The following is a 115,343-nucleotide window of genomic DNA, read 5'->3' as shown; positions in this document are numbered from 1 at the left end:
CTGACATAGTTTAAACCTGCACCGCCGTATTGCTCTGGAATCGTTGGACCTAATAAGCCTAACTCGCCCATTTCGCGGAAAATCGAAGCATCGGTTTTTTCATGACGGAATTGTTCTAAAACACGTGGCATGAGTTTGTCTTGTGAATAAGCAGCAGCTGCATCACGGATCATACGTTCTTCTGAAGTCAGTTGTTGTTCCAATAAAAATGGATCTTGCCAGTTAAATTGAACACGGGTTTTCTTAGTATTGACCATTTGATTCATCGCTTCCTCTGCGCATCTCGTTTTGTTGTTACATTCAATTTAAACGTGAACAATCAAGCTTTCAAACGATAAATTCGCACTCAGATATTCCATTTATGCATATCTTGTGTTTTGATTGGCTCAATAGTGAAGATGAGTTTATTTTCCTATTTTAAGATCAGACTAAAGTTCAACCCTGAGCGTAGATATTGTTTAAATATATTTTGAAGCAGTATTATTGATATAAATCATTCAACTAGAACTTCAATTTTCATTAAGATATTCAAGGAACGAATATGCGTAGAATGATTCCCTCACTACAATCACTGATCTGTTTTGAAGCAGCTGCAAAGCATTTAAGCTATACCTTTGCAGCACAAGAACTGCATCTGACCCAAAGCGCAGTATCTCGGCAAGTACAACAACTTGAAGAATTTTTAGGATTGAATTTATTTAATCGTACCCGTCACGGCGTCGAACTCACGCAAGCGGGTGAACATTATTTTAAAAATATCAAATCGCATTTATCAGGCATTGAACAAAGCACATTAGATGTGATGAGTCATAAAGGCTTAGGTGGGACGCTGAAAATTGGTGTCGTACCCACTTTTGCGACGCGTTGGCTATTACCGCGACTGTATAAATTTAATGAAATTCATCCTGAAATTACGATTCATTTGGAAACTAGCACCAAACCATTTTTATTCAGTGATCATATTTTTGATGCAGCGATCTATACAGGTACACCTGCTCAAGTTGAAAATTGGCCAAATGCAAAAACACATTATTTAATGAATGAAGATGTCGTACCTGTATGCTCAGCAGATTTAATATTTAAGCATTTTCCTGAACTCAAAGGACATTCAGGTGAATTAACGCGTAGCTTATCTGCACAGGAAATCGCGCGCCTGCCTTTATTACAACAAACCACACGCCCTTATATTTGGAAAGAATGGTTTGAAGTATCTGATCTAGATCATCCTTTTGCACTCGATGGACAACGGCACGAACTATTTTCCATGCTCGCTGTTGCAGCCATACACCACATGGGCGTTGCTTTAATTCCGCAAAAACTGCTTGAAAAAGAACTCCGTTCTGGCGAATTAATCATCGCTTCAGATATTAAGCTGAAAGGCTCTCGCGCATATTATTTTGTCTATGCTGAACAGCAACAGTCGCCACTCATTGCAAAATTTATTGAATGGCTACTGACGGAGGTTGAATTATCCCAAAACACTTTTATGAAATAAGGTTCGGAGAATTTCTTATCTAAAACTTTATTTAAAATAAAGAGGTTTAATGCAATCCGTTCAAATACAACTATCCCGTAAAGCCGATGTAACGTGAAATTTCTTGTCCACCCACAGCACCTAAACTGGCTTTATACATTGTAAATTCAGGATATGAACTGTTGCTTAATTCTTGGAAAATATTTAAGCCTTGATCATCATGTGCATGAATTTCATCCACACTACGTGACATGGTCGATTCAAACTCATCTGCAATAAACTCAAAACCTAAGTCCATCGCAATGAATAAGGTATGTTCACAAGGTTGTAAATACTGTTCCTCATTCCAATCAATCACTGCATGTTGGCAATGTGGGCATGTAACATTTTCTTGAGAATTTTCTAAGGTGATTAGTTGAAAAGCCATAAAGATTAGAACAAAATAAAATTATATTTTAAACGAGTTGGGGCAAATTAAACACTCGTTTTGGATTGCAATAAAGCAAGATTTTGAATAAATACAGAAATGAAGACAAGGATATTATGTCAACGATTGAAAAAGCGATTGCTTTAGCAGCTCGTAAACACGCAGGTCAAAAAGATAAAGGAAATCAACCTTATATTTTCCACCCTCTCAGACTGATGTTCAAAGTGAAAACACCTGATCAGCAAATCGTCGCCGTACTGCACGATATTTTAGAAGATACCGACACGACTGTGGTCGATTTGATTTCTTTAGGATTTAGCCAAGAAATTGTCGATGCGATTGTTGCATTGACAAAGAAAGAAGGTGAATCACGTATTGAAGCCGCATATCGTGCTGTTAAAAATCCAATTGCGCGTATTGTTAAATTGGCTGATGTTGCTGACAATATGGATTTAACCCGTATTCCTCACCCTATAACCAAAGACCTTTTACGTTTAGAAGAATACAGACAGGTTCAATACATTCTCATGACTGCATAAATTCACAATTAACAAATTGACTTAACGCAACAATTGAGTGTAAAAATGCCCAATTGTTGCAATTTTGGAATGTATTTTATGCTCACTGATTTGGATGATTTTTACTGTTTTGGTCTTGTTGTCGAACACGGCGGTTTTAGTGCTGCTGAACGTGCAACCGATATTCCAAAATCCAAACTCAGTCGCCGTGTATATAACTTAGAAGAAAAACTCGGTGTTCGCCTGATTCAACGCAGCTCACGACATTTTGCTGTCACTGATATTGGAATGAATATTTATCGTCATGCTCAAGTCATGATGAATGCAGCCCAATCTGCCCATGATCTTGTGGATCATTTAAGTGAACAACCACGTGGTGTCATCAAAGTCAGCGTTCCTGTTTCTGTTGCACAAAATGAGCTTTCAAAAATTTTACCTGATTTTTTAAAAGCCTATCCTGAAATTAAAGTTCAATTGATGGTCAGTAACCGTAGAATTGATATTATTAATGAAGGCTTTGATGTGGCTTTAAGGGTTCGAGCAAGTTTAGATGACGATCCAAGTTTAGTGATTCGTAAATTTGAAAATATCGAACAACATTTATTTGCAAGCCAAGCCTATTTAAATGAATTTGGAATGCTGAAAAAGCCAGATGATTTAACTGAGCATCGTATTTTAAGTATGGTCGATGAGCATTTAGATCAACAAATGATTTTACATGATGCCCAAAATCAACAAAAAAAGGTCAAAATCAATCCTATTTTAATGGGTTCTGATCTGATTATGCTGGCAAAATTAGCTGTGCAAAACTGTGGTATTGCCCTTTTACCAGACTCGGTTGCTAGTGATTATGTCTTAACCGGTGAATTGGTTCGTGTTTTACCTGACTGGAAAGCACCGCATGGGATCTTCCATGCTGTCTATCCATCTCGTCGTGGACAATTACCTGCTGTACGGGTTTTTATCGACTATTTAGTCGAACATTTAAATAAACGTTAAAATTAACGTAGAAAATAATAAGCTTACATTTGATTGATTTGTTTGTACTGACTTTATCGCCTAGCATCCAAATCAATCACTATTCTTTGATCAACACTGTAAAATATCAATATAATTCCTATTGATACATTTTTAACATTTCTGAGTGCTCAAATGACACCTTTAAATGCCAAGTCATTCATTCTCGATTTATTTTTGGCTTCTAGTGGTCAAACACTCTCGATTAAACAAATTCTCAATGCTGCAAAAATATTAGAAATTAGTGAAAATAATATTCGTGTCGCTGTGACACGTTTAAGCCATGAAAATATGATTGAATCGATATCTCGTGGTCACTATAAACTCAGTGCCAATGCTGAAAATTGGGGTTCAATTATTCTCCATCGTGATCATGCATTAAAAAATAAGCCCGATTGGAATCAACAATATATCGGTATTCTAACCACACATTTAGGTCGTACTGATCGCACGGCACTCAGCCATCGAGAAAAGATTTTAAAACATGCGGGCTTTAGAGAACTCAAAACAGGCTTTTTTATTCGACCTGATAATTTAACACTAAATTTAAATGAGCTGACTCAAAAGTTAGTGCATCAAGGATTAGAACCCGAAGCCAAATTTATGCTCATTGCTCAGTTTCCAGATAATACACAAAATAAAATCATAGACTTATGGGACACTCAGAAACTGAATCAACGCTATGAAAAATACACTCTACAGCTTCAACAGTGGCTAAATCATTACCAAGCAATGAATCAAATCGAACGAGCAAGAACATCATTTTTACTCGGTAGAGAAACCATTGCACTCATGCTCACTGATCCATTACTCCCTTCAGCTTGGGTGGATACCGTTTTAAGAACTGATTTTTTCAAGGCTGTGATTCAACTCGATCAAATCGGACAAGACACTTGGCAACAACTAAATCAAAAAGAAAACATTTAAAATCAAATGATTTAGTTTGTTAAGTTTAGAGTTTAGCGATGTTGTTTGAATCATAAATCCATTAAATATTACATTTAAAAAATAAAAATAATTGACTGTAATATTTTATACTCTACAATCATTTTAGATCCAATAAAAAGATGAAAGGACTACAAATGAATGCCCGCATCAGCGTGACAGAATTATTTTCCAGAGAAGAAATTGATGAATTAACAACACCCTCAGACCTTGGTGGTTTATGGGCTGTGGGTTCAACATGGGCGGTTATTGCAGGTACATTTGCCAGTGTTGCACTTTCTTGGGAATATCTGCCCACTTGGGGCAAGGTTTTAATGATCGCCGCTGCTTTGGCTATTTTAGCAGGTCGCCAACTGTGTTTAGCCATTTTAATGCATGATGCTTCACACCATAGTTTATTTAAAAGCAAATGGTTAAATGATGCGACAGACTGGTTATGCGCCAAACCAATTTGGAATGATCTGCATAAATATCGTGCGCATCATATGCGCCATCATGCCAAAACCTCATTACCTGAAGATCCTGATTTAAGCCTTGTAGATAACTTTCCTATTTCAAAAAAATCACTTATGCGAAAATTTAGTCGTGATCTTACAGGACTGACGGGAGTTAAATTTTTATTTGGTCGTCTACTCATGGATTTGGAGTTACTTGAATGGACGGTTGCCAATGATCAACGCAAAATTCCTGTTGGAAATCGTAATGCTTTGGACTTTGCCAAAACCTTAATCAAAAACAGCTCAGGTGCTGTCCTGACCAATGCAGCAATATATTATGCTTTGAAAAAAGCAGGACACGCCAAACTGTATTGGTTGTGGCCGATTGCCTATATCACACCATTTCCGCTTTTTATTCGTATTCGTTCAATGGCAGAACATGCAGGCATGCAGACCAGTCACAATGCATTGACCAATACCCGAACCACCAAAGCCAATCTTATTGCACGTGCCTTGGTTGCACCCATTCATGTCAATTATCACCAAGAACATCATTTGATGGCTTCTGTGCCTTATTTCAAGCTACCACGAATGCATCAATTATTGCGTAAGCGTGGTTTTGTTGAACAGCCACCCACTTATTTAGAGGTAATTAAATTGCTTTCAAATCAAAAAGCAGAACCAGTAACAACATGATCTTTTTGAAATAGGTGATATAACAGAAAATACCCCCCACCCATTGTATTTTATTTATCCAACATTCATGCTATATTTTGAATTTGTAACTTTTTCAAGATAAATATGGCTGAGCAAATTTTCGCACTGATTGATATCAATAACTGCTATGTCAGTTGCGAACGTGTGTTTAATCCTCGTCTCAACAATAAGCCTGTCGTTGTACTCAGTAACAACGATGGCTGTGTTGTCTCTCGAAGCAATGAAGCCAAAGCACTCAATATTAATATGGCTGTGCCATGGTATGAAGTCCAAGAACAAGCTGAACAAGCAGGCGTCATCGCCTATTCAAGTAACTATGCGCTTTATGCTGATTTTTCAGATCGTTTTTTTAGAACACTTGAAACATTTTTTAGAGCTGAAGATTTAGAAGCCTATTCAATTGATGAGTGTTTTATTAACTTAAGTTCTTATCGAGATTTATTCGACTTAGAAGATTATTGTCGTAAGCTCGTTCAAACCATCCAAAAATGGCTCGGTCTACCCTGTTGTATCGGCATTGGTTATAGCAAAACCCAAGCCAAACTTGCCAATCATTTTGCCAAGAAAAAACAGGGTTTTCAAAATGTATGCGACTTGACACAACTCGATCTGTGTAGTTTTGAAACCTTATTACTCAATACGAATGTTTCCGAGATTTGGGGGATTGGACGTAAAATCAGCAAACAGTTAGAAGCCTACAAGATTGAAAACTGTTATGACTTAACTTTTGCCAATGAACACCACCTTACAAGAGCATTTTCAGTACTTATTGGACGCACCATTCGTGAGCTAAAAGGTCAATCCTGTATCTCCTTGGATGACCCTGAAATTCCCTCTAAACGTATCTTATCTTCTCGTAGTTTTGCATCTGCACTCAATCAGATTGACATCATCAAACAAGCAATTATTTTCCATGTCAATCGAGCACATCAACGCCTAAGCAAACAACAGCAACTCTGTGCCGTCATTCATGTTTCTTTGTATGAAAAAATCCCCCAAGCACCCTATAAAAAATCACTTTCAACAGTCATAGGTTTAGAGTATGCAACTGATGATTTGCTCCTGCTTACACAAACTGCATTACAGCAAATCGATGTTTTATTTAAAGAAAATAAGAAATATGTAAAAGTTGCGGTGATGTTTTCTGCCTTGCACAGTAAAAGCCAACACATCAATGACTTATGGCATCCTGTTCAATTGATTCAGCAACGTGATGAACTGATGAAAACTTTAGCGCAAGTGAAAAAGCGTTATGGCTCAGACAGCGTCCAAGTCGGTTATCATTCCAAAGAAAATTCATGGAAAATGCGTCAACAAAACCTCTCTCCACGTTATACGACTCGATGGAGTGACATCTTATGTATTGATGACTCTCACATGGCTGTTACACAAAATAAATGAATAGTTTGGTCACTCCGTTTAGAATATGTCGATAACGAAACACCTTCAAAAAATGTCATATTTTAACATTGCCATTTCGCTTCAAAATTAACATGATATAGCCCATACAAGGCACAGCATTTCTGCGACAATTCAAAGAAAATATAAAGTATTTGTGGAAAAACATGCCATAATATGCAAACTTTGCAGACATCTTGCAAAGATTTTTTGCAACTTTTGAATTGGAGCAGTCTCAATGAGTTCGACCATTTTGGTCATTCACGGACCAAACTTAAACTTGCTAGGAAAGCGCGAACCTGAGGTCTATGGTCACCTCACATTGGATGACATTAACCAACAACTCAGCAACCAAGCTCAACAAGCCAATATGACTTTAGATACTTTCCAAAGCAATTGGGAAGGTGCAATCGTTGATCGTATTCACCAAGCACAGCTCGACAGCGTAAAATTTATTATTATTAATCCTGCTGCATTTACCCATACTTCTGTTGCTGTACGTGATGCGTTACTGGGCGTTGCTATTCCATTTATCGAAGTACATCTTTCAAATGTTCATGCTCGCGAAGCATTTAGACATCATTCTTATTTATCTGACAAAGCCGTAGGCGTAATTTGTGGTTTAGGTGCTCAAGGTTACTCTTTTGCATTGAATTACGCGATCGACAAAATTAAATCTTCAACCCAATCATAATTTAGGAATACAAACACATGGATATTCGCAAAATTAAAAAGCTCATCGATTTGATGATCGAATCTGACCTTCAAGCGATTGAAGTTAAAGAAGGAGATCAATCGATTGCTTTAACACGTCGTAATCCTGTGGTTGCTGGTGTCGCACCTGTTGCATTGCCTGCTGCTGAAGCGCCTGTTGTAAAAGCTGCCTCTCGTGGTGCTGTAGAAACTTCACCAATGGTTGGTGTGTTCTACTCTGCTCCAAGTCCTGGCGAAGCACCGTTTGTCAATGTTGGTCAAACTGTTTCTGCGGGTGAAACTTTAGGTATCATCGAAGCAATGAAAATCATGAACCCGATTGAAGCGACTCAAAGCGGTGTTGTTGAAGAAATTTTAGTTAAAAATGGCGATGTAATCCAATTCGGTCAACCTTTATTCCGCTATCGCGCGTAATATTTAGGGGGTTGATATGTTGCAAAAAGTTTTAATTGCAAACCGAGGTGAGATCGCGCTGCGTATCACTCGTGCTTGTAAGACTTTAGGAATCAAAACTGTCGGTATCTATTCAGATGCTGATAAAGATTTAATGCACTTACGCTTTTGTGATGAAGCTGTATGTATTGGTCCAGGTGCAAGTAGCGAAAGTTATTTGAATATCCCTGCTATCATTACTGCTGCGGAAATTACAGGCGCAGATGCAATCCATCCTGGTTATGGTTTCTTGTCTGAAAATGCTGAATTTGCCGAAATCGTAGAAAGCTCAGGTTTTATTTTCATTGGCCCACGTCCTGAACATATTCGCCTCATGGGGAATAAAGTTTCTGCGATTATGGCAATGCGTAAAGCGGGTGTACCTACCGTTCCAGGTTCTGCTCACGCAGTAACGCCAAATAATGCCTTAGCCGAAGCGAAAGAAATTGGTTTCCCTCTGATCGTCAAAGCCGCTTCTGGCGGTGGTGGTCGCGGTATGCGTATTGTTGAACGTGTCGACACTTTACTTGAATCTGTTCAAGCAGCACAACGTGATGCTGAAATGTGGTTCGGTGATGACACTGTTTATATGGAACGTTTCTTACAAAAGCCTCGCCATGTAGAAGTTCAAGTATTGGCTGATGGAAATGGCGAAGCGATTCATTTGTATGATCGTGACTGTTCATTGCAACGTCGTCATCAAAAAGTACTCGAAGAAGCTCCTGCTCCAGGCTTACCTGAAGAAGCACGTGCGCATATTTTAGAAGCATGTGTAAATGCTTGTAAATTGATGCAATATCGTGGCGCGGGTACGTTTGAATTCTTATTTGAAGATGGTGAATTCTTCTTTATTGAAATGAATACACGTGTTCAAGTTGAGCATCCTGTAACTGAACAAGTGACAGGTGTCGATATTATTGAGCAACAGTTACGTATTGCTGCGGGTCTAGGCTTAAACATCACACAAGATGAAGTTCAACTCAAAGGCCATGCGATTGAGTGCCGTATCAACGCTGAAGATCCTTCAACATTCTTACCTTCACCAGGTAAAATTGAAGCATTCTATGCGCCAGGTGGTGCAGGGATTCGTTTAGACTCTCATATCTATGAAGGCTACAACATTCCGCCATATTACGACTCAATGATTGCCAAATTGATTTCACATGGTAAAGATCGTGATACTGCGATTGCACGTATGAAGCAAGCTTTAGATGAAATGATTTTGACTGGAATTAAAACTAATATTCCATTGCATAAAGATTTGATTCTTGAAGATAAAAACTTCTGCAAACAAGCGATGGATATTCACTACCTTGAAAAACACTTGCTTAAACAAGTGCAAGGTCATGAAAATGATGCTTAATTAAAAGCATCTGTGAAATAAAAAAACCTCTGTAAATCAGAGGTTTTTTTATTTCACAGATAAAGGAAAATAAAACAACTATTCCGCTTTCGCCTGATAACTACGGAAGTACACGGTTTAAAGTTGCAAAACACTGATCACCTTTATCAGATGCACAGAAATTAATTTGGTTTTTATTGATCCATTTCACAAAGTACTGAGAGACCTCCCCACTTTGATCTTGTTTCTGACCAGAACAATCTATCTCATTATTTTCATACTTAATCTGCATAATCAGTACAGGTGGCTTTTCTAATGTATTGTCTGGTGATGGTTGATAATCAAATAACCCTATTGACCATTCTTTACCACTATTAACAACGACTTCATTTTGACCACGAAAATTATAAAACTCAGTACATTTCTTATTGTTCGGAATTTCCATGCCCCATAAACCCAAAATTTCAGGGCGCGTATTTATACGAATATAACTGGTTTTATTGGTTGCAGTCACCGTACTCGCAGGCGCTGTCTGCACTTGAGTAGCCTGTTCTGCTGCCATCGTAAAGCTTGAAAAACTAAGGAATAAAGCTGTTATTAATGCTGTTTTTTTCATACCAAGTCTGTATGTCATATTTCATTTGTCATAAATTAGCATATATTCAAAATAAAACATGTAAAATTAACCATATAAGAACAATATTCGTAGTTATTTATAATATATATTTTTTTTGTAATAAATTTACAAACTGCGACGAAAGCTATTGATTTACAGATATAAAGAGATAAGATTATCATTATTCACTTATTAAAATATAACCATTTTTAAATATTGGTTTAGAATTTAAACATTCATAGCATTAGGTTAGCGAATTGGTACAGGCTATAACAACTCCACATCAGCGGCTTAAAGACAATATTTCTGCTTTTTTTATTATAGCAGCGATTATTTTCGTCACAGCTTTAGCGGGGATATTAGGTAGACCATTGCTCTTTCTTGCTATTTTTTGGCCAGCCAATGCAATTTTACTTGGGCTATTATTAAGATTTAATTCACTCAAAAATATTGGTGGTTGGCTTGGTGCTTTTGCAGGCTTCATGATTGCAGATTTACTCACAGGAAATTCATTCTTAGTCACGCTGTTTTTAACCATAGCAAACATGTTAAATGCGCTCGTAACACTCATTTTAATACGCTTACTGAAACTTCATTATAAACAATACAATAAGGGTTTAACTTTTCTTTACTTATTTACCATTAGCGCCTTTGGTGGTTGTTTAGCTGCTGCAACATTTGCCTGTTTAACCGTTCCTCATATGCCAAACACTTTTATGTCCATGGATCGTATTTGGGTCGATTTTGGTATGTGGTGGACAGGTGAAATTTTAAATGTGATTGCATTTTTACCCATTATCTTAGCCATTCCAGACAAGACTACCATCCAAAACTATTATCAAGATTTTCAACAAAAAACTTTTCAATTCAAAACACTTCTCCCTTTTCTCGGTGTTATTTTATCGGTTATTTTAACCCATTTTTTTATTGGTCCAGGCGCAATCATGTTTCCGATTGCCGCATTGGTATGGGCTGCATTAAGCTATAACCTCTTTTTTGTCGCCATTATCAACTGCGTAGTTTGCATGCTTTTGTATAATTCGTTGACTGCATATTATATAGAACAATCCCCGAATGCTTATTTGGCCACTACACTCTCCGTTCGCATCGGATTATGTATGCTTGCCTTGGCACCACTGACATTGGCGATTATTAGTTTAAATAGGCAAAAACTGTATCATCAAATTTTATATCTCGCCAATCATGATGGTTTAACAACAGCACTAAACCGTCGATATTTCTACGAAGAAAACGAGAAAACGATTATTGAAGAAACCGAAAAAAAACAACATGTTCAAAGCGTAACTGTTTTACTTCTCGATTTAGATCACTTTAAAAAAATTAATGATCAATATGGACATACCATTGGTGATTACGTTTTGCAAGAATTTACTAAACAAGTGAAAGCACAAATCCGTAGTGATGACTTATTTGGACGCTTAGGTGGCGAAGAATTTGCAATTCTATTCAAGAACTTAAACTTAGAACAAAGTATTCAAATTGCACAACGGATTTGTAATACTGTATTCACCACACCTATTCTTTTAGATGATGGTCGAATATTAAATATTAGTGTCAGTATTGGGTTAAGCTACCAAACTCTGCCCTATTGTGTTCCATTTCAACAATTGATTAAACGAGCAGATGATGCACTATATTTAGCGAAAGAAAAGGGACGTAACCAACTCTGTATTGATACGGAAATCCAACAGGATCATCGACTTTTACCTCAATAAATAAATGACAAAGGACTGTAATGAAATTCAACGAGTATATTCAATATGATGGTATAGGATTAGCCAATTTAGTAAAAAACAAAGAAATACAAGCACATGATCTATTAGAAATCGCCATTCAACGCGCTGACCAAGTTAATCCTAAAATTAATGCAATTGTTATTCCGATTTATGAACATGCTTTAAATAAAGCAAAAAATAATCAGAACGCTTCTTCTAATACCTTTTCAGGTGTTCCCTTTTTGCTCAAAGATTTACATCAGGAATATGCAGGAGCACCGATTTCATCAGGTTCAAAATCATTTAAAAATGCAAAATATATTGCGACTGAAAATGCGGAAATCGTCAATCGCTGGGAAAATGCTGGTGTTATCACTTTTGGGCTTACTAATTCACCTGAGTTTGGGATCAAAGGAATCACTGAACCTGAAGCTTGGGGTAGCTGTAAAAACCCTTGGAATTTAAAACATAACAGTGGTGGCTCTTCTGGCGGTTCAGCTTCTGCGATTGCAGCAGGTATCGTACCGATCGCAGGTGCAAGCGATGGTGGCGGTTCGATTCGTATTCCTGCATCGTATTGTGGTCTATTTGGCTTAAAACCTAGTCGTGGTCGTACACCGTGGGGACCTCAATTCAGTGAAGCCATGCATGGCGCTGCAATGCAACATGTACTGTCAAAATCTGTGCGTGATAGCGCTGCCATGTTAGATGCAATTCAAGGTCCAGACCAAGCCTCGTTATTTAACATTCAAAGCCCAAGTGAAAGTTATTTACAAGCGATGTACAAATCACCGAAAAAACTAAGAATTGGTTTTTCGACTGAATCTCCAATTGGTACGCCTGTTTCAAAAGATGCGATTCAAGCCATTCAACAGACTGCAAAACTTTTAGAATCATTAGGTCATCACCTCGAAGAAGCTAAACCGCAAATTGACGGTATGCAACTTGCCAAAGACTTTATCACCACGTGGTTTAGTCAATGTGCTTACACCGTGAGTCAAGTTAAACAGCAACTCGGTGCAACTGATCGTGATTTTGAGTTAGATACTTTAGCCATTGCCGCTTTTGGTGCAAAAGCTTCTGCAACAGACTATATTCACAATCTGAATAACTGGGGCACTTATGTCGCTAAAATGAATCAGTATTTTCAACAATATGATTTATTTTTACTACCTTCTACAGCCTCTGTTGCCCCTAAAAATGGTGAAGTGAAAACGCCTGCTTGGCAAATTCCAATTTTGAAAGGCTTGCTTAAATTAGACAAAGCGCATTTATTGGCAAAAGGGAAATTAGTCGAGCAACTCATTAAAAATAATTTGCAATGGGTTCCCTTTACCCAGCTTGCGAATATCACAGGTTTACCTGCAATGTCTGTACCGTTGTATTGGAATAAAAATAATCTGCCTTTGGGTTCTCAGTTTATTGCACCTTTTGGGCGTGAAGATCTTTTATTACAGTTAGCTGCTCAATTAGAACAAGCTCAACCGTGGAATCCAAAATATAGCTCCATTCAATTGTAATTTTCACAGAGGAATAGAGACAAGAATGAGCAACTCGTGTGCTCATTCTACGATTTTCTCAGTATGAAAAATCTATATTTTGAGCGCAACAGTTGTAAAAATCCAAACGATTGCAATATTCGCAAGTAACACATGCAACATCATCTTTCTATACTTGGTAAATTCAACATTTAAATCACGCTTTTGCAGGCGCATGTATGGTGTAACTTTTTCAGAATCAAAACTATAAACAAAAAATACTAAAAATAGAAAACCTAATAAAAGTGAAAAATACGCTGAGTATTTGAGCAAAGTTGTTTTAAGATAATTCGTATAATTTGCCTTTTCATAAGCACTCATATTAAAAATAACAGTTTGAGGTTCACCATTTTCATCGAAATAAGTCGCATCCATGAAAATATAATCCCGTATTTTTTCAGGTGAATCAGGATAAAAACGTGTTAATAATTTTATCGTTTTAAACTGATTGCTTGTATCTTCAAATAAAGAACAAACTCCGCTTGTATAGTCCCAACAGGATAATTCTGTCAGCAAGGCTTGATCATTTCCCTGATTGCTGAGTATTGCAACATAAGCTGATTTTCGACCATTTTTAGGCACATACTGGTACTGCACTTCACTTGGTACTTGATATTCGATAATTTTCTCAGCACCCACTTTGAGCAATCTATAATCAAGTGTTGTATGAATTAGGACAAAAAATCCGACAATATTAAAGAATAATAACCCTTTAAATGATTCTTTAATCCGTTCAATCTTTTGTTCTTCGCCTTGTGTCGCAGTCATTTTGACAATATCAATAGGTCATTCTAAATTATAAATATTCTACTAAAATAATAGCTTAATATAAAATTATAAAGCGTTCGCATCGTATTCAATTCATATTTTATACATTATTGACAAAAGTGAATTGCATGATAATTCAATCGAATTCATAATTTAATTTCTTCAATACATCAACAATCCAATGCTTTATATTCTTCTTGCGTTCATCGGCATCATTTCTGGCATGATCAGTGGTGTCGTCGGCACGGGTTCATCCATCATTCTTTTACCGATATTGGCTTATATTTTTGGTGCGAAATTAGCCGTACCGATCATGGCTATAGCATCCATTATGGGAAATATTTCCCGAGTCGTGATATGGCGTAAAGAATTAAACTATAAAGCATTTTTTCTATTTGCCAGTTTAGGTATTCCTTGCACGATATTGGGTGCGAAAACCTTATGGATGATTTCTCCAAAACTATCTAGCTTGTTGATTGGTTTATTCTTTTTACTCCTTATACCTTTGCGTCATTGGGCAAAGAAAAATCACTATCAACTTAAAGATTGGCACATGGTGATTGCAGGTGGCATTCTAGGCTATTTAACAGGTGTCGTATTTTCGACAGGCCCACTTTTACTGCCTGTATTTAGTAGTTACGGTTTAAGTAAAGGTGCATTGCTCGCGACTGAGGCTGCTACATCATTTGCCATGTATTTAAGTAAAAGTTTTACCTTCGGTGCCTTAGGTGTTTTAGATTTCAAAATACTCATATCTGGTATTTTGGTCGGTTTAACACTCATAATTGGCAATTACATCGGCAAAGTTTTTGTGTTGAAAATGTCTGAGCGAACTTTCAATCTTATGCTCGATGCGATGTTATTGATTGCCGCATGTTCAATGCTGATTGAGGTATTTATGCATTAATCTTTGCACATGAGTCATTGAATGCTAAATCACACAAATCAGAATATTTCCTTTGCATAATCTTAACGTTCATTTTTCACATAAAAAGAGATGAATTAATACACATCTCTTAAATAACGCTTTTGTTCAATAAGTTGTTCAAATTGGCGCAGACCTAAAATTTCGATCAAAGCTGTTTCAACACCTTGTGCCATGCCATGCAAACTGCCACAAATATAGATTGAAGCGCCTTGTTCAATCCAAGTTTTGAGCTGAGTAGATTTAGCGATTAGGCAATCTTGTACATATTTTTGCGTATTTTGATCTCTTGAAAATGCTAGATCAATTTCAGACAAAACTCTATGTTGTTGCCATAGGCTCAGTTGATTTTCAAAAATACGATCTACGGATTGCTGACGCTCACCATAAATCAGCCAATTCTTATGTAAACCTAACAATTCACGTTGTCGAATATGCGACATTAAACCTGCAATGCCTGAACCATTCCCAATCAAAATAATCGGCGCATCATCTTCAACAAGGTGAAACGCAGAATTTGAACGGATACGGCAATCCAATTGATCACCAATAGCTAAAGATTCAGTAAGATAACCCGAACCTAAACCCAGACCATCTTCATTGATTTCCTGACGCACCACCAGTTCAAGTTGGTTTTGAGTTGGGATACTGGCAATTGAATATTCACGAATCGCTAAGTTTTGCGCCTGCTCTAGCCATTGCTCAATATTTTGCGAATTGTCAAAAGTTCGTAAATTTTTAAATCTTAACCGCTCAAAAATGTCTACACGATCCAAACCTATTTGTTCAGTAATTTGAATATGCTGAATAAATGCATCAATTTGAGAAGTGGTATTGGCACATTGAATTTCGAGAATATCGCCAGATTTCCAATTTAACCCATCAAACTTATTTAATTCATTAAGTTTCGTCAAAACCAAATGGAACATTGGATGTCCCAAACTGCCATGATTCAGTAAATGGCGTTCAGACAATATAACTTTTTGAAATGGTTGTTGTTCCAATGCAATCATATCTGTTTCAGACTGATCTAAGACTTGATTTAATTGCGACTGCCAAGATTGCAAATCGATTTGGCTCAATTGATCTACACAGACCATCGGGAACCAAGCTTGGGCATTGTTGTCTGCTAGCCATGCATCTAGTCTTTTTCCAAATTCACAAAAATTTGAATAGTGTCGATCACCAAAAGCTAAGACTGCATATTGAATGTCATTCAATTCAAATGACTTTGTCATTACATTTCGAATAAATTGACGCGCTGTGTCAGGTGCATCACCCTCACCATACGTACTGACTAGCCATAAGATTCTTTGATCATTTTTGAATAAATCTGCTTTAAAGTCTGCAATATTCAGTGTTTGAACAACATGACCAGCAGCTGAAAGTTGTTGTGCTGTTTGCACAGCATAATTTTCAGCTTGACCAGACTGACTTGCATAGACAATTAATATCGGATGATCAGCCTGTTTTAACTTTTCTTTTGACTTTGACTTAAGCAAAACCAACAAGAAAATGACGTGTAAAATCAAAACAATGAGCAAGGAAATTAATACGATCAGTACAGCATGTGTCATTGTTCTAACCTTATACCACTGACCAAACTAAAAGCATCAGAATTGCCAAACTCAATATTGTCAAAACAATATGGGTTTTTAAGCGAGTTTTGATACTTAGAAAGAGAATATAACCTGCTAAAGACAATAAGGTGATAATGATCGCACTTAGATCAATCAACCAAGACCATGCTTTTCCAGAGTTTTTACCCCGATGCAAATCATTAATAAATGAAACCGTTGAAGCAGGTTTAACTGTTATTTCAGCTTCCCCAGTATCTAAAGTCACATAAATATCAGATATTCCCGCAGGACTTTCCATATGGATCATGACTTCATTGTCCATCACTTCACCACTTTTATAACGTCCGACAAGCTCATGGTTCTGACGTATATAATCCACGATTTGCTGACTCGGATTTTCTTGTCCTTTAATTTGGGTAAGCAATTGAGGAGGAAGTGTAATGGTTTCGGTATTTTCATCTTTTGACGGCGTAAACCATTCAGGATGATTTAACAACAAACCTGTGACCGAAAAGAAAATAAGGACTATAAAAGCAAAAGCTGACAACCAGCCATGCACATAACGTGCATGGCGGTAAAAATCTCGACGTTGATACACTATTAAATTCTCTTTGTGAATGCTTGAATTAATTCACTTTTTGGAAATTCAATTTTACAGCTCCAATTTCCTTTTGCGCAGGTAAATTTTGACTAGACGCTTTGGCTTTCACATCTAAGTTAAAAGTTTGATATGAATGATCACCATGTTCACGCGAAGTTTCAACATGGATTTGATATTGTCCTGCTGCAACAGCTTTGCCACTGTCATCTTTACCATCCCAAGCCAATTTATAATTCCCAGGCTGTCGTGATGGTTTAGCAACAGCGTCTAAGTTTGGCATTTGACGACCATAACGACGCCACCATACATAGTTTGAATTAATCCATTTTTCATCTTTCCCCCAAGCAGCAAGAGTACGGACTAATTTTTTATCACTATCGGTCACCCATACAGACACATACGGCGCACGATAGTTTTCAACTGCAATTTTAGGAATCGTAAAATCGACTACGGCCTGATAACCTGCTGGCCATTTTGCAGATGCATTGACTGCAACATTTTTAAAATCAGCTGGTTGTGGAAGTTGTACCAATGCATTCCACCCAGTAGATTGGTGTGTTTGACCATTGGCAAGTGTTAACTGAGCTTCATAGCCAACTAAAGATTCAATCAGTTGCATACCTTCACTTGGTGTCATTGCCACTAAAGCAGTTGCTAATGCATCTGCATCAGCGGCACATTGTCCAACCACAACACATTGTTCAACATGTTGAACAGGTAAACCTGTTTGTGGATCAAGTAAATGCGATTGCCCAACTAAGTCACGATAGCCTTGACCACTAAAAGCCACGGCTTGATCATTTAACTTTAATACTTGGCTCGGAGCCGCATTGTCATAATGATTAAAGGCATCTTGCACGCCAACTTGCCAACCTGCTTGACTTGGAGATGACCCCCAAACACGCATATCGCCACCGATGTCAACCAGAATCCCTTGTAAATGAGGAACAGCTTCACGTGCAGCAATTAATGCACGGTCAATGATATAACCTTTGGCATAAGCATCTGGCGCGAAAGCAATGGATGAATCCATTTGAATATTTTTTGAATCAGCATCGATTTGTACATGGCTTTCTTTCAATTGTGCAATCAATTGTTGACGAGTATTTGCATCAACTTCAAGCACACCATTTGCCTGTTGCCACATGCTGATCAAATTGCCTAAACGTGCATCAAAAGCACCACAGGTTTGACCACGCCAAGCTTCACATGCTGCTATAACATTGTATAAATCAGAAGATGCATTGATCTGTTTTTGTTGATTTAATTGTGAAATTTCACTGTCTGTTTGCCATGTAGACAAGATTTGGTTCAATCGTGCAATTTCATTTTCAATGGCTGTCGTTGCACGTTGCGCATCTTGTTGAGAAGTTCCAGTAATCACTACATCCAAAGATGTTCCTAAAACATGATCACGATGAAAATGATGACTTTGTAATTGAACATTTTCAGACGGTGTTGCTTGTGCATTCGTCGTCGTAGCAAAAGCATTTAATGGAGAAATCAGTGCGAGTGCCATTACCAGAGGTGATAAACGAAATACAGCGCGAGTTGAGGTTGAATGTCGACTTGAGAATGACATACCGATAAGCTCCAATTTTTTTTAAAATAATATTGATAATGAGAGTTGTTATCAAGTACATTATTGAAAATTTTACACTCTTAATGACTCTTGGAAGAATTTAAAATGAATCAATGGTTAAAAATCGCACTCCTCTCAGCATTGCCTGTTGTCGGTTCGGCACATACAGTCAGCCCTTTTATTCTGCCTGAAGTTTTTGACACCAATGCTTCACCGAATGTCAGTTTCCAAAGCGCGATGACACTCGAAAAATTCTTTGTTCCAAGTTTTAATTTTAAAACGACATATATAATCACAGATCCTAAAGGTCAAGACAGTAAAATCAATCCTGCAGCTGAATTAAAACGTTTTAATGTTGCTGAATTTGACTTACCGAATGATGGTACATACCGTATTCGTACAGAAAATGCTTTAGGCAACGCGAGTAAATATGCATTGGTTGATGGTCGTTGGTTACGTGTACGCCCTGCACGCCCACAAAATGCCAATGCTCAAGCACCTAAAGCAGAGCCTGCTAAAGCTGAAGCAGAAAAAAAAGCGGCTGCACCTGCTCAACCACCACGTGTAATTTCTACTGATCAAGTCCCGGCTAATGCACAAACTTTTGAAACTAAAAATAATATTATCGCTGAAAGTTTTGTGACTAAAGCAAAACCAAGCCCTGTTCCTGCAGTAACGAATAAAGGTTTTGAAGTTAAATTTACAACGCATCCAAATGAATTATTTTCAGGTGAATCATTAAAGGCTCAAATTTTAGTGAATGGTAAACCTGTACCAAATCTTGAAATTGATGTGTTTAAAGGTGCGAGTAGCTATGAAGCAAGTGCTTCACGTGAACAACCACATGTAAAAACCAATGCTAAAGGTGAATTTGAAGTTAAATTTGATAAAGCAGGTATTTATTTAATTACAACATCTTATCCAGAAGCAAATCCAGACAATACTAAAAAACCTGCAAGCGAAATTTACACGTACGGTTTAACTGTAGAAGTTGCAGAATAAGTTAGTCATCTTGCATTATTAATGAACAAACTTTGACTGATTAATATTGGTCTAAGCAAGTTAAATGCGATATTTCAGAATATGGAGTATCGCATTTTTTCTTTTACATTCGATGAGTTGCAATTGACTCAAAGCGAATAAAGTTTTTTATTTGAATCAAATATACGTACTTTAATTATTTAACAAAGTCAAATTAAGAAAATTTGGATGGGTGTGTTAATCAAAACATGGTTAAACGTTATCATCCATTTCCAAAACTTAACCAATAAAAATACAGTGCATCAAATTTTACTTTAGCATTTTTTGTCATAAGCAAATCAACAATCAAGACAACCACTTATACAAAAAAGTCATAAGATATGCCTGTTTTTCGATATTCGGCAATAAGTCATGTTTGGTCCCGTTGAGTTTATTATGGCTGGCGTTCTCGTCGGTTTCTGTGTTGGCATTACAGGTGTAGGTGGTGGTTCACTCATGACCCCAATCCTGATTAGTCTTTTTAGGATTGAACCTCATATTGCCATCGGGACTGACCTTTTATATGCAGCCATTTCCAAGTTCTGCGGTTCAATGGTACATGCCAAAAAACTCAATATTGTTTGGCCCATCGTTTTATGGTTAGCACTTGGCAGTATTCCAGCATCATTTATTACCCATTGGGTGTTAGACACTTACTTGAGTGGTTCATCTAGCTACAAAGTCGTGCTCACTACCGTACTTGGCTTTATGCTAACAATTACGGGATTATCTATTATGTTCCGTGCGCGCATTGAAAAGTTCTTTGCCAAGTTTCGTGCCGAAAAACACGACCTCAATGAAGCAAGTAACTTTTCAATTGAAGGTAAAAAATTATATGTGGTGATCATGGGCGTTGTCTTGGGCGTATTTGTGACCCTTTCCTCCGTCGGTGCAGGTGCCTTTGGAATCATGGCTTTGATTCTTATGTTCCCCAATTTACCCATGATCCGCATCATCGGTTCAGATGTTGTCCATGCCGTATTACTCACTTCAGTTGCAGGATTTGCCCACATGACTTCGGGTAATGTTGATTTCCACCTTCTGGGTTGGTTATTGGCAGGTTCAATTCCAGCGATTATTGTCGGTACATTGATTAGCTCAAGACTGCCTGAAAAAATGATCCGTAAAATTTTAGGTATTACTCTCTTTGCGCTAGGTGTGAACTTTATTTTGCACCCCGTGAAAGAGAAACCTGCTGCCAAACCACAAACTGCGATGGTGGTGCAAAACCATGCACAACATCAAGTTTAATGTTAAGCTGCAATTAATAAATAATAATTATGAATTGATCGCGAAGTTTTAATACGTTATTTATGACAAAACCTTGATCAATTCATGTTATATTCTGACCACTAAAAATACTTTCCGTATGTTCTAATACCCAGTGACGGCAATGAATACATTAAATTCAAATCCAATTACTCAATCAGATATTGATGACGTGAATGTCCAAAGCATTCAAACTCTTGTAACTCCAGCTGAACTTAAAGCTGAATTACCTTTAAACGATAATGCCTACCAAACTGTATTGCATGGTCGTGAAACAGTACGCAATATTTTAGATGGTAAAGATAAACGTCTATTCGTTGTGATTGGTCCTTGTTCTATTCATGATCCAGTTGCTGCACATGATTATGCAGATCGCTTAAAAGTATTGAGCGAAAAAGTTAAAGATACGTTGTATATCATCATGCGTGTTTATTTTGAAAAGCCTCGTACAACAGTAGGTTGGAAAGGTTTGATCAATGACCCTGATATGAATGATTCTTTCAATATCGAAAAAGGTTTACGTTTAGGACGTAAATTATTGCTTGAGTTGAATGAAAAAGGCTTACCTTGTGCCACTGAAGCACTTGATCCAAACTCGCCACAGTATTATCAAGATTTAATTTCTTGGTCTGCGATCGGCGCGCGTACCACTGAAAGCCAAACACACCGTGAAATGTCTTCAGGACTATCTTCACCTGTTGGTTTTAAAAATGGTACAGATGGTGGTTTAACTGTTGCAACCAATGCGATGCAATCTGTAAAACACGGTCATAGCTTCCTTGGTTTAAATAACGAAGGACAAGTTTCTGTCATTCGTACCAATGGTAACCCTTATGCACACGTGGTTTTACGTGGTGGTAATGGTAAACCGAACTATGACGCAGGTTCTGTTGCTGAAGCTGAAAATGCACTTGCAAAAGCCAAAGTTAGCAACAAAATCATGATCGATACCAGTCATGCCAACTCAAACAAAGACCCGTACTTACAACCTTTAGTATTGAAAAATATTACTGAACAAATTATTGATGGTAACAAATCAATCGTAGGTTTAATGGTGGAAAGTCATATCAAAGGTGGTCGTCAGGATATTCCTGCCAATCTTTGTGATCTTGAATATGGTAAATCTGTGACTGATGGATGTATCGACTGGGAAACCACTGAAAAAGCATTGCTCGAAATGGATGCAGCTTTAAAAGAAATTTTGCCAAATCGTTAATTGAATGCAAAACGCCATCTACTTAGATGGCGTTTTTGTTTTATGATGTTATTGTTAATCAAACCTATCTGTAAGAATGCTATGAACGAACTTGAACAACAACTCAGTCAAATCGCAAACTTCCAATTTGTCCACGAACATCTTATGACGTCTGGTCAGCCGACTGCGGAACAGCTAAAGCAAATTAAAGAATATGGTGTTGATACAGTCATCAATCTGGCTTTTACCGATGCAAATCCACATCTTGAGCATGAAGATAAAATCTGTGCTGAACTTGGACTCAACTATATTCAGATCCCAATTCTGTGGGATACGCCTGCCGATGACCAATGTTTGTTTGTTTTAGACTTAGTTACACATTTAGTTCAAGAAAAAATGGTTTGGGTTCATTGTGCCAAAAATATGCGTGTAAGCAGTTTGATCTATTTATATCGTCAATACTTTATGGATATGGATATGCCGACTGCACAAGAATTGATGCATCAAATTTGGGAACCGAATGAAACGTGGACAGGTTTAATTCATGCCGTAGCGCTACAACTACAAGGTCGTAAAGCCACTGAGGATTTGCAACATTCATTGATGCATGTGGATCAGTTTTCTTAAAAATATAACACCTTTGATATCTTTGACCGATTTCAATATAAAAGCATCCAGTATGATAAAAAAATAAGCGCCCTTAGGCGCTTATTTTATAGCGATCTGAACAATCTGATTCTGCTTAATGAATCAATAATTGTTTGATCAATGGTAAGTTTGCTGAACTTGTCGCAGCCAAGATCAAACTATTATTGGAGAGTAAACTTGTCCATTTTTGATTCCCACCCATCCCGCAGTTATAACTAATCAAACGGGCACGATTGTTATTTAAATAGCCATATTCTAAATCAAAACATTTTGAACCTTGTTCAATGCGTTGTAATGTAGAATTAATCATCCAAGCCTGCGCTGAACTCTCATTATTACATGATGCAAGATTGATCACACCAGTCTGACTTGCTAAACATTGATCCATATATTTCTTACTATGGATTTTACCCATCGCATCATAAATCCATTGTTCAGAGTCATCCCCAGTACAAGCACTTTTACCACTGATGTAGGCATTTAGCTTGCCATCAGACAATGTTTCTACCTTCAAACAGTTGGTTCCATTTTTTAGACTAGAAACTTCATTTAAATTAAAATCACCTTCTAATTCCAATTGTTTTACAAAGGCTTGGAAGGCTTCAATTGCTTCAGTGTTACCACTTACAAGATCTGAACGATAGACATTCACCCAACGATTTAAACGATAGAGCTTAATCTGTTGTTGTGTATAACGGATGACTTCAGATTGCGCATTTGCACTAAGTTCATCTTTAAATAAACGATAAGAGTCGAACAATAATCGTGCTTGAGCATCTAGTTTCACTACAGCCTTACCCATATTTGCGACAAGTGCATTGTCCAGTTGTGGCATTTCTATCGCTCTTAAAGCTGAATAACCCTTTTCACGACCAATTTCAACAAAAGGGTTCATTGGTACATCATTGATAGGAATATCAATGTTGGACAATTGAATTGCCTGCTCACCTTCTTTTTGACAGTATAAGTTGACATGTCTAGGTTGGTCTTCTTGTGCCAAATTAATGTGAAACTTATTGGCATTACCCGCGTCTTTACCCGTCATACGATTTGGAGAAAGAGCAATATTTTCAGCAGGACGTCCTGAATATTGAACATTCAGCCAGCAATTTGCAGCTGTGCTATTGGTATTGGCTTGTGGTAAATTAAATACATTACCCCAGTTTCCACGTGCTGCTGGATAAACAATTCCAACTTGTTGTACAGGATCATAACCACCCAAAATCGTATAAACTGGCACACTGAACAAACGTGGTTTTAAAAAGTTTCCATCTTGGCTGTTGTACCAAACATAGCCTGACTGTGGCACTTTTGGTTGGGCATTTTCCATTGTACGAGTGGTAGAATTCCATTTTTTATAGCCTGTATTTGAATCCTTATCCCAAACATATTTATCAAATGCAGGTTGAATTTTCAGCCATGCGCTATATCCAGTATAATGTGTGTACTTAGAAATGCTACTTGCAGAAGCCCCCCCTGACATCGCATCCCAACCATAAGCATAAAGGTTTTGGAAATTTGGTACACCATTGCTACCATCACCTAGGTTGGTATTGCCCCAGTTAAGATTGCCACGCATTTTGTTACGATATGCGATATACCCCCAACCACTGTCCGCATGATGTGCAGCCCAGAAGTAATTACTCCCCGATTGACCTGGATAATGCCCAAGCCCGTAATGGTGTCCAATTTCATGACTAAATTCATTTCCAATAGAATCAATCAATGTCAAAATACCATTACCACCACTTAGCCCGTGGTTTGATTCACCATTGGCATATTTACCACGTGCATGATGAATCACTACACTTTGAGTCACTTGTGGTTGATCTTGACTCTGCATAGATGAGCTTGTTACCCCCCAATTTGCAAGGTTAATACCTGTACTAAATGTTGATTTAGCAGTGTTTTCACGCATATCACCGCTATAGACACCACCATCCGTCACACTGACAGAATCATAAATCGTACCATTGGCCACCATGACCCGATCTAATTTCATTTCATCGTATTTGCTCACAATCATTCGTGCAGCAGGGATGGTTTGAAAATAATCTGTGCCCGCTTTTTCAGGCTCAAGCAACATATAGTGTCCACTTGACTGTGGTGCTTTGGTCAACAAGCCTAAACGAATACTTTGCACGACCAACTCACCTGGTGCTGCAAAGTCAATGTCTGCCTCACCTAATGTTCCACTGCGTTGATGCTCAGGATCAACGACTTTGATCGACAAACCTGCTTTCACTTCTTCCCAAGTTAAAGCTAGGCTCCATGCTTGTTTTGAATAAGATACTCGTGGTCGACTGTCATTATTCGATTGATCCGAAACAGCTATACGGGAGGGTTCCTTCAACTTAGCAGTCCGGACAAGCCGATTCCCTTGATAAATCTCTACTTGTAATTGATCCAAATCCCCCATTGCTGGATGAGGTGTCACCAAAAGTAAAGCCTCCTTTTCCGAGGTTAAACGTGGCATTTTATCCTGTTCATTATTTTTGGGATTAACTACGTGACTTTGTGCAAATTGCACCATTGCATTAAAACTACCAATTAAGTCATTACGCAATAAACGATTTCCACCCTGTGCATTAAAATCGTAAAAGCCAAGCAAAGTTTTTTCAGCAACATCCTTCTTAGGCTCAGGATATTTTGAAATTGGTGTACTCGGGCCAATTGGCGTACTTGGAATACTGGTATCTGGCTGAATTGGTGTACTTGGTCCAATTGGCGTACTTGGAATACTGGTATCTGGCTGAATTGGTGTACTTGGTCCAATTGGCGTACTTGGAATACTGGTATCTGGTTGAACTGGTGTACTCGGGCCAATTGGTGTACTTGGAATGCTGGTATCTGGCTGAACTGGCGTACTTGGTCCAATTGGTGTACTTGGAATGCTCGTATCTGGCTGAACTGGTGTACTCGGACCAATTGGCGTGCTTGGAATACTGGTATCTGGCTTTTCATTTGAACTACCTGAACCATTCCCCGACGAATCACCACCAGTGGAGTCACCTGAGCCATTATCTGATGAACCTCCACCAGTAGAGCCTCCTGAACCACTACTTGACGAACCGTCACCAGTAGAACTATCTGAACCATCTCCAGGAAGCTCATTGGTTCCATTTCCTGGATTTTCTGGTACTTTCGAAGGTTTATCTGCTTCATAATAACCTTCACTTCCCCCGCCTCCACATGCGATTAACATCGCTGAAAGCGTACAAACGGTTAAGTACTTAAACCTTAATTGCATCACATATCCTACCTATATTTATAACGCTTTATCTCTATTTTTAATTTTTGAGATTCAGTTAAAAATTAATTTATTTTCAACATTTTAAGATAACACAATACCTAAAATTAAGTATTTTCATTTTTATTTAGGTCAGAGAATTATTTTCTGAAATTATGATTAAAAGCAGAATAAGAACTTATATTTTCATATTTATTATTTTTAAAATGCGCATAAAAAAGAAGACCCATTTACATAGATCTTCCTTTTAGAAATAAGTATTTTTATAGTTGAATTTCGCGATTTATTGTCGAAACTCACGAATTGATAAATGTCCTAACTGACCACGCCAAATCCATTTTAACTGGCTATCTTCAAAACTGTCGCCCTCAAACCATACAAACAAGCCTTCCATCATTTCAGGCCAATCTGTTTGATCAATATGAGTACGCTTTGAAATCACCGCAATAATTGCTGCGAGAATGGTGTCATGACTGACAGCCAAGCTGATTCCATTAACATTGGTTGGATGTGTGTCATAAATCAATTCCAATACATCAACCACACCATTAATTGGGTGCTTCATTCCAGGCAAAGCATTATTCACAAAACTATTGATAAAACCTAATGCACCTTGCTCTCGAAAAAATGGTGCAGCTTGTTTAATGTCTAGAACAAAACTACCAGGCTCTACAAGCAGCCCTTTTTCCACAATTTCAATATGATGGGTATTATTTTCAGGTGAGATGTAATCCGCACCTTGAATCATCAAAGCAGCCGTATCGACACAACGTTGAATCGGGCTAGAAATACAGTGCTGAATCACACGGTCTGTATTATCAATTAGATAAGAGCCCCAAGCTTGAGCCAAATCACGACCTTGCATCGTCAATTGTAAGTCATAGCCAGCCAAGCCCTGCCCACTCACCATTTCACGAATCGAATGACGAGTAAATAACGTGACAGGTGTTTTTGCATCAGGCAATAAATCGATTGCTTTCAGCATGCTTTTCGGCAATAAATCTAAAGCCATAACAACTCATAACTCTTTTTGTGACTTGCTCCACTATAACATAAGGAGCGAAAGCCTCAATCTAATCTAAATTGATTCCAATTGCTATAAAATTGATATGCTTATCGCACTAAAGGCTAACATTAGATAAGGCTTCTAAAGCAATTTGTTTATTCTCTTGATTTCTATAGGCAATAAAGCCTTCATTTAACAAAGTATCTCGCTGATTGTATGTGAATGGCACAGCACCTAAACTCAGTAAACCACCACCGATACTTTCTAACAACCCTTGCCCTGCACTGGTATCCCATTCTGAGGTTGGGTGAAAACGCGGGTAAATGTCAATTTCGCCCTCAAGCATCATACAAAACTTATATGCACTGCCTGCTTCACGACGAATCACAGGTGATTCTTGTTCTATAAAATCAATATATTGCTGATATTTTGGATTCTTACTGCTGTGGCTTAAGCCAACTTGAATTGCATCTCGCTCTACATCTTTAAACTTACAATAGCGTTCCCAAGTATTCTGGGTAAATGAATATTTATAAGGTAATTCAGTCAGATAACCGATATACATGACTTGTTCTGTCGGTACAGCGATAATCGAAAGTATAGTTTGATGTTCTTGAATCAAACTCAGGTTAATGGTGAATTCATCACGCTCATGAATAAATTCTTTCGTACCATCCAATGGATCTAGCATCCAACAAGTTTGCCATTCATGACGATTCGAATTATCACTTTCTTCAGACAGTACAGGAATGTTCGGGGTAATTTCAGCCAGTTGTTTGAGCAAGTAACTATTAACACGTAGATCAGCTTGCGTCACTGGAGAATGGTCATCTTTCTCATCAATTTTGAAGGCATTTCCATCGCAATAATTTTGGTATTCTTCAAGTAGGATTTGACTTGCATGTGCCAAAATCGGCACCAATTTTAAAATTTGTTCATCTTGTGGCGCTTGGGTAGTAATAAACATCAGGTCTGACCTAAATGAAGTCTGATTTATGCTCAAGCCTAGCATTTTTTTATGTTAAATGCATGAATTTGAATATTTACAAAAGACCTCTACGCAAATCGATTTTTTAGTTCAAAGCATATTCAAAAGAATACAGAAAGTTCCTTCTCCCTTTGGAAGAAGGCTAGGATGAGGGCTTTAAAAAAACCTCTCCCACTTGCGAAACGATGTTTCTCATCCTTAAAGGAGAGGGAACATTCAATATTGATTCAAAACTTGCCGAAACTAACATTCGCATGAAGTCTAATATGTTATGCAAAAGTATGAGTATGATCTTAAGGTCAGCATAAAACTACCCAATACCTGAGCAATTCACTATACTAAGCCTTGATTTAAATGCACTTGAAAGTTGAATAATATGAAACCTATTGTGATGTTTGACATGGACGGCACACTGCTCGATTTAGCTTTTGATGATCTGATTTGGAACACCAAACTGCCAGAACGCCATGCAGCAACACATCAATGCTCACTCGAACAAAGTCAAGCAACCTTAAAAGCATTCTATCAACAACACAATCACACCCTGTGCTGGTATTCTTCAAAATACTGGACAGAAAAAGTCGGTGTGGATGTTTTAAAACTGCAATACGATTATCAAGATAAAATTGCACCGAGAGTCGGATGCTTTGAACTACTCAAAGAATTAAAAACACAAGGTTATCGTTGTTGGTTGCTCACAAATGCAGATCAAGCAGGTTTAAAACTTAAACTTGAAAATATTGATCTCAGCCCTTATTTTGAAGTGATGATCAGTAGTGAAGAAATTGGATATTCCAAAGAATTTGTTGAGTTTTGGCAAATTCTACAAGAGAAACACCCTTTTGACCCACAATATGCATGCTTAGTCGACGATACCGCGCCAGTGCTCAAAGGCGCTGAAAATTTTGGGATTCAACATTTAGTGACAATTGCCCAACCATCAAGTGGACGCGCTGCACGTCATGCTTTAGAGTTAGAATATCCTGCAATCAATCACTTAACTGAACTTTTACCATTATTAGAGAAAATTCAAAATAAGGATGTCGATGTCAAAACAGCTTGAAAAACCTATCGTTGAATCAATGCGTGTAGACAAATGGCTTTGGGCTGCACGCTTTTTTAAAACCCGTTCGATTGCCAAAGCTGCAATTGAAGGCGGTAAGGTTCATCACAATAATGAACGTGTTAAAGTCTCTAGAGAAATTAGAGTGGGAATGGAACTGACCATTCAGCAAGGTTTTGATCGTAAAACCGTGGTGATTAAAGCGCTTTCAGCGGTTCGTGGTGGTGCGCCGATTGCGCAACAACTTTATGAAGAAACTGAAGTCAGTGTTGCACGTCGAGAGTTGATTTCCACCCAAAGAAAATTGCATAATCTTGCCCGACCTGATCATCGACCAAGTAAAAAAGATCGACGAGATATCAGTAAATTTAAACAAGAAAATGATCAACAATTTGACCAAACTTGGTCTTATGATGATGACTAAATTGGTTTAGGTTAAGCGCGACACATTATGTCGTACAAATGTTTTTTTAACTTCTTTTAATATAGAACCGTTTTTTGTTTTCTGTCACTATAACTGCCGTGGACGAAAGATCTAATTTAATCACATCCACTTAAGATATTAGTCACTGAAAAGATAAGTGAAGCACATCGTTTTTGAGGTTTACGAGATGGATGATAACAAAAGCAAGGCACTCAATGCTGCCCTAAGCCAAATTGAAAAACAATTTGGTAAAAATACAGTCATGCGTTTGGGTGACAACACTGTTCAAGCCGTTGAAGCTGTATCTACAGGTTCTTTAACACTGGATATCGCACTTGGTATTGGCGGTTTACCGAAAGGTCGTATCGTTGAAATTTACGGCCCTGAATCTTCTGGTAAAACCACAATGACTTTACAAGCCATTGCGCAATGCCAAAAAGCAGGTGGAACTTGTGCCTTTATCGATGCTGAACATGCTTTAGATCCACAATATGCACGTAAACTAGGCGTAGATATTGACAATCTTTTGGTATCACAGCCTGACCATGGTGAGCAAGCGCTTGAAATCGCTGACATGCTGGTTCGTTCAGGTGCGATTGATATGATCGTTGTCGATTCTGTTGCAGCTTTGACCCCTAAAGCTGAAATTGAAGGCGAAATGGGCGACTCGCACATGGGCTTACAAGCGCGTTTGATGAGCCAAGCATTGCGTAAAATTACAGGTAATGCCAAGCGTTCAAACTGTATGGTGATCTTCATTAACCAAATCCGTATGAAGATTGGTGTGATGTTTGGTAGCCCAGAAACCACAACTGGTGGTAACGCATTGAAATTCTACGCTTCTGTGCGTCTTGATATTCGTCGTATCGGTCAAGTTAAAGAAGGCGATGAAATCGTCGGTTCTGAAACACGTGTCAAAGTTGTGAAGAACAAAATGGCACCTCCGTTTAAAGAAGCTCTATTCCAAATCATGTATGGTAAAGGTGTTAACCATCTTGGTGAATTGGTTGATCTTGCGGTTGCACAAGAATTGGTTCACAAAGCAGGCGCTTGGTATTCTTATAATGGCGATAAAATTGGTCAAGGTAAAAACAATGTGATTCGTCACTTAGAGGAAAATCCTCAATTGGCAAATGATCTTGACCGCATGATTCGTGAAAAACTATTAACAACTGCTGTTGTGACTGAAGAAAAAGATGAAGAAGAACCTGAGTTTTTAGATGTTTAATTTTATAAATTGAGCGTCTAAAAAATTAGAGTTCCATAAAACGCCTTTCGGGGTGTTTTTTATTTCTGAATGTTTCTTTTATTGTATAGTTAAGCTTGAATAACATCTTTAGAACCTATCATAAAAGCCAAAAATCAATTACTAATGGGTATGAAATTAATATTGAAAGTCCCTTCTCCCTTTGGGAGAAGGTTAGGATGAGGGATCTTAAATAGAAAACCTCTCCCTAACCCTCTCCTTTAGCCATGTATGGCGCAAGAGAGGAAACATTTAATATTGATTCAGACCTTGCCGAAACTAACTTTAGCAAGAAGTCTAATAACTGAATTTCAAATACCTGCAATAACAACAACCGAATCACCTTAAATTGAATCATTATGCAAAAAATATTAAAACGACTTTGTGAATCACTATTCTTTCAAGCACCGTCGCTTTCAACAGCAACTTTAAAACAGCATTTTGAAAATAAAACCATTCTGATTACGGGTGCAAGCTATGGTATCGGTGAAGCATGTGCGACTCATTTAGCACCAATTCAATGTCAACTGGTTCTAGTCGCACGAAGTACCGATAAACTGACAACTTTACAAAAACAACTTACACAACAAGGACAATGTCAGATTGAAATCATCAGTGCTGACCTTTATCAACCCACTGCTGCTGAAGACATTTTTCAACACTTAAAAGCCAAAAATATTCAGGTGAATATTCTGATTCATAATGCTGGAAAATCAATTCAACGCTCAGTTTGGGAAAGCTTAGATCGCCCACAAGACATTGATCGAACGATTCATATCAACTACATCAACCCTGCTCAGTTAACACGCCTATTACTGCCGGATCTTAAAAAGGCGCAAGGTAAAGTCGTGATTGTATCCACCATCAATGCCAAGTTATTTGCCCCACCACTATGGTCAAATTACCAAGCGTCTAAAACCGCGATGCAACAATGGATTCTATCCATTCAGCCAGAGCTTGCAGTTTATGGTGTAAGCGCCAGTTTGATTTACCTACCGTTGGTACGAACACGTATGATCGAACCAACCAAGCAATATAATCAAATGCCAGCAATGCAAGTTCAAGTTGCAGCTCAAGCGGTGCTTTCAGGTGCTATTTCCCATAAAAGACAATGGCAACCTTGGTGGCTTCCCTTTGCAAGTGTATTAAGTAAAATCTTTGCTACGCCAATTTATTATTTTTACCTACACTGGCTTAAACGGAAGCAAAACTAATGCAAAGCTTGATGTCTATGAAATGGATATTCTGGATTAAATGGCTGCTCAGTCTATGTCTGAGTTGTATCAAGCATGGTATTCATTTATATAGCCTTTTAGATGCATTGACACGGATTCAGAAAGATAAGATTGCTTTTATTATTGATGATCAAAGCATTCCTTGTAGCGCACTCAAACAAAGAACCGATCAACTGATTCATCTCTGGAATTCACCAGAAAATAGTCAATTGCTCCCACAACAAATTGGACTATTGCTACAGCAAGACTTAGATGGACTTGCGTCTTTATTTGCACTCAGTCGCTTAGGTAAAGACATTATTATTCTCAATCCAAATTTAGTTGCAGATAAACTGCAAACACTGATTGAACAGAAACAACTGTATTTGATCGGAAATAAGGAAGATATAGACCGACTCAATGTGCAACTCTATACTACCATCCCCTCAAAACTTGAAAATATTGACACATCCATCAGCAAGATTAAAAACCATTATTTTGCAAAAATTAGTGTCTGCTCATCAGGTTCAACAGGTGTGCCTAAAGTTGCAACACGTAAATCCGATCCATTACAAAGTTTGCCTTTGTTAGATTTGTTATTAAGAAAATTAAAGTTTTTACAGATTCAGAAAATATTTGTAATGACACCGATTTGCCATGCAGCGGGTTTGACCGCAAGCTTAATGGCTTTCAGCTTTAATAAAACGGTCATTTTACAGCAACGTTTCAATGCTGAAACAGCCAGTCAACTGATCGAACAACACCAAATTGACAGTTTGAATTTAGTTCCCACGATTTTATATCGCCTACTGGCGTCCAATGCACCTTTAAAACCTGTCAAATATATCATTTCAGGCAGTGCACCATTGAGTCGCCATCTCATCCTACAACTCGTGAAAGAATATTCTAATATTCAGCTATTTAATCTCTACGGCAGTTCAGAAACTGGGATTAATCTTTTCGCCACACCTGATGACCTAAAAAGTCATCCCGAAAGTATCGGCAAAGCCATCAAAGGTGTCGAAGTCAAAATTACGGATCATGATGGAAATATTTTAGCACCTGAGCAAATTGGAACGCTTTGGACAAAATGCGCATGGTCAATTCAACCTAATCGATGGATGCATTGTGGTGATTTAGCCATGTACGATCAGCACGGTTATTTCTATTTAAAAGGTCGTCAAGATGACATGCTGATTTGTGGTGGAATTAATGTCTACCCAATTGATTTAGAAAATATTCTCTATCAACATTCAGCCATTCAATATGCCCAAGCTTATGCTATTTCTAATCACGAACTTGGGCAATGTTTGGCTGTCAATATTATCTGTAAATCACCAATAGAAATCGCCGAATTACATGATTGGATCAGTGATCATGCACCACGATATTTAAGACCTAAAACCATCCAAATCATTGAAAATATTGCGACCGATAGTATTGGCAAACCAATCCAATAAATAATGCTCATCCGTACAGCATTTACACTGTTAAATAAATAGATTCAGGCTAAACTAAAAAACTACTTTACCAATCCATGCACCATGTTAAGTGATTATGAGCCAAGCTAAATTTCCCAAAATGTTAGATTATGAAAAATTAAAACAGCAATTTGGCGAATCCTCTACTGAATCAGATCGTCATTCTAAATACGTGAATCAAAAACTTGATCACAACATAGAAAACGGTGCAGAACAAAGCGCTCAACTCTATGCTGAACAGCGGTTTGAAAATGATTTTAATGCACAAGATGACAATGCATTTAACGCCGAACAAGATCTTGCGCCTAAACCCAAAGGGCTGACAGGTACGCGCTTACGTTCCTATGCATTTGCAGTACTGGCGCGTAAAGAATACTCAAAGGCAGATTTAATCGAGAAATTAGCCACTTGGGCGCAAGATCGCGATGAAGTCCTGACTTTAGTTGAAGAACTTTCTGCTAATCATTACCAAAGTGATCAACGTGTGGCTGAAATGACCGTACGAAGCCAAGTGCGTAAAGGCAAAGGGCCAAATCGGATCAAACTCGCCCTTCGTGCCAAATATTTAGATAAAGAGCTGGTCAAGGAAGATATTGCTGAAATTGATTGGTATGAGCAGGCCTACCAACTCAAAGTTAAAAAATATGGTACTGACGTCAGCAAAGATCCGAAAATCAAAGCCAAACAAATTCGCTTTTTACAATATCGTGGTTTTGAAATGGATGCGATCATGAAAGCAATTTCGAAAAAGACAGATGAATGATCAAAAGTTTGATGAATAATTTAAAATTAAATTTTTAGAGATTGTTTAAGCAGAAATGAATTAGAGAATGTTGAAATAAAACACTATATTATAATTTTTAAAACTGGTGGCAACCCTACTAGCAAAACCTCGGCACATCGTAATTCTGATACCGTTGCTACCTTCCGGTCCTGGCGGGGTTTTCAGAGTACAATTGCGAAGCCACCAGCAGGGCTACCATTGCAAGAACAGAGTATAGAGATTTTTTATTTTCTTTCAAGCCAAACATTGTCTTTTTCACAAGTTATTCATTCGTTTGCTTATTTCACAATCAAAATACTTATAAATGGCTTTTAAACATACAATTTCAAACCATTATAACGATATAAATGAGTTGGCTATCAGCAAATAATTTACAGAAATCTTCATAATTGAATGAAAATTATCTCAAGATTGTAAATGCGTCTTGCAATTCATTCCCTAGCCGTTTTTAATGAGAGCAATTATTGATTTTCAATACGTAATTCTACGATTTGAAAAATTTTGACTTTAATGGATTTAAAATGATGCTAAAAAAGCATGCCCTATTTTCTATTGCACTACTCAGCTCTGCAACCTTATATGCAATTCCAATAGAATCTCGTGGTCTAAGTGATAGCTCGACATCAGCCAATAATATTACAAATTCAGCCTCACCAATTGCGGGTAATATGAACTGGGATCTGATGCAAAAAAACCAACAACTAGAAAATCAAATCCGTGAATTGCGTGGCAAGATTGAAGAGCAAGATCATGCAATAGACCAACTCACAAAAGAACTTACTAATCGCTACACCGACTTAGATCAACGCCTTGAATTATTAAACCAAAAACTAGAACCTGAAAATACAGAGCAAACTGAAGCCCCAGCTGAAAACACCTCATCAGCAAATGCTACCTCGGCAGATAACAATACAGCTGCTGTCGTACCCGCAAAGCCTATCAACAATACAACCACACAGAAGCAAAACACGACAGCTACAGCCGAAAACAACACCAATACCAGTGATCCAATCGCCCTTGAAAAAGCAGCTTATACCATTGCCTTAGATGCGTATAAAAAAGGTGGTGCGAAACAAGCCATTGCACCAATGCAAAATTTTATTAAAAACTACCCAAACAGCATCTATACAGGCAATGCGCACTTTTGGTTAGCAGAATTCAATCTCGCGATTGAACCTGCGAACTATAATGAAGCAAAGAAAAATTATGAAACAGTTGCGTCAAAGTTCCCAAACTCTTCCAAAGCTTCACGCGCTTTATATCAGCTTTATAGCATTGCCAAAGATGTAAATAAAAACACACAAGCAGCGAATGTCTATAAAACCAAACTTTTAAATACCTATCCGAAATCTGAAGAAGCAGGTTATTTTAAAAAGAGTTAATTGACGTACAACCCATTATGAATTGCCATAAAAAATGCCTCAATCAATGAGGCATTTTTTATAAAAAAATATAGAAATCAATAAGCTTAACGAACTATACCACGTTTAGATTCTAATACAGAATCAATCAGCAATTGTGCTTCTTCAACCTCAGGTAAAATATCTTGGCGAATACGCTCAATGGCTTGCTCAGTCGTTAAACCTTCTTTATAGATTAGTTTAAATGACTCTCTTAAGCCTTGAATCACATTCTTAGACCAACCTTTACGACGCATTCCTTCAACATTCATACCAAAGGCATGTGCAGGATTACCTGATACCATCACATACGCAGGAACGTCTTTAAGAATCAATGAAGCTCCACCAATCATGCTATAAGAGTCAATCTTACAGAATTGATGAATACCAGAATTTCCACCAACAATAACAAAATCACCAATGTGGACATGACCCGCAATACCGACATTATTTGCAAATATATTATTGTTTCCAATAATACAATCATGCGCAACATGAGTATTGACCATCAATAGGTTATTACTACCTAGCTTGGTAATTCCTTTATCCTGCACCGTACCACGATGTAAACTGCAATGTTCACGAATTTTATTGTTATCGCCGATTTCCAACCAAGTTTCTTCGCCTTGATATTTTAAATCTTGGCAAACTTCACCCACACTGGCAAACTGGAAAATTTCATTATTTTTTCCAATTCGAGTAAAACCACCAATCACAACATGCGAATGGAGTTTAGTGCCAGCATCAATCGTCACTTGAGGACCAATAATGCAATAAGGTCCTATTTGGACATCGGGTGCGATTACCGCAGAAGAGTCAATAATCGCTGTTGGGTGTATTAATTCGTTACTGCTCATGCCTGCTCTAATTTCTGATGAGAAATGATAATTTCAGCGGTTGCTGCTACCACGCCGTCAACACTGGCAGTACATAAATATTTGTAAATGCCACGTTTTTGCATAAGTAATTCAGATTTTAACACGAGTTGATCACCTGGTACGACTTGTTTTTTAAATCGAATTTTTTCTGCGCCAGCAAATAAGAATAAAGAACCAGGTCTTGGTTTTTCATTATTCATGATAAAACCAAGTACACCTGAAATTTGCGCCATTGCTTCCACAATCAAAACACCTGGCATAATTGGATAACCAGGAAAATGACCTTGCATAAACTCTTCATTAATTGAAACGTTCTTGTAACCTACAATCCCGTTTTCTGAAACTTCTGTTACACGGTCAACGAGCAAAAACGGATAACGATGCGGAAGATACTCACGAATCGTTTGAGTTTGCATGGGTAATTCAGGAACCGTAAAAGGTAAAGATTTAGATTCAGTCATAATTATTTACGCGACTTTAAAGTTGATTCAATGGACTCTAATTGAGCCTGCATATGATCTATTTGTTTCACCAATTTGGTCAATGGCACATCTGCTAATTGTCTCAGACGAACAACTGTTCTTTTCCAATGGTTTGTTTCAAATTGCCCTGTTCCAGATGAATAAGAACCAGCTTCAGAAATATTTTTTGTCACCATTGACATTCCAGTAATTGTTACATTATCTGTGATATTAATGTGACCAACCACACCTACAGCACCCGCAAGAATGCAGTTTTTGCCAATCGTCGTACTTCCTGCAATACCACACTTCGCAGCAATGGCTGTATTCTCACCAATCTGTACGTTATGTGCGATTTGCACAAGGTTATCAATAATTACACCATCATGCAGAATTGTGTCATCTAAAGCACCACGATCAATACTACAATTTGAGCCGATTCGGACATCATTTCCAATTCGGACAGAACCTAATTGCGCAATACGATTCCACTTCCCTTGGTAAGGTGCAAAACCAAAACCTTCGCCACCAATCGCAGTATTTGAGTGAATGCGTACACGATCAGCAATTTTCGTTTGACCCGTAATCGTGACTTGCGAATCAATAAAGCAATCTTTACCAATTTCAACACCATCATCTATACGTGTATTAGATTGAATAATGGTATTTACCCCAATTACGCAATCATCACCAATCACGACATAATGACCGATATAAGCATCATCAGCAATAATCGCAGATGGGGAGATTTGCGCAGTACTTTCAATACCACGTTTTAAAACTTTAGTTTCAAATACATGAGTTAAAATTGCGAAAGCAAGATATGGATTAGCAACGACGATAAAATTATGATGTGTTGTCAACTGATTTTTCAACTCCGCGGTGACAATTAATGCCCCTGCTTTCGAGTTTAAAGCTTCATTTAAATATTTATCGCCATTCACAAAAGCAATATGATTTGGCTGAGCTTGTTCTAAACTGGCAAGACCATTTAGAACAAGATCAGATTGACCAATTAACTCACCTTGAACAAGTTGAGCTAATTCATCGAGTTTATAACGATGTGATCTCATTGATTATTTAATTGCATTAACCTTTTGGATCATTTTAGCAGTTAAATCATTCTTTGCGTCATAAGCAAGTGCTGAATTTTTATTCAAAACAAAGTCTAAACCTGCTTCTTGGCGTAATTGTTCAGCAGCTTGCTTCACACGCGTCTCAAAAGTTGCATTGGTGTTTTGAATTGTAGTTTGCACTTTAGTTTGCACGCCTTGTTGAATGGTTTGAAACTCATTCACTTTTGCTTGGTATTGTGCATTGATTTGCTGCACATTCGCACCTTGAGCTTGAGCCTTCTGTTTTAAAGCTTCAATATCTTTGGTAATTTGTTCAAGCTTAGTCGTTTGAGGTTTAACAGACTGTTCTAAGCTCGCATTTTGCTGTTTTAAGTAAGTACTACTTTCAACCACTTTCTCTAAGTCAACCACACCAAAACCTGCAGCTTGAACTAAACCTGCAAAACCTAGACCTAAGCCTAAAACTGCCATTTTCATTGTTTTCATACATATTCCTTGTTCATATTCACTATAAATAAGAGATCGCACTTAGAAAGTACGACCAATCTCGAATTGGATGTTTTTGGTTTCATCACCTTGCTTATCATTCAATGGATATGCATAACTGAGTGAAAGTGGACCAATCATCGTAATCCATGTAAAACCTACACCGACACTATAGCGCATATTGTTGAAATCAAAGTCGTAATTGTCTTTACAGTACTGTTTAGCATCCGTTGGGGTTTTAGAACCATCTAAATAAAGATCACCAGTCGCTGTACTACAGTTCGTATCAAAAACTTGAGCACCTTCTGCAAAAATCACAGGACGAATTTGACGTGCCCAATCCCCTTTGAATGGAACAGGTAAGGCTAATTCAGTACCAAATTGAATCAGCGCATTACCACCCACTTCTTCTGGATCATAATCTTTAGTTTTACGCTCATTATAGGTCACACCTGGGTAACGCGGACCCAAGGTACTGTTGTCATAACCACGTACAGATCCAAAACCACCCGCATAAAAGTTTTTATAGAATGGCAAATCATTACCATAACCTAACTTTCCATAACCACGCCAAACAAAATCATGCCCCAATGGGAAGTATGTTTGCGCATCATAAGTGACTTTTTGATATTCAACATCACTGCCAGGTAACGCAATCTCGGCATTAACACGATGTGAAGTCCCCTTAGTTGGGAACATCGGACGGTTCAAGGTATTATATGACCAGCCTAGATTTAAATTATAAGTAAGATATTTACCTTCAAAGGCATCCTTATAAGTCTCTTCAGGAACTTTACACTTTGTTCCCGTAACGACATCTTTACCAGTTGTTGGATCTTTCTCAGTAATCTCCTCTAATTGACTTTGACCTTTATCATCTGTCGGACAATATGAACTAGTATGAGTTGATTTACCACCATTCGCTAATAAATAATCGCGAACATAAGTTGATACATAAGCACCCGTCGTTACTTTAGTTTGATCAATATTTAAACCCGCACTAATGTTTTGATTTTCATCGATTGGATAACCAAAAGTAATCCCACCACCAATACTATCTGTTACATAGTTATTGACGTTATAGTCATCATTTAGCTTAGTTTTACGGTAGTACATATTATAACCACGACTTACACCATCAATAGTGAAGTACGGGTCTGTAACACTTAAGTTATAATAATCTTGGGTTTCAGAACGTGATAAATCGATCGCAACACGATTACCCGTTCCCATAAAGTTAGTTTGACTCAAACCAGCTTGGAATGTAATACCACCACTTTGCGAATAACCCACAGCCAAAGTACTGGTACCTGAATGTTGCTCTTCTACAGTGATATCCAAATCCATTTGATCTGGCGTATTTGGAACACGCGTAGGTTTAATATCGACTTTACTAAAGAAACCTGTACGCTCTAAACGTACTTTTGACAAATCAATCTTTTCATTACTTGCCAATGCGCCTTCCATTTGACGCATTTCACGACGTAAAACCTCATCAGCAGTCTTTGTATTACCTTTAAAGTTAATACGACGTACAGTTACTTGCTGACCCGGATTGATATAATAATTAAGATCCACAATATGTGTTTCATTATTAATTTCAGGAACAACATTCACTTCAGCGTAGTAATAGCCCGCATTACCGTATTTACGTAAAAGTAATTGCTTAACGGCATTCACTTTTTCTTGAGAATAGGTTGAACCATCTTTATAAATTTGCAGTGCTTTTAATTCATCTGGTTTATACAGTGCATCACCAAGGAATTTCGACTCGCCAAATTTAAATTGCTCACCTTCATTTACGGAAACTTCAATAAAGATATGCTTTTTATCTTCACTCAAATTTAGATTTGAGCTATTCACATCAAAGTTGATATAACCTTTATTCAGATACAATGCGCGTAATGATTCTAAACTTGCAGACATCTTTTCACGTGCATAACGGTCATTACGTGAAAGTACTGACAACCAGCCACTTTCTTTAACAGCAAAAGCCTGTTTAATGTCATCATCAGAAAAAACAGTATTACCAATTACGTTAATATCAAATACTTTCGCAGACTTACCTTCATTAAAGTTAACATTTAACTCTACACGGTTATTCGGCTGTGCAACTTGGTCTACTTTAATATTTGCATCGTAACGACCTTGTTGAGCATATTGTTGCTCAAGCTCGGTCTCTAGCGTTTGTAATGAAGATTTTTTGAGAACTTCACCCTCAGCCAATCCCATTTTCTTTAAACCATCTTCCAAAGCTTCTTTTGGAATCAGCTTATTGCCTTTGAAATTAATTTTTGAAATGACTGGACGCTCAATCACCTTAAAAACCAAAACTCCATCTTGGTTAGATGCTTGAATATCATCAAATAGATTTGAGGCATACAATGCGCGAATCGAATCCGCAATCGCAGCATCATTGACACGGTCACCACTATTTATTGGTAAAAGTGCAAGAACATTTTGTTGCGTTAAACGAACCAAGCCATCGACACGTATATCACGAGCAATGAACTCATCTGCCGCTTGTACTTGCTGTACAGCTGCCATAGCACTAACGAGCGCCAATGGCATAAATAAATGTGAGTGCTGCATGCCTATTATTTTCCAGTAAGTTAATCCGCTATTACGTTATAAACGCATAAAATCATTAAATATCGCAAGAAGCATCATGCTTCCGAGCAATACCATACCAATTTTTAGTCCAACCAATTGTATTTGTTCAGAAACAGGCTTACCACGAATTGCTTCAATTATGTAATAAACCAAATGACCGCCATCTAACATCGGGATTGGCAATAAATTTAAAATACCCAAACTTACACTCATCAAAGCCATAAAGGAAATAAAGGTTTGCCACCCCATTTCAGCACTTTGACCTGCAACTTTAGCAATGGTAATTGGACCAGATAAGTTATCCAAACCAATCAAACCGCGAACCATTTTCACAATAGAATTTAGAATCATGGCTGAAAGCTGTCCAGTTTTTTCAACTGCAACAACAAATGCTTCAGCAGGATTATATTGAATCGTTTGCTTATATTCCGCAGGAATCGAAAGTTTACTTGTCTGAGCTTGTACCCCCAACATTCCCGTCACGTTGCCCATATTGTCACGTTTGCCTTGTGGCATGACTTGTAAATGTACAAGCTGTCCTTGGCGCAACACATCAACATTAAGTAACTTTTCAGGTGATTTTTGTACCACATCTACCACATCAAACCAATCTTTCATTTTGACTTGATTGATTGAAATAATTTGATCACCTTCTTTCATACCTTGACGAATCGCAGCCCCATCTTCACTCAACTTATACACAGTCGCAGGAATATGTGGGCGATAAGGGGTAAAACCTAAAACATCAAAAGGTGATTGGCTTTGATCCTTTAAAAATGCTTGAATTGGCAATGCAAAGCTTTTTGCCTGACCGTCACGTTCCACTTGAACATCGATATGTCCAGTTTCTCCTACACGATCAACAATGGCATAATTGAGTTTTTCCCAAGTCGTTGCCTGAGTGCCATCAATAGCAACAATTTTATCACCCACTTGCATTTGAGCAGTTGCTGCAGGTGTATTGGGTAAAATCGCACCAACACGTGTATTCAACTGTTCTTGCGCAGGTAAAAATAAAATCCAAAACAATAAAATCGCAAAAATGAGATTAATGAAGGGTCCTGCTGCAACAATGGCAATACGTTTCCAAGGTGATTGACGATTAAATGCAAACTGTAAATCTTCTGCACTGACATTGCCTTCACGCTCATCCAACATTTTAACATAACCACCAAGTGGTAATGCTGAAAGTTGGTATTGGATACCTGATTTCTTTGATGTCCATTTTAGTAATGTTGGTCCAAAGCCTATAGAATAAACCAAGACCTTGACACCCAGTTTACGAGCAACCCAATAATGACCAAACTCATGAATTGCAATCAATGGGCCCAGTAAAAAGATGGCAGCAACAATGATAAATAGAACACTCATGATCAGCTTTCCAATTGGGTAATACGTTGCGAAGCAACTTGTCGAGCAAGTTGATCAGTCTGCAAAATCGTGTCAATCGAGTCTGCTGAACCATTTTGAACGTGATTTAAGCTATGTTCAACCACTTCAGGAATATCTAAAAATCCAATTCTTTCTGCTAAAAATGCGGCAACAGCCATTTCATTGGCAGCATTCAGAATTGCAGGTGCTAAACCACCTTCTTTCATTGCATTACGTGCTAAACGAAGCGATGGGAAACGCACAACATCGGGTTCTTGAAAATCAAGCTGAGAATGTACAAATAAGTCTAATGGTGGCACATGTGTAGTGATACGCTCAGGCCATGCAAGTGCATGCGCAATCGGCGTACACATATCAGGATTACCCATTTGAGCCAAAGTTGAACCATCCACATATTGAACCATTGAATGAATAATACTTTGTGGATGAACGACGACTGTAACAAATTGTTCTTTAATTGAAAATAAATGACACGCTTCGATCAATTCTAGACCTTTATTCATTAAAGTCGCAGAATCAACTGAAATTTTACGCCCCATTGACCAATTGGGGTGCTTACACGCCTGTACAGGCGTTACATTTTTTAATTCATCTAAACGATGATTCAAAAAAGGACCACCAGAAGCAGTCAATAACACCTGTTTCACCCCTAGTTGAGGTTCACCATGGCGTTCGATTTGTAAATAATTTTGAGGAAGACATTGGAAAATTGCATTATGTTCAGAGTCGACAGGTAGTAATAACGCTTGGTGCTCTTTTGCTGCTTGAAGCATCAAATCCCCAGACATTACCAGCGCTTCTTTATTGGCAAGTAATACACGCTTACCTGCTTTAACCGCAGCCAAAGTTGGCAATAAGCCTGCCGCCCCAACGATCGCAGCCATCACCACATCCACTTCAGGATGTTCTGAAACAGCAATTAAACCTGCTTCATCGGTTAAAATTTCGATATTTTGAATATTTTCAGCTTTAAAATATTGTTGCAGTTCATCCACTTTTTGTGATGGAACAACAACGCATTTCGGTCGATACTGTTTGCATATTTCAGTGAGTTCATTTATTCGACTATATCCAGTGACTGCAAATACTGAATATTGATCGGGATGCTGTTCTAAAATTTTTAAAGTACTGCGCCCGATAGACCCTGTTACACCTAATATACAAACAGATTGTGACATCTATAAATCTACACCAATAAGTTTTAAAACATACATGCCTGCTGCAAAAATTGGAGCTGCAGCAAGTAATGAATCGATACGATCAAGTACACCACCATGACCTGGTAGAATACGACCTGAATCTTTAATTCCAGCACGGCGTTTGATCATCGATTCAAACAAATCACCGAGTACTGAACTAAACACTGTCACAATAGATAAAACAAGAAAAAGGATATGTTGTGAAAGCGTTAAATGGAGATAACTTGCTTGAACTGCAATAATAATAATTGCAACTGTCACAATTCCCCCAAACAAACCTTCAATTGATTTGTTTGGACTTACATCAGGTGCAAGTTTTCTTTTGCCAAATTTACGTCCAACAAAATATGCACCACTATCTGCACCCCAGACCAACAGGAACAAATACATCAACCACCAAGGCGATTGATTCCATACATATAAAACTGCAGTAATCGCAGCACTGATTAATACCAAGCCCACAATATACAAAGTGGCATTGTACCAACCATCATATTCAGGATATTGTTTTACCCAATAAAGACTACACAACCATGTCAAAATAGAAGCACTCCAGAGAATGAGTGCTAAATCATTATAATACAATGCTAAACCTGAAACTAAAGCCGTGATCAAACCAAAGCCGGCAGCTTTGATTTTGTTTACGCCCTCAGACTCATGTGGCATGAGTTTAAACCACTCATAACCAGCTGCCCCAGCTGCGACAATCATTAACCCGATCATTGGATATGGTGACTTTGTTGCAAACATACAACTCAAGACGACTGCCACCAAAACCAATGCGGTTATAATCCGCTCTAACATTATAAATTCTCTATATGTTCTTGTTGAAGTTGTTCAGAGGTTTTTCCAAAACGTCGCTCACGACCTGAAAAAACATTGAACGCATGATCTAACTCTTGAACAGTAAACTCAGGCCATAAGGTATCTGTGAAATACAATTCAGCATAAGCTGCCTGCCAGAGCAAAAAGTTAGATAATCGATAATCACCACCAGTACGAATCAACAGATCCACTGCTGGCAAATCCCCTAAACTAATTTGTTGTGCAAATAATTCAGTATTAATTTGATTCACATCAATATGTTGATCTTTAACTTGTTGCGCAAGTCGACGAGCAGTATCGGCAATATCCCACATACCACCATAACTAATCGCAATTGTTAACGTCATGTTACTGAACTTAGCAGTCATTTGTTCTGCATGCAACATTAATTCACGTAGCGCTAGAGAAAGCCGACTACGGTCACCAATAAATCTCAATGAAATCTCAAACTTCACCATACGCGGAATTTGTTCATGAATCGTGTCTTCCAACAATTTCATTAACAAATCAACTTCGTATTGTGGTCGATTCCAATTTTCACTGGAAAATGCAAATACAGTTAATGCACGTACGCCTACTTTGCGGCAATGCTCTACAATCGGATCAAGGACATTTTTTCCTTCACGGTGCCCATCACCTTTTTGTAGTTGTTTCTTTTTTGCAAAACGATTGTTGCCATCCATAATGATGGCAACATGTTTTGGAAGATGATTGTCTTCAGTTGTGGTCATCAGAAATCTTAGACCTTCATCAATTCAGCTTCTTTAGCAGCTAAACGTTTTTCAACTTCAGCAACAAATTTGTCAGTAATTTTTTGAATATCATCACCTGCACGACGCTCATCATCTTCAGAAATTTCTTTTTCTTTCAATAACGCCTTAATATCGCCCAAAACATCACGGCGAATATTACGGATCGCAACTTTGGCATTTTCAGCTTCAGTACGTGCAACTTTCTGCATGTCTTTACGTGTTTCTTCAGTCAAAGCTGCCATCGGCACACGAATCGCATCAGCTGTAATCGGGTTCAAACCTAAGTCAGACTCACGAATGGCTTTATCAATTGCACTCACCATATTACGTTCAAAAGGTTGAACCAATAAAGTACGTGAATCTTCAACACCTACGTTTGCAACTTGGTTTAATGGTACGTCAGAACCATAGTAAGGAACCATAACACCGTTAAGGATTGATGGATGCGCACGACCTGTACGAACCTTTGCAAAACCATGATCCAAAGACTCGAGTGATTTATTCATACGGTCTTCAGCGTCTTTTTTAAGATCGTTAATCATATGATCTTCCTTACTTATTTATCTAAATGTGTATAACGTAAAATTGCAGTAGTATAAAGAGCTTTATAGCTCACGTCATTAATTCAAATGAACTTGGTTAAAATAACTTTCATTCAAATGATTAATTGGTAACGTGAGTGCCCTCTTTTTCACCCATAACCACAGAAAGCAAAGCACCAGACTTATTCATATCAAAAACTTGCAATGGCACATTGTGGTCACGACATAAGCAAATTGCAGTTAAATCCATAACACCTAGTTTCTCATCTAAAACTTGATCGAAACTTAAGGTATCGTATTTTACAGCATCATCATATTTGCTTGGGTCTTTATTGTAGACACCATCAACTTTAGTTGCTTTTAAAATAAGGTCTGCTTCGATTTCAATACCACGTAAACATGCAGCTGTATCTGTCGTGAAGAATGGATTACCTGTACCCGCTACAAATACACATACTTCGCCTTGCGTTAAATGACGAATTGCATCACGGCTTGAATATGATTCAACCACAGCACCGATCGGAAGCGCTGACATTAAACGTGTTTTGATATTACGACGCACCAATGCATCACGTAATGCCAAACCATTCATTACAGTTGCCAACATACCCATTTGGTCACCTGTTACACGACCAACCAGACCATCTTTTTGCAACTGGCTACCACGATATAAGTTACCACCACCCACGACGATACCGACTTGCACACCTAAACCGACCAAATGCGCAATTGATAATGACATTTGATCTAAGACTGGAGCATCAATCCCCATGTCTTTATTTCCTGCAAGCGCCTCACCTGAAAGTTTCAGCAAAATGCGCTCATAACGTGGCTTTTTAGAATCTAACATCACAAAACTCCAATACTCATATCTACAATTTATTTAAAATTTTATTTATCTTTAGATCATTCAATTTTGAATCTAAACGTAATGCATTTAAGCTGATTTGATCTTGATTAACTTTGCAAATAAATCATATTCATCTGCATCGGTAATTTCGACTTCTAATAAATCACCTGCTTTGATCACTGACTTATCAATATCTTCAACAAAGACATTACCATCAATTTCTGGTGCATCTGCATAAGAACGTGCTACAGCAACTGGGAATTCTTCTTCCAAGTCATCAACCAATACTGTCATGGTTTGACCAATACGGCTTTGAAGTTTCTCAGCTGAAATCGCTTGTTGAACTTCCATAAAACGTTCATAGCGCTGTTGTTTAATCTCTTCAGGCACATGATCTGGAAGATCGTTTGCTGTTGCACCCTCTACAGGTGAATAGGTAAAGCAACCCACGCGATCAAGTTTGGCTTCTTGCAGCCAGTCCAACAACATTTGGAAATCTTCTTCGGTTTCACCTGGGAAACCAACTACAAATGTTGAACGAATGACCAATTCTGGGCATTTTTCACGCCATAATTTTAGACGTTCCAATGTATTTTCACTGTGAGCTGGTCGCTTCATCAACTTTAAGATGCGCGGACTGGCGTGTTGAAAAGGAATATCTAAATAAGGAAGAATTTTGCCTTGTGCCATTAAATCAATCACAGCATCCACATGTGGATACGGATAGACATAATGCAGACGCACCCAAATTCCAAGCTGACCGAGTGCTTCACACATGTCATAGAATTTAGTTTTTACAGGCTGACCATTCCAAAAATCCAACTTATATTTGGTGTCTACACCATAAGCTGAAGTATCTTGGGAAATGACTAAAACTTCTTTTACGCCCGCTTTCTTTAGCGCCTGAGCTTCATTGAGTACAGAACCTACTGGACGAGAAACAAGATCACCACGCATGCTTGGAATAATACAGAATGTGCAACGGTGGTTACAACCTTCTGATATTTTTAAATATGCATAATGTTTTGGGGTCAAACGAATACCTTGTTCAGGAACAAGGTCAATAAAAGGATTGTGTTTCGGTGGTTCTGGAACGTACTCATGTACCGCTTCCATCACTTCTTGGTATGCCGCTGCACCTGTTACTTTTAAAACATTTGGATGCATTTGGCGAATTTTATCTTCATCTTTACCTAAACAGCCAGTCACAATAACACGGCCATTTGCACTCATTGCTTCGCCAATGGCGTCGAGTGACTCCTGTACTGCAGATTCAATGAATCCACATGTATTTACAACGACAAGATCAGCACCATCATAATCCGATGCTACATCATAACCCTCAGTCTTTAACTGAGTTAAAATTCGTTCAGAATCTACCAATGCCTTAGGACAACCTAAAGATACAAAACCGACTTTGGGGGACTTCATGAATTACGCTCCACTATATTCCGCGTATTGTATGACTTTTCTAGAGATAAAAATAGGTAGAAAAGGTACTCTTTATCCATTGCACCAAAATAAAACCAAGTCGAATATTAATTTCTTACAATGCACCATTTTGGAACACTATAATCATAGCGTAGTATATCTCTCGATGTTAAATCTTTAACTAAGAGCGATTTATGCGCATTTTTTATAAGTCGTGTAAGAAAACTGCGCAATTTATAAAAGTTGGCGTGTATTTTGCTTTATAAGCGCACGATATTGAATAAATGTGCATTCCCAAATACAGGAATGAAAATTGAGGTGCAGATGCCATTGCGCTATTTTAAGACAGGAACGTTCTGCTAATGGATCAATACCCAACAATTGACTACCGACTACTTGTGGATAATTTAACCACAGCAATCCTTTTGGTCGATTGTAACTTAAATATTTTTTATCTAAATTCATCATGTGAAGCATTGTTTGATATCAGCCTCTTACGTGCTGCTGGTCAACCCGTAATCAATTTACTGCATGCACCCAATGATAGCTTTAATACTTTGGAAGCACTCACCAATAGCATGAAAACAGGGCAAGCCTACACCCGCCGTGAAGCAATCATCAATGTAAACTTTAGAGATATGCATGTCGATTACTCAGTTTCTCAACTCAATACTGGACGACCTTATCACCCACTGCTATTGATCGAACTCAACCCAATCGATCGCATGTTAAAAATTTCCAAAGAAGAAAACTTAATTCAACAACACCAAGTTGCACGCCAGTTGATTCGCGGTGTTGCACATGAAATTAAAAATCCTTTAGGCGGTATCCGTGGTGCAACTCAACTTCTTGCTCGCAGCCTAAATGATCCACAATATGCTGAATTTACCGACATTATCATCAGTGAAGTGGATCGTTTACGAAATCTTGCTGACACCATGCTCGGTTCACGTCAACTGCCAAGTTATGAACCTGTCAATGTCCATGAACCTTTAGAACGTGTGCGCTCACTGATTGTCAATCAAACCAAAAAGAAAATTAAAATTACCCGTGATTATGATCTGTCATTGCCTGATGTTAAGGCTGATCGTGATCAACTGATTCAAGTCATGTTAAATATCAGCGTGAATGCCGTTCAAGCCATGACAGAAAATCGAGAGTTTTTCGTTGACCATCAACCTGAACTCACCTTACGCACACGTATTCAACGCCTCGTCACAATTAATGGTGTCTTAAATAAGTCTGCGATTCGTATCGACATTCAAGACAATGGGCCAGGTGTCCCTGAAGAAATTTTAGAATCTGTGTTCTACCCTTTGGTTACAGGTCGTGCCAAAGGGACTGGTCTTGGATTAAGCATCGCACAAAATATCATGCATCAACATAACGGAATGATTGAATGCCAATCAATTCCTGGAAAAACAGTATTTAGCTTATATTTACCTTGGGAGACTCACCATGTCGCATAATAAAATCTGGGTAATTGATGATGACCGCGCCATGCGTTGGGTCTTAGAAAAAACATTTAAAGAAGAAGGTTTTGATGTTACCAGTTTTGAAGAAGCTCAGTCTGCTTTAGACCAACTTCCACATGATGCACCAGATGTGATCCTGACTGATATTCGTATGCCAGGTATTGATGGTTTGACTTTCTTAGGCAAAGTCAAAAGCAACTATCCAGACTTACCTGTGATCATCATGACTGCACATTCAGATTTAGAATCTGCGGTTTCGAGCTATCAAACTGGTGCTTTTGAATACCTACCAAAACCATTTGATATTGATGAAGCTTTGGCTTTGGTGAATCGCGCCATTTTACATATTAACAAGTTACAACAACAAGAATCTGCCAAAGCTGCACCAATTCAATCGACTGAAATTATCGGTGAATCTCCTGCAATGCAGGAAGTGTTCCGAGCTATTGGTCGTCTTTCACAGTCTCATATCACTGTTTTAATTAATGGTGAATCTGGTACTGGTAAGGAACTGGTTGCACATGCCCTGCATCGCCATTCACCACGTAGCAGCAAGCCTTTTATTGCACTCAATATGGCGGCAATTCCAAAAGATTTGATCGAAACTGAATTATTCGGTCATGAAAAAGGGGCTTTTACGGGTGCAAACACACAACGTCAAGGTCGTTTTGAACAAGCCAATGGCGGAACACTTTTTCTTGATGAAATTGGCGATATGCCGTTTGAAACACAAACTCGCCTACTTCGTGTTTTAGCAGATGGTGAGTTTTACCGTGTAGGTGGTCATATTCCTGTACGTGTAGATGTCCGTATTGTGGCTGCAACGCATCAAGATTTAGAAAAACTGGTGCATGATGGACGTTTCCGTGAAGATTTATATCATCGCCTGAACGTAATTCGCATTCATATTCCAAAACTTGCACATCGCGCTGAAGATATACCAATGTTAGCACAACACTTTCTTGCTCGTGCAGGCAAAGAACTTGGTGTTAGTCCTAAAATTTTACGTCCAGAAACCCAAGAATATATTCAAAAACTGCCTTGGCCTGGTAATGTGCGTCAGCTAGAAAATACTTGCCGTTGGCTAACCGTCATGATCACGGGTCGTGAAGTTTATCCTGAAGACTTGCCTTCTGAGTTAAAACAAATTCCAATTAAATCAGATGCTACTGTTCATGCGCAGTCTGGAGTGGATCGTATTGCCTTACACCATTGGGATGAGTTATTGGGACAATGGGCGATTCAAAAGCTTAAAAATGGTGAGATGAAAATCCTAGACATTGCCACACCAATGTTTGAGCGCACACTCATTAATGCTGCCTTACAACAAACACGTGGTCGTAAACGTCATGCTGCCGAACTACTTGGTTGGGGACGTAATACTTTAACACGCAAACTCAAAGAGTTAGGTATGGACTCTGTTGAAGACGATGAGGAAGAAGATAAGTCTATTCTTACAGAATAATATTCAAAGCACTTAAATCTATAAAAAATAATAGTTTACTCCAACCATATTCTCAAAGAATATGGTTGTTTTTTCTTTAAGCATAGTAAAGAATAGCCACGTTAAATTTAACCTTGATCACCTAGGATTAAAATGAAAAAGACTGTTGCTGTATTGAGCATATTATCCATATTCAGTGTGGCTTGTTCTAAAAATGAACCACATGACAGCATACAGCTTGAACAACAACAAAAAGTAAACAGCATTAAAAAAAATCAAAAGCTGAATTCGGATGACTGCTTTCAATTAGAGCCTAGCTTTGAATTTACACTCAATAATGATGATTTCAATATAAAAATTGAATCGACTGAATTTAACAATCAGAAAGCCATTGCGGTGATTAAAACTGGAAATGGTATTCGCACAGACTATATTTATGATCTCACTGGTCGCACTATGCTGGCAAATTTAGATTACGGCATTGCTGCATTAGGTTCAAACCCGAATGAAGTTCTGGTAAAAACTACTTTCCAAGCTCCATTACCTACTTTTCCATCTAACATGAAACCTCAACAAAAGTTTCCCATGACTTATAATGCTGTCATCCAATCACAAACTGATGAAAATGATAAAACTGAGAATAATAAAACGATTGAAGTTCAATTTGTTGGTTTCGAAGATCTAAAATTCATTGATAATAATAACAATACTTTAGAGTTTAATCAGGCTTGTCATTTTAAATCTCAGCTCGAAGACGAAACACTTGATGAATGGTATGCGCAAGGTTTTGGTCAAATCAAATTTGTCCGCACAAAAGCTAATGGCGACGTCAAATCTAGTGAAGCGATCGGAGATGAACCTTAAATCAAGATCAAAATGATATAAGCATATTTACTGTGATTAATGATATTTTTTAAGACTTTGGCATTTGCTTTAGTCTTAAATAACGCTTTAGACGAAATGTCGTTAAAAATGCTAAAAACGAATAAAAAGAAACCCTAAAAGCAGGTTTTTGATAAATTAATAATTGCCAATCTCGCTTGTAAATAAAGCTAAATCGAAGTGAATATTCATCTAGGATCTCACAACCTGAATAGCTATCAGTTTCATAAGGTACACCCACCCATAGCTTATCCAGAACACCACGCCCGATTTCAATTAGATAAATATTTAAACTTTCTTCAAAAATCACATTATCCGTTGTAAATAATAAGTAACGATTATCAGCTACATAAAGGGCCTGTTCTAACACTTCACCCCGCACATAAATCTGCGTTGCAACACCATCTAAATAAACCTCACAAAGGGTTTCTCTATAATCATTTGCAGGTTTTATCACTATTAACTTAATGTTTTTTATTATTTTCATATCAATGTCTTAAACGAACAAATAAGTAATAAAAAAGCCAATATAAATTGGCTTTTTACGCATTCATTAGAACAATGAATTTACTTTAAAAATCCTGAAACCAAATTCATCACATTTTGAATATCATCATTTGCTTCATTGTGATCTGTTGAATCACCCTGCGGAGTCAAAGAATCAATGATTTGTGGCAATACAGTCGAAATTGCACCATAAACTTCATTGGTCGGTACATTTGCTTGTTGTGCAACTTGCTCTACTTGCTGACCACCGAATAAACCTTGGATTTGTTGAACATCAACACCACCATTACCTTGTGATGGATCCACCCAACTTTGTACCTGACCACCTAGACCCGCACCTTGCAATTTAGCCAAGGCACCTTGCAAACCACCATTCTGCTGAATCCAACCTAGAATCAACGGTACAACTGCGATCAGCAATGAAGAACCATTAAATCCACTTGATTGTTGTGGCGCTTGTTGTTGCTGACCACCCGTTAATCCACCAAGAACCGATCCAAGTACACCACCCAATCCGCCTTGTGATTGTTGTTGCCCACCGCCCAAACCACCAAGTACTGAACCTAGAACACCACCCAAGCCACCACCTAGCCCTCCTTGTGATTGTTGTTGTCCGCCAAGCGCTTGTTTCGCTAAAATTTCTACAATATTCGATAAATCGGTCATGGTTATTCCCTTTTCTAAGTTTTATGACTCGTGTACAGCATACTTGGCTTTAGAATATTCACCAAATTGAAATTGTTAAATTTTGCAATAAGTTAAAAGTTATTTTTATCTCAAGGAAAATCAAATTACCAACGGAATTTATTCCAGTTTTCAGGGTTTGCCCAAAACTTAGAATTAAACCAATCTGGCACATGCTTATAAGTCAAAATATTAAATTGCCAGAGTGCAAAATCATTTTCATGCGAAGTTTTATCAATCAATTGCGTAAAACCCAATGCACGTAATAATTGTTCATCATCAAGCTTACAAGTCACCACTATTCGTTTTGCAAATAAATCACGCAATTTCACCAAGAGTTGTGATTTCTGTGATTCTGATACATTTGACATTTCATCTGTATCCAATAACACAAATCCCAAATCATATCGCTGAGTAAAAGGCAGATTTAAAAGCTCAGATGCGTTAAAATGAAACCATTGAATTGAATGATTTGTATTGTATTGCGCTAAATTTTGCCCAATACACAATGCAGTTTGAATTGGCTGTTCTTGCGATAAATCGTCTAGCATAGAAGTGATGACATTTTGCTCAGCCATAACTGCACCTATTTTTGAGTGAGTAATTAAACATGGAACTACAAGGCATTTGCCATAAAATGCATGCAGGTCTTAGAGACCTTAGTTTAACTGATCAGCAAACACATAAGGCAAATGTTGAATATAAATTTATTTTAGATCGTTCAGAAATCGATCTTCCATTTAGTTTAGGGCAAGAAATTGAACTTGAAGCAACTGGGAATATTTATTGTGTATCGTGTGGTGCTAAAACCCCGAAATCTTATTCACAAGGTCACTGCTTTAAATGCATGAAAACCAAGGCTTCTTGCGATATGTGCATCATGAAACCTGAAACATGTCATTATCATTTAGGTACATGTCGTGAAGAAAGTTTTGCGCAAGAAGTTTGTTTTCAACCACATATTGTCTATTTGGCAAATTCAAGTGCTTTAAAAGTCGGCATCACACGTTTGGGGCAAATGCCAACGCGTTGGCTAGACCAAGGCGCAACCCAAGCTCTACCGATCATGAAAGTAGGTTCACGCCGTCTTTCAGGTCAACTTGAGGTCATGTTTGGTACACAAGTGGCTGATAAAACGGATTGGCGTAAATTACTGAAAGGTGAAGCTGATCCGATTGATTTAATTACGATTCGAGATGAATTACTGACTGAGTTTGAACCACAGATTGAATTGATCCGTGATGAGTTCAGTATGAGTTTGGATTTTAATGAAAATGTTGAAATTCTAGAAAATGAATTACCGCGTGAATTCGTCTACCCTGTTGATCTTTATCCTGAAAAAATTAAATCACATAATTTGGATAAAACCCCAGTGATTCGTGGAAAATTACAAGGGATAAAAGGTCAATATCTGATTATGGATACAGGTGTGATTAATATTCGCAAATATACAGGTTATGAGCTAAAGCTTCGTGCAGAATAACCTTTGTATTATGCCAGTTTGATATTATTCAAATTATAGCTCCACCTATGATAGCCCCTAAATTAGGGGCTATTTATTTTGCGATTACCGTCCATCATTTAACCACCTCTCATTGACAATATTTATTGTCAATTCAAACCAATCTGCTTTAATTGATTCTAAATTTCAAAATTGAAATAACAAATCAAGGAAACTAGATGCAAAATTATAATATTCGAGGCATTTTGCTACTCAGCTTAGTCGCAGCTATTACAGCGACAATATGTGATGGTTATCATGTTTATACTCACACATTAAGCTATCCCAACCCTTTACTTTTCAACCAAGCGTGGTGGGTCTTTCCTAGTTTTTTTCTTGCTTTTTCTTCTATGTCAATCAACTATTTACAACTTATTCATGCTTTACCAAATACAATTGCCACTACAGAAAGTCAAACCTCAGGATCTCTTGAACACTTAATTGAAAGCTTAATCCTTTTTGTAATGGTCTACTTACTCAGTGCCTTTGGTAACAATGATCCAAGCATGCTCAGCATCATTTTTTACAGTACTTTTATTATCCGTTTATTTTTCAGTTATGAACGAATTTTTTTAACCATTATTGCGATAATACTAGCTATTGCTGGAATGTTCTTTGAAGGTTTATTATCACATTTTGAACTGGTTGCGTATCATCATGTCGATATTTTCTATGTCCCATGGTGGTTGGGCGGTTTATATATGCACGGTGCTTTTGCTCTGAGAAGTGGTATGAGATATTTTGTGTATAACAAATAAATCTATACATGGATTGAGGACAAGTTTCCTCAATCCCGATTCAATTCAATTTATAAGCCCTAAAATCGCCTGAACAGGATCTTCACTATTCCCTGCCAATAGTTTTTTATGCATGGTGATTAACTGCATTACCTGAATTTGTGCTGTTTCCTGATTCATTAATTTTTCAATTTCATTGGCGAGGTTTTCAGGTGTCGCATCAGACTGAATCAACTCTTGAATCGCCTTTTTACCTGCAATGATATTGGGTAAAGAATAATACGGAATTTTGACCAATAACCTTGCAATCACATACGTCAACCAATTGAGCTTATAAAACGTCACCATTGGGCGATGCAACAACAAAGCCTCAAGCGTAGCAGTACCAGAAGCCAATGCCACAATATTGGCAGCATTCATTACTTGGCGACCTATTTTTGACTCTTTATCTGTATTTTCTAACAAGTGAATATTAGACACTAGGTCACTTGGATATTGCTTCAATAATTCTTCAATTTGCTGCTTACGCAAATCATTAATTGCAGGAATCAGAAATTGATAATCTGGATACTTTTTGTGAATAATTTGAGCCGCATCTAAAACCAACGGCCCTAATCGCTCAATCTCACCACGACGACTACCCGGTAAAAGCGCGATATGTTTTTGACTAATATCTAAGCCTAATTCTTGTTTTGCATCTAAAATTGGATTTTGTAATGGCAATGCACTTGCAAGTGGATGACCCACAAATGCAGCAGCAACATCAAACTTTTTATAAAAGGCTTTTTCAAATGGGAATAAACACAATACCAAATCAATACTGGCTTTAATGCCATGAACACGTCCCTGACGCCATGCCCATACGGATGGACTCACATATTGCACTGTTTTAATCGGAAGATTTTTTTGTTTTAAACTTTTAGAAAGACGTAAATTAAAATCAGGTGCGTCGATTCCAATAAAAATATCGACAGGATTTTCAGTCCATTTTTCCACCAGACCATCACGCACAGCGAATAGTTTTTTGAGATCTTTAAGAACCTCAACAATTCCCATGACTGATAAAATATCCATCGGATAAAAACTATTAAAACCTTCCGCGATCATCTGAGGGCCACCGATGCCTTCAAACTCAACATCAATACCTTGTTCACGAAAACTACGGATCAGTTTAGCGCCTAAAGTATCTCCAGATACTTCACCCACCACAATTCCAATTTTAAGTTTTCGATTTTGCAAGATATTCATCCCATTTAGCAGTCTAGGTGCATCATATCATACTCATTTATATTTCTTAAAAATGCTTAAAAACAAATAAGCTTCTCATTTCATACAAAAAGTATGCTTAAACATGCATGAAGATCATTGAAATATCTAACCGATGCTTTCACCACGATGTCATCTTGATCCAATTTGGTTGTGGTTTCCTTTGCGATGCACATCTCAATGAAATGTACAAATAATCTTCATTTAATATACTTTTCAATTATTTTTTATTCAACACCACCCTATTCGTCCTAAAATGACTTAGCAACTCAAGCGATTGAGCAACTTCAACGCTGAATTGGCTTAACAATATTCAACCCAAACACACTTACAGCAATAAGGAATCGTTATGGATAAATTACAAAAAATCACCTGCGTTGCAGACATGCAGGAAATTTATCACCGACGCGTACCTAAAATGTTTGTTGATTATTGTGATTCAGGTTCTTGGACTGAGCAAACTTGGCGACAAAATTCGGAAGACTTTAAAAAATATTTATTTCGCCAGAAAGTTTTGGTCGATATGGATAACCGCTCTGTCGCAACAAAGATGCTAGACCAACAGGTGGCAATGCCTGTTGCACTTGCACCGACTGGCTTGATCGGTATGCAACATGCGGATGGTGAAATCCTAGCTGCAAAAGCTGCTGAAAAGTTCGGTATTCCATACATTATGTCAACCATGAGCATTTGCTCAATCGAGGATGTCGCAGCAGCGACAACCAAACCTTTTTGGTTTCAACTCTACATGATGAAAGATCGTGAGTTCATGAAACAACTGATTCAACGTGCAAAACAAGCAAAATGTTCTGCGCTTGTATTGACCGCAGATTTACAGATTATGGGGCAACGCCATAAAGACATTAAAAATGGATTATCTGCACCGCCCAAATTAACCTTTGGCAATCTCATCAACATGTGTACTAAACCCACTTGGTGTTTAGGCATGCTTAGTACAAAACGTCACAGTTTTGGCAATATCGTGGGGCATGTTGAAGGCATCAGCAATACAGGTTCATTGTCCGCATGGACAACCGAACAGTTTGACATGCAACTCAGTTGGAAAGATGTAGAATGGGTTAAACAACAATGGGGCGGCAAACTGATCATCAAAGGTATCATGGAAGTTGACGATGCAATTTCTGCTGTACAAGCTGGTGCAGACGCTATTGTGGTATCCAATCATGGTGGTCGTCAATTAGACAGCGCTCCTTCAACCATTTCCGTTTTAGAAGAAATCGTCCTCGCTGTCGGTGAGCAGACTGAAGTTTATATCGACAGTGGTATTCGTACTGGACAAGATGTTTTAAAAGCCATTGCTTTAGGTGCGAAAGGTTGTCTAATCGGACGAGCTTTTATATATGGTTTGGGTGCACATGGCGAGCAAGGTGTTTATCGCGTTCTGGAAATTTTAAAGAAAGAGCTTGACCTCAGTATGGCTTTTTGTGGCAAGGTCAATATTCAAGATGTGGACAAAAGCATTTTAAGATAATGACTAATAATAAAGCATGTATTAAAAATTGAAAGGCAAAAATGGGTTGCTTAAACTAAATTCAATTAAGCAGCCTATAAAATAAAATTTTAAAAATCAAAATACTATATACACAAAAACATTAAATCGTTTTTTTTCGATATAAATAACTGGTGTAATTTTAGCTAAATCTATACAATGTATCATGCTCACCGACACATCTATTTAGACTGATTCAGTACACTTAATACTTTCAGTGCTAGTGAATTTTATTTATCTCTTTTAAATCCAAATCAATCTAAAAAAGTTACGAGGATTCCATGTTGCTACAGTGGTTTGAAAAACGCGTCGATCCCTATCCATCGAAAGGTTTAAATGAACCATTACCAACTAAATTCTTCCCTTTTGTCTGGCAAGCTGCGACTGGGGTCAAACGTTATTTACTGATTTTAATCTTATTTACAGCAGCTACCGCAAGTTTTGAGGCTTTATTTTTCTCACAAATTGGTCATTTAGTGGATTGGCTAACCCAATCAAAACCAGAGAATTTTCTCCAAAACCATCGTGAAAATTTAATCATACTCACCAGTATATTATTCGCCAATATTTTCTTTGCGAGTATGCAATCAATCGTTCGTCATCAGATTTTGTACAGCAGTTTCCCAATGCGTCTGCGTTGGAGATTCCACAACTTATTGCTTAGACAAGGCTTAGACTTCTTCCATAATGATTTTGCAGGACGTTTGTCTGCCAAAGTGATGCAAACAGCACTTGCTGTACGTGAGTTTTGGGTAATACTCGGTGATATTGTTACCTATGTAATCATTTACTTTATTACAATCAGCGTCGTACTTGGTGCGGTATCCCCTATTCTTCTCATCCCACTATTACTCTGGTTTGCACTTTTTATTCTCGCTGCGTGGTATTTTATTCCTAAACTAGGGAAAATCTCGAAGGAGCAAGCAGATGCACGCGCAGTTATGACTGGACGTGTAACCGACGCCTATACCAACATTCAAACTGTAAAGTTGTTCGCGCATGCAGGTCGTGAAAGCCAGTATGCCAAAGAATCCATGCAAGATTTTATGCGCACGGTGTTCAAGCAGATGCGCTTAGGCACATCTTATGAGATTTGCATTAACTTACTAACTATCGTGCTTTTTGTAGGTGTTTTAGGTACAGCAGTTTATCTATGGCTCCAAGGTCAAGCAGCGATTGGTGTGATTGCTGCAACCACGGCAATGATTTTAAAACTCAACAGTATGGCTGAGTTTATGATGTGGCAAACATCTCAATTATTTGAAAATGTCGGCACAATTCAAGATGGTATGCAAACACTTGGTCGTCCGATTAATATTCAAGACAAAGAAGATGCTAAACCACTGGTAGTTTCTCAAGGAAACATTCAATTTGATAATGTGACTTTTGCCTATAACAGCAAAAATGTGATTGATCACTTTAATTTAAACATTAAAGCGGGTGAAAAAATCGGGATTGTCGGGCGCTCAGGTGCAGGTAAATCCACGCTTATTCAATTGCTATTGCATTTCTACACCATCAATTCTGGAAAAATCAGCATTGATCAGCAGAATATTGAAAATGTCACGCAAGACAGTTTAAGAAAAAGCATTGCCCTCGTCACTCAAGATACGTCTTTGTTGCATCGTACTGTGGCTGAAAACATCAAATACGGTCGTCCAGATGCTACTGATGAAGAAATGTTAGAAGCTGTACGCAAGGCCAAAGCAGATGAGTTTATTCCTCAACTGTCTGACTTACGTGGTCGCACTGGCTTTGATGCTTATGTGGGCGAACGTGGTGTTAAACTCTCAGGTGGTCAACGTCAACGTATCGCCCTTGCCCGTGTATTTTTAAAAGACGCACCGATTTTAATTTTAGATGAAGCAACCAGTGCACTCGATTCTGAAGTTGAAGCAGCTATTCAGTCTAGCTTAGATGAGTTGATGGAAAACAAAACCGTCATTGCGATTGCACATCGTCTTTCAACCATTGCACAAATGGATCGCTTAATTGTGCTTGATCAAGGTCATATTGCTGAACAAGGTACACATGAGGAATTGATCGCGCAGAATGGTATTTATGCACAATTATGGCAACGACAAACGGGTGGTTTTTTGGTTGAACCTGAACTTAAAAAAGCTGAATCCGATGAGGAGGATGAAGCACCCATAAAATAACTATCTGAATAACCAACAAAAGCCATGCTCTATTTCGCATGGCTTTTTTATTGAGTGAAAATATATTGGATAAGAGCTTATAAAATCTATTTTTTATTCGCTTCTAATTTCACGGCTTGCATACCTTTATTTAACTTATTTAAGAAATGCACAAAAGTTACTTTATCATCAAAAGCAAAACCATCCATTGCTTGACGGTAATATTCATATATTTTTAGTTCAAGTTGATCCCAAAAAATCCGTCCCTCTTCTGTCATCATCACTTTCTTGGCACGGCGATCTACTTGATCTGCAAATCTGACGACATGCTGGTCACGCTCTAAACGCTTTAACACACCATCTAAGTTTTGACGACTCACACCTAAATATTCAGTGAGATCAGAAAACGACATTCCCTCACGAACTTGCTCTCTAGACAAAGCACCCAATACCGCCCAATGCACAGGAGAAACACCAAGTTCTTTACTACTCATACGGTCAAGCGTATTACCCAATTGAAATAATCTAAAGGTTAAACGGTTATTGATGGCATATAAATTAGCATCATGCGTGCTAATCTGTTCATTTGACATTACACAAGATCCAAACTGTCTTTATCATTTATTGTTATTAGAGAAAAATATCCTTATAAGCAATTTCTCTAAAACATATCCAAAAGCTTAATGTTTTTAACATATTTATAGACTGAAAAACACCTTTACCCTGCTTTAAACACAAATTTCTATCAATTCAGATGTTTATGACATCCACAATCCAGTATGAAAATCAGCCACATAAATATTCAGATATATTTAAAAAGCACAATAAAGAATCTCTTCATTCGATATTTAAGCAAAAAACATGAAACCAAAACAATCATATTAATGACAATATATTTACATTAAATTTAAAAACTTTTACTCACCCAAGCTAAATTTAGCTTTTAAGTGTTTTTTAAAATCGACAATAACAACCAAATGAAAAATTCATACCTTAGTCGAATTGTTTAATTTTTAATTCTTTTTTAAAAACACAAATTAATGATATTTATAGTTTTTATACTTATATATTTAAAATATATATCAATATATTGACATTATTTTATTTTTTTATATATTCGTAGAGTACATTTTACACGCAATCCACGATGACAAAAATATCGAATGACATGAAGTTATTCTCTAAAAAGTGTCAATAGCGTTATAAATTTATACCAATGGTTTGACATAATTAATAAGTATGGAGTACTTATGCAGTACATTGATGTACAGAAAACGGTTGATGAAGCCAAGCTCAATAAATTTCATCTCAAAGTTTTATTTTGGTGTTTTTTAATTATCGTCATTGATGGTTATGACATTGCTGTGGCTGGGGCTGCAATTCCTTCCATCATGGAACAAATGAACGTTACTGCATCTACTGCAGGCTTTATGGCAAGCTCTGCGCTGTTTGGTATGATGTTTGGTGCGATTTTCTTTGGTGGATTATCGGAAAAAATTGGTCGTCGTTGGACGATTTCAATCTGTGTATTCTTATTCAGTGTTTTCACTGCTGCAGCAGGTTTGTGCAAAGATCCAGTCAGCTTTAGCGTATTGCGCTTTATTGCAGGTCTAGGAATCGGTGGGGTGATGCCAAATATTGTCGCGCACATGACAGAATATGCGCCTAAGAAAATCCGTAGCTTAATGACTACGATGATGTTCTCTGGCTATGCGGTTGGTGGTATTTTAGCGGCAGCATTGGGTAAGCAATTTATTGTCGAATATGGTTGGCAAATTGTATTTTTTGCCGCGGGTGTTCCAGTATTTATTATCCCCTTCATTTTAAAATTTCTTCCTGAGTCCATGACGTATTTAGAGAAGAAAAAAGATATGGCTCAACTCAATGAGATTATTCAAAAAATTGAGCCGAGTTTAGTCATCAACAATTCTACGACGCTTAAATTCCCAGAGGCAGTGAAAGTTGAATCTGTTCCAGTTGCGCAACTGTTTAGTGATGGTCGTTTACTGAGTTCAGTAATGTTTTGGGTTGCCTTCTTCACTGGTTTATTTATGATTTATTCGCTCAGTACTTGGCTGACCAAACTCATGGCTTTATCTGGTTATAGTTTAGGTTCCGCACTGAGCTTCGTCATAGCACTGAATGTTGGCGCTGTGATAGGTTGTGCGGTTGGTGGTTGGTTGGCGGATCGCTTCCATATCAAATGGGTATTGGTCACAATGTACTTCTTAGGTGGCGTGTTCTTATACATGATGACCTTTGATAATTCTCAAACTGCTCTGTACTTTATTATTGCGGCTGTAGGTGCATGTTCTACGGGTGCTCAAATTGTCGCTTATGCCTATTGTGGACAATTCTATCCAAGCAATATCCGTTCAACAGGCATTGGCATGGCGGGTGGTATTGGTCGCTTAGGTGCAATCATGGCACCACTGATCATCGGCTATATCGTTGCACTTAATTTACCTTTAGAACAAAACTTTATGGTTATTGCGGCAGCAGGTATCATTGGTGCTATTGGTTTAGCATTTATTAATCACGATAAAGCAGCTGCTTAGTTAAAAATTATTTAGAATCAATAAAAAAGCTCCTTTCTAGGAGCTTTTTTATTGTCGGTAAAATCAATTAATACCAATTCATTAACGATACACCGAGCCCCACATAGGTCGCACGGTGATTATAATCAATCAAGCTTTCACCATAACCATCAAACAATTGGAAATGACCACGTAAGTTGCCTTTAATTGGAAATGCCCAATCAAACTGAGCCGCACCATGCGAATCGTCACCACCTTTTAAAGAATGACGTAGCATTAAAGAAAATTCATTTTCTTTCCAACGATAAAATGCAGTTAAATCACCACGTCCGATATAGTTTTTAATATCGGGGTTATTATCGTCTTTAAAATCTTCTTCAATGCGATACCAAGGGCGTAGCATCAAAGCAAAATTATCTGTTTCAAAACCTAGATTAAAAATCACACGGTTCCAACTACGTGATAATGGATCTGAACGACCATTGGATTGGTGATTCAAAGTTAAACCCAATAAACGCCCGTTTAAACCCAATACATTATAATTGGTATGGAACATTAAACTGGCTTCAGGCTCATAGTTGGTTTCACGAAATGGTCTTGATTCCTCACTATTGTATACCTGCCAACGAGAAGACTGTGTATAGCCTAACCATACATCACCATTACTTCCAAACAGATTCTCAGCAGCCTTAGTTTTCAAAGATATTTGGAATTTTGCTTCCATCGACTTTAAATTTTGCTGTTCTGTCTCTGTATTGTCTGGATTTGGACTATGTGGTAATTCATTCTTTTCACTCGTCCAAAATGCAGGAAGCAAATAAACAGGTTGATGTGCACGAATATTCCATGTACCCAATTTACTGTCTTGCGCCAATTCCCAACGTCGATCCAATAAGGAACTATTTGGATTAATTTTATCACCGTGTACTGCGAAAAGAATTTCTGCTTTTTGGCTAATTTTTTCTTTTAATGTCGTCGGTTCAACTTTAGCGACTTCTATATCTTGTGCTGCACGTTGTTCTGATACAAGTACAGGTGTAGGTGCCGTCGTTGTTTTAAATAGCTTGTCATAACATGCTAAACGATCCGAACTCGACTCTAGAGCAACACATGCTTGCGTACTTGCAGGTGCAACTTGATTGCTATCTTCAGCTTGAGCTGTACCCACTAAACCAAAACTGAGCATCATCGAGATGCTCAGATTTAATGGTGTACGTTCAAAATTTTTGAACGTCATAAATTTCTCCGAAACGAAATTATTGAGAATTGACTTAATTCACTTTTTTTATTTCAAACCCTAATTGTTCCAAAGTTTCTTTTTTCGCTACTGGAGCAACCACAGCTCTTACAGGTTTCTGTTCAAGCAAATAGGTTTGTGTCACACGTTTAAGGTCATCGAGTGTAACGCTAAGTAAGCGCTCACGTAATTGCTTTCTAAACGCAGGTGTCCGTCCATGAAGCAATGAATAACAAGCCGTAATCGCCTCACCCGCTGGCGAACCAGGTTTATCCATACTTGAAACCAAACCTAAAATTGCTTCTTCAAGTTGATAAGCTTGTTGTTCTTTATTCAACAACCAATCCAGACTGGCTTCAAAGTCAGCAAAAGTTTCAGCTAAACGTGGATCACGGTAACTATAGAAACGGAATGAACAAGCATTACCATCGTAGCTTGCGCCACCACCGTATGCACCACCTTTTTCACGAATCGCGCTATGTAAGAAACCATTACGTAAATAGCCTGCCAACACCATCAACGGTGCAGCATCAGGATGAGCAACATCCACAGCTTGGTATGCTGAGGCACAGAATTGTACATTGGCTTGGATCAACCATGCTTGATCTAGGTTACCGCTCTCAGGTTCAACTTCTGTTAAATAAACGGGAGATTGATCAACTGCTAATTTATCCCAAACGTTTTGTATTTCTTCAACTAAACGTTCAGAATGATGCTCTTCACAGACCAATAAAAATTGTTTCGGTGCAAGCATCAAGCCACGATGAATCGCTTTTAATTCATCAATCAAGGCATCATAAGCAGCTTCATCTTTCTCGATTTTATTGACTAAATCACCTAACCAATTCAGCGCACCTAAACCTGTATTGTCATAATCGCGTTTCGCCAATGCACTCATATTACGAGAAGCAATTTGCATTGCATAGCTATGACCAGAACCTGATAAACGTGAAGCCCAACGCGTTTTACGTTGTTGCAATAACTCAATGATACGGTCTTTTTCATCGAAACGTAATTTCTCAAAAGCCAATTTAAGCAATTGAATCGCATCGAATTTATTAGTCAGTGATTTAGTGGTTAATGTTAACCACGCACTGATTTGACCTTTATCATCAGTTTTAGAGCGCAGTGATGCACCCATGCCCAAGCCACCACTCACCGCAGTTTGCAGTTGTTGGAATGCTAAATAGTCGTATTCATCTGCACCCACTTCCCCCATCAAGATTGATAATAAATTGAAGTATGGAGATTGAACAATTTGCTGTGGAATTTGAATCAAAACTTGTTGATAGTAAATTCCATTGGTTCCTGCATGATATAAGTTCAATGGCATATCAATACCATTAGAAATCACTTCACGCAGTTGCCCTTGCACAATTGCAAGTTCAGCAGGAATATCTTCCAAGCCAACTTTTGGCAATAAGTTCAAATCATCTGGGGTTTCTTGACGAATTTTTAAGGCTTCAGTTTGTGCATTAATTTCAGCTTTATCTGCGTCAGTTAATGATGCACCGATTTTGGCTAAACGTGCTTTTTCATCTTCCGCTTCTTTTACAGATTTAGTTGCATCTGGAACTAAAGTCATTTGTACACGGTGTGGATTATCCAATAAATGGGTTTGGATTAAATTCGACAACCACATCGGATCTTTGAGTTCTTCTTTAACATTGGCAATCACAGTATCGACATCCCAAGTTTCAATTGGGTCATTGTGATGAATTGCGCTACCTAAACCATTCAAAATCAAAGTCAAACCATAAGGTGTACCATCACCGCCAATCTCACGTTGATGTAATTCGATTTGATGTAAAATCGCATCAACCATGTCTTGGTCTACAGGTTTAGACGCCACATCTTGCAAAATATTCAACACACCATTTTTAAACGTTTCTGCATGTTCAGGGTTTGAACCTTGCACACCACAATAGAACGTCATTTCATAGTTCGAATCATCTACGCCCATGATTGGACCTGTAGACTGCGCATAACCACATGTTTCTAAATAATGACGTAATGGAGAAGCTGAGTTTTCTAACAGAATACCTTCAACCAAACGCATCCCTAAACGTAACTTCACATCACTGGTTTTTGGCAATAACCAAGAAATAATATGGTAAGTTTTATCCTTTAAATCTTCAGCATCGACAGCATAAGTTTCTTCAACTTCGATTGGTGCTGTTAAACGTTGCTCTTCTTTGGAATAAATGGTTTCACCTTTGCCAAACTTAGACAGTGCTAATTTTTCAAACTGTTCTTGCAATTTATATGCAGGCTCATCACCAAAAGTCATGAAAATTGCATTACTTGGATGGTAATGTGATTTATAGAAAGCCACTAACTCATCGTAAGTTAAATCTGGAATATCTTTAGGATCACCACCTGAATTGTAGTGGTAGGTGGTTTTCGGGAATAAATGATGCGCCAATTGATGATAAAGCTGATCTGAAGGAGAACTCATCGCCCCTTTCATTTCATTGAAAACCACACCTTTATAGACAGGCTCACCATTTTCAAGCTCAATACGAATACCTTCTTGGGCAAAATCCAAAGGATTCAAATTGGCTGCAAAAGCTGCATCCATATACACTTCAAGTAAGTTCTGGAAGTCTTTTTTGTTTTGTGTCGCAAATGGATAAGCCGTCCAATCTGCCGCAGTAAACGCATTCATAAATGTATTTAATGAACGACGAATCATCAGAAAGAATGGGTCACGGACTGGGAATTTTTCTGAACCACATAGTGCTGTATGTTCAAGAATATGTGCCTCACCTTTGGAATCCATCGGCTGAGTACGGAATGCAACTAAAAAGACATTTTCGTCATGATCAGTTGCTAAATGGTAGTGCATTGCACCAGTCACTTTATGTTTATATTCAGACACTAAAATGTCTAAAGCTTCTACATGGTGTTGACGTACCAGCTGAAACGCAGGATGTACAGTTTGGGCTAAGGTTTCAGTGACATCTACAGTCATGCGATCTCCAAATATTCAATATTTATAACTATCCTCAAGTATAACGCAAACTCAGATAAATGCGATTTATTCCTATCATTAATTCAGATCTAAACAGTTGGATTTAACGATTGATAATGTAGAAAAATTATTCAAATTTATGTGTTTGAGTCGAATCAAGCTTATTCATAATCAAGACGATTACTTTTCTTGATCAAATTTTGCTGTATGTTCACGAATACATGCTTTTAACTGTTCGACATCCATGTCTTCGATGGCATCCAAGGCATCATACAAAAACTGTGGATCATCATTCACTTTGCCTCCTAGTCGCAGCTCAATCCGAGCTTGAATACCATATTCAGCAACTTCAAATAATTCGTCTTCACTCAAACGCGCTAAAATTTCATCCTGATTTGTCATGTGTAGATTCTTTTATTTATGAAAAGTTCATCTTTAGCATGCTCATGGCAATGATAAAACTCAATTTTGTAACTTGAATAACTGCTCAACAAAAATTTGGCAATAAAAAAAGTGATGGTCAAAATTAGTGACCATCACTATCAAACGAGGTTCTTACAGCATGTTAAAATTTAACTCATCTTACTTTCTAAACGTTTTTGCTCATTCATTCGATTGGCAATAAAAATACAGAGCAAAATTGCGACCATCAAAACGGCTGAAGCAGCAAATAGACTCAATGCTAAACCACCATGATCAATCGGTTTGTCCAAGAAATCGCCCACCACCGCACCCAAAGGACGCGTCAATACAAATGCAGCCCAGAATAATAATGTTTTCGACACTTTACTGTAGAAATACAATACCACTACGATTGCCAGCAAGACGATATACAGCATAATACCGCCTGTATAGCCCAACCCTGCTGTATCCGATGACCAATCTCCCAATGCTGTACCAAGTGTTTGTGAGAATGTAATGGTGATCCAATAAAAAAGCTCTGCACGAGGTTGCTGTATATGTGGAGAAATAGAACCCTCAACTTTATACCAACTATAAAGCGATAAGAGTACAAGACTCAGTAATAAAGTACTGCCTCCTAGATAACCTATGCCCAAAGAACGATCGACAAAATCAGCCAGTGTTGTCCCCACTGTGGTACTGGCAATAATCGTGAACCAATACAAATACGGACGATATGTTTTTGCACGAATCTGAAAAAAGACAAAAGCAATAAACACAAAGGCGAAAATAAAGGTACTGAGTAAATATCCCAAATTCAGTGACATTGACACAGCATCACCCGCTGTTTCACCAAATGTCGTGGCAAATATTTTAGTGATCCAAAACAACAAAGTTACTTGAGGTACTTTAGACATCAATTCATTTAAATCATTTTGCTTCATCAGTTAAATCAGCATTTACTACAATGAAGCTATATTTAGCAATCAGACTTAAAGTAAAATTAAAACGTGACCACATTCACAAATATTTTAGAAAAAGAATGCGCATTGAAACCTCATCAAAATAAGAGCTACTCAGGCTATTTTACAAGGTAATTGGATAAACTGAAAAATTAGAATTTATATTTTGCTTCTTCCAAAACTGAAGCATGACTTCCGTTTCAGCAAATAAATTCACTGGCAGCTCATCTAAACTAAACCACTTCCAAGATTCAAAAATATGCGGTTCTGTGACTTTTAAATGCTGTTTTATATCATCCGAAGTTAATTGAACAAACAGCCCAGTTGTCATATTCACTCGAGGATTCTCATGATTTAACATCACGACAAAGGGCTTTAACTGTGAGTGATCAATCTTTAAATTGGTTTCTTCAAATAACTCTCTTGAAGCTGATTCCTCTAAACTTTCATGTGCTTCAATTTTTCCACCTGCGAAACACCATGATGGCGTTTCACCTGTTTTAATACGATGGCCAAGTAGCACGCGATTTTCACAATCAATCACCATCACACCTACGCCCACAATTGGCGTAGATATTTTCAATTCAGACATCTAAGAAAACCCTCTGCGTTACGACACTAAACCAAGTATTTAAAATAGTTATAACTTGGGTGATGCTCTACAAATACGTAATTCTGTTTGGTATAAAACTGAACAGCGTGATTAATGTCTGTATGTAGACACAAAGCTGAAAATTGTGGCTTGGCTCTTTTCTCTAACTCTTGTAATAAACGCTTTGCCACTCCTTCACGGCGATATTCAGGTAAAACATAAAAACGACGTACACGTCCAATCTTACGTTGCGTACTTGGGTTTTGATTGGTTTCAGCATCTTCACTAAATTGAATATTTAAACCGCCACAACCGACTAGTTTATTGCCGACATAAGCAGTCAATAGAAATTCACCCTTACGGTCAAAACGATTCGTGCCCTGTTCATATTCATCAACTAAACGCTGAATCATTTCAAAACCTTCTTTTTTTGAGGCAACCACTAAATCTTGAATATTCTCAGGTAACTGTTCTGCTTGTTGAATTAAAATTTCCATAATACCTAATCTATTTTCCCCAAAATTGTTCTACAACAAATGTAATTGAATTTTTTTCAACAAACTACTGTAAAGCAGAGCATTCGTGTAAACTTTGTGTTTTTAACATTGATGTGAATACAAACATGGCGACAGTTGACCTTTTTGCAATTGGTAATGCACTAATTGACCAAGAATTTAAAGTATCAGATGACTTTTTAGCTGAACAAAATTTGCAAAAAGGCACTATGCAACTGACTGATGGTGAAACACAAGTAAAACTTTATAACAATTTACAAGCAAGCCAAAATTATAAAGGTCAGGCTTCTGGTGGTTCAGCAGCCAATACGGCAGTTGCATTTGGCGCACTCGGTGCTTCAGCTTTCTATGCATGCCGTGTTGGTAATGATGATTTAGGTAAAATCTATCTAGACGGTTTAAATGAAGCTGGCATTCAAACCTCTGCAAAATCAATCAGTGAAGGTGTGACTGGTACCTGTATGGTTCTTGTCAGTGAAGACTCAGAACGCACCATGCATACCTATCTCGGTATTACAGCTGAGTTGTCTGATGTGCAAATGGATTTTGAACCACTTAAAACTGCAAAATGGCTGTATATCGAAGGTTATTTGTCTACAAGTGATTCAGCACGTTTAGCAGTAAAACAAGCACGTCAAATCGCACGTGAACACAATGTGAAAATCGCATTAACTTTATCTGATCCTGCCATGGTGCAATATGCACGTCAGGGTTTAAATGAATTACTGGATGATGGCGTAGATCTAATTTTCTGTAATGAACAAGAAGCCATGATGTATACAGAAACTGATTCTGTAGAAGCTGCATTGGAAAAATTAAAACAACTGAGCAATGAAGTTGTCATTACTCTGAGTGAAAAAGGTGCTTTAGTTTCTAATCAAAACAACCATTTCCATGTTCAAGGTCGCAAAGTCGTTGCTGTCGATGCCAACGGTGCGGGCGATGCTTTTGCAGGCGCTTTCTTATATGCCTTGAATAATGGTGAAAATTTACAAACTGCTGCCCAACTTGCTATTCTTATTTCAAGTGAAGTCGTTTCTCAATTTGGTCCTCGTTTAGATGTCGCCGATTATGCCAATCTACTCGAAACTTTCAAAAAGGAATGTGCATAAATGTCTGAAAAAATTGCAATGACAGAAGAAATCGAAGAACGTAAAGCACGTGCCTTCGATACCATGACAGGTGATACGATTTTCATCACTCAACGTGATGGTGCATTCTATGCCTATCAAAATGTCTGCCCGCACTTGCAAACTGAACTTGAGTTTTTGGAAAATCAGTTTCTAGATCAAGATGGCGAATATATTCAATGCTCAACACACGGTGCATTGTTTGATGTTGAAACGGGTGAATGCATTTCTGGGCCATGCTTAGGCGACAAACTCGAAAAAGTAAACATTACCGTTCATTCTGATGGTGGTATTTACATCGAGGACGAATAATATGCAAACTGCCATGCTGAATTTTTTCTTGGAAGCTGATTTGATGCCATTTCATTTCAGCGTACTGGCATTGATTTTGCTCAGCATGACAGAAACTTTCGGTAACTACATTGGTTTACGACCAAGTTCATTTTTAAAACGAATCTCCCCAGAATGGTTGATCAACTCCCCTCTATTACAAGTAAAATTTTCCAAAGTCCTCATCTTTGTTTTTTTATTGCTTAATTTTAGTTTTGCAGGTTATTTTTTACAGCTGACTATCTTTGCGAGCAAACAAATGTTTGCCCCCTGGTACTATGTCGTCCTCCCCGCTTTTATTATTGGCATCTTTTTTACTGTGTTTATGATCCATTGTTTGGATCAAGTCATCAAACCCAAAATCACTGAAAATAAAGTTAATTTACTTGGACGTTTAGCAACCGTTTCTAGTGGTAACGCACGCCCTGGATTTTCTGCTCAAGCGCGTGTCCGTGATGAGTTTGGACAATTACACTATGTTCAGGTTGAACCTGAGTTTGGCGAACTAGAATTCCAATCTCAAATTATTTTAATTCGATTTCGAAAATCACACTATATCGCAAAAAAAATCTCGATTTGCAATGATTTATTTAGTGCTGATCAATTCTAAACCTGTTTATCTTGCATCACAGCAAGTTCCTAAATTTTAAAAATATCATAGGCTTATTTTGCTTAGGCTATTTATAATCAATCAACTTTTAAAAGTTTCTTATCTGCATTTCTCATCAATAAACCACAGCAATTATAAATTTAACTTCTATTATATTTAGTATGAATAAAGCCTATATTAAACCAACTATTTAACTTGGTTTATTTTGCAAAACAAATCACACTTAACAACTTAAAAATTAATTCAAACCAATTTAGTTGGTTTAAAAAAACTAAACAATACTATTTTAGTTGGTTTTATTTTTATTAATTCCAACTATTTTAATCAACTTTATAATGATAAATTTTTAGTATATTTTTTAACAAACAACCAATATAAATAATTGTTTTTATTGAACTTAATAATATATTTTTATTTTAATTGTTTTATCTATTTATTTTTTGCTGTGATTTGTTTAATAATATAGAAGTAATTAAATAATAGGCTTAAATCATGAGCTTAAAATCCCTCGATTTAAATCGTCGTCTTGTTAGAGAAATAGCAGTCATTTTAATAATTAAGATTGTTCTTTTAATGACAATCAAACATATCTGGTTTGATGCGCCGACGATTCCCAAAGATTTTGATAACCAAGTTGCTGAGCGTATTGCCGGCAGTCCTTCCCAAATCAAGGAGACACGTTGATGATTTCTGAAAGCGTGGTCGATCTTTCGCGGTTCCAATTTGCAATGACCGCGATGTATCACTTTATATTTGTACCTCTTACTCTCGGTATGGCTTTTCTTCTTGCCATTATGGAAACCACTTATGTGATTTCTGGTAAAGAAATTTATAAAGACATGACCAAGTTCTGGGGCAAGTTGTTTGGTATTAACTTTGCCTTAGGTGTAACCACTGGTTTAACCATGGAATTCCAGTTTGGTACAAACTGGGCGTACTACTCTCACTATGTCGGTGATATTTTCGGTGCGCCACTTGCCATTGAAGGATTAATGGCTTTCTTCCTTGAATCTACTTTTATTGGTTTATTCTTCTTTGGCTGGGATCGCCTTTCTAAAGTTCAACACTTAGGTGTCACTTGGCTCGTAGCACTTGGCTCGAACATGTCCGCTTTGTGGATTTTGGTTGCCAATGGTTGGATGCAAAACCCTGTCGGTGCTGAGTTCAACTATGAAACGATGCGTATGGAGTTGGTTGACTTCGGTGCGTTGATTTTCAACCCAGTTGCCCAGGTTAAATTCGTTCACACTGTTTCAGCGGGTTATGTGACTGGTGCAATCTTCGTATTGGCTATTTCTAGTTACTACATGCTGAAAAAACGTGACTTACCATTTGCACGTCGTTCATTCGCAATTGCTGCAATCTTCGGTTTAGCCTCTACATTATCTGTAATCTTACTGGGTGATGAATCAGGTTATGAACTTGGTGATGTGCAAAAAACTAAATTGGCTGCAATCGAATCAGAGTGGGAAACTCACCCTGCGCCTGCACCATTCACAGTATTTGGTATTCCAAACCAAGAAGAACAGCGTACTGATTATGCAATCAAAATCCCGTATGCCATGGGTCTGATTGCAACACGTTCAACAGATAAAGAAGTGACTGGTCTTAAAGATTTAATGGCTCAACATGAGATCCGTATTCGTAATGGTATGGTGGCTTATAGTGAACTTGAAAAATTACGTGCTGGTGATCGCTCTCCTGAACTTATGGCTTCTTTCAAAGAAAACCAAAAAGATTTAGGTTATGGCTTACTTCTTAAAAAATATACTGAAAATGTAACTGATGCATCTGAAGAACACATCAAAGCAGCGACTAAAGATACGATTCCTCACGTAGCGAGCCTATTCTGGTCATTCCGTGCGATGGTTGCTTCTGGCTTCTTGATGTTACTTCTCTTCATCCTTGCAACTTATGCAGTAGCTAAACGCAATGCAGAATCAAAACCTTGGTTACTGAAATTTGCACTATTCGCTTTACCGCTTCCTTGGATTGCTGCGCAAACTGGTTGGTATGTGGCTGAAGGTGGTCGTCAACCGTGGACGATCGGTGAAGTATTACCAACTCACCTATCTGCTTCTAGCTTAAGCACTGGTGATGTATGGGGTTCTATCATTGCATTGGCGGCGTTCTATACAGTGTTGTTAATTATCGAAATGTACTTAATGATCAAATTCTCACGTCTTGGTCCAAGTTCTTTACATACTGGTAAATATCACTTCGAGAAACTTGAAGCAGCTCAAAATGCACAAAATTCTCAAGTTGAAGGAGCTCAATCATGATCGAATATGAACTGCTCAAAATTATCTGGTGGGTTCTCGTTGGTGTCTTACTGATCGGCTTTGCCCTCACAGATGGCTTCGATATGGGCTCTATGGCGATCATGCCATTTGTAGGTAAAACAGATGACGAACGTCGTGCGGCAATCAATACGATTGCCCCACACTGGGACGGCAACCAAGTTTGGTTCATTACAGCAGGTGGTGCGTTATTTGCTGCTTGGCCAATGGTGTATGCAACAGCATTCTCAGGGATGTACTGGGCACTATTACTGGTCTTGTTTGCCCTGTTCCTCAGACCTGTAGGCTTTGACTACCGTTCTAAACTTGAGAATACCAAATGGCGTAATTCTTGGGATTGGGGTCTATGTGTAGGTGGTGCAGTTCCTGCACTGGTATTTGGTGTTGCATTCGGTAATATGTTCCTAGGTGTACCATTTACTTTAGATGAGACTGTCCGTTCACATTACACTGGTAGCTTCTTTGCCCTATTGAATCCTTTTGCTCTAGTCTGCGGTATCGTGAGTTTATCTATGCTTTGTGCACACGGCGGTGCATGGTTAATGTTACGTACAGATGGTGACTTACGCGCTCGCTCTGCGAAAGCAACACAAATCATGGGTATCGTATTCCTTGTCTGCTTCCTTGGCGCTGGTGCATGGTTATACTTCGGTGGTATTGAAGGTTATACATTGGTACAACCGTTTGATACCAATGCTGCTGCGAATCCATTGGCAAAAGAAGTGTTAACTACGGGTAACCATGGTTGGATGAATAACTATTCTGCTTATCCAATTACAATGCTTGCTCCAATTGTTGCTATTCTCGGTGCGTTGATCGTAATTGCTGGTGCAGGTAAAGCAAAAGCTGGTATTGCATTTACAGGAACTACATTGATGGTGACTGGTGCGATTCTGACTGCAGGTTTTGCACTGTTCCCATTCCTTATGCCTTCAAGCCTCAACCCTGTTGCAAGCCTGACTATGTGGGATGCTGTATCTAGTCAAAAAACACTTTCTGTAATGACTGTTGCTGCATGCATCTTCGTTCCACTGATCTTGTGCTACACCACTTGGTGTTACTACAAAATGTGGGGCGTTATCACTAATAAACACGTACAAGACAACTCACACAGCCTATACTAAGGCTGTGTCATAGGAATATTGGAGAATAAGCTATGTGGTATTTCGCTTGGATTCTTGGGATTTTGATGGCATGTTTTGCAGGTGTTTTAAGTGCACTTTACATCGAACATCATCAAGATTTGGATGAGGAATAAAAAATGACAGAAATCGCAATGACAACAGAAGAAAAGAAGCCTTATAAATTTGCAATGGCCATTTCGTTTTTGATGGCATTGCCACTTGCAGGTGTATTATTGCTTCACCCTGGCGCTATGCTCGATGCCAACGGTCACTATAATCATAGTGCCCTAATGATGGTTATGATCGGCATTTCAGGTGGGTTTATACACGGTGTAGGATTTCTGCCAAAGTTTTGGGTTTGGAAATGGTTGTTTAGCCCTTATGTGGCATGGCCACTCATGTTGTGGGGCTACTACACATGGTTCTTGACCTGATTTAAAAACAAAGCCCTGATAATTCAGGGCTTTGTTCTATTTTAAATACGAAATATACTTTAAAAAAATAAACTTACTAATCCTCAATAAAAATCACCTCAGCCCCTATTCGCTTTAAATACCGAATATTTGGCTGAAAAAACTTTTCTACACCATGACTTAATTCAATTGGTAAATGTTTAGCTAAATTCAGTGCTTCCGCACCTGTTATTTTAAAATGCTGTTTAAGAAAACTCACCACCTGAATTTTATTCACACCAATATCAATCAGCATTAATTTGCCATAGATCCAAGGTTCATAATTTTCTTCATCCGAATACTTTTCACCCAGTTTATCAGTAATTGATTCTATTAAACTTGTATGCAACTCATGCCAAAGCCAACAATTTAAATCCTTGTTATCTGATATGTAGACTGCAAAATTTTCTGGATTAGCTTCCAATGTTTGAAATTTTAATAAATCCTTTTTAAAACTTTGCAAGGAATCAGCAACTTTTTCAAAGTCCCAACGCCCTACACCATGCCGAGCATAATATACTGGATAACCTATTTCACTTTCATTCATAAAAATAACAAATGGATCAGCAAAATAATTTTGGGCAAAGACATAACAATCGTTAGCCCAACCTCCATCATTACCACTAGTCAAATATTCACCAGTATTTACATTGATTCGATAACCATCTTGAAAATTTAAAAATCCTTGCAAACTCACTTCTGGATAGTTATTTGGTAAACACATTTGTTCAGACACTATCGAATCCGTAAGAAACTCCACCAATCGTTCTGGTAGTAATTGCATTTCCAATTTAATTATTCTCTTAAAATATTAATAAACATTATGCTCAAATATTACAAAGCCTTCCTCATCTCCACCAAATGCAAATCGACTTGTGGAATTCCCACATCTGCATCCAATGGATATTCATCAACCACACCAGTTTGCACATAACCACGGCGCTCATAATACGCAATCAGTTCATGACGTATACTCAACACCCACATGACAAAATCATTTAAATTTGGCAATTTTAAATCAACAACATATTTTTCAGCAAAATCTAGTGCTTGCTTCCCTATTCCCTGATTTTGATATTCAGATGCAATACAAAAAGTCCCCACTTCAACATTATCCTGATCAAAAGTCAGTCCAATACATGCAACCAAATTCCCTTCTAACTCAGCTACAAATAACTTAAAATTTTTCTGAAATAAAGACTGTTCCAATTGCTGATAATTAATTCGATCACCTGAAACAATCTCTGCTTCACTTGTCCAACTATTGCCATCTTTTTGTCGATAAGCCGAATTAATCAGCAGCACTAAGTTTGGAATATCAGATATTTGCGCGATTCTAAATTCAAGTTTTTGATTCATTATATTTTCGTTTTTAAATTTTAACCATGAATAACATAAATATATCCGCAAATAAAATCAACAGCACACGTTCATACCACACGATTTTATAAAAATTTAGGTTTTCAAGGATATGAGGAAAATATTTAGCTTGCTTATTCCACACTTCACTATGTATATGAATATTTGGTGAATATGCAATTTATTTCACATAAAGCATCAATAGTGTTTCAAAATTAATAAAATATCGTTCTATAAATAATGCTGTTTGTCATTTATTTTTTCAATATCTTAGTAAACAGAACGAACTAACTTAAGGATGTAAAACATGAACAAGTCTATTTTAGAAGTATTAACACCTGAAAACTCACAGATCATTTTCATTGATCATCAACCACAAATGGCGTTTGGTGTGCAGTCGATTGACCGTCAAACATTGAAAAATAATACTGTGGGTTTAGCGAAAGCAGCAAAAGTTTTTAATATTCCAACCACAATTACGACGGTAGAAACAGACAGCTTCTCAGGACATACCTATCCTGAACTCTTAGATGTTTTTCCAGATCTACCACTCTTAGAGCGTACTTCAATGAACTCTTGGGACGACCAAAAAGTCCGTGATTCATTGGCGAAGAATAACCGTAAAAAAATTATTGTTTCAGGTCTTTGGACTGAAGTGTGTAACCTAACTTTTGCTTTAAGTGCACTACATGATACAGATTATGAAATCTACATGGTTGCAGATGCGTCAGGTGGTACAACCAAAGAAGCACATGATTATGCGATGCAACGTATGATTCAAGCAGGTGTTATTCCTGTAACTTGGCAGCAAGTTTTACTTGAATGGCAACGTGACTGGGCAAAACGCGATACTTATGATCAAGTGATGGATATTGTCCGTGAACATTCTGGCGCATACGGTATGGGCGTAGACTATGCATATACCATGGTTCATAAAGCACCTGAACGTACAACATCAAAACACGAAGTGATCGCACCTGTTGCAGCAAAATAAATAGTTTAGCAAAAGCGAATATATAGATGAAAAAAACCGCAATACGATAAATCGTATTGCGGTTTTTATCTAACAAGTGCCTTAAATACCGCCTTGCTTAGTTTAGTATTAAGAAATTACTGCTCAGCGAGCCAAGACATAAACTTTTGACGTTCAGCTTTAGAAGCCTTCTGCCAAATTTGAATCAATTGCTGATCTGCTGAATTGCTACTGCTCACAACATTATTTGTTTTGGTTACCGAACTTACTACAGGTGCTGAAACTGCAACAGCAGAAGGTGTCGCATAGACTGCCGCTGGCTGATTTGTTGGCGTTTTTTTACTTGAAGTTAAGTCAATTACCTTACCGAACACGCCAGATCCTAACCAAGGTTTAGCTTCTGTATTCACCCCAGTTTGTTGCACCACTAAACGATTATTATTGTCGTAAATTGCAATCGTTGGTTGTTCAGCATATTTCTTGGCATCTTCAAAGCGTTTTGGAACATTGACTAGAGCGAGTTTATACGCCTGTCCATCTTTCAAATCTGGCGCTGTAATTGTGACGACGCCTGATTTGATAATATCGTGTTCACCACTCAAATGTTCAAAATACTGCTGATAGCGAACACTTACTGCGACTTGTCCTGCATCTACTTTATATTCATTTTTCTTACGTAAAAGACCCGAATTTACTTCCTGATCATTGACCGCTAAAACCACAATTTCTTCTGGCGCAGATATCGTCGCTGCTGCAAAAACTGAACCACTTAACATTAAACCCAAAGCAGCAATTCCGTATTTCAATGCCATGTTGTTTTACTCTTATTTCAAAAATATTAAAAATTTATTGCACTATGCAATGTAGTGATGACAGTTTTATGACAATGCGTTGAGATTTTATTTGAATCAGAAAAATCAGGGAATTTACTCAACCATTTTACATTTATTTGCAAAATCACTGTGTCATTCGTCATCTTGTTATTTTTACCCATTACAAAGCATTTTTTGATTGATTATAAATAGCTCGCAGCATTTGTTTGCGCTTTCAAATAAACGAAAATAATATAAGGTCATCATCGCAATGAAAACAAAACATAGCTCAACTCTCAAGTCACTATTAGTCGCATGTACGCTTGGTGTGTCATCTATATCAGCAATCAGCATTTCAATACCATCGTACGCAGCTAGCAGTAATGTCACACAAGTCAGTGCAGCACAATTAGCAAAGATTACCCTCAACTTAAAGACTAATTTGGCACAGCGTAATCTGAACAGTGCTGAAAAGAACCTTTATCAACAATTATATAATATTGCCAATAATCAAACTGCGCTTTATGACCCTACGATTCGTTCTGTTCCACAACAGTATGAAAATATCCGTACCAAGATCCATCAGCAGTTTGCTACAGTCAGACAATTAGCAATCAATACCTACGGTCAACAATCACCGCAAAAAGTTTTACTCGCAACCAATGCCTTTATTTTGATGTACTACGATGCCCTCAGTCGCAATAATCCGAAATTCTTTTGGGCAAATCTTGGGGTTTTTGTGGCGAATGATGTTCGCTCAAACTATGCACTGACCTATTCATTATCCAATGCACTTGATCCGCTCAATGTGACAGATGGTAAAAATATCGTGATTGCTGGTATGAGTATTCCAACCTTACAAGCAACGATTAGCCAAGCAAATAATGAATTAATTCAAGGGCAATCAAGCGTCATGGCAGATATTGGTGGATTAAGTGTTATGCATCAACACTATGATTCAACACGTTTAGCACAGGAACTCAGTGCATATGGGGCAAACCTAAGCCAAGCCTTTCAACTCCAAAAAATTGCCGATGATGAAGCCTTACGTTCAGGTGTCAATTCCGCTAAGTTTAAAAAATTAGCCACTGATGCTGCGATTAGTTTTGGTATTCATGAACAAGAAAAAATCTTACAACCGATGTGGGATAAACCTTTGATGCGTGATTTTTCCAAAATTAATGATTTTATGCTTACGCTGAGTTTAGAAAATTTAGGTTTACGTGGCGATATCTTCATTGGCGTGAATAAATTTAAACTCATCTTCACACCTTATCTGATTATACGTGCGCCAGTCAGTGCAACCAATCTTGCAAATTTACAAGACCGTATCGCGATTGCACGTAATGGATTTATCGTATTGAATGAATGGAAACAAAACATAGTCTACGCACCATGGATTCCAGTCTACCAATCTCAAATTGGTAAAGGTGATGGCTTGTACCAACCCGTAGGTGCGAGATAATCTAAATCATTCTAGATTGCTCAACGTTACATTCGTTTCAAACTGACTACATTTTGCGCACAGTTCTTGCTTGTTTAAGTGTGTGTATAACGCACAATAAAAAGACTCAATCACAAATGAGGTGCAACATGATTTTTAAAGACCATATTGTTCGTAGTGAAAATATCAAGACGATGCAGATGCTCCATGATGCAAAATTAGATCACCAAGTCATTGCCATGTTTATGACCTGTGAAGGTATTCCACTCGAAGCTGATGAAGTGAGTGCTATTTTGAAGCAGTTTGATGTACTCGGACAGCACAAAGCATCCCGTAAAAAAGCCAAAGCATTACTCCAAGCCAAAATGAACCATTTTGAAGATGATGAGTTGCCTTGCCCTGCAAGCTATTAATTTTCAAATCGAATACTTACCGAATCAATTACGAGCGATCAAAATGGTCGCTCGTTTTATTTAAATCACTAAATCGTCCTGCCCCCATGAAGATGTGTATAATCTAAATATCCTCATTTTTGTAATAGACTATGCTCCAAATTCTGCAAAAACAGCTTGATGAAAGTACCTTCTGCCCTTTGTGTCAGGCGAGCATGTATTTTGTCGAAGCTGAAGAATTTGAAAAAGAAGTAAGTTTTCATCAATGCAGTCATTGTCAGCATCAAGTTTTTGTCAATCAACAACGTAATTGCCACTGTGAAACTTGTCAAAATAAACGCCGTAAACTGATCAAAGAAACGCGTCTACAAGAAACGCGTAAACTGGCAAAAAAAGATGATTTTGAATTGGGTTTAGATCAACTCAGTTTTCTACATAAATTATTTTTATTGAGTATTTTGGACAATCAAGTTCATGAAAATACCAACCATAAAGAATTTATAGATTGGGAAATCATTAAATACCACCCGATTACACCTAACTACTATTTTCAAAGCCAATTGCTTAATCAATTGATCAAAGACAATGTTTTAGTGGCGAAAGAATTTAGTGACAATGCGCATCAATATTATATCAACGTGCGTTTAGATGGTTATTCTGAGCCCAGTCTATTTAGTATTACCACACAGCTTCGTCATTGGTTCTATGAAAATTTAACTCAAGGTGTACCATTTAAAACCTCAGAAGAAGTTAAAAATACTTTGTATGTGGTGCTGTATCAGGAAATTGTACAATTTGCACAGTATTACTGCCGAACTTGGGGCATTCAAATTTCTGGCAATAAAAATTTCCAAACCTTTTGTTATCGTTTGATGGATTCACTTGCTGTAGGGCAAATTTTCTATCTGATTCAAACAGCACTTGAATATTTGTATCAGAAAAAAGCTTTACAAGTGCGTAATGAAAACTTTATCAATACCAATATTTTAAAGAAAACAGTTCAGCAATATCGTGAACGTGCTGTTGCTGAAAAATGGGAAACCTCTACGCTCCCACGTCCGCCTAATATTCCATTTAGTAAAATGAGTGAAATCTTGTTTTATCGCTTTTTAGGTTACGATGAAAGTATCTTCTTTCAACCCGTTTGGAAGTCTTGGAAAAAGATTGAAGCGCGTTTGAATTTTTACTCTCAAAAGCGCTGTATGTATTGTGGTTCTAATGAATTAACCGTTGAATACGATGCGCAAAATTATGTAACCTTGTTGTGTCGTAGTTGTAAACACCAAGATCATTATTTTACTCAGTAAGGTGCTGTTATGAATCATCCTGAAACGCTTTCGCTCAATGATGCAGATCAGCTCAATAACCAAACTGATGTAATTTTACAAAAAGTGGTTGATGCTTGGACTGAGCTTCAAACTCAACAACCTTTGGTGCATTGCATCACCAATAGTGTCGCTGCTAATTATGCTGCAAATGTGTTACTTGCAGCAGGTGCATCACCTGCGATGATTGATAATCCTTTTGAAGCGGAAAGTTTTGCTTCAATTGCAGCAGCTTTAAGTATTAATTTAGGTACGCCAACATCTGAACAAATGCAAGCCATGCAAATTTCTGCACAGACTGTTTCTGCTAAAAAAATGCCTTGGGTACTTGACCCTGTTGGTTACGGCGCATTCTTAAAATGGCGCAGTGAAATGGTCGATCAGTTGATTTTACTCAATCCGACTGTCATTCGTGGCAATGCTTCAGAAATCAGCACATTAGCAGGCAATCAAGTTGAGTCTAAAGGTGTAGACAGCACTGTTTCGAGTAATGAAGTTTATTTACAAGCTTTGCCACTACTCGCCCATAGTGAATGTGTGGCTATTTCAGGTGAATCTGACTTTATTTTATCGAAAGAACTCAATGCCGTAATTCAGGTCAATGGTGGTAGTTTTCTGCAACCGAAAGTTACTGCGACAGGTTGTGCGCTCGGTGCTTTAATCGCAGCTTATTGTGCTGTTGCGAATCCAACGATTGCTACGATTGCAGCACATATTCATTTTGCGATTGCCGGAAAATTGGCTTTTGAAAAAGCGCAAACTGTTGGTAGTTTTAATGTGGCTTTTTTGGATGAAATTTATACATTGAATGCGGATAAAATTTGGGAATATGGGGATATTGAAGTTTTAGGACTTTAATTCTTATTGATTGGCCTTTTGAGTATCTATAGCATCAAAAGCCATAGTTCCTAAAAGATCACCATGAGAGTATGAAATATTGGTAATTCTCGGACAGCTATCTGAATCCTTACTCAATTGATCAAAACTAAATATAATCCTTCGCCCCTCTTGCCCGCCGATCCATACAAAATATTCATAAGGATTTTTCGTCTCTTCTATCTGGTAGCCTAGACCCTCTGGATCTTGAGAATCGTATAGAATATTAAAATCTATATCACAAATACCTCCTTTCTCTGCACATTTTTGTTCAGCAATAAATTTGTTCGCAAGTTTATTATCAAAATATTGCTTTTACTCGCTTTCAGTTGCAGATAGTGGATTCAAATTTGATTGATACATTTTTTCCAATAAATCTTTCAGTTCTAGGCATGATTTTTCTGTTTGAATCTCCGACTTTTGATGATTTTCAGAGTTTTGATCAGCTTGCTGTAAACGATCACAGGCAGTAAGCAGGATTGTTAGATTCAGAATCAGTAATGCTGTAATTTTTCTTGTCATTTTATTTTTTATATCAATCAATAGTTGCCCAATCATACAAAATTAGGCAACTGCGTTAAATCATTTTTTCACAAATACTTTCTTATAAATCTCTCTTGGCATTTCAGCAAACTCAACACAAAGTTGAACATCTAAACCATTCGCTGAATAAGCATTAAAAGACTGTAAACATTGCGATAAACTTTCAGTCATCACATTTTTTTGTTCTTCAGTACGACCACTCAGACCTTGTAAACGTACAAAAATAAATGCATGTTCGTTATTTCCAAAACCAATTAAATAGTCTGAAACTTCTTGAATACGCGTTTTGATATCATGCGGTTCAGCGACTAAACCTGTATCAAACAATGCATGATTTAGACCCAACATTAATTCTTTCTTGTTTAAATCCTGAATATTGTCAGAATAATCAATAAACATTTGTGGCATACAATCACCGAATTCCTTTTTAAACTTAGCTTGAAGACATTATTCAATAAATAACAATGCTAAACGAACTTGATCATAACCCATTTTCGGACTGGTCAAATCAACGATTGGACGTAACTTAATCGCTCCATCATCATTGAAATGACTTGGGTCTTGGCGCTTCATCAATTTCTTATAAATCACACGGACTTTTTCAACGACTTCTTCACCTGGATTAGCAACTGAAATATCCAAACCTTGCTCACGATGTAAACGGGCCAAATGATTGATAATCGTTGCAGGGGTTAAACCACGCTCCACTGCAATATCTTGAATTTCATAACCACTTTCAAACAGCTCACGAGTTTCATCCAAAGTTGCCGATGCATAATTGGTTTTACCACCACTGCGTGCAAGTTTCTTCTCATTGCGCTCAATTTCTGTGGGATTCAACGTGCCACCACAGTGACGAATAAAGGCATTGTGTTGTGTTGTTAAATCAGCATCGAGGTAATGTTCAACTGCTTCATCTGACAACTCCTGAAAGCGACGATCCGCTTTGATCGCTAAACTATCTAATTCTAAAGCTTGATCATTAAAACCAAGTAGACGTAAACCATTGATTGACTTTAAGCGTGATAAAGCAACATAACCTTGCCCTTTTTCAAAGGTATGACTCAGGTTAATTTCAGCAGCTTCAAGGGTCATGCCTTGAGATTTGTGAATGGTGATCGCCCAAGCCAAACGCAATGGAACTTGCTGCAAACTGGCGATGGTTTTACCACCTTCATTATCTACCGACCAAGTTTCAGGTGCGACTAAAAGTGTTGTTCCATCCGTCATTTTAACTTTAGGCAACATGCCTAATTCATCATCTTCTTCAAAACCAATGACTTCACCCAAACTTCCGTTGATATAGCCCATATCGAAGTTGTTCTTCACAAACATCACTTTGGCATGTTTCTTCAACGTTAATTCTTCAGGTGCGCGAACAGATGATTTCAATGTTTCAATCAACTTTTCATTACCATCGGTCACCGCAACGAATTGATGATCAGTACCTTCAATCGCATTGAGATGTTGAAAATTGATACTGTCTACATCCATATTATGGGTATATAAACGTGTAAAGGTTTCACCAATATCTTGATTTCGCGTATTTTGTAAAGCTTGAATATGTTGTGGCTGAATGCTTTGCGAACGAATAGCATTGAGAATATCGTTCAGTGCAGAATCATCTTGGCGGTGTTGTTCAGTTAAATAGCAGACACGAAATTTGGCTTCGACCCAAGCATCTGACATAAAACAAAATTTATCACGATTCTTTTCACCATTACGCCCTACAGGTGGTAACTGAAAGAAGTCACCCGCAGCGATGACTTGGATGCCACCAAAAGCTTCATCGGATTCTTTAAAATATTTTAAAACTTGATTGACCAAATTCAGTTGTTTGGCATGCAACATGGATATTTCATCAATAATCAGCACTTGGGCATTTTCCAAATGCTCTTTTAAATATTTACGCTCTTTCATCCGTTTTAGATCATCATCGGAAAGCGTATCTTTGATCCCAATCCCCGCCCATGTATGAATGGTCATGCCATTCATATGCGTTGCAGCAATCCCTGTTGAAGCAGTAATCGCCACAGGAACTTTACGTGCTTTTAAATAATTGATGTATTGATTTAGCGTATATGTTTTACCTGCACCTGCCGAGCCAGTCAAAAAGACATTTTCACCCGCTTTCATGAGTTTGAGTGCAGTTTCTTGTTTCATAACAGCCTTGAATTACCGATTGGGAATGTGACGGCTATAGCCTAACGATTTTTGACAAAAAAGTTAAGCCAAATGAACAAAGCTGATTGAATTAAGTCATCATGAAATTACAATCTTTGGAAAATAGAATTATAAATTCCCCAATTCCTCATTGGGCTGAATGCTACTTTTCCACTTTAAATGTTGATTCACATCTTGGATAAACGCCATCGCTTTAACATGAAATTGCTGTTCTGGGATTTGATTACTCGGCAAACGTAATTGATCAAACTCCAAGCGACCTAATTTATAAAAACAACCCAAAGTCATTTCCTGTGTAGGATCATCGATATGGGTCATATGAAAAGCCACATATTCTCGTTCAGCGATTCGTTGACTATAAGACATTGCCAAACAATGCTTAAACACCACAGACTCTTGGATAATGCGCTTTAAACTATTCAATTCCTCATAACACCAATCTTCAAAATAAATCTTTTGCATCGGTGCAATACGATCCCACGACTCTGCGGGGATTTTTTCTTTTAATTTAGATAAGGTATCAACAAAGTGATTATGTGCATGCCAATGTCTGGCTTGCTGATAGAGGCTTGCCCAAGTCACGTTTCGGTGAATTTCATCATGCTGATTAAACAAATGCACAACATAATCAGAAACATAACTATCGAAAATACTATGATTCGATCGTTGATCATGACTGATATGTTTGAATGTTTTTCTAAAGTCTTCAACCTTGATATTGTGCTTTTGCAGATCAATAAAAAATTTTGGGAATTGCTGTAAATGCAGATCCATATATTGCACTAAATCTGCTGGCAAAACAGTCACAATGTTTTGTAGAAAGTGCATATATGCCTGTATCACACGATTAATTTTAATGAATAATTTTTTATACAGTTGGGGCTGATCACCCAACATCAAAGCAGCAAAATCTAACCATTCTTCAATATATAAAAAAGAATGTGAAATCATTTTCCAACTCGAATTAGGGCTTAAATTATTATTTAAAAATGAATAGCGCGTATTTTTAACATCATTTTGCCATTCATTTGTAATTGCATATTCATAACATTCAATTAAAAACAATCGTGCAGCAACGTTTTTAAAATATTTAAGCACGGCGAGTAATACAACCGGATTAATTTTTGAAGTATCAATAAAGCTCAGAGCAGTGACAGTAATTCTAACATTAACATCGTCTAGCTGCTTTGCCACCCAATCATTGACCATTGCTTCTTGCTTAAATAACCAATTCACACTACGTTTGAGTGTAAAAATGGGTAGACGAATAGCATCATCCAATTCCCAATAGTCATCCTGATTATTTAAAAAACGTTGTTTATGCAGTAAATCCTGATATTGCCAAAAACCGCGTTTCATACGCCCCGCGTATGCAATTAAATGTGGTTGCTCTTGAGCATGCTTTGACAATAGTTTGATACTTTCAAAATCACGAATAACATCCTGTAGTTGTACTGAGTTTGGATAGAGCAATTGAAAAATTCTAAATAAATGTTGCGGAATACATTGCTCAAAACAAAATAGGAATTGATAAAACTTCTGTACCAATTCATTTACAGGTAGAAACTCTTGTCCCAGTACAGAGTTAATCAAGACCAAATGTTTGATATTAATTTCAGCACTTAACGGAATCGCCTTGCCATATTTAGCAAAATCTGACATATAAGGATGATCAAAATATTCATACTTTATCAAGAGTTGATCAATTTTATTGGCTTCATTTTCTTGAATATTATAAAGATACTGCTCTACTCTATTCTCACCATCAACCCACTCAAACACCTGTTCAATCAAAGTTTGGCGAATAATTTGCGCTTTTGTTTTTAAATCTGTGGGATGTATTTCATGGTATTTATGCAGATAAAAATGAACATCTTCAATGACGTATTTAATCAAACGATCAATATTCAGTGGTTTTACAATCGTTGTATGTAAATGTTGCACTTGCGATTCAAAAATCACACCAACTTCTTCATCGATATGAACTTTTAAGAAATCATTAGCCACACTAAAAGTATGGTTTTGAACATTAAATTGAAAAAAATTATCGACAGTTACACTGACCAAGTAATCTAGCTGATCAAGATAAATTTTTTGTAAAGTTTCAGAAATTTGAAGCAATTCTTGGGCGGCAAACTGGTGTCTATTTGGCAGTTGATTTTGCACTGTTTGCACCATACTTCCCTCAAACAAATGGCATCGTTAATGAATATTCCATTTTAAGCGCTGCATCGTTTAATACAAATGAATTTAGCGATAGTTTTGCAAAACTTTGTTTAAAGTTGTTTTTACTTGTAAATGTATAAATTTAATCAGAAAATAAAAAAAGCCAATACATCAGTATTGGCTTAATTATTCTAAATCATTTCTAAAAGGCTTATATTAGAATTAGGTATGTAAAGGCTTAATTCCCATACGATCTTCAACCAAATCATAACACCATTGGAAAATAAAGGTATAAACGAGAATACAACTGGTCATTCCTAAGTCTAATAAAATCGCTTGTAAAATCGTCATATCCATCGCATACGCTACCATTGGGATGGTTGCTAACATCAAGCCACCTTCAAAACCAATGGCATGCAAGATACGTACACGGATCGTACGTTGTAATTTTTTACGTTGTTCATATTTTTCAAAAAAATGATTGAAAACCATATTCCAAACCACTGAAGTTACCGCCATTGCAATACCCAAAGTGCCCGTAACTTCCATTGGAACTTCAAAAATAAAACTTAATGCAATCGCTATGATCACCAATAGGATGATCTCATAGCTCAACGCATGAACAATCCTTCTTTTGGAAATCACCATTTTAAAACACTCTTCATTGATTCGACAAATGCATCATACTTTTATAAAATTGATCAATCGAGTTAGATTCTTTCAATATTTTTGAAAGATTATTTTAAATGTGCTTCTTCTAATACAGATTTGAGCGATGAAAATCATGAATATTAACCAAGAACAACTCACTATATTTAAAACCGTGATAGAAACAGGTTCATTTTCTGCGGCTGCACGACAACTCGGTAAAGTTCCTTCCGCAGTCAGCATGTCCATCGCCAATTTAGAAATAGATTTAAACTTAAAACTTTTTAACCGCATTGGGCGCGAACCTGTCCCTACACCACAAGCACAGCGCTTATATGAAAAAACAGAACAACTTTTAATTGAAATGAATCAATGGAAGCAACAAGCCATTGCGCTCAGTGAAGGCTTAGAGTCAAATTTGAATATTGTGGTGGTTTCAGAACTCTTACATACAGATTGGACAGAATACATCGCAATCCTTGCCGAACATTTTCCTAGCTTACAAATCAATATTTTCTCAGCGCCACAAGAAGATGCTTTAAAAATGTTAATGAATCAAACTGCGCAATTGGCACTCATGTTTGAACGTGAAATTCTCGAAAGTCGTGAACAATTTGTTGAGTTTAAAAAAGAAGTCCTTGTACCTGTCGCTGCAATTAAGCATCCTTTATCTGTTCATTCACAAGTGACATTTGAACAAATTTTACAAGCACGTCAAATTGTCGTTGCCAGCCGTGACCGAACCATTAAGCCCGAACTGCTCTATTCTAAAAATTATTGGCGGACTGATAACCACCACTCTGCTTGTTCACTCATTCAGAAAGAACTTGGCTGGGGTGTACTTCCCTTACAGATGTTCAATGAAAATCCTCAACTTAAACATAATTTGAAAATTTTAGACCTGCTCGATTTCACACCAAAATTTGAGTATTACGTCGATTTAGTCTGGAGTCGCGAGAGTAATTTAGGTTCAGCTGCTCGTTTTTTGATTAATCACATCAGAAATCAACGAATTCATACAAAATAATGTGTGTTTCAGCACATTTTACTCTTTTGCTGAAATGGCATTGTGTTATAAATAAAATCACAAATATTTTAACTAAGAAATAACCGGCAATGACACAATCTGCATTAGATCAATTAAAACGCTTAACCACTATTGTTGCTGATACAGGTGATTTAACCGCAATTCAACAATTCCGTCCTTTGGATGCAACAACAAATCCATCTTTAATTACTGCTGCAGCACAACAGCCTGAAAGCCGTACTTTAATTGAAGACGCTTATAGTCAAGCTAAACAAGAAGGTTATCAAACCGATGCGCTTGTAGAACGTACTATTGACATTCTTACTGTTAAGTTAGGCGTAGAAATATTAAATTTGATTGAAGGTCGTGTTTCAACCGAAGTCGATGCGGCACTGTCTTACAATACCGAAGAAACCATTGCTAAAGCCAAAGAGCTTTTAGCCTTATATAAAAATTATGGTATCAATCAAGATCGTATCTTAATTAAAATCGCCTCTACTTGGGAAGGGATTCAAGCTGCAAAAGCACTTGAAGCTGAAGGCATTCATTGTAATTTGACCTTGCTATTCGGTCTGCACCAAGCCAATGCGTGTGCGGATGCAAAAGTCACTTTAATTTCACCATTTGTAGGTCGTATTTTAGATTGGTATAAAAAAGCTGAGAATGTAGACAGCTATCCAATCGACAAAGATCCTGGTGTACTTTCGGTAAAACAAATTTATCATTACTACAAGCAACATGACATCAAAACTGAAGTGATGGGTGCAAGCTTCCGTAGCGTAGATCAAGTCCTCGGTTTAGCGGGTTGTGACTTATTAACAGTTGCACCAAATTTACTTGAAAAATTAGGTGAAGATCAACGTGTTGTTGAATCTCAATTGAGTGCTAATCATGCGCATGCACACCAAGAACATCCGCATCAAGAAATCTCTGAAGCTGAATTTAAACAACAATTAGAAGCCGATTTAATGGCATTCCAATTACTACAAAGTGGTATTGATGGATTTATTAAAGCACGTGAACAACTTGCGTTATTATTGCGTCAGTCATTTGGTTTAGAAGCAGATTTTGTTGATTAAGCACTAGAGCAGATTGCTCAAAATTTTGAACAATCATTAAAAAATGCACCACAATTGCTCACAAAAATGAAGCCGAGTTTGTTATTATAATAGCTCGGCTTTTGTTTCGCTTTCTTAAACAGTGAGAATCTCGTGTTTGGTATTACTGACATAGTGACATATATCTTAGGGACTATTTTTATTGTCATTTTACCAGGTCCAAACTCGCTTTATGTGATGTCTATTGCCTCACGTTTTGGCATCAAAACAGGCTATATCGGTGCTTTAGGCGTTTTTACAGGCGATCTAATTCTCATTCTTTGTACCGTTTTAGGTGCAGCATCACTGCTACATGCTTTCCCGTGGTTATTTGTGGTTCTTAAAATTGTTGGCGCAAGTTACTTATCGTATTTAGGCATACGTTTACTGATTGCGAGTTTCAAAACATGGTTTAGCAAACCACAAAACATTCAAGCCAATAGTAATACATCCTCTACAGAGCAATTCCATCCATTTCGTACGGCTCTGACCATTAGCTTGCTCAATCCCAAAGCGATCTTATTTTACCTTTCATTCTTTGTTCAATTTGTAGATCCAGACTACCCTTACCCTGCCTTAAGCTTCGCAGCACTTTCAGTAATCTTGCAAATTATTAGTATGAGCTATTTGACTATATTGATTTTTTCAGGGGTTAAACTCGCTTCATTCTTTAATGCACGTTACCGAGTGGCTGCCAGTTGTGTTGCCGCAGTTGGACTTTTATTTTGTGGCTTTGGTTTAAAACTCGCCTTATCTACGATGTAACTATATCTATTTTTTGAAAAAATAAGCTATACGACTTCACTCATGACCTTAAAAATATAATCAGCATCTTATTCTCTCTGCCTGAGAATAAGTTGAAATATTTTTATAATCATTCGCTGATTTAATATTAAATTCCGATCAAATCTATATGCACCAAATTGATTCAGGTATGATACTTGCATTTTCAACCAATCAGTAAATTACAAAGCAAAGGATTATGCAAAAGTTTCTCCAAGATTTTTCAATACCCGCAGTATTTGCAGGCTTTATCACCTTTCTTATTGGCATCAGTGTTTCCGCAGTGCTTGTGATCCAAGCAGCGCAACTGCTCGGTGCAAACCCTGAACAAATTACCTCTTGGTTTTGGGCACTTGGTTTAGGCATTGGACTATCAGGTCTGTTGCTCTCTTGGAAATTTAAATATCCAGTAGCGACCTCATGGTCGACTGCGGCACTCGCACTGATCATTGCAACAGCAAGCGGATATACATTATATGAAGCAATTGGTGCCTTTCTTATCTGTGGCTTACTCACTGCAATACTTGGCTTTTTAGGTATCTTTGAAAAAATTCTTGCCTACATTCCGCAAAGTTTAACCAGTGCCATGCTTGCAGGTGTCCTACTTAAGTTTGGTATTGCACTGTTTGCCAGTATGCAAAATGATTGGGGTTTTATTTTAAGCTTATTGGCTGTTTATATTATCACCAAGCGCCTTTGGGCACGTTATTGCATTGTCATTACTGTGATTGCTGGAATATTAATTTGTCCATTATTTATGGAATTTCATGTTCCAACATTGCATTGGGGGCTTGCACATCCTGTATGGATGAAACCTGAATTTACATGGTCTGCAATCCTTGGTTTAGCATTGCCTTTATTTGTCATTAACATGGCTTCGCAATACTTACCAGGTATCGCCATGATTAAAAGCTATGGTTATCAACCCCATGTTAATCATTTGATTGGTTGGACTGGAACAGCACAAACCTTACTTGCGCCATTCGGTTGCTATACTGTGAATATTGCTGCAATTAGTGCAGCCGTTAGTCTAGATGATCAAGTCCATCCTGATCCGAGTAAACGCTATATCGCAGGCATGAGCTGTGGTTTTTTCTATATTTTAATGGGCTTATTTGCAGCCACACTTACTAGCTTACTCATGTCTTTCCCACATTTATTCATTGTTGCCTTAGCTGGGATTGCATTGTTTGGAACAATTAGTCATAACATCGCAATTGCATTTCATGAAGTGAAAGATCGTGAAGCCGCTTTATTGACCTTCTTATTCTGCGCTTCTGGTGTACAATTTTTTGGAATCGGTTCTGCTTTCTGGGGTTTGCTGTTTGGATTTGTTGTCTCAATTATTTTAAATTTCAGAACAAAGAAGTGACCTATTAAATACGAAGATAAGTCATGAGAAATATACCGTTCAATTGCACTTATCTTCTTCTTTATTTGTATAAATAAACGAAGCGACTACTGAGAATCTATAGAAACATATTAAATACGTAGCAAAGGAATCAGAAGCACTAAATTTTAGACAAAAAAAACTTACCCTAGGATGGGTAAGCTTGAAAACTTAAAACAACATAAATAGAAACTACAGCTATAGAATCTGTCTATTATAATAATCGTTGATTAACATATAAACAAATACTAAAAAACGATAATTTAATACTTCAAAACTATTAATAATGAAATATTTATCAATAAAAACAACAAAATAGTGACAAAATCATCAAAATTAAAATACAAAAAACAAATTAATGTTGAATTACACCCAAATATCTAGACTTTAGTCTTAAGCTAAATTTCAGGATAAATACCGGTGCCCTCTGGCCACGGTGTTAACAACTCAAAACCAGTTTCAGTGACAGCAACCATATGCTCCCATTGCGCAGATAAAGATTTATCAGTAGTCACGACAGTCCAACCATCTTTTAACTCTTTAACGCTGGCTTTCCCTGCATTCACCATAGGTTCGATAGTAAATACCATACCTTTTTTCAGGACTAAACCCTGCCCCGCTTGACCATAATGCAACACATTAGGTTGCTCATGATAGACCTTACCAATCCCATGACCACAGTATTCACGTACGATTGTATAACCTTCACGCTGTGCCACTTTTTGAATCGCATGTCCAATATCACCCAATGTCGCCCCAGGTTTTACAGTATGAATCCCTGCAACCATTGCTTCATAGGTAGTTTCAACCAGCCTTTTCGCTTCAGGTTTGATTTGACCAACATAGTACATACGACTGGTATCACCAAAATAACCATCTTTGATAATCGCAACATCGATATTGATAATATCACCATCATTTATAATAATTTTATTCGACGGAATACCATGACAAACCACTTCATTTGGAGAAATACACGTGGTTTTCGTATAACCATAATAACCAACATTCGCAGGAATGACTTTAAGTGTATTTACAATAAAATCATTACAAATATCATCTAAATATTCTGTCGTCACACCTGGCTTCACATATTCACCGATCATTTCTAAAACCTGAGCCGCTAAACGCCCTGACACTCTTAATTTCTCAATGTCTTGTTCAGTTTTAATGGTGACTGTTGAAGCTTTCATAATATCTGTCCGCAAATGTGAATCGGTATTATATGCCTTTTTAAAATTTTTAGGACTTTTTCTTATTCACTTATCGAAATCTAAAGGATTTCTCTTTTACAAAACATTAAAACATGTGTGTTTTACGAAAACTATTTATCAGCATCTAAATTTTTTACTGAACTATAGAATTATCAATCATTGAAAATTTAGAGGTATATCACCTACATAAATTTAACAAATAAGCCTAATTGGTTAAAATTTATAAAATCTAGGAATGCTATCTATAAAATAAAATACAAAATACTCCCTATTTCAACTAAAATTACTTTTTTGTGTGTTTAACCTTTCTCTTTTTATGACTAATCTCCGTACAAAGGATATTATTGCTTTAGGGTTCATGACCTTTGCCTTATTTGTAGGCGCTGGCAATATTATCTTTCCACCCATTGTTGCTCAACAAGCTGGTGAAAATGTATGGCTTGCAGCAATCGGCTTCTTAATCACTGCTGTTGGTCTTCCTGTACTCACCATTATGGCACTTTCTAAAACTGAAGGTTCCATTGCAATTTTAAGTTCACCCCTCGGTAAAGTTGCAAGTTTAATCCTCACCATCGTATGTTACCTTTCAGTCGGACCGCTCTTTGCGACACCGCGTACAGCGACTGTTTCCTATGAAATTGGTTTCTCATCGTACTTTGGTAATGGCGGAACTTCACTTTTTATCTATAGTGTTATTTATTTTGCATTTGTGACGCTAGTTTCACTCTATCCAAATAAATTATTGGACAGTGTTGGTCATATTCTCGCACCTTTAAAAATCATTGCATTGGCAATTTTAGGGATCGCGGCATTTATTATTCCAACAGGTTCAATTTCACCTGCTGTGAAAAACTATGTCTCAAGCCCTGTATCTGAAGGCTTTGTCAGTGGTTATTTAACCATGGACACTTTAGGCGCATTGGTTTTCGGTATTGTCATCATTCATGCGATTCACTCTCGTGGTGTAACTGATAAAAAACTTGTGACCAAATATGCTGTGATTGCCAGCCTGATTTCAGGTGTTTTACTCAGCCTCGTCTATATCAGCCTATTTAAACTCGGATTAGGTAGCCACGATGCTGCACCGAATGCAGAGAATGGTGCTGTAATTTTACATGCTTATGTACAACATGCTTTCGGTGACTTAGGTTCTTTATTTCTTACCGTCTTGATCTCACTTGCATGTATGGTCACTGCAATCGGACTAACATGTGCATGTGCTGAATACTTCTCAGAGTTGACTAAAATCCCATATAAAATTTTAGTGGTAATCTTGGTTTTATTCTCATTAGTAATTTCAAACTTGGGATTAACAAAGCTTATTGCTTTCTCAGTACCTGTTTTAAGCGCAATTTACCCACCTGCAATCGTGGTGATTATTCTCAGTTTCTTCTGGAAGAAGTTTAACAATCCATCTGTTGTGATTGCACCAGTGACTGCGGTTGCCTTCCTATTTGGTATTATTGAAGGAATCAAAGTAACAAGTTTTAATGATAGCTTGCCTTTAATTATTCAAAATTTACCTTTAAATGAACAAAATTTGGCATGGTTCATTCCATCAATAATCGTTCTAATCATTTGTGTCGTAATTGATAAAGTTAAAAAATAACCATTTTTAACCATCGTCCTTAAAATTTGATTTTACCCAAATCTCATTTTGACTGTGATCAATAATTGTCATGTTTACCCAACAGGCTGTTATTGTTTACGACACAATTAATTTACAACGAAGCTGTCAAGCCATCTATTGGCTACACTTTTGCTCGATGATTTACCAGTTTGATATCAGCCTTTCATTTACCCACACGTCGAATGCACAACCTAAGCCTCGTCTACTATCCTATTTAACCAAATTTTCAGTTTTTCTTGAAAATATGACATGAATTGCTATTCATTTCCCCATTAAATTTTCCCAAACAGCATGATTAGTAAAAATAAATCGACTAAAAAACAAGCAAACGATCAAAATTTAAATTTTTTATTAAAAGCAATATTAAGCAAATCCAATATGGCAATAAATTTGCATATTTTTCATAAAGTTTAGTCGAAAAAACTTTTCATTGCCGTTAAGTTACTGCATTTTATTATGATAAATACATCACACTAAATTCCAATAAAAGTAATATTTCACAAAAAAATTAATAGTATTTCTATTTTTTATAAAAATAATTATCATTTGTCATAAATATGTCATAATTATTTAACAATATAGAAGTATTTAGGCTTGAAATATTCATAGGATATGGTACAACTATTACTCAAATCTGACTAAAACAATTAGGTTTTGTCGAGCAGACAGGAGGGATGGAGATGTTATCATTACATTTCAACAAGCAAGTCTTCATTAATTCGTTGAAGGCAAATACAAAGTTGGTCACATATCTGAGCACAACAATTGCGCTATTAGTGACATTATTAATTCATGGGTTGATTCAAGGCAATTTAAAGCCAGAATTCTTTGCGTATGCCCTCGTGGTATCTGCAGCCTTTTATGTCTGGGATGTTGTTGATCATAAATCTCGCAAACTTGCGAAAATAACAGAATAAAAGATGGATGCTAAGCATCCATCTTTAAAGAAAAATAAGAATCCATTTAGAACTAAAAATATAAAGCTTAATCAAAATAACCCTACATACATTCCAAGCAATAGACCAGCCGTTGCACCAATTTCACCGATCACCAATAAAATCATTGCGATTCGTAAAATAATTTTGGGTAATTGTATTTTTCCCAATTGATGCGGTTGCTTGAATTGATTACTTGTATCCTTCAACCAACCATGCAATACATAACTCGCGATTGAAAAACTAAAGAAAATTAAGTTCGTGATGATAAAAAATAAGTTCACCTTCTCAGACCAACTTGAAAAATATGCCATTACAGCAAGAATCAAAGTGGCTGGTGCATAAAGCAAACTACTACGATGTGCAATATCAACATAATAATGCGCCCGTGCCAATTCTGATTGACTAATCTGCACATACTTCCAAACACCAGTCAGCATACCAACAAATAAAAATATCCCACTGAATAGCAATGCTAATTTAACTGCGAGTGTTAAGCTCATTAAATCCATTTCATTGATCCTTTTCTAAATAGAAACCTATCTCTTTGCCTCTTTGACTTATAAGTCACTTTTTAATCAAGTTTCTTTTTGGAACTCGTGTAAAGTAAACTTGTAAACATAACGATAGAATCATGATGAGTACTTTTGAGAATGTAACGATTACTTGCACCGATGGCTATAGCTTAAGTGGTCGTTTTTATCAGTCAAAACAATCAACTGAACAACTGCCTATTTTAATTTGCCCCGCTACAGGGATTACCCAAGGTTTTTACCATAACTTTAGTGAATGGTTATCCGAACAAAGTTTCAACGTAATGGTGTTTGATTTCCGTGGAATTGGTCAGTCACTGCATGGCCCTCTTCGAGAATCGAATGCCAGTATCCAAGACTGGGGGCAATTAGATATTCCTGCTGCAATTGATTTGCTTTTAAATAAGACACAACAAGAAAAAGTCACACTTCTTGGTCATAGTGCTGGTGGACAGTTACTTGGTATTGTTCCAAACTATGACAAAGTTGCACAAGTGATTTCCATTTCAGGCTCTACAGGGCATGTTAAAGGGCTAAAAGGTCGTACTAAACGTATGGCACCAGTGATGTTTAACCTCATCTTCCCTGTATCCAGTTTAATCAAAGGCTATGGCGCGACGAATTTTCTAGGCATGGGTGAAAACTTACCTAAAAATGTTGCAAAACAATGGGCACAATTCTGTAGCAAACCTGGCTATGTAATCAATGCCATTGGTAAAACCCTTTTTGATGATTATCACAGTGAAATTCAATGTCCAATTACTGTGTATTGGTCATCTGATGATGAGATTGCGACTGAAGCCAATGTCAAAGATTTGCTTCGCCTTTACCCAAATGCACAAACCAATATGATTGAGCTAAGACCTCAAGAACATGGTCATAAAGCCATCGGTCATATGCTGATGTTTAAAAAGTCTCATCAAAATTTATGGTCTAAAATCACACAAACAATTCAATAATTTTTAAAGTTTACTTTTAGCATTTAAATAAGTAATCCTATTTAAATGCTCTTTTTATTCAAAAAAAATGCCTCTATTCATAGAGGCATTTTTAATGATACTGTTAAAGTTCAAATTAGTTCGAAGATTAACTCAAATATTCTGGTCGAGTAATTTTCACCGTTTTAATGCGGTTTCCATCCATTTCAAGCACTTCAAACCAAATTCCGACTTGCTCAATTTGTGTACCCACTTTAACTTCACCTTGAGTTTTATCCAAAATCAATCCTGCTACACTGAAGTATTCTGAATCATCTTGAATTAAATCTAACATGCCAAGTTCAAGTTCCAACTGATACAAATCCAGCATACCCGAAGCTTTCCATGTCAGCTCATCCAATTTCACCAAGTCTAATTGTTCATCAGCATCTGGGAACTCCCCCGCAATTGCTTCAAACACATCATGTGGCGAAATCAAACCCTGAATATTACCAAACTCATTGCTTACTAGAACTAAAGAACCCTTTGAATTCCGCAAGGTCTGAATCGCATCAATTACTTTCATCTTTTCAAAAATGAAAATTGGACGATTACGCTTCAGTAAAGTCTGTAAAAGCTCTGGCTCATCTAATGCATCAATCAACTCTTTTGCACGAATGATAGTTACAACCTTGTCTAACTGACCACGACAAACAGGAAACAAACTATGAGGTACTGCCAAAATTTGTTGACGAATACTTTCAGGATCATCATCCAAATTGACCCATGAAATCTGACTTCTAGGTGTCATGATCGAAGCAACTGAACGCTCAGCAAGCGTTAAAACACCACCAATCATATAGCGTTCTTCATCAGCAAAAGCTTCTTGTGCTGCAATCGACTGAGAATCGGCGGTTTCTATTTTTCCACCCATCAATCTTAAAATAGAATCCGCTGTACGATGACGTAATGGAATTTTCGACTCATGTTTTGCTGCATTACGCTGACCAAACTGATTGAATGCCTCAATTGCAATCGCAACACCAATACCAGAATAGATATAGCCTTTAGGAATATGAAACTGAAAACCCTCTGCAATTAAGCTGATACCGATTAACAATAAGAAGCTTAAACACAAAATCACCACAGTTGGATGTCGGTTTACAAATGCGGTTAACGGCTTTGATGCAATTAGCATGACCACCATCGCCACAATCATTGCAACCATCATCACATAGATGTTGTCTACCATACCAATCGCAGTAATGACCGAATCTAAAGAGAAAACTGCATCGAGAATGACGATTTGCACTACAACAGCGGTAAAACCTGCATACACCACATTACTGGTGACTTTGACTTCAGGCTTACCTTCCATCTTTTCATGTAGTTCAGTTACAGCCTTATAGACCAAGAACAGACCACCGAATAAGAGAATGAGATCTCGCCCTGAAAAAGTCCAGTCAAATATACTGATTAGCGGTTTTGTAAGTGTGACTAACCAAGAAATAGCGAACAATAAGCCTAAACGCATTACCAAAGCTAAAGATAAGCCGATAACACGTGCTTTATCACGTTGTTCTGGAGGAAGTTTATCTGCAAGAATAGCAATGAAAACTAGGTTATCGATACCCAGTACAATTTCTAAAACAATTAAGGTTAAAAGACCAACCCAAATTCCAGGGTCTAATAAAAATTCCATTATTAGATCTCCTGCTTATTATTATAAAAATATAAACGAGAAAAATGAAAACTAAACCTACACGGCGACGGGTCCATGAATAATGATACCTTTTCAACTAAATTAATTTAATTATGCACAATATTGTCCTTTTGTAATTATTTTTTCTAAAAAAATTACATTTTTTTCATATTTTTGCTTTAAAGTATAGAAACGAATATTTGAATCAATTTAATTTACACTGAAAGCTTAACCATTCAACTTACACAAATTCAATGAACTTTAATAAAATTTCTACATTTAATTAATTTAGGAAAAATACACCAATAGTTTAAATAAACTTACTACATCTTGTGAAATCAAAAACATAAACAACATTTGGCAACTTTTTTTTGAATATAACATTTATCACTTTTTAACAAAAAATAGTGTGTCTTTAAAGAATTAGCTTTCAACAGCGTGGATCTATAATATACACATTAAAAGCTTGTTTACTCGATCTTTTTAATCATATAACATATAGACAATACAGGACTAACAAACAAGAACTTATTTACCCCATAGTTCTTGAGCATACAACCGTTCGAACAACTTTTGGATGTTTAAAGCGACCTATTGCCTTTCATATCAAGTGGCAAATTTTACGCTTTGTTTAGCCATACTTATCGAAACTTTTGGCTTTGTATAATTTTTAATAATTGAACTCAGCTAATTTCATGGAAAATTATACCCCATCGATTTTCCTTGGTTATTTTCATTAAGTGATACATCACATATTGATTCATGTAATAAAAATAAAATATTATTAGAATTAATATTTGGCCATAATTACAAAAATTCAGGGACTCCCGAATGACTAAGAAATATTCAAAATTTTTACCGAACGCTGAAAATTTTAATATCGAAGAATTTCCTTATTATTGGATTACACAAGTTCATGCACAATATGTTCTAAACCTTGATCATGTACTGAAAAAATATGGTGTAGATAATTCTCGTCGTCGCCTATTGGTATCTTTAGAAGCTAAACCCAATGCGAGTGTATCCGAACTTTCTGATATGATTGTTTCAAAAATGTCGACGACAACTAAAATTGTTTATCGCTTAAAAGAAGAAGGTTTTGTTGACACCTATTCTTGTGAAAATGACGCACGTATCACACGTGTACATTTAACAGAAAAAGGTGTCCAAATGACTCAAAAAATTAATGACTTAATGGGTGTTATACTTGAACAATCGTTTGAAGGGCTAACACCACTTCAAATCGAGAAAATGATGGAAAGTTTAAAAATCATTTTCAAAAACTTATCTCATTAATTGTAGTTTCACATTGATAGAAATTTTGATTTCAATCAAACATATCCATCTGTGGAGAGTTTTTATCGTGACGTTGTTTCGGGCAATATAGACATTCAAACTCATCCACAGGAAAACCTTCAATAAAGCTTGAAATATCAACTTGCTTTAAGCTTAACCACTCATCTAAACGATGATGCGGTATGACAACGACTGAGCGCTTATCAGTTCGCGGTTCATGAAATTCTTTCATCATCTCATGTTGATGAGCATCCATAGAAATCATCGTTGCCGAACGAACAATCTCGCCATCTTTTAAACGCGTAACTTCATATAGAGCTGCAATATAGAAAGCCTGACCATCTTTACGTCGCACCGCCCAACGTTGTGGTTTGCCATTGATATATTTAGACTCATAAAACTCAGATACTGGGATCACACCAAATTGGCACTTAGTAAAGGCTTCTGCAAAACTTCGCTTTTCTAAAAGCGTCTCATTTCTAGCATTATAGGTATGTTTTGCAATTTCCATATCTTCAGACCATTTCGGTACTAAACCAAAATTGACTGAACGCCATTCAAGTCCTTTTTGAGACTTAAATAGCAAAGGAGTTTGAAAACTCGGAAAAATTTCATCGTCATATTCAAAGACAATATTTGGCAAGCCTAGTTGTAGCGCCTGTTGATGTGTAATTGCTTTGAAATTGGCACACATGATTTAATACCATCGTTATAAAATTTTGTGTTTAAAAAAAAGCAAGTCGAAACTTGCTTTGATTTTGAATCTATTTGTAAAACTAGATTAACCAAAAATTTTCTTTACTTTAGCACTCAAACCATGGAAAAACTTATGTTTTGCATTGGCTTTTTCACTGGTTAAAAAGTTAATTTGAATCGACTGGCGCTGCCCTTCATATGGAATATAACCATGCCAACCATTATCTGTCACTTTGAATGCAACTAGTGAACCTGGTCCCGCATTGATTTCAGCAACATAATTATTGATGTCTTGGTTATCATTCAAAATACGTAAACGACCTGTTTCAGCATCCCATGATTCATTTAAATAAATCAAAATAGTGAGTAATTTACTTTTTGAGTCACTGTGAATACGACCATCTTTTTGACGTGAAAAACCACGCAAAGTGATCATCATCGGATGTTCCATGACGTTTACACCAAATTTATCGGTTAAGATTTGACGAAATTCAGGCGTATCTACAGATTTCAATAAACGATCGAAATTAGGCTTAATTTCAACATCTTCCAAGTTGTAACTTCCCCCTTGGGTCAGCTTAGGAAAATCTGCGACGACGGCTTGCACTTCACTTTCTACGATTGAATTTTCTACAATAAAATATGGATATGGTGTATTACTAACTACCGCATTCTTTAATGCATCTAACTTAAGTACTGATGTCATTTTGATTCAACTAAATTATTAACCTTTTTGATTTTAACAAAGAATTCTCACCTATTGAGTATTAGCTCCGTTACTCGTTTACACTATTCCAACGTTGACTGAGCTTTATTGCAGTTTCAATCATCGCCAGTGACCAATCCTGATGATTAAAGTATTTGAACGTCATTACTTGTAAATCTTGTGGAGTTTTTACTTGCATCAATGCATTCGCCAATAAATACTGTTCCTCAAATAAAGTTTCTCTATTGTTAGACAACTCAACTTGCGTGGGTAATGAATGGTTTTCCACATGCAATAGCTTATTAGGCAGCTCAAGTGCTTCAACAGAAAATTGATCACGAATACGCATTAACTGATCATAGTCAGAGATAAATTGTTGTTGCGTTTGAGTAGTTTTCAAACTTTCTGGCAATTGCTCAAAAATAATATATTGGCAATGTTTAAAACGTGGTAGCCAATCTTGTAATACCTTAAATAATGCTTTGGGAATCGCACCATCGTGCGTATCACGACGAACCTGTTTATCAGCTACGTCACTATAACTAAAACTTCCCCCAGAAATATGAATCTCTCGAATATATTCAATAGGATAAAGTGCGATTAAAGCATCGATCTCAAGATTAAAATTGAATGCTTGACAATAAAGATTATGCAAATCCAAAACGATAAATGTATTAAATTTTTGGCACAATCCTGCAACAAACTTTGCTTGCTCAATAACTTGCTGATAACTCAAAGACAAAGCCAAAATTTCAAAGCCTAAAGGTATTTTTGAAGCAGATTGAAGAGCCATCACTTGGTGTCCAAAGTCGTGAACATCGACCAAGTGATAATCTAAAGGTAATGGAAATCCTGAGTTCTGTTTAAGTTGTGATTTATAACCAATATGTTCTGAAACGTGTACATATTTAAGCTGTTGTTGTTCCTGTTCCCACAATGCTAACCACTCATTGTGCAATTCATTCATCTGAGCAGTAAATGCCGAATAATGCACACCATGTGCAAGCAAACGCCCTGCTTCGCTATAATCTTTGAGCAATAAATTAAACCACTCAGGTCTATTCTCATAATGGCAATGATCGAATGACCACTCCAAAACCTCAACTTTCTCTTGTTCAAATAATGATAAACATGTGTTCAAAAAACTCAATTGGGGAAAAATAGACAAACCGAGTAACGGTTTCATTACTTATTTACCCCATACCACACGCAGGACAATCTTTTGGATCAAAAGAATGCTCTACTGGTGACTTTTGCTCATTCGCTTCCAAAATTTTTGTCTGTGTTTGTTGCTTTGGAGGTGGTGCATATTTACTTTGACTGCTCTGCTGCGGTTCAGTTGAACTGCATGCGATCGCTGACAAGCTCAATATCGACATTGTCGAAATTTTGATTAAGCTTAAGTTTTTAACTTTCATATTTAAATTCTTATTTTCTTAAATTAACCATAATTATAGATGAAATTTTGCCATTACACTGTTTAATCATAAAATCCCAACAAAAAACCAGCTATCGAAATAACTGGTTTTTTAAATATTATTCAGTTGAATAAATCATTCTAAAGAATGAAATTAGTCACCTGTATAACCTTTTAATTTTAAACGATAAGCGTGTAGCAATGGCTCAGTATAACCTGATGGCTGTTCACCACCTTTAAATACTAAGTCATACGCTGCTTGGTAAGCATAGCCATCAAAACCAGGAGCCATAGCTGTATATTCTGGATCATTCGCATTTTGCTCATCCACAATTTTCGCCATGCGTTGCATCACTTCTTCAACTTGCTCTTTAGTTACAATACCGTGACGTAACCAGTTCGCAACGTGTTGTGAAGAAATACGTAAAGTTGCACGGTCTTCCATCAAACCAACATTATTGATGTCTGGAACTTTAGAACAACCTACGCCTAAGTCAACCCAACGAACTACATAACCCAAGATACCTTGTAAGTTATTTTCAAGTTCTTTGGTTTTCTCTTCCGCAGTCCAATTCGTATCTGTTGCCAAAGGAGGAGTTAATAAGTCATCTAATGGCAATGCATCAGTTTTTAACAACTTAAGCTGGCGTGCAGACACGTTGCATTGGTGGTAATGGATCGCGTGAATCACAGCACCTGACGGAGATGGAACCCATGCACAGCTTGCGCCTGCTTCTGGATGTTCAATCTTGGTTTTGTACATGTCTAACAGCATGTCTGGTTTAGGCCACATACCTTTACCAATTTGTGCTTTACCACGTAAACCAGACTGTAAACCAACCATCACGTTACGGTTTTCGTACGCAGGGAACCAAATTTGAGCTTTCACTTCGCCTTTACGAACGAATGGACCAGCTTCCATGAATGTATGAATTTCATCACCTGTACGGTCCATGAAACCTGTATTAATGAAGATCGTACGATCTTTCGCTTGTGCGATACAGTTTTTCAAGTTCACAGAAGTACGACGCTCTTCATCCATGATCCCGATTTTTAAAGTTTTTGCAGGTAAGCCTAATGCTTTTTCTGAACGTTCAAACAATTCAACTGCAAATGCAACTTCTTCAGGACCATGCATTTTTGGCTTCACGATGTACATAGAACCTTTACGTGAGTTCTTGTTCTCGTTTTCGCCTTTAATGTCTGCAAATGTAAGCAACGGAGTGATCAACGCATCCATGATACCTTCGTAGATTTCAGCACCATCTACAAGGATCGCAGGGTTTGTCATCAAGTGACCTACGTTACGAAGCAACATCAATGAACGACCGTGAAGTTTAGTTTCACCACCGATCAGGTTTTTGTGTGTACGGTCTTTATTCAGTGTACGAGTAATGGTTTTACCATTTTTCTCGATAGACTCTTCAAGCGTACCTTTCATTAAGCCCAACCAGTTACGGTAGCCTTCAACTTTCTCTTCCGCATCAACAGCAGCGATCGAGTCTTCCAAATCTTGAATCGTAGTTACAGCAGCTTCAAGAACAAGGTCTTTTACGCCAGCCGCATCAGCTTTGCCGATTGGGCTTGTAGCATCAACTTCGATGATTACGTGTAAACCGTTATTTAAAAGTACGATTTCTACTGGAGCAGCTTCGTCGCCATTAAAGCCAACAAACTGAGCTTCTTTAGCAAGTGTCGTTGTTGAACCATCTTTTAGGCTAACAACTAATTTTTTGCCTTCAACAGCATATTTAGTTGCATCAGCATGCGAACCATTTGCCAATGGGAAAGTTTCATTTAAGAAATTCTTAGCAAATGCGATTACTTTGTCGCCACGAACTGGGTTATAGCCCTTACCTTTTTCCGCGCCACCATCTTCAGGGATCACGTCAAAACCGTAAAGTGCGTCGTATAAAGAACCCCAACGAGCGTTAGCAGCGTTTAAGCAGTAACGTGCATTACGCACAGGTACTACCAACTGCGCACCAGCCAATAATGCGATCTCTTCATCTACATTTTCTGTGCTGATTTGGAAATCTTCTACTTCTGGTAATAAGTAGCCAATTTCGGTAAGGAAAGCTTTATAAGCTTCGAGTTCAAATTTGTTGTTGCGGTGCCATTCATCAATTTTAGCCTGAAGGTCGTCACGCTTTGCAAGAAGCGCTTTGTTCTTAGGGCTAAGATCAACAACGACTTGCTCAAAGTTTTTCCAGTAAGTTTCACTGTCTAAACCAGAACCTGGTAGTGCTTCATTTTCGATGAAATCGTAAAGTTCTTTAGCAATCGCTAACTTGCCTTTTTGAATACGTGCAGTCATTGTCTTTCCTGATATTGCTACTTTTTATAACAAGAGTTTCTAGTATACCGATTTAAACCATGCTGAATAGTATTATCACATTCCTAAATAGTGATCATTTTTATTAAAATAAATATACACATTATCTTAAAAAATAGTGATCAAAAATGCGACAATATCATCAACTTGGACAGCTTTTTACAGTGTATAAAAATTTCAAAATGCCGAAATTAGACTAAAGTGCCGAATTCGTATTTTTATCCTATCTATTTTTAATACACCTTATTTCCTTGAACAAAGATTAAGCCATGAATATGAGCAAATGTCGATAAAACAACGTAACTATTCTGTTTAAATATTTGTTTTTCTAACGTCCATAAATTTGAGTGTAGCTGTACCCCATTTAGATCACAAATGAATCTCGTCATACAAGGCTTTACAGCATATCTATTGCTTGAAAATCACCATTGAGAAATTGATACAATAAAACTATTCTTTCAATATTACAGCCTTTCTTGCTCTTTTATTTTCATACATTTTCAAGTCTGCAAATTCAATTAACTGATTCAATTCTATGGCATTTTCTGGGAATAGTGCCAAACCAACACTCGCGCCCATATTCAGCTTAATATTTTCAAAAACAAAAGGTAATCCACATGCCTCAACAATTCTATTCATCGCATTTTTCGCGAGCTCTTGATCTGCAACAGAAGTTAAAATCACAGCAAACTCATCACCTCCTAAACGAGCCACTAAATCTTCTTTACGTGTCGAACCATCAATTCGTTTGGCAATTTCTTTTAAAGCTTCATCCCCTAGACGGTGTCCATAATGATCATTAATCGGCTTTAAACCATCCATATCAATCATCAAAATACCCAGATTTTTTCCAGAACGTTTGGCTTTTTCTACGCCTTGTCTTAAACAATCAAGGAATAATGCTCGATTTGCCAATCCTGTTAAATGATCTTGAGTTGCTAATTTATACAGTTCTTGCGCACCAAATTTAGTTGCATGATACATTGCGGCAGCGATCAGTTCAGACATCAAGCCCAACAAATGAATATCGCTGTCTTTAAATGCATTGACTTGTTCAGAATAAATTTTCAAAACACCAATCGGCTCATCCAAATGAATCAGTGGCACGACTGCCATAGAACGCAACCCAACTCGGCGACAAGCCTCACGGTCAACACGCTCATCATTTTCACTGTCTTTGCAATACAAGGTTTTATTTTGAGCAATACATAAGCCCGAAAGACTGCTATGCATTTTTAAACGTAAGCCTAAAAACTCATTCGCACCATTCGAAACAGCGCGATAGACCATGTCACCATCTTCAGCCAATTCAACAATTGCCCCTTTAGCTTGGGTAATCAATTGCACTTGTTCAGCGACCAAAGTCATGACTGCGTTAATGTCTAAGCCCAATTTTGCAATCACGGTTTGCGTTTGAATGACAGACAACAATTGCTTAGAAGTCGGTTGTTTCGTTTTAGGCATAGGTCATCCTAGACGAGTTTTTGAGAAATGTTTCAAAAATTTTAATATACAATCAAATCGTTGTATGGAAGTAAACACTATACAAAAGCCCTTACCCACACAATTTCCATCAATTTATAACGTTATATTTGTATATTAAAATGCTTTACATTTAAAGTATATGACGCTGCATATAGAAGCCTAAAACTCAATTTAAATGTGTAGATTTAGCCCCTTTTTGTTTATATCGAACATATTGAGTCCAAAATAGACAAAATACGATCAACTAATCATCTTCAATATGTGAATGGATAAAAATTCATGGGCTAATGTTCTTCTACCCATGAATATAAAATCAATTCGTTAATGAATTAATAGTATCGATTGCGCTGTTGTGAAAACTTCGCCAACTGCTTTAAAAAGCCTTCGAAGTAACTTTTTTCTTTTTCATCAGTACGATAACCTGCATATAAAGTACGGCGTAAACCATTTTCCGCCACACAATCTAAACGTCGTGAAGTCACCCAACCCTTTTGTTCGTACTCATTTACCACCCAATCTGGAAGTGCAGCTATACCACGTCCACTTGCTACAAGCTGAATAAGCATCTGAGTTAAATCCGTTGTACGAATTTGTTTAGGCAAAATATTCGCAGGAATAAAGAGCTTTGCCATAATATCCAAACGATGCTTATCGACAGGATAAGTAATCAAAGTTTCTTCCGCCAATGCTTGTACAGTAATCTTTTCAACACGTACCAATGGATGAGTATTGGACAAAACTAAACGTGATTCGTATTCAAAGATTGGGAAATATTCAATCCCTTTTAAGGCGATTGGATCCGCAGTAATGAGCAAATCGAATTCAGCATTTTGTAAAAGCTCATGCGGATTTGCCTCAAAACCTGAAGCAAAATCAAGATCAACATCTGGGTATTGTTGACGATATTGATTCAACAAAGGCATCAGCCAATCGAAACAACTGTGACACTCTGAAGAGAAAATAATTCTTCCAGTTTGCCCATGCACAATACGAGTAATGTCGGTTTGTGCAATTTGAATTTGTGGCAAAACATCATCTGCAAGTTTCAGCAACCGTTGACCTACATTGGAAAATGTCACAGGGCGACTACGACGATTCACCACTTCTACACCATACCAATGATCTAACTCTTTGAGTTGATGAGAAATTGCAGATGGTGTTAGACATAGATCATTTGCAGCAGCAACCAATGAACCATGCTCACGCAATGCAGTTAATGTTTTTAAATGACGAATCTCAAGCATGAGCGAAGACCAGCAAAGCAACGCTTTGCCTGAGCGCAAGACGAGAAGCTATGCTTCGAGTGGCGAGGCTTAAGCAAAACATAAATTAAAAAAATTACATAAAGGATTTAAACAACAATCCTTTCATTAAAAGCAACGCTTTACCCGAGCGCAAGACGAGAAGCTATGCTTCGAGTGGCGAGGCTTAAGCAAAACATAAATTAAAAAATTACATAAAGGATTTAAACAACAATCCTTTCATCAAAAGCAACGCTTTACCCGAGCGCAAGGCGAGAAGCTATGCTTCGAGGGCGAGGCTCAAACAAAATATAAAATGAATAAAATTCATTATATCAAAACATGAGTGAATTTCATTATAGTTGAATATTAATATGCTAAATTAAAAAATAAATGAATTTAATTCACCATAACGCTCACAACTTGTTAACATCTGATATCTAGACAGCATAAAGCCTCTATCGAATAGAGGCTTTACTGAAAAAGCTAAAATGATGAACTAGGCATAAAAAATTGATGGTCTAGTGAAATCCAGTCTTCACACATCAAAAAAACTTAATAATCGTTTGAATTACCACTGCATTGATGATGTCAATGAAGAATGCACCACATAAAGGAATGATTAAAAAGGCTTTATGTGATGGACCATAAGTATTGGTCACAGCCTGAATATTCGCAATTGCTGTTGGCGTTGCGCCCATTCCGAAACCGCAATGTCCAGCTGCCAAAACTGCTGCATCATAATTACTTCCCATCACTTTAAAAGTCACGATACTGGTATACAGTGCCAAGGTCACCATTTGAAGCAATAGAATAATCACCAATGGTCCTGCCAAATCAGCTAATAACCAAAGCTGTAGAGATAACAACGCCATTGCCAAATAGAGGGACAATGCAGCATTTCCAAAAACATCGATTGCTCGATCAAAGATTTTCACTTTTACAACGTGTTCTAAGAAGTTTCTAAGTAATACACCACATGCCAATGCCCAAACAAATGTTGGTAATTCAAACCACTGCCCTTTACTGACTGTTGTCATCCAATTGGCAACAAAGATACACAGTGAAAACATCCCTAACGTTGTAATGGCATTACTTGAGGTGATCAAACGTGTTTTATGTGGATATTCAAATGCTGCACTTCCTTCTGCCGCAGGCGTATCATCATGATCTGCATCACCAATCTCAGTCGCAAGTTTGTGTCTTTTAATTAGAAATTTAGCAACTGGACCACCAATCACACCACCAATAATCAAACCAAAGGTTGCACTCGCCATGCCCAAGACGACAGCACCATGAATACCATGCTCATTTTCAAGAATAGTACCCCAAGCACCTGCTGTTCCATGCCCACCTGTCAAAGTAATAGAACCAACAATGAGACCGATTAAAGGATCTAGTCCCAGCACTTTTGCCAAACTCATGCCTACAGCATTTTGTACCAAGACAAAACCTGCCACACAAAATAGGAAAATCACCAAAGACTTTCCACCTTCTTTGAGTTTAACAAAGCTTGCACTCAAACCAATTGAAGTGAAGAACATTAACATCAGTGCTTTTTGAATATCAGCATTAAAAGTCGCACTAATATTCAAAAATTTATAAGCTAAATAGGAGCAAAGTGCAGCGATCAAACCGCCTACAACAGGCTCAGGAATATTATAATTGCGTAAAAAGGGAATATTTTGAACTAAAAAGCGCCCGATAAATAAAACAAAAACAGCAATTACAATTGTACCGAATGCATCTATTTCAAATGTCATGATTTATCCATTTATTCGAATTTATGCATATATTTAATTCAAATTTGAATAATTTTTCAGCTAGATAAGTGTAATTTTATCAGATTTATTCAGTACCACTTGAATACAACAACTCCATAAAATAAGTAAAATCAACTTATAAAACCTGATTTAAAACTGTATCCATTTAGCCTATTTGTATCTGAAATTTATGTTTTTATAATGAATTAATTGCTTATACATCACTTCATCATAGATTCAAAATTCCCATTCTCCCAATTGCGGATCATACTTTGCAAACTCACCTGTATCAGTAAAATCAGAGGCTGTCATTGAGATTTCAAAACTGTCTTCTTGATTAAAACTTGCGGAAAAATAAATCGCATATCGTGTTAGATATGCCACCGCAGAACTTTCATCATCAGACTTTTTAAAATGCAATGCATCATCATCGATGCGTATAACCTCGTAATCATAGTTCAGTAAACTTGCTTTTAAAACGTCAAATTGATCCTGTGAAAATGCTGTAAAATTTTCCACATGCTCAAAAAATTCTTCATCATTCGAGTTTTCATAGTTGTGCATCGTCAGGATATGAAATAACTGTATATCGTAACTCATCTTATTTTCCTTTTAGCCTTATCATAATGATTTAATTACGATCATTCTGGCAATTTATGCCCGCAGTGCGGACAAAAACAATACTTATTCTTTTCCCTTTCCAAAGCATCTTCTTTACGCTCTCGAATCAACTGTAAAACAATATCTTGAGTCTGTTCAGTGGATAAACCGACCTCTTTACGAATGTTTTCTATTTTTTCTTCATCATCAATAATGTCAATTTCACAACTCTCTAATAAATCTCTAAATTTTAATTCAAGCTGTTGTTTTCTAAGTTCAAGCTCATTGGCTAAACCGTTAGCCAAAATACCTGCGGGTAATGCAGCCAGACCGACACCTAATATCGTAATTAAAGCACCTAAAAAACGTCCTAAAGGTGTAATTGGCGTGACATCTCCATAACCGACAGTCGTCAATGTCACCACTGCCCACCACATCGAGGCAGGGATTGAACTAAATACCTCAGGTTGTACTCGGCTTTCTACCACATATATTCCTGCAGCAGCCATAACAATCATGATCAGTAAAATAAAAATGACCGCTTGAAATGAACCTTTTTCGCGTTCAATGACCCGCAGAAGAATTTGTAATGAGACAAAGTAGCGGGTTAATTTTAATAGACGTAGTAATCTTAAGATTCGTAGGAACCGTAAATCGATATGAACAAAGAAATTGATATATGCTGGTAAAATTGCCAATAAATCAATGATTGCCGCGCCACTGATCACATATTTCCAGCGTTGTCTCCATTCAGTTTCAAAAGGATCTTTTTCAACGACACTCCAAAAGCGCAAGATATATTCCAAAGTAAAAACCACAATTGAAATATTTTCAAAGGCATCAAAATAAATTTTATATACCTTATAAACGTCATTGATCGACTCTAAAAGTACTGCAATCACATTGCCAATAATGAGAAAAATTAATAAGAAATTGATCGCACGGCTAAATTGAGTTTCGTAATCATCATTATGTAAATTGTTATAAACAAACTTTCTAAGGCTGTACCAAGCGCTAATTCTCATGTCTTGTACTTATATTGGAGTGTAGTTCATGTTAATACGCAAGAATCCAACTTGACAATTTTTAGTGAAATTATTTTAAGCATATTCTCATTAAATGAGCGCAAGTTGCTTAATAACCCATCAATTATAAATTAAATTTTATTTATGTATAAATTTTTATTATAGTAAGCCCCTTACATTTTCTCTATTGCTGAACTACTCAGCGACTATCACATAAATGGATCATTTATGTCTGCACAAAATTCGAGCCAACTCAAACATGGTTTGAGTAACCGCCATATACAATTGATTGCATTGGGTGGCTCTATCGGAACTGGGCTATTTTTAGGTATTTCACAAACCATCAAACTTGCTGGACCATCAGTTATTTTAGGCTATGCCATTGCAGGTTTAATTGCATTTTTTATGATGCGTCAACTCGGTGAAATGGTGGTTGAAGAACCTGTCAGTGGCTCTTTTAGTTATTTTGCCTATAAATACTGGAATCCGTTTGCAGGCTTTATGTCAGGTTGGAACTATTGGGTACTCAATGTTTTGGTCTGTATGGCTGAGCTCAGTGCAATCGGTTTATATGTACAGTACTGGTGGCCAGAAATTCCGACTTGGGTGTCCGCACTTGGCTTTTTTATTTTGATCAATGTGATTAATTTACTCCACGTCAAAGTTTTTGGTGAAATGGAGTTCTTATTTTCGATCATCAAAATTGCTGCAATCATTGGCATGATTGGCTTTGGCGCATGGTTATTGGCAAGTGGTCATGCAGGTGAAACTGCATCGCTTTCAAATCTATGGGCTTTGGGTGGATTTTTCCCAAATGGCTTGACGGGTTTGATCATGGCAATGGCGATCATCATGCTCTCTTTTGGAGGAATTGAATTGGTCGGCATCGCTGCAGCAGAAACCAAAGATCCAACTCAAACTATTCCCAAAGCAGTGAACCAGATTGTTTATCGTGTTTTGTTGTTCTATGTACTCACCATTGTGGTCTTATTATCATTATATCCTTGGAACCAAATTGCGGAAGGTGGTAGCCCTTTTGTATTGATTTTTGATTCCCTCGGTAGTCAGGGCGTTGCCACTGTTTTAAATTTTGTGGTGTTGACTGCGGCGATTTCGGTTTATAACGGCACCAGTTATGGTACTAGTCGTATGTTGCTTGGGCTTGCGGAACAAGGCAATGCTCCCAAATTCTTACGCAAGATTAATCAACGTGGTATTCCTTATGCAGCGATTTTGACTTCTGCTTTGGTGACTTTGATTTGTGTGGTTTTGAATTACGTATTTCCTGAAAAAGCGTTTAAATTATTGATGAGTTTGGTTGTATCTGCGATCGTAATCAACTGGATGATGTTGGCACTGACGCATTTAAAATTTAAACAACGGATGCAAGACGTAAAGAAAGTGACGTTATTTCCTGCTATCGCTTATCCAATGACTAATTATATTTGTGTTATTTTTATGTTGTGCATTTTAATGGTGATGTGGATGACACCTGATATGCGAATCGCAGTGATTTTAATCCCTTTTTGGTTGCTGTGTTTAACTTTTGCTTATTGGTTAAAATCAAAACAGGTGAATCAAAATACTTAATTTCATGTTTAAGTTTGCTGTAAATCTTCAGTAAAAAGTTTGATGAATAAAGTTTGAGTTCTAAAATAGGTATACAGTGTGTATCGTTAAAGGCACCCTTCCCTTAAAGATACACACTGCAAAATCAAAGCCAGTCTCCCAAATGTCTTTGATTTAATATGTTTATTTTAGCGTGTCTCTGACTAGAATGTTTCCCGTATTTCACCTAATTCTTGATTCTTTTCGGAATGATTTTTCTTTTTTAGGATTATTCACGAAAATATTTTCTGTGGTATAGCTCATGAATGATAGTCAGTACACTTTAGATCGCATTGATCGAAAAATTTTATCGGCACTTCGTCAGGATGGTCGTTTAACAGTCGCTCAACTTGCAGAGATTATTGGGCTGTCGTCTTCTCCATGTTGGACACGTGTGAAGCGCCTTGAGTCGATGAATGTCATCGAAGGCTATACAGCAAATATTAATGCCAAAGCAATTGGGATCAATGAATTATTCTTTATTGAAATTACACTTGAACGGCATGATGACGAAATTTTAGAACAATTTAGTGATGCACTGAGTCAGATGCCTGAAGTAGTCGAGGCGCATTTGGTGACGGGTGATTATGATTATTTAGTCAAAGTCGCTGTAAAAAATGCAGAACATTATGAGCGTTTTTTGCGTAAAAATTTATATTCAATGAAAGGCATACGTCATACTCGTTCGATTTTTGCTTTGCGCCCTTTAAAGCTTGAGAATAAATCCGATTTGATGATGATTGAATGATTTAAATTATTCCCAAGGATTTATAAGATTAAGCCCCATATCCTTAAAATCTTTAGTATTTCTTGTGACTAGACTCATTCCATTTGTTATGGCAGTTGCTGCGATTAAAGCATCTCGCTCTGAACGTGGGTCTGGTACATGCAAATTTGCACACACACGTGCTACACTCACGTCAATATTTAAAATGCGCGAGTCAAATGCAGGAATCACTTTATATTCTAACCATTTACGCAAAACTTCACCTTGAGTATGATCCTTTCTTTGTATTTTGAGAATTCCTAATTCTATCTCCATTATACTTATTGCTGAGATATAAAATAAGCTTGGGAGTATCTCTCTTTGCCAAGCCACAAAATGAGGATCTGCTTTACCTTTGGATATTTTTCTAAACTCAGAAATAACATTGGTATCAAGGAGTAGCATCAATCCAACTCCACAGCTTTAGCTTGTACATTAAGTTTTTTAAACTCTATCTCTATATTATCATCAGAGCTTAACAAATCAGCCATACTAGATTGTTTCATAATGAGTTTTTCATAGTCACGATAACTCAGTAACACGTGTGATGGTTTACCACGTTCTGTGATAATCACAGGGTTTTCAAGACTCGACTTTTTTGCCTTACCTATATCATGATTAAACTCTCGACTACTTATTTGCATTTGGAGTCTCCATTTTTTCATAAATTAGTTTAATGTAGCAATGTTACTACATGGCTTTTTTTTAATCTATATGCTTTTTGTTTTAACTTTAGAATGATAAATTTTACGTTTTGTGTTCTAATAGATCCAGTATGAGATGAGCCTTATATGAGTATCACGCGAGTGATACGACTAGCCCCTGAAATATGGGGCTTTTTAATGGCTAAAATTTGCTTTTACAATTCAATATTTCGCTTTAACAA

Annotated in this window: 110 protein-coding genes and 1 other RNA gene (1 of these 111 running past the window's edge); 54 read left to right on the top strand and 57 right to left on the bottom strand. The window is 37.2% G+C overall.

Features of this window, described 5'->3' with window-relative positions; genetic code table 11:
* Positions 1–266, bottom strand: the 5' portion of a protein-coding gene (locus EXE09_RS11775) for an acyl-CoA dehydrogenase (protein WP_130117397.1). It extends 955 nt beyond the left edge of the window; only the first 266 of its 1,221 coding nucleotides appear in the window; its start codon is at positions 264–266; the stop codon falls past the left edge of the window.
* 275 nt (positions 267–541) lie between these two features.
* On the opposite strand from EXE09_RS11775, the gene EXE09_RS11770 reads away from it, so the two are divergent.
* The gene (locus tag EXE09_RS11770; protein WP_130117396.1) at positions 542–1,495 is read left to right on the top strand and encodes a LysR substrate-binding domain-containing protein; all 954 of its coding nucleotides are present in this window, start codon (positions 542–544) and stop codon (positions 1,493–1,495) included.
* Between the two features lie 70 nt (positions 1,496–1,565).
* Here EXE09_RS11770 and EXE09_RS11765 read toward each other — a convergent pair whose 3' ends face one another.
* Positions 1,566–1,901: a hypothetical protein gene (locus EXE09_RS11765; protein ID WP_130117395.1), complete on the bottom strand. Its 336-nt coding sequence runs from the start codon at positions 1,899–1,901 to the stop codon at positions 1,566–1,568.
* 116 nt (positions 1,902–2,017) lie between these two features.
* On the opposite strand from EXE09_RS11765, the gene EXE09_RS11760 reads away from it, so the two are divergent.
* The 8 genes from EXE09_RS11760 (at position 2,018) to accC (ending at position 9,442) form a co-directional block, all read left to right on the top strand.
* A complete protein-coding gene (locus EXE09_RS11760; protein ID WP_130117394.1) occupies positions 2,018–2,440 on the top strand; it encodes an HD domain-containing protein in 423 nt (140 codons plus the stop codon).
* Positions 2,441–2,518: 78 nt separating this feature from the next.
* Positions 2,519–3,418, top strand: coding sequence for a LysR family transcriptional regulator (locus EXE09_RS11755; RefSeq protein WP_130117393.1), 900 nt, complete (start codon positions 2,519–2,521; stop codon positions 3,416–3,418).
* 153 nt (positions 3,419–3,571) lie between these two features.
* Positions 3,572–4,363: a PaaX family transcriptional regulator C-terminal domain-containing protein gene (locus EXE09_RS11750; RefSeq protein WP_130117392.1), complete on the top strand. Its 792-nt coding sequence runs from the start codon at positions 3,572–3,574 to the stop codon at positions 4,361–4,363.
* A 155-nt stretch (positions 4,364–4,518) separates the two neighbouring features.
* The gene (locus EXE09_RS11745; protein ID WP_130117391.1) at positions 4,519–5,514 is read left to right on the top strand and encodes a fatty acid desaturase family protein; all 996 of its coding nucleotides are present in this window, start codon (positions 4,519–4,521) and stop codon (positions 5,512–5,514) included.
* A 105-nt stretch (positions 5,515–5,619) separates the two neighbouring features.
* Positions 5,620–6,936, top strand: a complete 1,317-nt coding sequence (locus EXE09_RS11740; protein WP_130117390.1) for a Y-family DNA polymerase — start codon at positions 5,620–5,622, stop codon at positions 6,934–6,936.
* A 235-nt stretch (positions 6,937–7,171) separates the two neighbouring features.
* Positions 7,172–7,627, top strand: coding sequence for a type II 3-dehydroquinate dehydratase (gene aroQ, locus EXE09_RS11735; RefSeq protein ID WP_087551806.1), 456 nt, complete (start codon positions 7,172–7,174; stop codon positions 7,625–7,627).
* A gap of 17 nt (positions 7,628–7,644) precedes the next feature.
* The gene (locus tag EXE09_RS11730; RefSeq protein WP_068974640.1) at positions 7,645–8,061 is read left to right on the top strand and encodes an acetyl-CoA carboxylase biotin carboxyl carrier protein; all 417 of its coding nucleotides are present in this window, start codon (positions 7,645–7,647) and stop codon (positions 8,059–8,061) included.
* Between the two features lie 16 nt (positions 8,062–8,077).
* Complete coding sequence (gene accC / locus EXE09_RS11725; RefSeq protein ID WP_068974639.1) at positions 8,078–9,442, top strand: acetyl-CoA carboxylase biotin carboxylase subunit; 1,365 nt, start codon at positions 8,078–8,080, stop codon at positions 9,440–9,442.
* A 100-nt stretch (positions 9,443–9,542) separates the two neighbouring features.
* Here the strand turns inward: accC and EXE09_RS11720 are convergent, their stop codons facing one another.
* The gene (locus tag EXE09_RS11720; RefSeq protein ID WP_087551805.1) at positions 9,543–10,037 is read right to left on the bottom strand and encodes a hypothetical protein; all 495 of its coding nucleotides are present in this window, start codon (positions 10,035–10,037) and stop codon (positions 9,543–9,545) included.
* A gap of 257 nt (positions 10,038–10,294) precedes the next feature.
* Between EXE09_RS11720 and EXE09_RS11715 the strand changes: the two genes are divergently transcribed.
* A complete protein-coding gene (locus tag EXE09_RS11715) occupies positions 10,295–11,773 on the top strand; it encodes a GGDEF domain-containing protein (protein WP_130117389.1) in 1,479 nt (492 codons plus the stop codon).
* Positions 11,774–11,793: 20 nt separating this feature from the next.
* Positions 11,794–13,293, top strand: coding sequence for an amidase (locus EXE09_RS11710; protein WP_130117388.1), 1,500 nt, complete (start codon positions 11,794–11,796; stop codon positions 13,291–13,293).
* A 72-nt stretch (positions 13,294–13,365) separates the two neighbouring features.
* On the opposite strand, the gene EXE09_RS11705 is transcribed toward EXE09_RS11710, so the two are convergent.
* Positions 13,366–14,079 carry a hypothetical protein gene (locus EXE09_RS11705; RefSeq protein ID WP_130117387.1) on the bottom strand — a complete coding sequence of 238 codons (714 nt, stop codon included), beginning with the start codon at positions 14,077–14,079 and terminating at the stop codon, positions 13,366–13,368.
* Positions 14,080–14,260: 181 nt separating this feature from the next.
* Between EXE09_RS11705 and EXE09_RS11700 the strand changes: the two genes are divergently transcribed.
* A complete protein-coding gene (locus EXE09_RS11700) occupies positions 14,261–14,986 on the top strand; it encodes a sulfite exporter TauE/SafE family protein (RefSeq protein ID WP_130117386.1) in 726 nt (241 codons plus the stop codon).
* Between the two features lie 95 nt (positions 14,987–15,081).
* Here the strand turns inward: EXE09_RS11700 and EXE09_RS11695 are convergent, their stop codons facing one another.
* From EXE09_RS11695 to EXE09_RS11685, 3 genes are read right to left on the bottom strand one after another with little or no spacing between them, the layout of a single operon-like run.
* Positions 15,082–16,581 carry a sulfite reductase subunit alpha gene (locus EXE09_RS11695; protein ID WP_130117385.1) on the bottom strand — a complete coding sequence of 500 codons (1,500 nt, stop codon included), beginning with the start codon at positions 16,579–16,581 and terminating at the stop codon, positions 15,082–15,084.
* Positions 16,582–16,591: 10 nt separating this feature from the next.
* Entirely contained in the window at positions 16,592–17,182 is a 591-nt protein-coding gene (locus tag EXE09_RS11690; RefSeq protein WP_068974632.1) for a PepSY-associated TM helix domain-containing protein, read from the bottom strand.
* A 28-nt stretch (positions 17,183–17,210) separates the two neighbouring features.
* Positions 17,211–18,767, bottom strand: coding sequence for a DUF2271 domain-containing protein (locus tag EXE09_RS11685; RefSeq protein ID WP_130117384.1), 1,557 nt, complete (start codon positions 18,765–18,767; stop codon positions 17,211–17,213).
* A gap of 105 nt (positions 18,768–18,872) precedes the next feature.
* On the opposite strand from EXE09_RS11685, the gene EXE09_RS11680 reads away from it, so the two are divergent.
* The 4 genes from EXE09_RS11680 (at position 18,873) to EXE09_RS11665 (ending at position 22,878) form a co-directional block, all read left to right on the top strand.
* A complete protein-coding gene (locus tag EXE09_RS11680) occupies positions 18,873–19,769 on the top strand; it encodes a DUF4198 domain-containing protein (RefSeq protein ID WP_130117383.1) in 897 nt (298 codons plus the stop codon).
* 390 nt (positions 19,770–20,159) lie between these two features.
* A complete protein-coding gene (locus tag EXE09_RS11675; protein ID WP_130117382.1) occupies positions 20,160–21,038 on the top strand; it encodes a sulfite exporter TauE/SafE family protein in 879 nt (292 codons plus the stop codon).
* 142 nt (positions 21,039–21,180) lie between these two features.
* Positions 21,181–22,272 carry a 3-deoxy-7-phosphoheptulonate synthase gene (locus tag EXE09_RS11670; protein ID WP_068974628.1) on the top strand — a complete coding sequence of 364 codons (1,092 nt, stop codon included), beginning with the start codon at positions 21,181–21,183 and terminating at the stop codon, positions 22,270–22,272.
* Between the two features lie 81 nt (positions 22,273–22,353).
* A complete protein-coding gene (locus tag EXE09_RS11665; RefSeq protein ID WP_130117381.1) occupies positions 22,354–22,878 on the top strand; it encodes a protein tyrosine phosphatase family protein in 525 nt (174 codons plus the stop codon).
* Positions 22,879–22,993: 115 nt separating this feature from the next.
* On the opposite strand, the gene EXE09_RS11660 is transcribed toward EXE09_RS11665, so the two are convergent.
* The 3 genes from EXE09_RS11660 to EXE09_RS11650 all read right to left on the bottom strand — a co-directional run bounded on the left by EXE09_RS11660 (position 22,994) and on the right by EXE09_RS11650 (position 28,122).
* Complete coding sequence (locus EXE09_RS11660) at positions 22,994–26,149, bottom strand: M66 family metalloprotease (RefSeq protein ID WP_130117380.1); 3,156 nt, start codon at positions 26,147–26,149, stop codon at positions 22,994–22,996.
* Between the two features lie 283 nt (positions 26,150–26,432).
* Positions 26,433–27,161 carry a histidine phosphatase family protein gene (locus EXE09_RS11655; RefSeq protein WP_130117379.1) on the bottom strand — a complete coding sequence of 243 codons (729 nt, stop codon included), beginning with the start codon at positions 27,159–27,161 and terminating at the stop codon, positions 26,433–26,435.
* A gap of 109 nt (positions 27,162–27,270) precedes the next feature.
* Positions 27,271–28,122, bottom strand: a complete 852-nt coding sequence (locus EXE09_RS11650; protein WP_130117378.1) for a 3'(2'),5'-bisphosphate nucleotidase CysQ family protein — start codon at positions 28,120–28,122, stop codon at positions 27,271–27,273.
* A gap of 397 nt (positions 28,123–28,519) precedes the next feature.
* On the opposite strand from EXE09_RS11650, the gene EXE09_RS11645 reads away from it, so the two are divergent.
* The 6 genes from EXE09_RS11645 (at position 28,520) to EXE09_RS11620 (ending at position 34,334) form a co-directional block, all read left to right on the top strand.
* Complete coding sequence (locus EXE09_RS11645) at positions 28,520–29,206, top strand: HAD-IA family hydrolase (protein WP_130117377.1); 687 nt, start codon at positions 28,520–28,522, stop codon at positions 29,204–29,206.
* Positions 29,190–29,630, top strand: a complete 441-nt coding sequence (locus EXE09_RS11640; RefSeq protein ID WP_130117376.1) for an RNA-binding S4 domain-containing protein — start codon at positions 29,190–29,192, stop codon at positions 29,628–29,630. Before EXE09_RS11645 ends, EXE09_RS11640 begins: the two co-directional genes overlap by 17 nt.
* A 187-nt stretch (positions 29,631–29,817) precedes the next feature.
* Positions 29,818–30,858, top strand: a complete 1,041-nt coding sequence (gene recA / locus EXE09_RS11635) for a recombinase RecA (protein ID WP_068974623.1) — start codon at positions 29,818–29,820, stop codon at positions 30,856–30,858.
* Positions 30,859–31,235: 377 nt separating this feature from the next.
* Positions 31,236–32,090 (top strand): SDR family NAD(P)-dependent oxidoreductase, encoded by an 855-nt coding sequence (locus tag EXE09_RS11630; protein WP_130117375.1) that lies wholly within the window; start codon positions 31,236–31,238, stop codon positions 32,088–32,090.
* A gap of 17 nt (positions 32,091–32,107) precedes the next feature.
* Positions 32,108–33,550, top strand: a complete 1,443-nt coding sequence (locus tag EXE09_RS11625) for a class I adenylate-forming enzyme family protein (RefSeq protein ID WP_130117374.1) — start codon at positions 32,108–32,110, stop codon at positions 33,548–33,550.
* 97 nt (positions 33,551–33,647) lie between these two features.
* A complete protein-coding gene (locus tag EXE09_RS11620) occupies positions 33,648–34,334 on the top strand; it encodes a regulatory protein RecX (RefSeq protein WP_130117373.1) in 687 nt (228 codons plus the stop codon).
* Between the two features lie 113 nt (positions 34,335–34,447).
* Here the strand turns inward: EXE09_RS11620 and ffs are convergent.
* An RNA gene (gene ffs / locus EXE09_RS11615) (signal recognition particle sRNA small type) lies at positions 34,448–34,544 on the bottom strand.
* 332 nt (positions 34,545–34,876) lie between these two features.
* On the opposite strand from ffs, the gene EXE09_RS11610 reads away from it, so the two are divergent.
* On the top strand, positions 34,877–35,737 hold the full coding sequence (locus tag EXE09_RS11610; protein ID WP_068974620.1) for a YbgF trimerization domain-containing protein: 861 nt from the start codon (positions 34,877–34,879) through the stop codon (positions 35,735–35,737).
* An 86-nt stretch (positions 35,738–35,823) separates the two neighbouring features.
* Here the strand turns inward: EXE09_RS11610 and lpxA are convergent, their stop codons facing one another.
* From lpxA to rimO, 12 genes are all read right to left on the bottom strand, one after another.
* Positions 35,824–36,612, bottom strand: a complete 789-nt coding sequence (gene lpxA, locus EXE09_RS11605; RefSeq protein WP_068974619.1) for an acyl-ACP--UDP-N-acetylglucosamine O-acyltransferase — start codon at positions 36,610–36,612, stop codon at positions 35,824–35,826.
* Positions 36,609–37,094, bottom strand: coding sequence for a 3-hydroxyacyl-ACP dehydratase FabZ (gene fabZ / locus EXE09_RS11600; RefSeq protein WP_068974618.1), 486 nt, complete (start codon positions 37,092–37,094; stop codon positions 36,609–36,611). The genes lpxA and fabZ overlap by 4 nt, the downstream gene beginning before the upstream one ends.
* Before the next feature lie 2 nt (positions 37,095–37,096).
* Positions 37,097–38,167: a UDP-3-O-(3-hydroxymyristoyl)glucosamine N-acyltransferase gene (gene lpxD / locus EXE09_RS11595; RefSeq protein ID WP_130113104.1), complete on the bottom strand. Its 1,071-nt coding sequence runs from the start codon at positions 38,165–38,167 to the stop codon at positions 37,097–37,099.
* A 3-nt stretch (positions 38,168–38,170) separates the two neighbouring features.
* A complete protein-coding gene (locus EXE09_RS11590; protein WP_068974616.1) occupies positions 38,171–38,656 on the bottom strand; it encodes an OmpH family outer membrane protein in 486 nt (161 codons plus the stop codon).
* A 42-nt stretch (positions 38,657–38,698) separates the two neighbouring features.
* The gene (bamA, locus tag EXE09_RS11585; RefSeq protein WP_068974615.1) at positions 38,699–41,248 is read right to left on the bottom strand and encodes an outer membrane protein assembly factor BamA; all 2,550 of its coding nucleotides are present in this window, start codon (positions 41,246–41,248) and stop codon (positions 38,699–38,701) included.
* A gap of 36 nt (positions 41,249–41,284) precedes the next feature.
* On the bottom strand, positions 41,285–42,640 hold the full coding sequence (gene rseP, locus EXE09_RS11580; protein WP_130117372.1) for an RIP metalloprotease RseP: 1,356 nt from the start codon (positions 42,638–42,640) through the stop codon (positions 41,285–41,287).
* A 2-nt stretch (positions 42,641–42,642) separates the two neighbouring features.
* Positions 42,643–43,839 (bottom strand): 1-deoxy-D-xylulose-5-phosphate reductoisomerase, encoded by a 1,197-nt coding sequence (gene ispC / locus EXE09_RS11575; RefSeq protein ID WP_130117371.1) that lies wholly within the window; start codon positions 43,837–43,839, stop codon positions 42,643–42,645.
* On the bottom strand, positions 43,840–44,664 hold the full coding sequence (locus EXE09_RS11570; protein ID WP_068974612.1) for a phosphatidate cytidylyltransferase: 825 nt from the start codon (positions 44,662–44,664) through the stop codon (positions 43,840–43,842).
* Positions 44,664–45,416, bottom strand: coding sequence for a polyprenyl diphosphate synthase (gene uppS, locus EXE09_RS11565; RefSeq protein WP_130117370.1), 753 nt, complete (start codon positions 45,414–45,416; stop codon positions 44,664–44,666). Before uppS ends, EXE09_RS11570 begins: the two co-directional genes overlap by 1 nt.
* An 8-nt stretch (positions 45,417–45,424) precedes the next feature.
* Positions 45,425–45,979 carry a ribosome recycling factor gene (gene frr, locus EXE09_RS11560; RefSeq protein WP_068974610.1) on the bottom strand — a complete coding sequence of 185 codons (555 nt, stop codon included), beginning with the start codon at positions 45,977–45,979 and terminating at the stop codon, positions 45,425–45,427.
* A 121-nt stretch (positions 45,980–46,100) separates the two neighbouring features.
* Positions 46,101–46,829, bottom strand: a complete 729-nt coding sequence (pyrH, locus tag EXE09_RS11555; RefSeq protein WP_068974609.1) for a UMP kinase — start codon at positions 46,827–46,829, stop codon at positions 46,101–46,103.
* An 87-nt stretch (positions 46,830–46,916) separates the two neighbouring features.
* Positions 46,917–48,260 (bottom strand): 30S ribosomal protein S12 methylthiotransferase RimO, encoded by a 1,344-nt coding sequence (rimO, locus tag EXE09_RS11550; protein ID WP_068974608.1) that lies wholly within the window; start codon positions 48,258–48,260, stop codon positions 46,917–46,919.
* 362 nt (positions 48,261–48,622) lie between these two features.
* Between rimO and glnL the strand changes: the two genes are divergently transcribed.
* The 3 genes from glnL (at position 48,623) to EXE09_RS11535 (ending at position 52,043) form a co-directional block, all read left to right on the top strand.
* Positions 48,623–49,729, top strand: a complete 1,107-nt coding sequence (gene glnL, locus EXE09_RS11545) for a nitrogen regulation protein NR(II) (protein WP_087551783.1) — start codon at positions 48,623–48,625, stop codon at positions 49,727–49,729.
* Positions 49,719–51,200 carry a nitrogen regulation protein NR(I) gene (glnG, locus tag EXE09_RS11540; protein WP_068974606.1) on the top strand — a complete coding sequence of 494 codons (1,482 nt, stop codon included), beginning with the start codon at positions 49,719–49,721 and terminating at the stop codon, positions 51,198–51,200. Before glnL ends, glnG begins: the two co-directional genes overlap by 11 nt.
* A 132-nt stretch (positions 51,201–51,332) precedes the next feature.
* A complete protein-coding gene (locus EXE09_RS11535; protein ID WP_130113110.1) occupies positions 51,333–52,043 on the top strand; it encodes a hypothetical protein in 711 nt (236 codons plus the stop codon).
* Positions 52,044–52,092: 49 nt separating this feature from the next.
* On the opposite strand, the gene EXE09_RS11530 is transcribed toward EXE09_RS11535, so the two are convergent.
* The 3 genes from EXE09_RS11530 to EXE09_RS11520 form a co-directional block, all read right to left on the bottom strand.
* Positions 52,093–52,548: a hypothetical protein gene (locus EXE09_RS11530; RefSeq protein ID WP_130117369.1), complete on the bottom strand. Its 456-nt coding sequence runs from the start codon at positions 52,546–52,548 to the stop codon at positions 52,093–52,095.
* 80 nt (positions 52,549–52,628) lie between these two features.
* Entirely contained in the window at positions 52,629–53,234 is a 606-nt protein-coding gene (locus tag EXE09_RS11525) for a YidB family protein (protein WP_068974603.1), read from the bottom strand.
* A gap of 125 nt (positions 53,235–53,359) precedes the next feature.
* A complete protein-coding gene (locus tag EXE09_RS11520; protein WP_068974602.1) occupies positions 53,360–53,830 on the bottom strand; it encodes a DUF6231 family protein in 471 nt (156 codons plus the stop codon).
* Between the two features lie 32 nt (positions 53,831–53,862).
* On the opposite strand from EXE09_RS11520, the gene EXE09_RS11515 reads away from it, so the two are divergent.
* The gene (locus EXE09_RS11515) at positions 53,863–54,735 is read left to right on the top strand and encodes a DUF2797 domain-containing protein (protein ID WP_130117368.1); all 873 of its coding nucleotides are present in this window, start codon (positions 53,863–53,865) and stop codon (positions 54,733–54,735) included.
* Positions 54,736–54,932: 197 nt separating this feature from the next.
* Positions 54,933–55,511 carry a hypothetical protein gene (locus EXE09_RS11510; RefSeq protein ID WP_130117367.1) on the top strand — a complete coding sequence of 193 codons (579 nt, stop codon included), beginning with the start codon at positions 54,933–54,935 and terminating at the stop codon, positions 55,509–55,511.
* Between the two features lie 45 nt (positions 55,512–55,556).
* Here the strand turns inward: EXE09_RS11510 and lpxB are convergent, their stop codons facing one another.
* A complete protein-coding gene (gene lpxB / locus EXE09_RS11505; RefSeq protein WP_130117366.1) occupies positions 55,557–56,729 on the bottom strand; it encodes a lipid-A-disaccharide synthase in 1,173 nt (390 codons plus the stop codon).
* A gap of 376 nt (positions 56,730–57,105) precedes the next feature.
* Between lpxB and EXE09_RS11500 the strand changes: the two genes are divergently transcribed.
* Positions 57,106–58,248 carry an alpha-hydroxy acid oxidase gene (locus tag EXE09_RS11500; RefSeq protein ID WP_130117365.1) on the top strand — a complete coding sequence of 381 codons (1,143 nt, stop codon included), beginning with the start codon at positions 57,106–57,108 and terminating at the stop codon, positions 58,246–58,248.
* Positions 58,249–58,550: 302 nt separating this feature from the next.
* Positions 58,551–60,425, top strand: a complete 1,875-nt coding sequence (locus EXE09_RS11495; RefSeq protein WP_165382062.1) for an ABC transporter ATP-binding protein — start codon at positions 58,551–58,553, stop codon at positions 60,423–60,425.
* A gap of 86 nt (positions 60,426–60,511) precedes the next feature.
* Here EXE09_RS11495 and EXE09_RS11490 read toward each other — a convergent pair whose 3' ends face one another.
* Entirely contained in the window at positions 60,512–60,997 is a 486-nt protein-coding gene (locus EXE09_RS11490) for a MarR family winged helix-turn-helix transcriptional regulator (RefSeq protein WP_068974597.1), read from the bottom strand.
* A 657-nt stretch (positions 60,998–61,654) separates the two neighbouring features.
* On the opposite strand from EXE09_RS11490, the gene EXE09_RS11485 reads away from it, so the two are divergent.
* Positions 61,655–62,962, top strand: a complete 1,308-nt coding sequence (locus EXE09_RS11485) for an MFS transporter (RefSeq protein WP_130112455.1) — start codon at positions 61,655–61,657, stop codon at positions 62,960–62,962.
* A gap of 67 nt (positions 62,963–63,029) precedes the next feature.
* Here the strand turns inward: EXE09_RS11485 and EXE09_RS11480 are convergent, their stop codons facing one another.
* The 6 genes from EXE09_RS11480 to EXE09_RS11455 all read right to left on the bottom strand — a co-directional run bounded on the left by EXE09_RS11480 (position 63,030) and on the right by EXE09_RS11455 (position 69,605).
* Positions 63,030–64,178 carry a phospholipase A gene (locus EXE09_RS11480; RefSeq protein WP_130117363.1) on the bottom strand — a complete coding sequence of 383 codons (1,149 nt, stop codon included), beginning with the start codon at positions 64,176–64,178 and terminating at the stop codon, positions 63,030–63,032.
* Positions 64,179–64,212: 34 nt separating this feature from the next.
* The gene (locus EXE09_RS11475) at positions 64,213–67,152 is read right to left on the bottom strand and encodes an insulinase family protein (RefSeq protein WP_130117362.1); all 2,940 of its coding nucleotides are present in this window, start codon (positions 67,150–67,152) and stop codon (positions 64,213–64,215) included.
* 180 nt (positions 67,153–67,332) lie between these two features.
* Positions 67,333–67,554, bottom strand: coding sequence for a hypothetical protein (locus EXE09_RS11470; protein WP_068974593.1), 222 nt, complete (start codon positions 67,552–67,554; stop codon positions 67,333–67,335).
* A 170-nt stretch (positions 67,555–67,724) separates the two neighbouring features.
* The gene (locus EXE09_RS11465) at positions 67,725–68,498 is read right to left on the bottom strand and encodes a hypothetical protein (RefSeq protein WP_130117361.1); all 774 of its coding nucleotides are present in this window, start codon (positions 68,496–68,498) and stop codon (positions 67,725–67,727) included.
* A 142-nt stretch (positions 68,499–68,640) separates the two neighbouring features.
* Positions 68,641–69,108, bottom strand: a complete 468-nt coding sequence (locus EXE09_RS11460; RefSeq protein ID WP_130117360.1) for a nucleotide triphosphate diphosphatase NUDT15 — start codon at positions 69,106–69,108, stop codon at positions 68,641–68,643.
* 26 nt (positions 69,109–69,134) lie between these two features.
* Positions 69,135–69,605, bottom strand: a complete 471-nt coding sequence (locus EXE09_RS11455) for a GNAT family N-acetyltransferase (protein ID WP_087551768.1) — start codon at positions 69,603–69,605, stop codon at positions 69,135–69,137.
* A 125-nt stretch (positions 69,606–69,730) separates the two neighbouring features.
* Between EXE09_RS11455 and EXE09_RS11450 the strand changes: the two genes are divergently transcribed.
* From EXE09_RS11450 to EXE09_RS11415, 8 genes are all read left to right on the top strand, one after another.
* On the top strand, positions 69,731–70,735 hold the full coding sequence (locus EXE09_RS11450) for an adenosine kinase (RefSeq protein ID WP_130117359.1): 1,005 nt from the start codon (positions 69,731–69,733) through the stop codon (positions 70,733–70,735).
* Between the two features lie 18 nt (positions 70,736–70,753).
* Positions 70,754–71,065, top strand: a complete 312-nt coding sequence (locus tag EXE09_RS11445) for a Rieske (2Fe-2S) protein (protein WP_162994974.1) — start codon at positions 70,754–70,756, stop codon at positions 71,063–71,065.
* Between the two features lie 13 nt (positions 71,066–71,078).
* A complete protein-coding gene (locus EXE09_RS11440; RefSeq protein ID WP_130117419.1) occupies positions 71,079–71,693 on the top strand; it encodes an OB-fold-containig protein in 615 nt (204 codons plus the stop codon).
* Between the two features lie 492 nt (positions 71,694–72,185).
* Complete coding sequence (gene cydP / locus EXE09_RS11435) at positions 72,186–72,377, top strand: cytochrome oxidase putative small subunit CydP (protein ID WP_068974587.1); 192 nt, start codon at positions 72,186–72,188, stop codon at positions 72,375–72,377.
* On the top strand, positions 72,377–73,975 hold the full coding sequence (locus tag EXE09_RS11430; protein ID WP_130117358.1) for a cytochrome ubiquinol oxidase subunit I: 1,599 nt from the start codon (positions 72,377–72,379) through the stop codon (positions 73,973–73,975). The genes cydP and EXE09_RS11430 overlap by 1 nt, the downstream gene beginning before the upstream one ends.
* Positions 73,972–75,117 carry a cytochrome d ubiquinol oxidase subunit II gene (cydB, locus tag EXE09_RS11425; protein ID WP_068974585.1) on the top strand — a complete coding sequence of 382 codons (1,146 nt, stop codon included), beginning with the start codon at positions 73,972–73,974 and terminating at the stop codon, positions 75,115–75,117. The genes EXE09_RS11430 and cydB overlap by 4 nt, the downstream gene beginning before the upstream one ends.
* Positions 75,118–75,149: 32 nt before the next feature.
* A complete protein-coding gene (gene cydX / locus EXE09_RS11420; RefSeq protein WP_002120988.1) occupies positions 75,150–75,251 on the top strand; it encodes a cytochrome bd-I oxidase subunit CydX in 102 nt (33 codons plus the stop codon).
* Between the two features lie 3 nt (positions 75,252–75,254).
* Positions 75,255–75,551 carry a cyd operon YbgE family protein gene (locus tag EXE09_RS11415; RefSeq protein WP_068974584.1) on the top strand — a complete coding sequence of 99 codons (297 nt, stop codon included), beginning with the start codon at positions 75,255–75,257 and terminating at the stop codon, positions 75,549–75,551.
* Between the two features lie 76 nt (positions 75,552–75,627).
* Here the strand turns inward: EXE09_RS11415 and EXE09_RS11410 are convergent, their stop codons facing one another.
* Positions 75,628–76,305: a hypothetical protein gene (locus tag EXE09_RS11410; RefSeq protein WP_130117357.1), complete on the bottom strand. Its 678-nt coding sequence runs from the start codon at positions 76,303–76,305 to the stop codon at positions 75,628–75,630.
* Between the two features lie 98 nt (positions 76,306–76,403).
* A complete protein-coding gene (locus tag EXE09_RS11405) occupies positions 76,404–76,928 on the bottom strand; it encodes a GNAT family N-acetyltransferase (RefSeq protein WP_130117356.1) in 525 nt (174 codons plus the stop codon).
* A gap of 307 nt (positions 76,929–77,235) precedes the next feature.
* On the opposite strand from EXE09_RS11405, the gene EXE09_RS11400 reads away from it, so the two are divergent.
* Positions 77,236–77,922 carry a hydrolase gene (locus tag EXE09_RS11400; protein WP_087551762.1) on the top strand — a complete coding sequence of 229 codons (687 nt, stop codon included), beginning with the start codon at positions 77,236–77,238 and terminating at the stop codon, positions 77,920–77,922.
* A gap of 116 nt (positions 77,923–78,038) precedes the next feature.
* On the opposite strand, the gene EXE09_RS11395 is transcribed toward EXE09_RS11400, so the two are convergent.
* Entirely contained in the window at positions 78,039–78,713 is a 675-nt protein-coding gene (locus EXE09_RS11395; protein WP_130117355.1) for a DUF2057 domain-containing protein, read from the bottom strand.
* Between the two features lie 271 nt (positions 78,714–78,984).
* Between EXE09_RS11395 and EXE09_RS11390 the strand changes: the two genes are divergently transcribed.
* From EXE09_RS11390 to thiM, 4 genes are all read left to right on the top strand, one after another.
* Positions 78,985–80,178, top strand: a complete 1,194-nt coding sequence (locus EXE09_RS11390; protein WP_130117354.1) for a hypothetical protein — start codon at positions 78,985–78,987, stop codon at positions 80,176–80,178.
* 128 nt (positions 80,179–80,306) lie between these two features.
* On the top strand, positions 80,307–80,570 hold the full coding sequence (locus EXE09_RS11385) for a hypothetical protein (RefSeq protein ID WP_087551759.1): 264 nt from the start codon (positions 80,307–80,309) through the stop codon (positions 80,568–80,570).
* Between the two features lie 131 nt (positions 80,571–80,701).
* A complete protein-coding gene (locus EXE09_RS11380) occupies positions 80,702–81,856 on the top strand; it encodes a hypothetical protein (protein ID WP_130117353.1) in 1,155 nt (384 codons plus the stop codon).
* A gap of 9 nt (positions 81,857–81,865) precedes the next feature.
* The gene (thiM, locus tag EXE09_RS11375) at positions 81,866–82,732 is read left to right on the top strand and encodes a hydroxyethylthiazole kinase (RefSeq protein WP_130117352.1); all 867 of its coding nucleotides are present in this window, start codon (positions 81,866–81,868) and stop codon (positions 82,730–82,732) included.
* Positions 82,733–83,065: 333 nt separating this feature from the next.
* Here the strand turns inward: thiM and EXE09_RS11370 are convergent, their stop codons facing one another.
* From EXE09_RS11370 to aceI, 5 genes are all read right to left on the bottom strand, one after another.
* Complete coding sequence (locus EXE09_RS11370; protein ID WP_130117351.1) at positions 83,066–83,272, bottom strand: hypothetical protein; 207 nt, start codon at positions 83,270–83,272, stop codon at positions 83,066–83,068.
* 60 nt (positions 83,273–83,332) lie between these two features.
* Positions 83,333–83,701, bottom strand: coding sequence for a 5-carboxymethyl-2-hydroxymuconate Delta-isomerase (locus tag EXE09_RS11365; protein ID WP_130117350.1), 369 nt, complete (start codon positions 83,699–83,701; stop codon positions 83,333–83,335).
* A gap of 39 nt (positions 83,702–83,740) precedes the next feature.
* Positions 83,741–85,456 carry an AAA family ATPase gene (locus tag EXE09_RS11360; protein ID WP_130117349.1) on the bottom strand — a complete coding sequence of 572 codons (1,716 nt, stop codon included), beginning with the start codon at positions 85,454–85,456 and terminating at the stop codon, positions 83,741–83,743.
* A gap of 129 nt (positions 85,457–85,585) precedes the next feature.
* Positions 85,586–87,655 carry a hypothetical protein gene (locus EXE09_RS11355; RefSeq protein ID WP_130117348.1) on the bottom strand — a complete coding sequence of 690 codons (2,070 nt, stop codon included), beginning with the start codon at positions 87,653–87,655 and terminating at the stop codon, positions 85,586–85,588.
* Between the two features lie 210 nt (positions 87,656–87,865).
* A complete protein-coding gene (gene aceI / locus EXE09_RS11350) occupies positions 87,866–88,291 on the bottom strand; it encodes a chlorhexidine efflux PACE transporter AceI (RefSeq protein WP_087551752.1) in 426 nt (141 codons plus the stop codon).
* A gap of 136 nt (positions 88,292–88,427) precedes the next feature.
* Between aceI and EXE09_RS11345 the strand changes: the two genes are divergently transcribed.
* The 4 genes from EXE09_RS11345 (at position 88,428) to EXE09_RS11330 (ending at position 92,570) form a co-directional block, all read left to right on the top strand.
* Positions 88,428–89,318: a LysR family transcriptional regulator gene (locus EXE09_RS11345; RefSeq protein WP_130117347.1), complete on the top strand. Its 891-nt coding sequence runs from the start codon at positions 88,428–88,430 to the stop codon at positions 89,316–89,318.
* An 89-nt stretch (positions 89,319–89,407) separates the two neighbouring features.
* Complete coding sequence (gene tal / locus EXE09_RS11340; RefSeq protein WP_068974570.1) at positions 89,408–90,397, top strand: transaldolase; 990 nt, start codon at positions 89,408–89,410, stop codon at positions 90,395–90,397.
* Positions 90,398–90,529: 132 nt separating this feature from the next.
* On the top strand, positions 90,530–91,180 hold the full coding sequence (gene leuE, locus EXE09_RS11335; protein ID WP_130117346.1) for a leucine efflux protein LeuE: 651 nt from the start codon (positions 90,530–90,532) through the stop codon (positions 91,178–91,180).
* Between the two features lie 217 nt (positions 91,181–91,397).
* Positions 91,398–92,570 (top strand): benzoate/H(+) symporter BenE family transporter, encoded by a 1,173-nt coding sequence (locus EXE09_RS11330; protein WP_130117345.1) that lies wholly within the window; start codon positions 91,398–91,400, stop codon positions 92,568–92,570.
* Between the two features lie 416 nt (positions 92,571–92,986).
* Here EXE09_RS11330 and map read toward each other — a convergent pair whose 3' ends face one another.
* Positions 92,987–93,781 carry a type I methionyl aminopeptidase gene (gene map, locus EXE09_RS11325; RefSeq protein WP_068974567.1) on the bottom strand — a complete coding sequence of 265 codons (795 nt, stop codon included), beginning with the start codon at positions 93,779–93,781 and terminating at the stop codon, positions 92,987–92,989.
* A 337-nt stretch (positions 93,782–94,118) separates the two neighbouring features.
* Here map and brnQ point away from each other — a divergent pair, with 337 nt between their 5' ends.
* Positions 94,119–95,411, top strand: coding sequence for a branched-chain amino acid transport system II carrier protein (gene brnQ / locus EXE09_RS11320; RefSeq protein ID WP_130117344.1), 1,293 nt, complete (start codon positions 94,119–94,121; stop codon positions 95,409–95,411).
* A gap of 701 nt (positions 95,412–96,112) precedes the next feature.
* The gene (locus EXE09_RS11315) at positions 96,113–96,349 is read left to right on the top strand and encodes a hypothetical protein (protein ID WP_068974565.1); all 237 of its coding nucleotides are present in this window, start codon (positions 96,113–96,115) and stop codon (positions 96,347–96,349) included.
* A 71-nt stretch (positions 96,350–96,420) separates the two neighbouring features.
* Here the strand turns inward: EXE09_RS11315 and EXE09_RS11310 are convergent, their stop codons facing one another.
* A complete protein-coding gene (locus EXE09_RS11310; RefSeq protein ID WP_130117343.1) occupies positions 96,421–96,879 on the bottom strand; it encodes a hypothetical protein in 459 nt (152 codons plus the stop codon).
* 125 nt (positions 96,880–97,004) lie between these two features.
* Between EXE09_RS11310 and EXE09_RS11305 the strand changes: the two genes are divergently transcribed.
* The gene (locus tag EXE09_RS11305; protein WP_130117418.1) at positions 97,005–97,859 is read left to right on the top strand and encodes an alpha/beta fold hydrolase; all 855 of its coding nucleotides are present in this window, start codon (positions 97,005–97,007) and stop codon (positions 97,857–97,859) included.
* Positions 97,860–97,986: 127 nt separating this feature from the next.
* Here the strand turns inward: EXE09_RS11305 and EXE09_RS11300 are convergent, their stop codons facing one another.
* Positions 97,987–99,519 carry a TerC family protein gene (locus EXE09_RS11300; protein WP_130117342.1) on the bottom strand — a complete coding sequence of 511 codons (1,533 nt, stop codon included), beginning with the start codon at positions 99,517–99,519 and terminating at the stop codon, positions 97,987–97,989.
* A gap of 831 nt (positions 99,520–100,350) precedes the next feature.
* Between EXE09_RS11300 and EXE09_RS11295 the strand changes: the two genes are divergently transcribed.
* The gene (locus EXE09_RS11295) at positions 100,351–100,815 is read left to right on the top strand and encodes a MarR family winged helix-turn-helix transcriptional regulator (RefSeq protein ID WP_068974561.1); all 465 of its coding nucleotides are present in this window, start codon (positions 100,351–100,353) and stop codon (positions 100,813–100,815) included.
* Between the two features lie 31 nt (positions 100,816–100,846).
* Here EXE09_RS11295 and EXE09_RS11290 read toward each other — a convergent pair whose 3' ends face one another.
* The 10 genes from EXE09_RS11290 to EXE09_RS11245 all read right to left on the bottom strand — a co-directional run bounded on the left by EXE09_RS11290 (position 100,847) and on the right by EXE09_RS11245 (position 112,083).
* A complete protein-coding gene (locus EXE09_RS11290; RefSeq protein WP_130117341.1) occupies positions 100,847–101,509 on the bottom strand; it encodes an SOS response-associated peptidase in 663 nt (220 codons plus the stop codon).
* A gap of 87 nt (positions 101,510–101,596) precedes the next feature.
* Positions 101,597–102,217: a 2OG-Fe(II) oxygenase gene (locus EXE09_RS11285; protein WP_087551744.1), complete on the bottom strand. Its 621-nt coding sequence runs from the start codon at positions 102,215–102,217 to the stop codon at positions 101,597–101,599.
* A 70-nt stretch (positions 102,218–102,287) separates the two neighbouring features.
* Entirely contained in the window at positions 102,288–103,403 is a 1,116-nt protein-coding gene (locus EXE09_RS11280) for a DUF692 family multinuclear iron-containing protein (RefSeq protein WP_130117340.1), read from the bottom strand.
* A 7-nt stretch (positions 103,404–103,410) separates the two neighbouring features.
* Positions 103,411–103,635 (bottom strand): hypothetical protein, encoded by a 225-nt coding sequence (locus EXE09_RS11275; protein ID WP_130117339.1) that lies wholly within the window; start codon positions 103,633–103,635, stop codon positions 103,411–103,413.
* 153 nt (positions 103,636–103,788) lie between these two features.
* Positions 103,789–105,951, bottom strand: a complete 2,163-nt coding sequence (locus EXE09_RS11270; RefSeq protein WP_130117338.1) for a malate synthase G — start codon at positions 105,949–105,951, stop codon at positions 103,789–103,791.
* Between the two features lie 468 nt (positions 105,952–106,419).
* Complete coding sequence (locus tag EXE09_RS11265; RefSeq protein ID WP_130117337.1) at positions 106,420–107,433, bottom strand: sensor domain-containing diguanylate cyclase; 1,014 nt, start codon at positions 107,431–107,433, stop codon at positions 106,420–106,422.
* 350 nt (positions 107,434–107,783) lie between these two features.
* Complete coding sequence (locus EXE09_RS11260) at positions 107,784–108,698, bottom strand: LysR family transcriptional regulator (RefSeq protein WP_130117336.1); 915 nt, start codon at positions 108,696–108,698, stop codon at positions 107,784–107,786.
* Positions 108,699–109,240: 542 nt separating this feature from the next.
* On the bottom strand, positions 109,241–110,458 hold the full coding sequence (gene gltS / locus EXE09_RS11255) for a sodium/glutamate symporter (RefSeq protein ID WP_130117335.1): 1,218 nt from the start codon (positions 110,456–110,458) through the stop codon (positions 109,241–109,243).
* A gap of 237 nt (positions 110,459–110,695) precedes the next feature.
* Complete coding sequence (locus EXE09_RS11250) at positions 110,696–111,058, bottom strand: hypothetical protein (protein ID WP_130117334.1); 363 nt, start codon at positions 111,056–111,058, stop codon at positions 110,696–110,698.
* 41 nt (positions 111,059–111,099) lie between these two features.
* Positions 111,100–112,083, bottom strand: a complete 984-nt coding sequence (locus tag EXE09_RS11245) for an ion transporter (RefSeq protein ID WP_087551739.1) — start codon at positions 112,081–112,083, stop codon at positions 111,100–111,102.
* 228 nt (positions 112,084–112,311) lie between these two features.
* Here EXE09_RS11245 and EXE09_RS11240 point away from each other — a divergent pair, with 228 nt between their 5' ends.
* Complete coding sequence (locus tag EXE09_RS11240) at positions 112,312–113,673, top strand: amino acid permease (RefSeq protein WP_130117333.1); 1,362 nt, start codon at positions 112,312–112,314, stop codon at positions 113,671–113,673.
* Positions 113,674–113,953: 280 nt separating this feature from the next.
* Positions 113,954–114,439 carry an Lrp/AsnC family transcriptional regulator gene (locus EXE09_RS11235; protein ID WP_130117332.1) on the top strand — a complete coding sequence of 162 codons (486 nt, stop codon included), beginning with the start codon at positions 113,954–113,956 and terminating at the stop codon, positions 114,437–114,439.
* Positions 114,440–114,445: 6 nt separating this feature from the next.
* On the opposite strand, the gene EXE09_RS11230 is transcribed toward EXE09_RS11235, so the two are convergent.
* Positions 114,446–114,862 carry a type II toxin-antitoxin system VapC family toxin gene (locus EXE09_RS11230; RefSeq protein WP_068974549.1) on the bottom strand — a complete coding sequence of 139 codons (417 nt, stop codon included), beginning with the start codon at positions 114,860–114,862 and terminating at the stop codon, positions 114,446–114,448.
* Entirely contained in the window at positions 114,862–115,101 is a 240-nt protein-coding gene (locus EXE09_RS11225; protein WP_068974548.1) for a type II toxin-antitoxin system Phd/YefM family antitoxin, read from the bottom strand. Before EXE09_RS11225 ends, EXE09_RS11230 begins: the two co-directional genes overlap by 1 nt.
* Positions 115,102–115,343: the final 242 nt, after the last annotated feature.

This window comes from Acinetobacter sp. WCHAc060025 (genome assembly GCF_004209355.1).
Taxonomy (GTDB): domain Bacteria; phylum Pseudomonadota; class Gammaproteobacteria; order Pseudomonadales; family Moraxellaceae; genus Acinetobacter; species Acinetobacter wuhouensis.
The sequence above is the reverse complement of the archived record's forward strand: the minus strand, read 5'-3'. Positions and strand labels throughout refer to the sequence as shown.

Coding starts and splice junctions, on each gene's coding strand:
- EXE09_RS11770 (WP_130117396.1), top strand. CDS start 542: ATGCGTAGAATGATTCCCTCACTACAATCACTGATCTGTTTTGAAGCA.
- EXE09_RS11765 (WP_130117395.1), bottom strand. CDS start 1,901: ATGGCTTTTCAACTAATCACCTTAGAAAATTCTCAAGAAAATGTTACA.
- EXE09_RS11760 (WP_130117394.1), top strand. CDS start 2,018: ATGTCAACGATTGAAAAAGCGATTGCTTTAGCAGCTCGTAAACACGCA.
- EXE09_RS11755 (WP_130117393.1), top strand. CDS start 2,519: ATGCTCACTGATTTGGATGATTTTTACTGTTTTGGTCTTGTTGTCGAA.
- EXE09_RS11750 (WP_130117392.1), top strand. CDS start 3,572: ATGACACCTTTAAATGCCAAGTCATTCATTCTCGATTTATTTTTGGCT.
- EXE09_RS11745 (WP_130117391.1), top strand. CDS start 4,519: ATGAATGCCCGCATCAGCGTGACAGAATTATTTTCCAGAGAAGAAATT.
- EXE09_RS11740 (WP_130117390.1), top strand. CDS start 5,620: ATGGCTGAGCAAATTTTCGCACTGATTGATATCAATAACTGCTATGTC.
- aroQ (WP_087551806.1), top strand. CDS start 7,172: ATGAGTTCGACCATTTTGGTCATTCACGGACCAAACTTAAACTTGCTA.
- EXE09_RS11730 (WP_068974640.1), top strand. CDS start 7,645: ATGGATATTCGCAAAATTAAAAAGCTCATCGATTTGATGATCGAATCT.
- accC (WP_068974639.1), top strand. CDS start 8,078: ATGTTGCAAAAAGTTTTAATTGCAAACCGAGGTGAGATCGCGCTGCGT.
- EXE09_RS11720 (WP_087551805.1), bottom strand. CDS start 10,037: ATGAAAAAAACAGCATTAATAACAGCTTTATTCCTTAGTTTTTCAAGC.
- EXE09_RS11710 (WP_130117388.1), top strand. CDS start 11,794: ATGAAATTCAACGAGTATATTCAATATGATGGTATAGGATTAGCCAAT.
- EXE09_RS11705 (WP_130117387.1), bottom strand. CDS start 14,079: ATGACTGCGACACAAGGCGAAGAACAAAAGATTGAACGGATTAAAGAA.
- EXE09_RS11700 (WP_130117386.1), top strand. CDS start 14,261: ATGCTTTATATTCTTCTTGCGTTCATCGGCATCATTTCTGGCATGATC.
- EXE09_RS11695 (WP_130117385.1), bottom strand. CDS start 16,581: ATGACACATGCTGTACTGATCGTATTAATTTCCTTGCTCATTGTTTTG.
- EXE09_RS11685 (WP_130117384.1), bottom strand. CDS start 18,767: ATGTCATTCTCAAGTCGACATTCAACCTCAACTCGCGCTGTATTTCGT.
- EXE09_RS11680 (WP_130117383.1), top strand. CDS start 18,873: ATGAATCAATGGTTAAAAATCGCACTCCTCTCAGCATTGCCTGTTGTC.
- EXE09_RS11675 (WP_130117382.1), top strand. CDS start 20,160: ATGTTTGGTCCCGTTGAGTTTATTATGGCTGGCGTTCTCGTCGGTTTC.
- EXE09_RS11670 (WP_068974628.1), top strand. CDS start 21,181: ATGAATACATTAAATTCAAATCCAATTACTCAATCAGATATTGATGAC.
- EXE09_RS11665 (WP_130117381.1), top strand. CDS start 22,354: ATGAACGAACTTGAACAACAACTCAGTCAAATCGCAAACTTCCAATTT.
- EXE09_RS11660 (WP_130117380.1), bottom strand. CDS start 26,149: ATGCAATTAAGGTTTAAGTACTTAACCGTTTGTACGCTTTCAGCGATG.
- EXE09_RS11655 (WP_130117379.1), bottom strand. CDS start 27,161: ATGGCTTTAGATTTATTGCCGAAAAGCATGCTGAAAGCAATCGATTTA.
- EXE09_RS11650 (WP_130117378.1), bottom strand. CDS start 28,122: ATGTTTATTACTACCCAAGCGCCACAAGATGAACAAATTTTAAAATTG.
- EXE09_RS11645 (WP_130117377.1), top strand. CDS start 28,520: ATGAAACCTATTGTGATGTTTGACATGGACGGCACACTGCTCGATTTA.
- EXE09_RS11640 (WP_130117376.1), top strand. CDS start 29,190: ATGTCAAAACAGCTTGAAAAACCTATCGTTGAATCAATGCGTGTAGAC.
- recA (WP_068974623.1), top strand. CDS start 29,818: ATGGATGATAACAAAAGCAAGGCACTCAATGCTGCCCTAAGCCAAATT.
- EXE09_RS11630 (WP_130117375.1), top strand. CDS start 31,236: ATGCAAAAAATATTAAAACGACTTTGTGAATCACTATTCTTTCAAGCA.
- EXE09_RS11625 (WP_130117374.1), top strand. CDS start 32,108: ATGAAATGGATATTCTGGATTAAATGGCTGCTCAGTCTATGTCTGAGT.
- EXE09_RS11620 (WP_130117373.1), top strand. CDS start 33,648: ATGAGCCAAGCTAAATTTCCCAAAATGTTAGATTATGAAAAATTAAAA.
- EXE09_RS11610 (WP_068974620.1), top strand. CDS start 34,877: ATGATGCTAAAAAAGCATGCCCTATTTTCTATTGCACTACTCAGCTCT.
- lpxA (WP_068974619.1), bottom strand. CDS start 36,612: ATGAGCAGTAACGAATTAATACACCCAACAGCGATTATTGACTCTTCT.
- fabZ (WP_068974618.1), bottom strand. CDS start 37,094: ATGACTGAATCTAAATCTTTACCTTTTACGGTTCCTGAATTACCCATG.
- lpxD (WP_130113104.1), bottom strand. CDS start 38,167: ATGAGATCACATCGTTATAAACTCGATGAATTAGCTCAACTTGTTCAA.
- EXE09_RS11590 (WP_068974616.1), bottom strand. CDS start 38,656: ATGAAAACAATGAAAATGGCAGTTTTAGGCTTAGGTCTAGGTTTTGCA.
- bamA (WP_068974615.1), bottom strand. CDS start 41,248: ATGCAGCACTCACATTTATTTATGCCATTGGCGCTCGTTAGTGCTATG.
- rseP (WP_130117372.1), bottom strand. CDS start 42,640: ATGAGTGTTCTATTTATCATTGTTGCTGCCATCTTTTTACTGGGCCCA.
- ispC (WP_130117371.1), bottom strand. CDS start 43,839: ATGTCACAATCTGTTTGTATATTAGGTGTAACAGGGTCTATCGGGCGC.
- EXE09_RS11570 (WP_068974612.1), bottom strand. CDS start 44,664: ATGTTAGAGCGGATTATAACCGCATTGGTTTTGGTGGCAGTCGTCTTG.
- uppS (WP_130117370.1), bottom strand. CDS start 45,416: ATGACCACAACTGAAGACAATCATCTTCCAAAACATGTTGCCATCATT.
- frr (WP_068974610.1), bottom strand. CDS start 45,979: ATGATTAACGATCTTAAAAAAGACGCTGAAGACCGTATGAATAAATCA.
- pyrH (WP_068974609.1), bottom strand. CDS start 46,829: ATGTTAGATTCTAAAAAGCCACGTTATGAGCGCATTTTGCTGAAACTT.
- rimO (WP_068974608.1), bottom strand. CDS start 48,260: ATGAAGTCCCCCAAAGTCGGTTTTGTATCTTTAGGTTGTCCTAAGGCA.
- glnL (WP_087551783.1), top strand. CDS start 48,623: ATGGATCAATACCCAACAATTGACTACCGACTACTTGTGGATAATTTA.
- glnG (WP_068974606.1), top strand. CDS start 49,719: ATGTCGCATAATAAAATCTGGGTAATTGATGATGACCGCGCCATGCGT.
- EXE09_RS11535 (WP_130113110.1), top strand. CDS start 51,333: ATGAAAAAGACTGTTGCTGTATTGAGCATATTATCCATATTCAGTGTG.
- EXE09_RS11530 (WP_130117369.1), bottom strand. CDS start 52,548: ATGAAAATAATAAAAAACATTAAGTTAATAGTGATAAAACCTGCAAAT.
- EXE09_RS11525 (WP_068974603.1), bottom strand. CDS start 53,234: ATGACCGATTTATCGAATATTGTAGAAATTTTAGCGAAACAAGCGCTT.
- EXE09_RS11520 (WP_068974602.1), bottom strand. CDS start 53,830: ATGGCTGAGCAAAATGTCATCACTTCTATGCTAGACGATTTATCGCAA.
- EXE09_RS11515 (WP_130117368.1), top strand. CDS start 53,863: ATGGAACTACAAGGCATTTGCCATAAAATGCATGCAGGTCTTAGAGAC.
- EXE09_RS11510 (WP_130117367.1), top strand. CDS start 54,933: ATGCAAAATTATAATATTCGAGGCATTTTGCTACTCAGCTTAGTCGCA.
- EXE09_RS11500 (WP_130117365.1), top strand. CDS start 57,106: ATGGATAAATTACAAAAAATCACCTGCGTTGCAGACATGCAGGAAATT.
- EXE09_RS11490 (WP_068974597.1), bottom strand. CDS start 60,997: ATGTCAAATGAACAGATTAGCACGCATGATGCTAATTTATATGCCATC.
- EXE09_RS11485 (WP_130112455.1), top strand. CDS start 61,655: ATGCAGTACATTGATGTACAGAAAACGGTTGATGAAGCCAAGCTCAAT.
- EXE09_RS11480 (WP_130117363.1), bottom strand. CDS start 64,178: ATGACGTTCAAAAATTTTGAACGTACACCATTAAATCTGAGCATCTCG.
- EXE09_RS11475 (WP_130117362.1), bottom strand. CDS start 67,152: ATGACTGTAGATGTCACTGAAACCTTAGCCCAAACTGTACATCCTGCG.
- EXE09_RS11470 (WP_068974593.1), bottom strand. CDS start 67,554: ATGACAAATCAGGATGAAATTTTAGCGCGTTTGAGTGAAGACGAATTA.
- EXE09_RS11465 (WP_130117361.1), bottom strand. CDS start 68,498: ATGAAGCAAAATGATTTAAATGAATTGATGTCTAAAGTACCTCAAGTA.
- EXE09_RS11460 (WP_130117360.1), bottom strand. CDS start 69,108: ATGTCTGAATTGAAAATATCTACGCCAATTGTGGGCGTAGGTGTGATG.
- EXE09_RS11455 (WP_087551768.1), bottom strand. CDS start 69,605: ATGGAAATTTTAATTCAACAAGCAGAACAGTTACCTGAGAATATTCAA.
- EXE09_RS11450 (WP_130117359.1), top strand. CDS start 69,731: ATGGCGACAGTTGACCTTTTTGCAATTGGTAATGCACTAATTGACCAA.
- EXE09_RS11445 (WP_162994974.1), top strand. CDS start 70,754: ATGACAGAAGAAATCGAAGAACGTAAAGCACGTGCCTTCGATACCATG.
- EXE09_RS11440 (WP_130117419.1), top strand. CDS start 71,079: ATGCTGAATTTTTTCTTGGAAGCTGATTTGATGCCATTTCATTTCAGC.
- cydP (WP_068974587.1), top strand. CDS start 72,186: ATGAGCTTAAAATCCCTCGATTTAAATCGTCGTCTTGTTAGAGAAATA.
- EXE09_RS11430 (WP_130117358.1), top strand. CDS start 72,377: ATGATTTCTGAAAGCGTGGTCGATCTTTCGCGGTTCCAATTTGCAATG.
- cydB (WP_068974585.1), top strand. CDS start 73,972: ATGATCGAATATGAACTGCTCAAAATTATCTGGTGGGTTCTCGTTGGT.
- cydX (WP_002120988.1), top strand. CDS start 75,150: ATGTGGTATTTCGCTTGGATTCTTGGGATTTTGATGGCATGTTTTGCA.
- EXE09_RS11415 (WP_068974584.1), top strand. CDS start 75,255: ATGACAGAAATCGCAATGACAACAGAAGAAAAGAAGCCTTATAAATTT.
- EXE09_RS11405 (WP_130117356.1), bottom strand. CDS start 76,928: ATGAATCAAAAACTTGAATTTAGAATCGCGCAAATATCTGATATTCCA.
- EXE09_RS11400 (WP_087551762.1), top strand. CDS start 77,236: ATGAACAAGTCTATTTTAGAAGTATTAACACCTGAAAACTCACAGATC.
- EXE09_RS11395 (WP_130117355.1), bottom strand. CDS start 78,713: ATGGCATTGAAATACGGAATTGCTGCTTTGGGTTTAATGTTAAGTGGT.
- EXE09_RS11390 (WP_130117354.1), top strand. CDS start 78,985: ATGAAAACAAAACATAGCTCAACTCTCAAGTCACTATTAGTCGCATGT.
- EXE09_RS11385 (WP_087551759.1), top strand. CDS start 80,307: ATGATTTTTAAAGACCATATTGTTCGTAGTGAAAATATCAAGACGATG.
- EXE09_RS11380 (WP_130117353.1), top strand. CDS start 80,702: ATGCTCCAAATTCTGCAAAAACAGCTTGATGAAAGTACCTTCTGCCCT.
- thiM (WP_130117352.1), top strand. CDS start 81,866: ATGAATCATCCTGAAACGCTTTCGCTCAATGATGCAGATCAGCTCAAT.
- EXE09_RS11370 (WP_130117351.1), bottom strand. CDS start 83,272: ATGACAAGAAAAATTACAGCATTACTGATTCTGAATCTAACAATCCTG.
- EXE09_RS11365 (WP_130117350.1), bottom strand. CDS start 83,701: ATGCCACAAATGTTTATTGATTATTCTGACAATATTCAGGATTTAAAC.
- EXE09_RS11360 (WP_130117349.1), bottom strand. CDS start 85,456: ATGAAACAAGAAACTGCACTCAAACTCATGAAAGCGGGTGAAAATGTC.
- EXE09_RS11355 (WP_130117348.1), bottom strand. CDS start 87,655: ATGGTGCAAACAGTGCAAAATCAACTGCCAAATAGACACCAGTTTGCC.
- aceI (WP_087551752.1), bottom strand. CDS start 88,291: ATGGTGATTTCCAAAAGAAGGATTGTTCATGCGTTGAGCTATGAGATC.
- EXE09_RS11345 (WP_130117347.1), top strand. CDS start 88,428: ATGAATATTAACCAAGAACAACTCACTATATTTAAAACCGTGATAGAA.
- tal (WP_068974570.1), top strand. CDS start 89,408: ATGACACAATCTGCATTAGATCAATTAAAACGCTTAACCACTATTGTT.
- EXE09_RS11330 (WP_130117345.1), top strand. CDS start 91,398: ATGCAAAAGTTTCTCCAAGATTTTTCAATACCCGCAGTATTTGCAGGC.
- map (WP_068974567.1), bottom strand. CDS start 93,781: ATGAAAGCTTCAACAGTCACCATTAAAACTGAACAAGACATTGAGAAA.
- brnQ (WP_130117344.1), top strand. CDS start 94,119: ATGACTAATCTCCGTACAAAGGATATTATTGCTTTAGGGTTCATGACC.
- EXE09_RS11315 (WP_068974565.1), top strand. CDS start 96,113: ATGTTATCATTACATTTCAACAAGCAAGTCTTCATTAATTCGTTGAAG.
- EXE09_RS11310 (WP_130117343.1), bottom strand. CDS start 96,879: ATGGATTTAATGAGCTTAACACTCGCAGTTAAATTAGCATTGCTATTC.
- EXE09_RS11305 (WP_130117418.1), top strand. CDS start 97,005: ATGAGTACTTTTGAGAATGTAACGATTACTTGCACCGATGGCTATAGC.
- EXE09_RS11300 (WP_130117342.1), bottom strand. CDS start 99,519: ATGGAATTTTTATTAGACCCTGGAATTTGGGTTGGTCTTTTAACCTTA.
- EXE09_RS11295 (WP_068974561.1), top strand. CDS start 100,351: ATGACTAAGAAATATTCAAAATTTTTACCGAACGCTGAAAATTTTAAT.
- EXE09_RS11290 (WP_130117341.1), bottom strand. CDS start 101,509: ATGTGTGCCAATTTCAAAGCAATTACACATCAACAGGCGCTACAACTA.
- EXE09_RS11285 (WP_087551744.1), bottom strand. CDS start 102,217: ATGACATCAGTACTTAAGTTAGATGCATTAAAGAATGCGGTAGTTAGT.
- EXE09_RS11280 (WP_130117340.1), bottom strand. CDS start 103,403: ATGAAACCGTTACTCGGTTTGTCTATTTTTCCCCAATTGAGTTTTTTG.
- EXE09_RS11275 (WP_130117339.1), bottom strand. CDS start 103,635: ATGAAAGTTAAAAACTTAAGCTTAATCAAAATTTCGACAATGTCGATA.
- EXE09_RS11270 (WP_130117338.1), bottom strand. CDS start 105,951: ATGACTGCACGTATTCAAAAAGGCAAGTTAGCGATTGCTAAAGAACTT.
- EXE09_RS11265 (WP_130117337.1), bottom strand. CDS start 107,433: ATGCCTAAAACGAAACAACCGACTTCTAAGCAATTGTTGTCTGTCATT.
- EXE09_RS11260 (WP_130117336.1), bottom strand. CDS start 108,698: ATGCTTGAGATTCGTCATTTAAAAACATTAACTGCATTGCGTGAGCAT.
- gltS (WP_130117335.1), bottom strand. CDS start 110,458: ATGACATTTGAAATAGATGCATTCGGTACAATTGTAATTGCTGTTTTT.
- EXE09_RS11250 (WP_130117334.1), bottom strand. CDS start 111,058: ATGAGTTACGATATACAGTTATTTCATATCCTGACGATGCACAACTAT.
- EXE09_RS11245 (WP_087551739.1), bottom strand. CDS start 112,083: ATGAGAATTAGCGCTTGGTACAGCCTTAGAAAGTTTGTTTATAACAAT.
- EXE09_RS11240 (WP_130117333.1), top strand. CDS start 112,312: ATGTCTGCACAAAATTCGAGCCAACTCAAACATGGTTTGAGTAACCGC.
- EXE09_RS11235 (WP_130117332.1), top strand. CDS start 113,954: ATGAATGATAGTCAGTACACTTTAGATCGCATTGATCGAAAAATTTTA.
- EXE09_RS11230 (WP_068974549.1), bottom strand. CDS start 114,862: ATGCTACTCCTTGATACCAATGTTATTTCTGAGTTTAGAAAAATATCC.
- EXE09_RS11225 (WP_068974548.1), bottom strand. CDS start 115,101: ATGCAAATAAGTAGTCGAGAGTTTAATCATGATATAGGTAAGGCAAAA.